This window comes from Peptoniphilus faecalis (assembly GCF_012976305.1).
In the GTDB taxonomy this organism is placed as follows: domain Bacteria; phylum Bacillota; class Clostridia; order Tissierellales; family Peptoniphilaceae; genus Peptoniphilus_A; species Peptoniphilus_A faecalis.
Window position 1 is genome coordinate 1 of sequence record NZ_JABDSR010000005.1, and the last position, 115,343, is coordinate 115,343.

115 protein-coding genes (1 of these 115 running past the window's edge) are annotated in these 115,343 nt (G+C 33.0%); 14 read left to right on the forward strand and 101 right to left on the reverse strand.

Annotated features, from left to right (window positions below; all coding sequences use genetic code 11):
• The 12 genes from HKO22_RS04160 to hpt all read right to left on the reverse strand — a co-directional run.
• A partial coding sequence (locus tag HKO22_RS04160; RefSeq protein ID WP_169968767.1) for a type IV secretory system conjugative DNA transfer family protein occupies positions 1-835 on the reverse strand: 835 nt, incomplete at its 3' end.
• Positions 828-1,562 carry a phage antirepressor Ant gene (locus HKO22_RS04165; protein ID WP_000625117.1) on the reverse strand — a complete coding sequence of 245 codons (735 nt, stop codon included), beginning with the start codon at positions 1,560-1,562 and terminating at the stop codon, positions 828-830. The genes HKO22_RS04165 and HKO22_RS04160, both read right to left, overlap by 8 nt.
• Entirely contained in the window at positions 1,559-2,044 is a 486-nt protein-coding gene (locus HKO22_RS04170) for a PcfB family protein (RefSeq protein ID WP_000606602.1), read from the reverse strand. Before HKO22_RS04170 ends, HKO22_RS04165 begins: the two co-directional genes overlap by 4 nt.
• Positions 2,037-2,864, reverse strand: a complete 828-nt coding sequence (locus HKO22_RS04175) for an ATP-binding protein (protein WP_169968769.1) — start codon at positions 2,862-2,864, stop codon at positions 2,037-2,039. Before HKO22_RS04175 ends, HKO22_RS04170 begins: the two co-directional genes overlap by 8 nt.
• Complete coding sequence (locus tag HKO22_RS04180) at positions 2,861-3,634, reverse strand: replication initiator protein A (protein ID WP_169968771.1); 774 nt, start codon at positions 3,632-3,634, stop codon at positions 2,861-2,863. Before HKO22_RS04180 ends, HKO22_RS04175 begins: the two co-directional genes overlap by 4 nt.
• An 80-nt stretch (positions 3,635-3,714) precedes the next feature.
• Positions 3,715-3,960: a cytoplasmic protein gene (locus HKO22_RS04185; RefSeq protein ID WP_169968773.1), complete on the reverse strand. Its 246-nt coding sequence runs from the start codon at positions 3,958-3,960 to the stop codon at positions 3,715-3,717.
• Between the two features lie 77 nt (positions 3,961-4,037).
• Entirely contained in the window at positions 4,038-4,862 is an 825-nt protein-coding gene (locus HKO22_RS04190; RefSeq protein ID WP_169968775.1) for a type I restriction-modification system subunit M, read from the reverse strand.
• A 124-nt stretch (positions 4,863-4,986) separates the two neighbouring features.
• On the reverse strand, positions 4,987-5,907 hold the full coding sequence (hslO, locus tag HKO22_RS04195; RefSeq protein ID WP_169968777.1) for an Hsp33 family molecular chaperone HslO: 921 nt from the start codon (positions 5,905-5,907) through the stop codon (positions 4,987-4,989).
• Between the two features lie 2 nt (positions 5,908-5,909).
• The gene (locus HKO22_RS04200) at positions 5,910-6,635 is read right to left on the reverse strand and encodes a class I SAM-dependent DNA methyltransferase (RefSeq protein ID WP_169968779.1); all 726 of its coding nucleotides are present in this window, start codon (positions 6,633-6,635) and stop codon (positions 5,910-5,912) included.
• Positions 6,632-7,369 carry an SIR2 family NAD-dependent protein deacylase gene (locus HKO22_RS04205; protein WP_169968781.1) on the reverse strand — a complete coding sequence of 246 codons (738 nt, stop codon included), beginning with the start codon at positions 7,367-7,369 and terminating at the stop codon, positions 6,632-6,634. The genes HKO22_RS04200 and HKO22_RS04205 overlap by 4 nt, the downstream gene beginning before the upstream one ends.
• 11 nt (positions 7,370-7,380) lie before the next feature.
• Positions 7,381-8,295, reverse strand: coding sequence for a type II CAAX endopeptidase family protein (locus HKO22_RS04210; RefSeq protein WP_083635562.1), 915 nt, complete (start codon positions 8,293-8,295; stop codon positions 7,381-7,383).
• On the reverse strand, positions 8,282-8,809 hold the full coding sequence (gene hpt / locus HKO22_RS04215; protein WP_075660126.1) for a hypoxanthine phosphoribosyltransferase: 528 nt from the start codon (positions 8,807-8,809) through the stop codon (positions 8,282-8,284). Before hpt ends, HKO22_RS04210 begins: the two co-directional genes overlap by 14 nt.
• 97 nt (positions 8,810-8,906) lie before the next feature.
• On the opposite strand from hpt, the gene HKO22_RS04220 reads away from it, so the two are divergent.
• A complete protein-coding gene (locus tag HKO22_RS04220; RefSeq protein ID WP_075660125.1) occupies positions 8,907-9,428 on the forward strand; it encodes a DUF4364 family protein in 522 nt (173 codons plus the stop codon).
• Positions 9,429-9,454: 26 nt separating this feature from the next.
• Here HKO22_RS04220 and HKO22_RS04225 read toward each other — a convergent pair whose 3' ends face one another.
• From HKO22_RS04225 to HKO22_RS04330, 22 genes are all read right to left on the reverse strand, one after another.
• Positions 9,455-11,530 carry a heavy metal translocating P-type ATPase gene (locus HKO22_RS04225; protein WP_169968783.1) on the reverse strand — a complete coding sequence of 692 codons (2,076 nt, stop codon included), beginning with the start codon at positions 11,528-11,530 and terminating at the stop codon, positions 9,455-9,457.
• Position 11,531: 1 nt separating this feature from the next.
• Complete coding sequence (locus HKO22_RS04230; protein ID WP_075660123.1) at positions 11,532-11,837, reverse strand: DUF6110 family protein; 306 nt, start codon at positions 11,835-11,837, stop codon at positions 11,532-11,534.
• Between the two features lie 145 nt (positions 11,838-11,982).
• Complete coding sequence (locus HKO22_RS04235; protein ID WP_169968785.1) at positions 11,983-13,665, reverse strand: sensor histidine kinase; 1,683 nt, start codon at positions 13,663-13,665, stop codon at positions 11,983-11,985.
• Between the two features lies 1 nt (position 13,666).
• Positions 13,667-14,347: a response regulator transcription factor gene (locus HKO22_RS04240; protein ID WP_075660121.1), complete on the reverse strand. Its 681-nt coding sequence runs from the start codon at positions 14,345-14,347 to the stop codon at positions 13,667-13,669.
• 4 nt (positions 14,348-14,351) lie between these two features.
• Entirely contained in the window at positions 14,352-14,981 is a 630-nt protein-coding gene (gene phoU / locus HKO22_RS04245) for a phosphate signaling complex protein PhoU (protein ID WP_075660120.1), read from the reverse strand.
• Complete coding sequence (gene pstB / locus HKO22_RS04250; protein WP_075660119.1) at positions 14,981-15,736, reverse strand: phosphate ABC transporter ATP-binding protein PstB; 756 nt, start codon at positions 15,734-15,736, stop codon at positions 14,981-14,983. Before pstB ends, phoU begins: the two co-directional genes overlap by 1 nt.
• Positions 15,736-16,617, reverse strand: coding sequence for a phosphate ABC transporter permease PstA (gene pstA / locus HKO22_RS04255; RefSeq protein ID WP_075660118.1), 882 nt, complete (start codon positions 16,615-16,617; stop codon positions 15,736-15,738). The genes pstB and pstA overlap by 1 nt, the downstream gene beginning before the upstream one ends.
• The gene (gene pstC / locus HKO22_RS04260; protein WP_169968787.1) at positions 16,610-17,518 is read right to left on the reverse strand and encodes a phosphate ABC transporter permease subunit PstC; all 909 of its coding nucleotides are present in this window, start codon (positions 17,516-17,518) and stop codon (positions 16,610-16,612) included. The genes pstA and pstC overlap by 8 nt, the downstream gene beginning before the upstream one ends.
• A gap of 22 nt (positions 17,519-17,540) precedes the next feature.
• Positions 17,541-18,464, reverse strand: coding sequence for a substrate-binding domain-containing protein (locus HKO22_RS04265; RefSeq protein WP_169968796.1), 924 nt, complete (start codon positions 18,462-18,464; stop codon positions 17,541-17,543).
• 203 nt (positions 18,465-18,667) lie between these two features.
• Positions 18,668-19,678 (reverse strand): aminomethyltransferase family protein, encoded by a 1,011-nt coding sequence (locus HKO22_RS04270; RefSeq protein ID WP_169968798.1) that lies wholly within the window; start codon positions 19,676-19,678, stop codon positions 18,668-18,670.
• Between the two features lie 101 nt (positions 19,679-19,779).
• The gene (locus HKO22_RS04275; RefSeq protein WP_169968800.1) at positions 19,780-23,781 is read right to left on the reverse strand and encodes an FtsX-like permease family protein; all 4,002 of its coding nucleotides are present in this window, start codon (positions 23,779-23,781) and stop codon (positions 19,780-19,782) included.
• 7 nt (positions 23,782-23,788) lie between these two features.
• Positions 23,789-24,490 carry an ABC transporter ATP-binding protein gene (locus HKO22_RS04280; RefSeq protein ID WP_075660113.1) on the reverse strand — a complete coding sequence of 234 codons (702 nt, stop codon included), beginning with the start codon at positions 24,488-24,490 and terminating at the stop codon, positions 23,789-23,791.
• 237 nt (positions 24,491-24,727) lie between these two features.
• Entirely contained in the window at positions 24,728-25,129 is a 402-nt protein-coding gene (locus HKO22_RS04285; protein WP_169968802.1) for a DUF3887 domain-containing protein, read from the reverse strand.
• On the reverse strand, positions 25,116-25,718 hold the full coding sequence (locus HKO22_RS04290; RefSeq protein WP_169968804.1) for a YhfC family glutamic-type intramembrane protease: 603 nt from the start codon (positions 25,716-25,718) through the stop codon (positions 25,116-25,118). Before HKO22_RS04290 ends, HKO22_RS04285 begins: the two co-directional genes overlap by 14 nt.
• Before the next feature lie 379 nt (positions 25,719-26,097).
• Positions 26,098-28,542 (reverse strand): FAD-dependent oxidoreductase, encoded by a 2,445-nt coding sequence (locus HKO22_RS04295; RefSeq protein WP_169968806.1) that lies wholly within the window; start codon positions 28,540-28,542, stop codon positions 26,098-26,100.
• The gene (locus HKO22_RS04300; RefSeq protein WP_211660205.1) at positions 28,539-28,838 is read right to left on the reverse strand and encodes an ArsR/SmtB family transcription factor; all 300 of its coding nucleotides are present in this window, start codon (positions 28,836-28,838) and stop codon (positions 28,539-28,541) included. Before HKO22_RS04300 ends, HKO22_RS04295 begins: the two co-directional genes overlap by 4 nt.
• A 220-nt stretch (positions 28,839-29,058) precedes the next feature.
• On the reverse strand, positions 29,059-29,514 hold the full coding sequence (smpB, locus tag HKO22_RS04305) for an SsrA-binding protein SmpB (RefSeq protein ID WP_075660110.1): 456 nt from the start codon (positions 29,512-29,514) through the stop codon (positions 29,059-29,061).
• Positions 29,511-31,610 (reverse strand): ribonuclease R, encoded by a 2,100-nt coding sequence (gene rnr / locus HKO22_RS04310; protein ID WP_169968808.1) that lies wholly within the window; start codon positions 31,608-31,610, stop codon positions 29,511-29,513. Before rnr ends, smpB begins: the two co-directional genes overlap by 4 nt.
• Positions 31,610-32,782, reverse strand: a complete 1,173-nt coding sequence (locus tag HKO22_RS04315; RefSeq protein ID WP_075660108.1) for a D-alanine--D-alanine ligase family protein — start codon at positions 32,780-32,782, stop codon at positions 31,610-31,612. Before HKO22_RS04315 ends, rnr begins: the two co-directional genes overlap by 1 nt.
• Before the next feature lie 4 nt (positions 32,783-32,786).
• Positions 32,787-34,340 (reverse strand): UDP-N-acetylmuramoyl-tripeptide--D-alanyl-D-alanine ligase, encoded by a 1,554-nt coding sequence (locus HKO22_RS04320; RefSeq protein ID WP_169968810.1) that lies wholly within the window; start codon positions 34,338-34,340, stop codon positions 32,787-32,789.
• Between the two features lie 9 nt (positions 34,341-34,349).
• The gene (locus HKO22_RS04325; protein WP_169968812.1) at positions 34,350-35,120 is read right to left on the reverse strand and encodes an alpha/beta fold hydrolase; all 771 of its coding nucleotides are present in this window, start codon (positions 35,118-35,120) and stop codon (positions 34,350-34,352) included.
• Positions 35,107-35,568: a hypothetical protein gene (locus HKO22_RS04330; RefSeq protein WP_169968813.1), complete on the reverse strand. Its 462-nt coding sequence runs from the start codon at positions 35,566-35,568 to the stop codon at positions 35,107-35,109. The genes HKO22_RS04325 and HKO22_RS04330 overlap by 14 nt, the downstream gene beginning before the upstream one ends.
• A 106-nt stretch (positions 35,569-35,674) precedes the next feature.
• Here HKO22_RS04330 and HKO22_RS04335 point away from each other — a divergent pair, with 106 nt between their 5' ends.
• Complete coding sequence (locus tag HKO22_RS04335; RefSeq protein WP_075660105.1) at positions 35,675-35,914, forward strand: glutaredoxin family protein; 240 nt, start codon at positions 35,675-35,677, stop codon at positions 35,912-35,914.
• A gap of 39 nt (positions 35,915-35,953) precedes the next feature.
• Here HKO22_RS04335 and HKO22_RS04340 read toward each other — a convergent pair whose 3' ends face one another.
• From HKO22_RS04340 to HKO22_RS04370, 7 genes are all read right to left on the reverse strand, one after another.
• Positions 35,954-36,850, reverse strand: a complete 897-nt coding sequence (locus tag HKO22_RS04340) for a hypothetical protein (protein WP_075660104.1) — start codon at positions 36,848-36,850, stop codon at positions 35,954-35,956.
• Between the two features lie 172 nt (positions 36,851-37,022).
• Positions 37,023-38,009, reverse strand: coding sequence for a 3D domain-containing protein (locus tag HKO22_RS04345; protein WP_169968823.1), 987 nt, complete (start codon positions 38,007-38,009; stop codon positions 37,023-37,025).
• Positions 38,010-38,370: 361 nt separating this feature from the next.
• Positions 38,371-39,000: an NUDIX hydrolase gene (locus HKO22_RS04350; protein ID WP_075660102.1), complete on the reverse strand. Its 630-nt coding sequence runs from the start codon at positions 38,998-39,000 to the stop codon at positions 38,371-38,373.
• On the reverse strand, positions 38,990-40,021 hold the full coding sequence (locus HKO22_RS04355; protein WP_169968825.1) for a patatin-like phospholipase family protein: 1,032 nt from the start codon (positions 40,019-40,021) through the stop codon (positions 38,990-38,992). The genes HKO22_RS04350 and HKO22_RS04355 overlap by 11 nt, the downstream gene beginning before the upstream one ends.
• Positions 40,018-40,434: a large conductance mechanosensitive channel protein MscL gene (mscL, locus tag HKO22_RS04360; protein ID WP_169968827.1), complete on the reverse strand. Its 417-nt coding sequence runs from the start codon at positions 40,432-40,434 to the stop codon at positions 40,018-40,020. Before mscL ends, HKO22_RS04355 begins: the two co-directional genes overlap by 4 nt.
• 100 nt (positions 40,435-40,534) lie before the next feature.
• On the reverse strand, positions 40,535-40,954 hold the full coding sequence (locus HKO22_RS04365; RefSeq protein WP_075660099.1) for a deoxycytidylate deaminase: 420 nt from the start codon (positions 40,952-40,954) through the stop codon (positions 40,535-40,537).
• On the reverse strand, positions 40,951-41,529 hold the full coding sequence (locus HKO22_RS04370; protein WP_075660098.1) for a ribonuclease H1 domain-containing protein: 579 nt from the start codon (positions 41,527-41,529) through the stop codon (positions 40,951-40,953). Before HKO22_RS04370 ends, HKO22_RS04365 begins: the two co-directional genes overlap by 4 nt.
• An 86-nt stretch (positions 41,530-41,615) precedes the next feature.
• Here HKO22_RS04370 and HKO22_RS04375 point away from each other — a divergent pair, with 86 nt between their 5' ends.
• From HKO22_RS04375 to HKO22_RS04385, 3 genes are all read left to right on the forward strand, one after another.
• Positions 41,616-42,506, forward strand: coding sequence for a fructose bisphosphate aldolase (locus HKO22_RS04375; RefSeq protein ID WP_169968829.1), 891 nt, complete (start codon positions 41,616-41,618; stop codon positions 42,504-42,506).
• 334 nt (positions 42,507-42,840) lie between these two features.
• A complete protein-coding gene (locus HKO22_RS04380; RefSeq protein WP_169968831.1) occupies positions 42,841-44,484 on the forward strand; it encodes a tryptophanase in 1,644 nt (547 codons plus the stop codon).
• Between the two features lie 72 nt (positions 44,485-44,556).
• The gene (locus HKO22_RS04385) at positions 44,557-45,897 is read left to right on the forward strand and encodes a sodium-dependent transporter (protein ID WP_169968834.1); all 1,341 of its coding nucleotides are present in this window, start codon (positions 44,557-44,559) and stop codon (positions 45,895-45,897) included.
• Between the two features lie 63 nt (positions 45,898-45,960).
• Here the strand turns inward: HKO22_RS04385 and gloB are convergent, their stop codons facing one another.
• The 36 genes from gloB to ahpC all read right to left on the reverse strand — a co-directional run bounded on the left by gloB (position 45,961) and on the right by ahpC (position 66,057).
• Entirely contained in the window at positions 45,961-46,650 is a 690-nt protein-coding gene (gene gloB, locus HKO22_RS04390) for a hydroxyacylglutathione hydrolase (RefSeq protein ID WP_169968836.1), read from the reverse strand.
• 362 nt (positions 46,651-47,012) lie between these two features.
• Entirely contained in the window at positions 47,013-48,635 is a 1,623-nt protein-coding gene (gene groL, locus HKO22_RS04395) for a chaperonin GroEL (RefSeq protein WP_075660093.1), read from the reverse strand.
• A gap of 11 nt (positions 48,636-48,646) precedes the next feature.
• Positions 48,647-48,928 (reverse strand): co-chaperone GroES, encoded by a 282-nt coding sequence (locus tag HKO22_RS04400; protein ID WP_075660092.1) that lies wholly within the window; start codon positions 48,926-48,928, stop codon positions 48,647-48,649.
• A gap of 150 nt (positions 48,929-49,078) precedes the next feature.
• Complete coding sequence (locus tag HKO22_RS04405; protein WP_169968839.1) at positions 49,079-49,606, reverse strand: methylated-DNA--[protein]-cysteine S-methyltransferase; 528 nt, start codon at positions 49,604-49,606, stop codon at positions 49,079-49,081.
• 43 nt (positions 49,607-49,649) lie between these two features.
• Positions 49,650-49,991: a 50S ribosomal protein L17 gene (gene rplQ, locus HKO22_RS04410; protein WP_075660090.1), complete on the reverse strand. Its 342-nt coding sequence runs from the start codon at positions 49,989-49,991 to the stop codon at positions 49,650-49,652.
• A 10-nt stretch (positions 49,992-50,001) separates the two neighbouring features.
• The gene (locus tag HKO22_RS04415) at positions 50,002-50,949 is read right to left on the reverse strand and encodes a DNA-directed RNA polymerase subunit alpha (protein ID WP_169968841.1); all 948 of its coding nucleotides are present in this window, start codon (positions 50,947-50,949) and stop codon (positions 50,002-50,004) included.
• 26 nt (positions 50,950-50,975) lie between these two features.
• Positions 50,976-51,371 (reverse strand): 30S ribosomal protein S11, encoded by a 396-nt coding sequence (gene rpsK, locus HKO22_RS04420; protein WP_019124973.1) that lies wholly within the window; start codon positions 51,369-51,371, stop codon positions 50,976-50,978.
• Between the two features lie 12 nt (positions 51,372-51,383).
• The gene (gene rpsM / locus HKO22_RS04425) at positions 51,384-51,746 is read right to left on the reverse strand and encodes a 30S ribosomal protein S13 (protein ID WP_019107900.1); all 363 of its coding nucleotides are present in this window, start codon (positions 51,744-51,746) and stop codon (positions 51,384-51,386) included.
• 11 nt (positions 51,747-51,757) lie between these two features.
• A complete protein-coding gene (rpmJ, locus tag HKO22_RS04430) occupies positions 51,758-51,871 on the reverse strand; it encodes a 50S ribosomal protein L36 (protein WP_010244353.1) in 114 nt (37 codons plus the stop codon).
• A 23-nt stretch (positions 51,872-51,894) separates the two neighbouring features.
• The gene (infA, locus tag HKO22_RS04435) at positions 51,895-52,113 is read right to left on the reverse strand and encodes a translation initiation factor IF-1 (RefSeq protein WP_005957367.1); all 219 of its coding nucleotides are present in this window, start codon (positions 52,111-52,113) and stop codon (positions 51,895-51,897) included.
• 18 nt (positions 52,114-52,131) lie between these two features.
• Complete coding sequence (locus HKO22_RS04440; protein WP_075660088.1) at positions 52,132-52,386, reverse strand: KOW domain-containing RNA-binding protein; 255 nt, start codon at positions 52,384-52,386, stop codon at positions 52,132-52,134.
• A gap of 3 nt (positions 52,387-52,389) precedes the next feature.
• Positions 52,390-53,031, reverse strand: a complete 642-nt coding sequence (locus tag HKO22_RS04445) for an adenylate kinase (protein ID WP_075660087.1) — start codon at positions 53,029-53,031, stop codon at positions 52,390-52,392.
• Positions 53,032-53,040: 9 nt separating this feature from the next.
• The gene (gene secY / locus HKO22_RS04450) at positions 53,041-54,321 is read right to left on the reverse strand and encodes a preprotein translocase subunit SecY (RefSeq protein ID WP_075660086.1); all 1,281 of its coding nucleotides are present in this window, start codon (positions 54,319-54,321) and stop codon (positions 53,041-53,043) included.
• Complete coding sequence (rplO, locus tag HKO22_RS04455) at positions 54,321-54,770, reverse strand: 50S ribosomal protein L15 (protein WP_019107904.1); 450 nt, start codon at positions 54,768-54,770, stop codon at positions 54,321-54,323. The genes secY and rplO overlap by 1 nt, the downstream gene beginning before the upstream one ends.
• 13 nt (positions 54,771-54,783) lie before the next feature.
• Complete coding sequence (gene rpmD / locus HKO22_RS04460; RefSeq protein WP_075660085.1) at positions 54,784-54,960, reverse strand: 50S ribosomal protein L30; 177 nt, start codon at positions 54,958-54,960, stop codon at positions 54,784-54,786.
• A gap of 10 nt (positions 54,961-54,970) precedes the next feature.
• Positions 54,971-55,477, reverse strand: a complete 507-nt coding sequence (gene rpsE / locus HKO22_RS04465) for a 30S ribosomal protein S5 (RefSeq protein ID WP_075660084.1) — start codon at positions 55,475-55,477, stop codon at positions 54,971-54,973.
• 13 nt (positions 55,478-55,490) lie between these two features.
• On the reverse strand, positions 55,491-55,853 hold the full coding sequence (gene rplR, locus HKO22_RS04470) for a 50S ribosomal protein L18 (protein WP_075660083.1): 363 nt from the start codon (positions 55,851-55,853) through the stop codon (positions 55,491-55,493).
• A gap of 15 nt (positions 55,854-55,868) precedes the next feature.
• Positions 55,869-56,405: a 50S ribosomal protein L6 gene (rplF, locus tag HKO22_RS04475; protein ID WP_169968843.1), complete on the reverse strand. Its 537-nt coding sequence runs from the start codon at positions 56,403-56,405 to the stop codon at positions 55,869-55,871.
• Positions 56,406-56,419: 14 nt separating this feature from the next.
• A complete protein-coding gene (gene rpsH / locus HKO22_RS04480; protein WP_075660081.1) occupies positions 56,420-56,815 on the reverse strand; it encodes a 30S ribosomal protein S8 in 396 nt (131 codons plus the stop codon).
• A gap of 28 nt (positions 56,816-56,843) precedes the next feature.
• On the reverse strand, positions 56,844-57,029 hold the full coding sequence (locus HKO22_RS04485; protein ID WP_005957510.1) for a type Z 30S ribosomal protein S14: 186 nt from the start codon (positions 57,027-57,029) through the stop codon (positions 56,844-56,846).
• 11 nt (positions 57,030-57,040) lie between these two features.
• Positions 57,041-57,586 carry a 50S ribosomal protein L5 gene (gene rplE, locus HKO22_RS04490; protein ID WP_075660080.1) on the reverse strand — a complete coding sequence of 182 codons (546 nt, stop codon included), beginning with the start codon at positions 57,584-57,586 and terminating at the stop codon, positions 57,041-57,043.
• Between the two features lie 11 nt (positions 57,587-57,597).
• The gene (rplX, locus tag HKO22_RS04495; protein WP_075660079.1) at positions 57,598-57,906 is read right to left on the reverse strand and encodes a 50S ribosomal protein L24; all 309 of its coding nucleotides are present in this window, start codon (positions 57,904-57,906) and stop codon (positions 57,598-57,600) included.
• Between the two features lie 14 nt (positions 57,907-57,920).
• Positions 57,921-58,289: a 50S ribosomal protein L14 gene (rplN, locus tag HKO22_RS04500; RefSeq protein WP_075660078.1), complete on the reverse strand. Its 369-nt coding sequence runs from the start codon at positions 58,287-58,289 to the stop codon at positions 57,921-57,923.
• 23 nt (positions 58,290-58,312) lie between these two features.
• Positions 58,313-58,567, reverse strand: coding sequence for a 30S ribosomal protein S17 (gene rpsQ / locus HKO22_RS04505; RefSeq protein WP_169968845.1), 255 nt, complete (start codon positions 58,565-58,567; stop codon positions 58,313-58,315).
• A 4-nt stretch (positions 58,568-58,571) separates the two neighbouring features.
• Positions 58,572-58,778: a 50S ribosomal protein L29 gene (gene rpmC, locus HKO22_RS04510; protein WP_169968847.1), complete on the reverse strand. Its 207-nt coding sequence runs from the start codon at positions 58,776-58,778 to the stop codon at positions 58,572-58,574.
• Positions 58,768-59,199, reverse strand: a complete 432-nt coding sequence (gene rplP, locus HKO22_RS04515; protein ID WP_075660075.1) for a 50S ribosomal protein L16 — start codon at positions 59,197-59,199, stop codon at positions 58,768-58,770. The genes rpmC and rplP overlap by 11 nt, the downstream gene beginning before the upstream one ends.
• Positions 59,200-59,216: 17 nt before the next feature.
• Positions 59,217-59,981, reverse strand: a complete 765-nt coding sequence (gene rpsC / locus HKO22_RS04520; RefSeq protein WP_169968849.1) for a 30S ribosomal protein S3 — start codon at positions 59,979-59,981, stop codon at positions 59,217-59,219.
• A gap of 11 nt (positions 59,982-59,992) precedes the next feature.
• Entirely contained in the window at positions 59,993-60,328 is a 336-nt protein-coding gene (gene rplV, locus HKO22_RS04525; protein WP_019107918.1) for a 50S ribosomal protein L22, read from the reverse strand.
• Between the two features lie 11 nt (positions 60,329-60,339).
• On the reverse strand, positions 60,340-60,624 hold the full coding sequence (gene rpsS / locus HKO22_RS04530) for a 30S ribosomal protein S19 (RefSeq protein ID WP_019107919.1): 285 nt from the start codon (positions 60,622-60,624) through the stop codon (positions 60,340-60,342).
• Positions 60,625-60,636: 12 nt separating this feature from the next.
• The gene (gene rplB / locus HKO22_RS04535; protein ID WP_075660073.1) at positions 60,637-61,467 is read right to left on the reverse strand and encodes a 50S ribosomal protein L2; all 831 of its coding nucleotides are present in this window, start codon (positions 61,465-61,467) and stop codon (positions 60,637-60,639) included.
• 17 nt (positions 61,468-61,484) lie between these two features.
• Positions 61,485-61,772, reverse strand: a complete 288-nt coding sequence (rplW, locus tag HKO22_RS04540; protein WP_075660072.1) for a 50S ribosomal protein L23 — start codon at positions 61,770-61,772, stop codon at positions 61,485-61,487.
• A complete protein-coding gene (gene rplD, locus HKO22_RS04545; protein WP_169968851.1) occupies positions 61,772-62,395 on the reverse strand; it encodes a 50S ribosomal protein L4 in 624 nt (207 codons plus the stop codon). Before rplD ends, rplW begins: the two co-directional genes overlap by 1 nt.
• Before the next feature lie 17 nt (positions 62,396-62,412).
• Positions 62,413-63,045 (reverse strand): 50S ribosomal protein L3, encoded by a 633-nt coding sequence (rplC, locus tag HKO22_RS04550; protein WP_169968853.1) that lies wholly within the window; start codon positions 63,043-63,045, stop codon positions 62,413-62,415.
• 58 nt (positions 63,046-63,103) lie between these two features.
• Positions 63,104-63,421: a 30S ribosomal protein S10 gene (rpsJ, locus tag HKO22_RS04555; protein ID WP_169968855.1), complete on the reverse strand. Its 318-nt coding sequence runs from the start codon at positions 63,419-63,421 to the stop codon at positions 63,104-63,106.
• A 549-nt stretch (positions 63,422-63,970) separates the two neighbouring features.
• A complete protein-coding gene (gene ahpF, locus HKO22_RS04560; RefSeq protein WP_169968857.1) occupies positions 63,971-65,488 on the reverse strand; it encodes an alkyl hydroperoxide reductase subunit F in 1,518 nt (505 codons plus the stop codon).
• Positions 65,488-66,057: an alkyl hydroperoxide reductase subunit C gene (gene ahpC, locus HKO22_RS04565; protein ID WP_075660067.1), complete on the reverse strand. Its 570-nt coding sequence runs from the start codon at positions 66,055-66,057 to the stop codon at positions 65,488-65,490. The genes ahpF and ahpC overlap by 1 nt, the downstream gene beginning before the upstream one ends.
• Before the next feature lie 333 nt (positions 66,058-66,390).
• On the opposite strand from ahpC, the gene HKO22_RS04570 reads away from it, so the two are divergent.
• Both HKO22_RS04570 and HKO22_RS04575 read left to right on the forward strand, forming a co-directional pair.
• Positions 66,391-67,188 (forward strand): electron transfer flavoprotein subunit beta/FixA family protein, encoded by a 798-nt coding sequence (locus HKO22_RS04570; RefSeq protein WP_075660066.1) that lies wholly within the window; start codon positions 66,391-66,393, stop codon positions 67,186-67,188.
• 8 nt (positions 67,189-67,196) lie between these two features.
• Entirely contained in the window at positions 67,197-68,192 is a 996-nt protein-coding gene (locus tag HKO22_RS04575; protein ID WP_169968859.1) for an electron transfer flavoprotein subunit alpha/FixB family protein, read from the forward strand.
• A 102-nt stretch (positions 68,193-68,294) separates the two neighbouring features.
• Here the strand turns inward: HKO22_RS04575 and HKO22_RS04580 are convergent, their stop codons facing one another.
• The 9 genes from HKO22_RS04580 to HKO22_RS04620 form a co-directional block, all read right to left on the reverse strand.
• Positions 68,295-69,113: a class C sortase gene (locus tag HKO22_RS04580; RefSeq protein WP_169968861.1), complete on the reverse strand. Its 819-nt coding sequence runs from the start codon at positions 69,111-69,113 to the stop codon at positions 68,295-68,297.
• A complete protein-coding gene (locus HKO22_RS04585) occupies positions 69,110-69,931 on the reverse strand; it encodes a class C sortase (RefSeq protein WP_169968863.1) in 822 nt (273 codons plus the stop codon). Before HKO22_RS04585 ends, HKO22_RS04580 begins: the two co-directional genes overlap by 4 nt.
• Positions 69,915-70,862 carry a class C sortase gene (locus HKO22_RS04590; protein WP_293557326.1) on the reverse strand — a complete coding sequence of 316 codons (948 nt, stop codon included), beginning with the start codon at positions 70,860-70,862 and terminating at the stop codon, positions 69,915-69,917. The genes HKO22_RS04585 and HKO22_RS04590 overlap by 17 nt, the downstream gene beginning before the upstream one ends.
• A 39-nt stretch (positions 70,863-70,901) precedes the next feature.
• Positions 70,902-72,119, reverse strand: coding sequence for an MSCRAMM family protein (locus tag HKO22_RS04595; protein WP_169968867.1), 1,218 nt, complete (start codon positions 72,117-72,119; stop codon positions 70,902-70,904).
• A gap of 136 nt (positions 72,120-72,255) precedes the next feature.
• Entirely contained in the window at positions 72,256-74,421 is a 2,166-nt protein-coding gene (locus tag HKO22_RS04600; protein ID WP_169968869.1) for a pilin N-terminal domain-containing protein, read from the reverse strand.
• 269 nt (positions 74,422-74,690) lie between these two features.
• Positions 74,691-86,843, reverse strand: coding sequence for a SpaA isopeptide-forming pilin-related protein (locus tag HKO22_RS04605; protein ID WP_169968871.1), 12,153 nt, complete (start codon positions 86,841-86,843; stop codon positions 74,691-74,693).
• A gap of 653 nt (positions 86,844-87,496) precedes the next feature.
• Positions 87,497-88,750, reverse strand: coding sequence for an ABC transporter permease (locus tag HKO22_RS04610; RefSeq protein WP_169968873.1), 1,254 nt, complete (start codon positions 88,748-88,750; stop codon positions 87,497-87,499).
• The gene (locus tag HKO22_RS04615; RefSeq protein ID WP_169968875.1) at positions 88,750-89,433 is read right to left on the reverse strand and encodes an ABC transporter ATP-binding protein; all 684 of its coding nucleotides are present in this window, start codon (positions 89,431-89,433) and stop codon (positions 88,750-88,752) included. Before HKO22_RS04615 ends, HKO22_RS04610 begins: the two co-directional genes overlap by 1 nt.
• A complete protein-coding gene (locus HKO22_RS04620; RefSeq protein ID WP_169968877.1) occupies positions 89,423-91,666 on the reverse strand; it encodes an efflux RND transporter periplasmic adaptor subunit in 2,244 nt (747 codons plus the stop codon). Before HKO22_RS04620 ends, HKO22_RS04615 begins: the two co-directional genes overlap by 11 nt.
• Positions 91,667-91,842: 176 nt before the next feature.
• Here HKO22_RS04620 and HKO22_RS04625 point away from each other — a divergent pair, with 176 nt between their 5' ends.
• Complete coding sequence (locus HKO22_RS04625) at positions 91,843-93,156, forward strand: Na+/H+ antiporter NhaC family protein (RefSeq protein WP_169968879.1); 1,314 nt, start codon at positions 91,843-91,845, stop codon at positions 93,154-93,156.
• 126 nt (positions 93,157-93,282) lie between these two features.
• On the opposite strand, the gene HKO22_RS04630 is transcribed toward HKO22_RS04625, so the two are convergent.
• Genes HKO22_RS04630 through dpaL form a run of 4 tightly spaced genes read right to left on the reverse strand, consistent with a single transcriptional unit; the run spans position 93,283 to position 98,748 of the window.
• Positions 93,283-94,764, reverse strand: a complete 1,482-nt coding sequence (locus HKO22_RS04630) for a sodium:solute symporter family protein (protein WP_169968881.1) — start codon at positions 94,762-94,764, stop codon at positions 93,283-93,285.
• 2 nt (positions 94,765-94,766) lie between these two features.
• Entirely contained in the window at positions 94,767-96,353 is a 1,587-nt protein-coding gene (locus HKO22_RS04635; protein ID WP_169968883.1) for an N-acyl-D-amino-acid deacylase family protein, read from the reverse strand.
• An 11-nt stretch (positions 96,354-96,364) separates the two neighbouring features.
• A complete protein-coding gene (locus tag HKO22_RS04640) occupies positions 96,365-97,537 on the reverse strand; it encodes a YgeY family selenium metabolism-linked hydrolase (protein WP_169968885.1) in 1,173 nt (390 codons plus the stop codon).
• Complete coding sequence (gene dpaL / locus HKO22_RS04645; protein ID WP_169968887.1) at positions 97,534-98,748, reverse strand: diaminopropionate ammonia-lyase; 1,215 nt, start codon at positions 98,746-98,748, stop codon at positions 97,534-97,536. The genes HKO22_RS04640 and dpaL overlap by 4 nt, the downstream gene beginning before the upstream one ends.
• Before the next feature lie 168 nt (positions 98,749-98,916).
• On the opposite strand from dpaL, the gene HKO22_RS04650 reads away from it, so the two are divergent.
• The gene (locus HKO22_RS04650; RefSeq protein ID WP_169968889.1) at positions 98,917-99,597 is read left to right on the forward strand and encodes a GntR family transcriptional regulator; all 681 of its coding nucleotides are present in this window, start codon (positions 98,917-98,919) and stop codon (positions 99,595-99,597) included.
• A 203-nt stretch (positions 99,598-99,800) separates the two neighbouring features.
• On the opposite strand, the gene HKO22_RS04655 is transcribed toward HKO22_RS04650, so the two are convergent.
• From HKO22_RS04655 to HKO22_RS04670, 4 genes are read right to left on the reverse strand one after another with little or no spacing between them, the layout of a single operon-like run.
• Positions 99,801-100,445: an ABC transporter permease gene (locus HKO22_RS04655; protein ID WP_169968890.1), complete on the reverse strand. Its 645-nt coding sequence runs from the start codon at positions 100,443-100,445 to the stop codon at positions 99,801-99,803.
• Positions 100,438-101,415, reverse strand: coding sequence for an osmoprotectant ABC transporter substrate-binding protein (locus HKO22_RS04660; protein WP_169968892.1), 978 nt, complete (start codon positions 101,413-101,415; stop codon positions 100,438-100,440). The genes HKO22_RS04655 and HKO22_RS04660 overlap by 8 nt, the downstream gene beginning before the upstream one ends.
• On the reverse strand, positions 101,415-102,050 hold the full coding sequence (locus tag HKO22_RS04665; protein WP_169968894.1) for an ABC transporter permease: 636 nt from the start codon (positions 102,048-102,050) through the stop codon (positions 101,415-101,417). Before HKO22_RS04665 ends, HKO22_RS04660 begins: the two co-directional genes overlap by 1 nt.
• The gene (locus HKO22_RS04670) at positions 102,043-103,263 is read right to left on the reverse strand and encodes an ABC transporter ATP-binding protein (protein WP_075660046.1); all 1,221 of its coding nucleotides are present in this window, start codon (positions 103,261-103,263) and stop codon (positions 102,043-102,045) included. Before HKO22_RS04670 ends, HKO22_RS04665 begins: the two co-directional genes overlap by 8 nt.
• A gap of 131 nt (positions 103,264-103,394) precedes the next feature.
• Between HKO22_RS04670 and HKO22_RS04675 the strand changes: the two genes are divergently transcribed.
• Complete coding sequence (locus tag HKO22_RS04675) at positions 103,395-103,694, forward strand: encapsulin-associated ferritin-like protein (protein WP_075660045.1); 300 nt, start codon at positions 103,395-103,397, stop codon at positions 103,692-103,694.
• 64 nt (positions 103,695-103,758) lie between these two features.
• On the opposite strand, the gene HKO22_RS04680 is transcribed toward HKO22_RS04675, so the two are convergent.
• Genes HKO22_RS04680 through HKO22_RS04695 form a run of 4 tightly spaced genes read right to left on the reverse strand, consistent with a single transcriptional unit; the run spans position 103,759 to position 107,838 of the window.
• A complete protein-coding gene (locus HKO22_RS04680; RefSeq protein WP_169968896.1) occupies positions 103,759-104,973 on the reverse strand; it encodes an AI-2E family transporter in 1,215 nt (404 codons plus the stop codon).
• An 8-nt stretch (positions 104,974-104,981) separates the two neighbouring features.
• Complete coding sequence (locus HKO22_RS04685) at positions 104,982-105,491, reverse strand: hypothetical protein (RefSeq protein WP_169968898.1); 510 nt, start codon at positions 105,489-105,491, stop codon at positions 104,982-104,984.
• 1 nt (position 105,492) lies between these two features.
• Positions 105,493-106,359, reverse strand: a complete 867-nt coding sequence (locus tag HKO22_RS04690; RefSeq protein WP_169968899.1) for a radical SAM protein — start codon at positions 106,357-106,359, stop codon at positions 105,493-105,495.
• 24 nt (positions 106,360-106,383) lie between these two features.
• Complete coding sequence (locus HKO22_RS04695) at positions 106,384-107,838, reverse strand: nicotinate phosphoribosyltransferase (RefSeq protein WP_075660041.1); 1,455 nt, start codon at positions 107,836-107,838, stop codon at positions 106,384-106,386.
• 300 nt (positions 107,839-108,138) lie between these two features.
• Here HKO22_RS04695 and HKO22_RS04700 point away from each other — a divergent pair, with 300 nt between their 5' ends.
• The 4 genes from HKO22_RS04700 (at position 108,139) to HKO22_RS04715 (ending at position 111,928) form a co-directional block, all read left to right on the forward strand.
• Complete coding sequence (locus HKO22_RS04700; protein ID WP_169968901.1) at positions 108,139-108,957, forward strand: tRNA lysidine(34) synthetase; 819 nt, start codon at positions 108,139-108,141, stop codon at positions 108,955-108,957.
• Positions 108,958-108,965: 8 nt separating this feature from the next.
• Complete coding sequence (locus tag HKO22_RS04705) at positions 108,966-109,730, forward strand: exodeoxyribonuclease III (RefSeq protein WP_169968902.1); 765 nt, start codon at positions 108,966-108,968, stop codon at positions 109,728-109,730.
• A 14-nt stretch (positions 109,731-109,744) separates the two neighbouring features.
• Complete coding sequence (locus HKO22_RS04710; protein ID WP_075660038.1) at positions 109,745-110,950, forward strand: FprA family A-type flavoprotein; 1,206 nt, start codon at positions 109,745-109,747, stop codon at positions 110,948-110,950.
• Between the two features lie 627 nt (positions 110,951-111,577).
• The gene (locus HKO22_RS04715) at positions 111,578-111,928 is read left to right on the forward strand and encodes a Spx/MgsR family RNA polymerase-binding regulatory protein (protein ID WP_169968904.1); all 351 of its coding nucleotides are present in this window, start codon (positions 111,578-111,580) and stop codon (positions 111,926-111,928) included.
• A gap of 59 nt (positions 111,929-111,987) precedes the next feature.
• Here the strand turns inward: HKO22_RS04715 and HKO22_RS04720 are convergent, their stop codons facing one another.
• From HKO22_RS04720 to HKO22_RS04730, 3 genes are all read right to left on the reverse strand, one after another.
• Positions 111,988-113,514, reverse strand: a complete 1,527-nt coding sequence (locus tag HKO22_RS04720) for a ClC family H(+)/Cl(-) exchange transporter (protein ID WP_169968906.1) — start codon at positions 113,512-113,514, stop codon at positions 111,988-111,990.
• A complete protein-coding gene (locus tag HKO22_RS04725) occupies positions 113,504-114,700 on the reverse strand; it encodes a hypothetical protein (RefSeq protein ID WP_169968908.1) in 1,197 nt (398 codons plus the stop codon). Before HKO22_RS04725 ends, HKO22_RS04720 begins: the two co-directional genes overlap by 11 nt.
• 89 nt (positions 114,701-114,789) lie before the next feature.
• Positions 114,790-115,343: the final stretch of an MATE family efflux transporter gene (locus HKO22_RS04730; protein WP_169968909.1), read on the reverse strand. The gene runs 799 nt beyond the window's last position; 554 of the gene's 1,353 nt are visible here — the last part of the coding sequence; its start codon lies off the right edge, out of view — the gene reads right to left on this strand; the stop codon is at positions 114,790-114,792.

Here is a 115,343-nt window from a genome sequence, read left to right on the forward strand (position 1 = left end):
TTTCTTCTTCTGGTGCTTCATAATATATATAACCGATAAGGGCAGTGTAATATAGCTTTTCAGCTTTTACCCAGAAATCTTCTCCTGCCTTTTCTCCATCTCCCTTAGTGTTGGCAATAATTGTTTGAACAAGCTTTAAAATATCTTTTTCACTTCTCAAATATGCAAAGGGATTGTATTTCATAGATTTTTTAAAGTTTATTGTATTTAATATCTTTATGTCATATCCATTTTCATAAAGCATTTTTCCACACTCTAACACAAGCGTCCCCTTAGGGTCTGTTACTACATAAGAAGAATGCATTTGCATTAGGTTTGGCTTTACATAAAATCTTGTCTTACCTGATCCAGAACCACCTATAACTAATACATTTTTATTTCTAGCGTATTTAGGATTTTTAGGTCTTGAGTTCATTGTAAGTCTTTCGGTATTAGTTATAAGAACATTATTTTCAAACTTAGGGTCAATATAAGGAGCAATATCTTTGCTTTCTCCCCATCTTGCAGATCCATACTCTTTACCTTGCCTATATTTCTTTTTGTTTTTACCTTTGCTATAAACAATTAGCTTAACAAGACCAGCAACTGAAACACCTACTAACAAGTCCCTTGGATTAATACTTGGTATATAAGATAAAGTTCCTATATCAGAAATTCCTACCATTATTCTATCAATAATATCTCCTCCTACATAAGAATTGATGTGCTTAGAAAAGATATTTCCAATGTAGCAAAATGATAAATAAGGAATGTTTGATAATATAAATTTCTTTGGGTTGTCTATTTTAATTAAGTTTTTAATATCAGAAAGAATGGCTTCTAATACCTTATTCATCGTAGAAACCTTCACTATCTAATAAAATTAGTAGGTAGTGTCTTCCCTTTGGTGTTATAAATGTTTGTATGCCTACAAGTGTACCTAGTGGATCAACCCATTCCTTTACTTCAAAATATCCCTTGTTCTTATCTGCATAAGGTAAGAGTTTCTTTTTCTTATCTCTATAAATTAATCCCTTATCCATTAAAAAACTTATAAATTGATTTTGTGGTATTCCTAACTCTTTGGCAGTATTTCTAAAGTTTGTAAGTAGGTTATAATCTACTAATTTGTCATAATAATCTGCTTTTGGTCTTAATTCTTCAATTTCTTCTTCTCTCTCGGCAATAATTCTATTGGCTACTAGAATTGCATCTGCAAGTAACTCTTCATTAGTTTTCTTTTCTTGCCCTACTATATATCCTCCATTTTTTCTAATACTTGGTAAGACTTCTCTAGTTACCCAAGCTTTGAATATTTTTGCTTGTGGTAGTTTTGATGAGAGGATAAGTGAATATAATCCTGACTCATTAATTATTGAAATATTCTGTATTCCTCCAGGGGTGTTCCATTTCGTTACACCCTTATCTTCTTCATCTACATGGTCATAAACAGCTTTTCTTGGATTGACATATCCTAACATAGTTGCTACTTCATTTGCTATAAAGAAAAACTCACCGTCTTTTTCTATAACAGTGAGTTTCCCAAAATTCTTATTTTCAAATGTTTTTAAATTACTTATCATAAGCTTTGCTCCTTATGTTTATTTTTAACTTTATCTTTGCTAATGGTGTCCTTAGCCATATCTTTAAACTTATTTATAGTCTTAGTTATTGAATCTTTTCTATCGGCCTTTCTTTCAGAAACCTTAACTGCTTTTTTAAAGGCGTGTTCCATTACTTTTATATCCTTAGATTGAAAAAACACAGAGTGGTTGCCAGTTTCCTTATCTTTCATAACAGAAAACTTCACTCCGTGTTTATTTAAAATTTTCTTTAGTTCTTTTAACTCAGGATCCTTTAGATTAATTTCTTCTAACTGTCCCTTTTTAACCATATCTTTTAGTTTTACTTCTTCTCCATTATTTTTTATTACATTTTTCAAACCTCCTTGTTCTTCTATTTGCTTGTGAACTTTCTTTAAGGCATCAAGAATTGCTTTACTTGTTGCTTTTGCAAGTCTTACTTCAAGATTAAGACTTGACCTTGATACTTCTTCATTAATCATCTATTCCACCTCCATATAAAAGTAACTCTTTGTATTTTCTTAACTTCTCTTGATGGATTTTTCTTCTAAAATCTTCTCCCGTAACTTTAACTGGTATTGTCATTTCAAGTATTCTTGAATATATCCTTTGATACTCAAGGTCAATGTTTGGATTTTGAATAATTTCCAATGATAAGTTTGTAGTAAAAATTGTCGGCCTACCCTTTAAGTATCTTGAGTTTATAATGTTATATACTTGTTCTCTTGCATAAGATGTATCCCTTTCAATTCCAAGGTCATCTAAGATTAACAAAGGAATATTGGATAGGTTATCTATAATTTCGTTTGAATCTAGCTTAAATGCAGATTTTTGTATTTGATTTATAACCTGAGATAAATTCATAATCTTAACTTTAACTTGCTTTCTTTCGATTAATTCATTTGCAATTGAACAAGCAAGATAAGTTTTTCCACTACCAACATCTCCATAAAATAAAAGTCCAACATTGTCTTCTTTCATTTGTTCAAAGCTTTTGGCATAATTATAAGCAACTTTATAAGCTTGACCTTTTTCATTTAAGTATTTCTCAAAATTATATTTGTGTTGGATAGGTGATGAGAAGCAATCTCTTTTCAATGTCGATATTCTCATCAGTCTTTCTCTTTCTTCGTTTTCCTTATCTCTTTTTATTTCACATTCACATTTAATTCTTGGAATAAACTTTGTAAATCCAAGGTCAAGTAATTCTCCATCTACTCTTTTACCACAGACCTTGCAATAAATATGTCCTTTTCTTTCAATATCATTTTCTCTTAATACAAAATCTTTTAAGCTTATCATAAACTCTCACCTATATCGTAATTCATCTTTTTTGTTGAATTTTCATTAATATTTTTTGCCTGATCATTAAGATACCAATTAATTATTGTTGCCTTGTGATCTTGATACACTCTGTTATTTGCTTTCATATATGACGAGAGCCTATCAATGTACTCATTAATTCTACTTCCTAACTCATTTGTTAAGTCCTTGTATTCTTCATCAGTCAAAAATATATTTTTATATATTCCATAAGGTTTTTGTCCTTTACTAAAATCATTCTTTCTTAACTCATTATTACTATTATTGTTATAGTTACCTTCCGATTTTCGAAAATCTTGACTTTCGATATTCGAATCTCTTGAATTTCGATTATCGAACTTCTGGAATTTTGTTTTTCGAACTTCTTGATTTTTTAATTCCATATTATTAAATATGCTCATAAAGTCTTTAACATAAATTCTGTTAGGCTTTCCCAGTCCTTGTCTTTTCTTTTCAATAAGTCCTATTCCTGATTTAATATCAAGTTCAGCTATTAATTTATTTGCTTTTTCACTCGCACAATTAAATTGATCTTTTATACTTTCTATTGTGTAATAAATAAAGACTTTTCCATCTTCATCTATCCAGCCATTTTTATATGAAAGACCCATTCGATTAAGCATATATGAATACAAAACTTTAGCTTCAATAGAAATGCTCTCAAAAATCTCATCTTCCATCAATACCATAGGTAACCTAATGAAGTTATACATTTCAGATTGCCTATTATAAAAATAATCAAAATTCATTCCTGCCTCCTTTCTTTGAAATAAAAAAGACGACAGAATTATTACTTTCTATCGTCTAAGATTTACATATTAAATATTTACTAAAACCATTCTTTGTGCATTTTTTCTAACGACTCTTTTGTAAGTGGATATCCAATAGATTCTCCTATCACTGAGTCAATCCCACAATATGGACAAATTGCTGTCCAATTTGGTTCATCTTCACACCAATCATCTATTTCATTTGGAGAAAAGATTCTACAACAATAAAAACAACCACACTTCTTTTCATTTTCAAGCATAGTTTTATTTGCAAAAGAATACTTATGAGCTTCTATACAATCCATACTACCTCCTTATAAAATTTATAATCTTTATTTATATTGGTATGCTATTTACAATATCCATTATTAAAATGGATACTCTAAGCAGCACACCAACTATTTATTTTTTGAGTTTTAAACTTTGGTAGAAGTCTTGAACTCCTTATATTTACATAACTATTTGCCTCTATCACTATTATGACACGAAACCCACAAGTAGGGTCATAGACTTTATTGATGTTTGTTTTTCCATCCATTACGAGCCTTGCTAATAGCTTTGATACTGTTTGCGGAGTAAAAAACTCGCCGCCAGATTTACCTGCGTTACTGGCATAATTTGAAATCAAATATTCATAGGCATCGCCAAAGGCGTCTATATCATTATCCTGAAAGTTCCCAAAATTTATTTCTGCTATGCCTGTCAGTATATCCGCCAATCTTTTGTTTTTTTCTGCTACTGTTGCTCCTAAGCGATTACTCGTTGTATCTACATCTTCAAACAGTCCTTTGATGTCATCTTCCGATGCAAAGCCTACTGCACTGCCTTCAATTGATTTAAATATATTAGCTAAGTCAGTATTTAAGTTTTCGTTGTCTCTAGCATTTTTTACAACATTTTTAAACAACTGACTTGGCAATATAAAAAAGCCTTTATCTTCAACGGTGTTCGGTCTAAAATCACATTCTGCTTCTTCATCAGAAATTTTAGCATAATCAAAGTCTAAGTCGCCAGCTTCATGTTCGGCAGAATTAAAAAATTCAGTAATATTTTCGGAAATAAATCTATAAAACAAAATTCCTAGTATATATTGTTTAAAATCCCATCCATCTACTGCCCCTCGAACGTCATCGGCAATTGCCCAAATTTTTCTATGAAGTTCTGCTCTCTGTACTATTTCTTTGTTCTCCTTTTTTAAATCTGACATCCTCTTCTACCTCACTTTACTGATTAGACTTTGATTAATCCTTCTTCTATATTTGTTATTTTAAAGATGTTTTTATCTGTTTTTTTAGAAGTTCTAATAGGATAAACTTCTGCTTTATCTATAATTAAAAATTATCTTGAATAATTATTTTGCGATTTTTATTTATGTCTTTAGCTTTTTTTAGCATTCTCTCTAAATCACTTTCATCAAAATTATAAACCTTGTCGCAAAAATAACAGCTAACTTCAGCTTTTTTGTCTTCACGCAAAATTTCTTCAATTTCTTTTGGTCCAACAGATACAATTGCATCTTCAACTTTTTCTCGAGAGCAATTGCATTTATAAGTGATTTCTCTCTTTTCAAGAATTTTAAAATTCATGTCCTTCATTAAAATTTCAATTAATTTTTCTGCATCGTGATATTCATCTAAAATTGAAGTAACGCTTGGAAGGTTTTTTAAATTTTCCTCTAGCTTTGAAATTTGCTCCTCAGTTGCATCGGGCATTAACTGAATAATAAATCCGCCAGCAGCCTTTATTGAATAGTCCACATCAACTAATACTCCAAGACCTACTGCAGATGGAACTTGGTCAGATTGGCTAAAATAAACTGCAAGGTCTTCTGCAATTTCTCCTGTAGTTAAATTTACTGTACCCGTATAAGGCTTTTTCATTCCCGTATCCATTACAAGAGTTAAATTTCCCTTGCCTACAATTCCAGACACGTCAATTTTACCGTCACTTTCCCTTATTGGAAGATCCGCTGTGGGATTTGTAACATAACCCTTTACAAATCCGTCGTTTTTACAAGTTGCAACAATTCTTCCAGCAGGTCCATCTCCATTAATGGAAAGAGTTATTGAGTCCTCTTCATTTTTTTGCCAAGAACCAATAATTGATGCTGCAGTCAAAACTCTACCTAGTGCAGCACTTGTAGTCTTTGATAATTTATGAATTTTCGTTGCTTCTTCTACCACATCAGTTGTAATGGCAGCAGAAATTTTTATAGTTTCAGTTTCGTCAATTGCCCTTAAAATATATCCCATTATTACCTCCTTGCAATAATTGTGTATCTTGAAGTTTCTTCTCCAACTGCTTTAAACTCATAGTCGTCATAAACTTCTATTTCACAAAATCCAATTTCTTCTAATAAATTTTTTACAAAAGATAAGTCGTAAGCTCTTTCAAAATGTTCCTCGTAAAATCTTTTATATTCATCGTCCTTTATATTTCTAAAAAAATTAACTCCATAGGTATTTAATTTTTTTTCGTCATCATAAATGTTTTCCCAAATGTATAGGACATCATCCACTTCATCCACTGTAACTGGCGGTATATTTTTAAATTTGTATTCTGTGTTTAAGTCAAAAATAAAAATTCCGCCTTCATTTAAGTGTTGGTAGCTTGATTTTAAAGCAGATTCAAAATCTTTTTCATAAGTTACATAATTTAAACTGTCGCCTACGGAAAATATTGCATCATATTTTGAGGGTGCCAAAAAATCCGCCATATTTTGTTTAAATAATTTTAAATTTTTGTTTCTTATTTTATTTTCGCATAGGCTAAGCATATCTTCTGATAAGTCAAAGGCATGAACCTTGTAATCCCTTATGATTTTCTCTGTAAGGGCACCTGTTCCACAAGCCATTTCTAAAACTAACACAGGTTCTAGAGACTTTTCCCCTAGAACCTCTTTGATAAATTTATAGATTTTTTCATAGTCTAGATCGTACATGAGCTTGTCGTAAAAATATGCGAAATCTTTGTACATCATTTTCTGCTTTCAATCTCCTTTAAAATTTCTTGTAAAACAATTGTAGAATTTTTGTGAATGACTACATCTGCTTGGCGATCCATTGGCGTTGGATCATTATTTATTATAATCAAATGGTCAACATAATTTGGCAAGAAATTTACTGGAGAAACTGTAAGGGATGAACCAACAACTATTAGAGTGTCAGTGTTGTCAAGCTCCCTTGCTCCCCTTTCAAAGTCATCTGGCATCATATCGCCAAACATAACTACATTCGGTCTAATTGTGCCGCCGCATTCGTCGCATTTAGGTGGTATTTCTCCTTTTTCCACTTTTTCACGCATTACTGCAAAGGGATATTCTTTGCCACATTTCATGCAATGTGTGCCACGAGTTTCGCCGTGAACTTCGTAAATGTTTTTTGAGCCAGCCTTTGCGTGAAGATTGTCTATATTTTGCGTGATAATCCCCGATAAATATCCCAATTCTTCTAATTTTGCAAGAGCTTTATGGCCGCCATTTGGCTCTTGGTCGTTTAAGTCTTCCAAAATTTTGTAACCTTCCTTATAAAAAATTTCTGGATGGTTTAACAATCTGTCCTTTGAAAGTGCAAGGGCTGGATCCATTTTTGAATAATATCCTGTGGAAGATCTAAAATCAGGGATGCCTGAGTCGGTGGAAATTCCTGCACCAGTTAGTGCAAAAACTTTTTTTGATTTTAAAATTAAATCAGCTGCTTCTTTTATTTTATCCATAATCCTACCTCCTAAAAAACAATGTAGTGATAAATGAAATACAAAATAACAAGGGCAATTATTGGCACAAAATTAAATAAATCAATGCCCTCCACATCTCTATATCTAATTTTTATTTCTTTGTCCTTATTATTTTCTTCTTTTAAACTCTTCAAAATATATCTAATTAAAATCACTGAAAAAATTGAAATTACAATTAATATAATAATTATTAAAAGTTCAAGGGAACCAATCTCGCGAGATAATTTCGTCTTTCTCAAAAATTCAAAAAGCCTTTCATTGACATACCTAGCAGTTAAAACTGCAATTACATTATTGACAAAGTGGGCCGATATTGCAGGAATAATTGAACCTGTAACTTCAATTAAACTTGAAAACAAAAGCCCCAACAAGAAGGGTGCAATAAAGTTTTGTATGTCAAAATGAAATAGTGCAAAAACTAAGGCTGATACAATTATGGCAAACCTCTCGCCATAAACATTATAGGCATTTGTAAGCGTTCCTCTAAAAAAAACTTCTTCGCAAATAGCTGGCACAAGACACATAAATATTAAATAATTAAAAATTGGGACATTTTGTAGCATTATCTCCATGGGAAAATTTTTGTACTCAATAAAATTTGATAAAAGCGACAAAAAAATTCCATTAAAGAGAAGAATGACTGGATATGCTAAAATTACAAGTATAATTGTTTTTAAAATGCTCTCAAAAGAAATCTTTTTAATCTTTAAAACTTCTCTAATATCTCCCGTAGAGGAAATTAAAATTGCAGGAATTAAAATTATAAAAATTTCCGTAATAAATGTTCCCCAAAAACTATATTTTTCTTGAATATTAAAACCAATTGTTAAGAAAATAATTGCCAGCACTAGAGTCAATGTGTTGACGCTCATGACATTTAGATTTTTCTTTTTAAAATTCTTCATTTTTTTCCTTATAAGTGTAGATATATGGCACATTTCTGTAATAATCGCCATAATTTAAACCATAACCAACTATAAAAATATCTTCAATTTCAAAACCAACATAATCGGCACTTACATCTGCTTCTCGCCTTGAAGGCTTGTCTAAAAGCACGCAAGTTTTTAGTTTTTTTGGATTGTAAGTCAAAAGTTTTTCTTTCACTGCGTAAAGTGTGTTGCCAGTGTCTAAAATATCATCTACAACTAAAACATTTCTATTTTCAATATTTGTGCGTAAATCCGTTAAAAACCTCACTTCTCCACTAGAACTTTCATTATGTCCATAACTTGAAGTTGTAAGAAAATCTATTTCAACTAATTTATCAATCTCTCTAACTAAATCTGCCGCAAAAATAAAGCTTCCTCTTAAAAGAGAAATGACAACGAAATCGTCATCGAAGTCAGCACTAATCTTTTTGCCAAGATTTTCTACTTTTTCTCTTATCTCATCGCGAGAAAATAATATTTGTCTTTCCATAATTCCTCCACCTACATTATATCAAAAAATGGCAAAAATTCATCTTTAATTGCCATTATCACAAAACCTTTGGTATAATTACAGAGAAGGTGATTTTATGAAAAAAAGTTCTTTTGAACTTGCATTAAATAAATTATTAATTCTATACATAATAGATAACTTCAGCCACAAGTTAAAGGAAAATGATCTTAGCTATTTTGTATTAGATATTGAACTCTTTAATTACTTTTACTTTAAGCAGTATTTAAAGGAATTGGAATCAACGGGCTTAGTACTCTTTGATAGAGATAAGAAATATTATCTATCTGATGATGGTGTTAAAACGCTAGATATTTTTTACGAGAAAATCCCAGAGGAAAATATAAAGTTTTTAGATGAAAAAATGAAAAAATATCGCCATGAATTGCTGCTTCAAAATTCCATTACATCAGAAATTTATGAGGAAAAGGGTACAGGATACACTCGTCTAAAAATTAAAGATGGTGAAATTGATGTCTTGGATTTAAAAATCGAAGTATCCGATTTGTTAATGGCAAAAAAAATATCTGCAAACTTTAAAAAGAATGCAGAAAATATTTATTCTAAAATATTAAAATTATTGACAGAAGATAAGAATTAGAACCTCTGAGTTCTTTTTTATTAAATTTAAACTCTGTATTCCATCATATTTCTTCCAGCAATGGCAACCGTGGACGCATTGTGAAGAAAAGCTGAGTTTGTATTTGTCAAATGTCCTGCTACTCCAAGTGCAATTAGAGCTCCGTTAAAGGACACAATATGCCTGTAACTTCTATGGACTCTTTTTTCCAATTCCCTTGCAATTTTTATTACATCAATAAGTTCTTTTAGGGAGTCTGATTTTATTGATATATCTGCGATTTCCTTTGCAATATCTGCTCCTTCGTGCATTGAAATTCCCACGTCTGCAGATGAAAGTGCAATGGAATCATTAATTCCGTCACCAATCATGACAACTGTTCTTCCTCTTTCCTTTTCACTATCTACATAATTTTTTTTGTCCTCTGGCAAGACTTGAGCTTTATAATAATCAAGGTCTAGTTTTTCTGCAACAGCTCTTGCTGAATTTTCTGCATCTCCTGTTAACATTGCAATTCTTGTAAATCCAAGTTTTCTAAGAGAATCAATTGTATATTTCGCATCTTCACGAATTGGGTCGTCTATACAAATTACTGCAATTAATTTTTCGTCAAAGGCGAGGTACAATAGGGAATAATCTTCTTTAAGTTCATCAATCTTATTTCTTTGCTCCTCATCAATTTTTATTTTCTCATCTTCTAAAATAAAGTGAGCTGAACCAATTAGAGCCTCTTTATCTCCAATTTTTGATTTTATTCCATGTGCCACAATGTACTCGGGCTTTGAATGCATTTCTTCGTGGTTTAAATTTTTTTCCTTTGCAGCCTTTACCACGGCATTTGCTATTGAATGTGGAAAATGCTCTTCAAGGCAAGCTGCAATCCTCAAACATTCATCTTTGTCATTGTCGTAAAATGCAATTACCTTTTCAACCTTTGGCTCTGACTTTGTGAGAGTTCCCGTCTTGTCAAAAATAATTGAATCCGCTTGGGCAAGTTTTTCTAAATATCTACCGCCCTTTACAAGAATTTCTCTTCCTGATGCAGATGAAATTGCCTTCATAGTTGCAATTGGTATTGTAAGTTTAAGTGCACATGAAAAATCTACCATCAAAAAGGATTTTGCTTTGATGAAATTTCTCGTTAACAAATAAGTTATTCCTGCTCCTAAAAAGGAGTATTTTACAATTGAGTCGGCTATGGACTCTGCTCTCTTTTCTGCAAGTGATTTGTTTTTTTCACTCTCTCCAATTAATTCAATTATGTGATTTATTCTCGACTCATCGTGTTTTTTAGTAGTTTTGACGAGAATTGCTCCTTCTTCTAAAACTGTACCTGCAAATACAGTTTTGCCTTCAGTTTTTTTCACAGCAAGGGATTCACCAGTAAGTGAGGATTCATTTACCATTCCTAAACCCTTAATTATTTCACCGTCAACAGGTATTGTGGAACCCATATTCACTTCCACGACTTCAGAAATATTTACTTCTTCTAATTTTTTTAAGTATTTTTTGTCGCCATCAACTACAAAAACTTTTTCTATATTTAGTTTTAGTGATTGAGCAAGATCTTCCTTTGATTTTTTTAAAGTGTAATCTTCTAGCTCTTCGCCAAGTCCAAGTAGAAACATTATATTTCCTGCATCGTTAAATTCTCCATCAAGTATAGAAATTCCAATAGCTGTCGCATCTAAAATTGCCACATCTAATTTTCTATTTTTTAGACTTCTCAATCCAGCTTTAATATAAGGTATCGCCCTTATTAAAATTCCAATTGGTCTAAGGGGCATTGGCAAAATATGTGCAAAGAAAATTCTTCTATACATTGCATCTCGAAGAATATGAAAAAGTTCTCTATCTTCTTGAGGCACAAAATCTACATCATCAATTTCAAAATTTTTTAAATCTTCTAAATTGAGTTCTAAAATAAATTTTGCAATTTTCGGCAAATGTTTTTCTTCATAATTTACTATAATTGAATTTGCTAGAGGTGAAATCTTACAAGATTTAACGCCAGATAGTCTTTCAATTTTGTATTTTAATTTATTTACATCGCAGTTTCTAAGTACGCCATCGTATAAAAAGCGACTCCTGCCTAGAGTTCGACTTACAATAGTTGCAAACATATTACTCTTCTACTTCAATTTCTTCTGAAGATTCTTCGCTTTCTTTGGCAACTTTTTCGATATCTAAGTTTGCTTTTCTTTCAGCTTCTTTTCTGTCGTCTTCAGCCTTTTTAACTTTTGCTTCAGCAACAATATCTTCAGTGGAAACTTTTACGCTTTCGACACCTTTGTCAATTCCCTCTTTAATTTTAAGCCCTTCAGCAACTGTTGTTACAGCAATTCTTTTTGCCGTTTTTGATGAAAGGATTTTTCCACCAATCGCTCCTGCAACAAAACCTAAGCCTAAGTTAATTAATTTCTTTTTCATAATAGCCTCCTATTTTTTAAGATAATATTATCATTTTTTATTTTTAATAATTAAAAATATTTCCGTTAATAAATTAATTTTTTTAATATGCATAAAAAAACTGACTCGTTGAGCCAGTCTTTAGGAGTTATTAAAATTTATTACTTTACTTGTCTTCTATTCTATCTTTTTTTAAAATTACTTTAAATTGAGTTCCAATTCCAAGTTTTGAACTTATCTCCAGCTTTCCGTCAATAGATTGCAAAACATGCTTTACTATAGAAAGTCCAAGACCTGTCCCGCCAATTTTTCTAGATCTCGATTTATCTACTCGATAAAATCTTTCAAAAATTCTCGCTAGATCCTTTGAGGGAATGCCTATGCCTGTGTCTGTAATAAAAATTTCTTGATTTTTTTCATCTTCAGTGATTTTTATGTCAAGCTTTCCGCCATCTTTATTGTATTTTAATCCATTGTTTATAATGTTTGCAAAGAGTTCCCACATCATAGTTTTGTTTTCAAATACAAGTCCATTACCTTCTAAGGTAACTGCAATATTTTTCTCGTCAATTAAATTTCTTTGAGCTCTTAAAATATCTCTTATAAGTTCCTTCAAATTCAGCTCTTCTCTAGAAAAGGTTTCAGCATTTTCAATCCCAGAAATTTTCATAATATCTTCGATTAAATTTAAAAGTCTCTTTGAATCGTCATAAATTAATTTATAAAACTCTTCCTTGTTGTCTTCATCTACCATCCCATTTACTAGGAGTTCTGAAAAACCGCATATTGACGTAAGAGGTGTCTTCAGCTCGTGACTTACATTAGATGAAAACTCTTCTCTTAATCTCAATGCTCTAATTTCTTCAGTTTCATCGATAAATAAAATTACCACGCCTCTAACTTTTTTATCTTCAAACACTGGATTTACATAAAATTTAAATTCTCTGTCTCCAATGTTAGTAACAGATTCGACACTAGAACCCATCAAGGCATCGTCTATTAGTTTTAATAGATCTACATCTCTTATTAAATTTAAAATATTTTCTCCAATAAGTTTTCTTTTTGAATTAAAAAGTTCCCTTGCAGAATTGTTTACAGAAAGCAAATTTTTGTTTTCATCTATTATAATAAGTGATTCCTTCATATTTTTTAAAATAGTTTCAATGGTATCCCTTTCTCGACTAATCTCCTTGAAATTCTCCTTTATAGTCTTGTTTTGTTTATTAATTTTTTGAATAAAGGGACTTATTTCTGGAAATTTATATGTGTCAATTGTAAGTAAATCTTCATTTAAATTATTTAAAGGTTCAAATGTTTTTTTTGTAAGTCTGCCTGAAACTACTACTGCAACCCCAAATACAAAAAGTGACATTAAAATATCTACGGGAAGAACTTTTGTAAAGGTGCCAAGGAGATTTTCCATCTCTCTTGACACTCTTAAAATACTTCCATCTTCAAGTTTTAAACTTACATAATAGAGATCCTTGGAAAGGGTAGTTGAAAATCTTTCAATTTGTGCAAAGCCGTCTCTTTGCGCCTTAATAACTTCTGGTCTATCCTTATGTGTAGGAAGAAACTTTGCATTTTCAACTGAATCATAAATTACATTTCCATCATCTTTTATTAAAGTAATTCTAAAATCTCTTTTCTTTTTAGCCACATCCTCTAGATAGTTTTGGTCATCATCAATTTTATTTAAAGTTTCGCCCATAGTGATGACTATATTTGAAAGGTCTTTGTTTGATCTGTCTACATAGACAGAATAATAGATGAACATGGATGTAATAGTTGAGAGAAAAAGCGTAAGAAGTGATATGCCAAGTAAATATCTAAAAAACCTATTTTTCATTTCAATCCTTCGTTGAAAGCATATAGCCCACGCCTCTAATGGTCTTTATATAATTTCTTTTTTCTTGTAATTTGTCACGAAGAAGTTTTATATGCATATCCACAGTTCTCGTTTCGCCTTCATAATCATAACCCCAAATGTAAGTTAAAAGTTTTTCACGAGAGATGACTATCTCTTTATTTAAAATCAAATATTTTAAAAGTTCGTATTCTTTAAAAGTAAAGTCCACTTGCTCGCCATCAATTGTAACAGTTCTCTTTAAATTATTCATTACAATGCCACTAAATTCTAAAATATTTTTATCTTTTTCAGAAGTGCTGGCACGTCTAGCTATAGCACCAACTCTAGATAAAAGTTCCATTACAGAAAAAGGCTTTTTAATATAATCGTCGGCACCACCATCTAGGGCTGAGATAATATCATACTCAGAAGTTTTTGCTGTGATCATCATGACCCAAATATTTTTAGTGTCCTCTTTTTCCCTTAACTTAGTTAAAATTTCTGTACCATCAATGTCTGGAAGCATTATATCAAGAAGCACAATATCAGGCTTTTTTTCACTCAGCTTTTCGAAAAAATCATTGCCATTTTCAAAACAGTATACATCGTAGCCCTTGCTCCTCAATGAATATTCAATTAATTTTAAAATCGATGTGTCATCTTCTACTACATAAATTAACATTAAATCATCCTTTTATAGAAAATATTACCCACTTGGCAATATTTACAGCGTGATCTGATATCCTCTCTAGGTATTTTGCAATCATTATAATATCAATTGCAGCTGCAGGATCAAAATCTGATTTAATTATATCAATTAATTCGTCTCTTATCATCACAAAATAATTATCTACAACATCATCTTCATCGTCAATTTTATTTGCAGAATCAATATCCATATTTACAAAGGAATCTATGGACTTATTTAAAAGTGCAATAGTCGCTTCTGCCATTTGCTTTACTAGAGGAAATTTATTTGAAGCGTAGTCATCGGGCAACATCATGCAAATTTCTGCAATATCCCTAGCATTATCGCCAATTCTTTCCATATCGGTAATCATTTTTAAGGCAGCAGATACTCTTCTTAGATCACTTGCTGCTGGTTGTTGTTCAACGAAAATTTTTAAACATTGCTTTTGAATAATACCTTCGTATACATCAGTTCTTTCTTCATAATTTGAAACTTCCATTGCAATAGCTTCGTCCTTATCATCTAATAATGAAATTGACTTTTTAATTGCAGTTTCATTTAGCATTGCCATTTCTAGAAGTAAATTATTTAAATGTCTTAACTCTTCATCAAATTTCTTTCTCATTAGCCGAACCTTCCTGTTACATATAATTCTGTTTTTTCTTCCCTTGGATTTGTAAATATGTCAATTGTGTTTCCATATTCGACAATTATTCCTTGAAGGAAAAATGCCGTCTTGTCAGAAATTCTTGAAGCTTGTTGCATATTGTGAGTAACTATAACTATTGTATACTGCTCCTTTAATTCTTGTGCTAAATCTTCAATTTTTCCTGTAGAAATTGGGTCAAGAGCAGATGTTGGTTCGTCCATCAAAATTACTTCAGGATTTACTGCAATTGCTCTTGCAATACAAAGTCTTTGTTGTTGCCCACCAGAAATTGAAAGTGCAGACTTTTTTAAATCGTCCTTTACTTCATCCCAAATTGCTGCTTGTTTAAGCGATGACTCCACAATTTCATCTAATTCAGCTTTGTTTTTTATACCATGAGTCTTTGGACCATAGGCAATATTTTCATAAATACTCATTGGAAAGGGATTGGGCTGTTGAAATACCATTCCTACTCTTTTTCTAAGTTTATTTACATCGTAATTTTTGGCATAAATATCTTCACCATCAAGAGTTATATCTCCATCTATTCTACAACCTACTACTAGATCATTCATTCTATTTAAACATTTTAGTAGTGTTGACTTACCACAGCCAGAAGGTCCAATAAATGATAAAATTTCATTTTCCCTTATGTCTAAATTTATATTGTGAAGTGCTTTAAAATCCCCATAGTATAAATCGAGATCCTTGACATTCATCTTTGATTGCATTATTCTACCTCCTTTAGTTTGTCTGCAAGCTTAGTAGAAGACCAGTTGATTAAAAGAACAAGTAGCAAAAGCACCATTCCTGTTGCATAAGCCTCCCCAACATGCTTACCTTCAGACGAAAGCACATACATGTGTAGAGCTAGTGTCCTTGAAGATGATTTAAGTGATGATGGAAGTGATGTTGCTGTACCTAACGTGTACATAAGCGCAGCTGTTTCACCAACTACACGTCCAATTGATAAAATTATTCCCGATAAAATTCCTGGAATGGCAACTGGCAGCACAACTTTAAAAATTGTTCTAAGTTTACCTGCTCCAAGTGCAAAGGAGCCTTGTCTAATTGATGGATGAACTGATTTTAGTGCCTCTTCCGTAGCTCTCATTATAATCGGAAGGATCATAATAGATACTGTCAATACACCAGAAATTACTGAAAAACCCATCTTTAACTTTAATCCAAAGAATAGCATTCCAAACAATCCATATACAATTGATGGAATACCTGCAAGAGTTTCCGTTGCAAGCCTAATAGCCTTAACAAGTTTGTTTTCAACATCTGTGTATTCAACTAAAAATATTGCAGTAAAAATTCCAATTGGTGATGCAAATAATATTGCAAGAACAACTGTAAGAAGTGTTGTAATAATCGCAGGTCCCATTGATACATTTTCTGAAGTGTAATTTAGTGAAAGCATATCTGGTCTAAAAGAAAATGCTCCTTTAAAAACTACAAAAGCAACTATGAAAACTAAAACCGCAAAAGTCATTCCTGAAAATAACCTAGTAGTTATCCTGTAAAAAGATAAGCCCTTTATGAAGTGAAGTCCAAAAACTAGAGCGACAAAAAATAATAATATGCCTACTGTAATATATTTAACCATTGTTTTCGCTCCTACTCTTTACTATAAAAAATACAATATTTATAATTAAAATAAAAATAAATAGCACAGCTGCAGTTGCTATAAGAGCTTGTCTGTGTTCTCCAGCCGCATAAGCCATCTCAAGTACTATATTAGTCGTCATGGTCCTAATTCCCTTTAGAGGATTTAAAGTCAACCTAGTTTGATTTCCTGCTACTAATATTACTGCCATTGTCTCACCAATTGCACGACCCACGCCTAAAATTATTCCAGCAAAAATACCAGATTTTGCGGCAGGTATCATTACCCTAGTAATAGTTTCATCGTGAGTTGCGCCAAGAGAAAGAGAGCCTTGATAAAAAGATTGAGGAACAGTTCTAAGAGATGCCTCTGCCATAGAGATTATTGTTGGCAAAACCATAATCAAAAGTAATATTGATGCAGATAACATATTCATACCTGTACCACCAAAAATAGATCTATTAATTGGCACTATAACTGTCAAGGCAAAAAAACCATATACAATTGAAGGTATGCCTGTCATTAAGTTTAGTGCAGGTTTTAAAATTCTATAAATATTTTTCGGACAATCAAATGCCAAATAGCAAGCTACCATAATTGAAACTGGAACTGCTGCAATACACGATAATGCAGTGATCATTATAGAACCAATTATCATAGGTAGAATTCCATAACTTGGCGGTACATTCATTGGCGTCCAACTATCGTTTAAGATAAATTTTCTTACTCCAATTTTTCCAATAAAACCAAAAGAATCTTTGAAGATAAATATACATATCAATAGCAAAAAGAAAATTGACAGTACAGAACAAACTAGGAAGAAGTGTTTAAATACCTCTTCCTTAGTGAATGTTTTTCTTTGGTTTTCTTTATGGAGTACCTTTTTATTAGTATCTTCCATTTTATTCATTCCCTGTACCTAATTATTTTGCTGCTTCAGACCATTCAGTTAATTGACCAGTGAAGATTTTTTGAAGTTGATCCATTGTTAAGTTTTCGCAAGTATTTTCCTTGTTAACAATTACTGCAATACCATCTCTTGCGATTACTGTAAATTCAAGAGCTTTCTTTTCTTCATCTTTAAGTTCTCTAGAAGCCATACCAAGTTGTGCTGTACCTTCCATTGCTGCAGTCATACCAGCAGAAGAACCATTAGACTGAATGTCAATTTGAACCTTAGGATTTTTAGCTTTGTAAGCTTCAGCAAGCTTTTCCATTAGAGGAGAAACTGAAGTAGAACCAGCAATTGTAATGTGTGCATCATTGTCAATAGCTTCGTATTTAGCACCTGTAGCATCTCCAACATAACCTTCTTCTTCACAAATCTTTTGACCTTCATCTGACATAATAAATGTGATTAAGTCTTTATATTTTGCATCTATATCAGCTTTATAAGCAACATTAAATGGTCTAGAAAGTTTATAGCTTCCCGCTTTTATATCTTCAGGAGTAGCTTCAACATCTTCAACTTTAACAGCCTTAACTGTGTCATTTAAAGAACCAAGAGAAATATAACCAATAGATGCCTTATCATTTTGTACAGTTGTAAGAACTGCATCAGTAGAAGATTGAACTGCTGCTTCAGCATAAGTATTGTCAACTTCTTTGTCGCCATCTTTAACAAGAACGCCAGTTAGCTCTGTAAAAGCAGATCTAGTACCTGAACCCTGTTCTCTTGAAATTACATTAATAGTTCCAAGATCAGCCGCATTAGATCCCTTTTCTTCTTGTTTAGCATTTTCTTTAGGAGTATTAGCTGCTTCTTCCTTCTTGTTTCCCCCACAAGCAACTAAAGACGCTGCCAATGCAAGAATCATTCCAACCTTGCCAATTTTTTTAATTTCCATTATTATCTTCCTTTCAAATATAATTTTTACTTTCGTTGCCATTATAGAAAAATATTGTAAATTTGAAAGATTGCTATTGTAAATTTTGTGTAAAATATTTTACAAGCTGTGAAATATTAGTGAAACTATGTAAAGTTTAGATATAGATCGCCATTGTTGCTTAAAGATGAAATAAAAAGGAGCCAGATAACTGACTCCAAATTTTATCCTCTTACTCTTTTATTTTCTTTGTCGTAGAAAATCCTGTCGCATAATTTTGCTTTTATATCGCCATCTTTAGTTTTAATTTCAACTTCTTTACCTTCTATTGCACATTCTTTTTCAATTAAGCAGTAACCAATGAACTTTTCAACTGTGTAGCCATAGGTAAATTTTGTAACTTTTCCAATTTCTCGACCATCTAGTAGAACTGCATCCCCTGCCTCAACTTCGCCTTCCTCAAAAAGTTCAAAGCCTAACAAATCCCTTTTTACATCATCTTTTTCTTTAAGAAGTGCATCTTTTCCAATAAAGTCGCTGTCCCAATGAACTGTCCAGTCATACCCAACTTCAAGTGGATTTGTACCTTCCAGGTCGCTCATTAGTACATATCCCTTTTCTCCTGGCAAACTTCCAATAATTACATCCGTTGTAATATTAATAAGCCCAAACTCTTTGCCACATTCTTTAATTTTTTCTTCTAGCTTTTCTTTCTTGCCACTTTCAACATAAAGTTCGTATCCAAGTTCACCAGTAAAACCTGCCCTTGCAACCATAATGTCTAAGTCGCCAACAGAATTATCTTCGATAGTAAAGAATTTTAAATTAGAAATGTCTTCATCAACAATTTTATTTACAAGATCTCTTGACTTTGGTCCTTGAATAGCAAACATTGTAACTCTTGAAGTAATATCCTTGTAATCAAGGTCGCATCCATCTTTAAATTTGTCGAACCATTTAATCATCTTGTCAATATAAAGAGTTGAAATCAAATATTTGTCTTCTTCCAATCTAAAAACTATTACATCGTCAATGATTTTCCCTTCTTCATTTAGCATTGTAGTATAAAGTGCGTGTCCTTTTTTCATATTTTTTATGTCATTTACAAAAACTTTGTCTAAAAAAGTTGCTGCATCTTTACCCTTGACATCTAAAATTTGGTGAGTGAAATCATAATAACCAACACCACATCTTACGGCTTCATGTTCTTTTCTTTTTAGTTCATTATCTTTCATAATATCATTCCTTTAACACTTTATAACAATAGTCTTCACCCCTAATATACCCTCAAAATTTTTTTAAAAACAAAAACCGAAGTCTTTAAACTTCGGTTTCTTTATTCGTTTGATTTTAATGCATCTATTGCATTTATCTTTTTTATTCTAAAATGGAATATTATCATTATAACTGTGTTTACAGATACTGTTATTATTCCCGCCAGTATAAAAGGTTTTGCAGTCAATTTTTCAGGTAGCATTGACATTAAAGGCACAACTATTTGTAACACAGAGTAGTGTAAAATTTTACCAACCACAAGCCCTATTAATATTCCAATTATTGCAAGGATATAAGTTTCCTTGTAAATATATGCTGTTGTCTCTTTTGGATAAAATCCTAAAACTTTTATAGTTGAAACTTCTCTTATTCTCTCTTCGATGTTTATATTTGTTAGATTATAGAGAACTACTACTTCCAAAATTGTCGTTACAATTAATATTATTATTTCAACTTTTGTTATTGAATATAAAAATTGGTTTAATATATCCTTCATGTCGTCAACATCTGTGATGTTAAAAACAGATTTATTTTCTATTGTAGTTTTTGTAAATTTATCTTTATCAAAATTTTTTGGCAACTTTATTAAATCTGTATTTGGAACAAATTCTGACCCTGTTACCTTTTCAAAATAATCTTTGTTCATGTATACATTATGTCCAATGTAAAATTCTGTGATGCCTGAAACTTCTACTTCAAATTCATTTCCATATACATCACGAAGCTTTAATGGGTCCCCAACTTTTATCTTTTTAAGTTTAGAAAGTTTTTCTGTGATTATTGCACCTCTCTTTGAAAGATTAAGTTCTTCTACACTGTCTTTATCCCTTAGAGATATATAGTCTTTAAACTTTTCATTATCACTTGGCACAATTACATTTACATTTTGGTCTATCTCATCATAATCCATGGTGAATAATTCTTCATAAGTCTTTGTGTAAGCTAAATTTTTATCTTCGATACTCTTTCTATAATTTTTATATGATTCTTCGTCAAATTTGCTGTCGTATAAAACCGAGATGTCATATTTTAAAATGTCTTTAAATTGTAATTTTTCTACATTTTTAACAGATTCTGAAAGTCCAAATCCAAGTACAAGTAATGCTGCACAACCCATGACGCCGACTACTGTCATAAACATTCTCTTTTTCGACAAAAATAAATTTCTTGCAGTTACTTTTGATAAGAAACTCAAATTGTTCCAAATAAAGGGAATTCTTTCTATTAAAATTCTATTTCCCTTTGAAGGTGCTTTGCTTCTTAGAAGATAAGCTGTTTTTTCCTCTAAATTTTTATTAACTGTAATTACTGCCGCAACAGTTGTAAATAAAAATCCAATAGCAATGGCAAATATTATTTTTAGTGGAAATACATTTATTATCAAATGGTTCTCAAAAATTGTCTTTGTGGAGTAAGCATTTCCAATAATATAAGTTAAAATATAAGATCCACTTATAGCACCTAAGGTTCCGCCAATTATTGATGCAAGTGATCCATACAAGAAAAATTTTCGCCCAATTTCTCTATTTGCGTAACCCAATGCCTTGTATGCTCCAATTACAACTCGATTTTCGTCCACCATTCTAGTCATTGTTGTAAAACAAACTAATAGCGCTATTGCAAAGAAAAATATTGGAAAGATAAAGGAAAGCCCGTCAACTCTTTTTGCATAGTCTATATAAGTGTTGATGTCGCCAGACAAATGTCTAGGTGTGATTTTGTATCTAGGTTGCTTTATTAGGCTCAAGTATTTTCTTCCATCGGCAATTTTTCCCCTTGCATCAGAAATTTTCCCTTCTGCTTCTTTGGATTTATCATTGTATTCACTTTCGCCCTTTTTCAAGTCTTTCTCTGCTTTATAGAGTTTTCCCTTGGCGTCATCTAATTTATTTTTTCCACTTTTTAACTCTTTATCTAGCTTTTCTTCTCCTCTTTTTAATTCATCAGTGCCAGATAAATATTTTTCTTTTGCTCTTGAAAGTTTTTCTCTGCCTTCAAGATATTCACTCTCTTTTTCATTGAGTTCTCTTTTTCCTCTTTCGTAGTCAGCATTGCCTTTATTTAATTTTTCCTCGGACTCATCTAATTTATTTTTTGCTTTTGCTAATTCAAGTTTTGCGTCCTGTAATTTCTTTTTATTTTTTTCTATTTCCTCTTTATTTTTCGCAAATTCTTCTTCGCCCTTTTCTGCTTCAGCAATTCCTTCTTCAAGTTGTTTTTTACTATCTTCAATTTGTTTCTTGCTGGCATCTAAGGTTGCTCTCGCCGATACTAATTTTTTTTCGTTTTCGTCAATTTGCTGAATTCCTGCTTTACCTTCTTTTACTTTAGCTTTTAAATCATTTAAATTTCCAGAAATTCCACCTGGAACTTTTTTATTTATTTCTTCAAGTGCATTATCTATTTCTTTCTTAGAATTGTTTAAAAATTCTAATTTTTTATTTAAATCATCTTTATTTTTTTGAAGTCTATTCTTTTGCGCATTTAATCCTGCAACTTCAGCACTAAGTTTTGCCTTTTCATCTTCTGACAAATTCGGATCTTGAAGTTTTGAGTTTATATTTGCAATTTCGTCATCAATTTTTGAAATTCCTGCATCTACTTGGTTAATTTGTTCCTTTGTGCTTGCTATTTCATCTTCGATTGTAGGAAGTTTGCTTAAAATTTCTTCTGCATTATCTAAAATTTTATCAATGGCATAAATCTTTTCAACAGCATCTTCATAAGAACTTGCACCCATTTCTTTTACAAGCTTTGCCTTTCCAGCGTCAAGTTGTAATTTTCCGCTGTCGTATTCTTTTTCGCCATCTTCATATTTTTTTATACCTTCAGAGAGCTTAGCTTTTGATTCTTCAATTTTTTGCCAACCATCATCTAACTTTTTTCTGCCTTCAACAAGTTGATCTTCACCTTGCTTTAAAGCCTTTTCTGAAGCTTCTGCTTCGCCAAGTCCCTTTTGGTATTTTTCCTTACCTTCGACAAGTTCTTTTTGTCCAGAATTTAACTCACTTTTTGCATCATTAAGTTTTTTCTTTCCTTCACTTAACTTTTCATAACCGTCAATAAGTTTTCTCTCTCCATCATCAATTTCCACAGATGCTTTATATAATTTATTTCTATTTTTTGAAATTTCAGACTCTGCGTCAGTTTTTTCTTTATTGTACTTGTCAAGACCTTCTTTATAATCCTCTTTTCCCTTGTTGAGAACCTCACGACCCTTTACAAGTTTATCCTTTGCATCAGTTAGCTTTTCCTCTGTATCTGAAATTTTATCTTCAGCATCATTTATCTTTCCAGAAATTTCATTTTGAATAGAAAGAAGTCTCTCTTTAGGTCTGTTTTTAAGATCGATTTTTATTTCCCGAGTCTTTTTGTCCATGTATTCCACATAATCTTTGTCGGAAGTCATTAGACCTTCTGTCCCCAAAAATTTTAATTTTGCAAGGGTTGGTTCACCTGAGAAATTTCCGTCATCAATATAGGCAAAATAGGAAATTTTTCCATATCCTCTTTCAGAATAAGTCCCTTTTTCATCTTGAATGAAATCCAATGAATTTGCAAAACCAACAATCTTGTAGCTAAGCCTCTTTAAATCATTATCTTTATCATCATCATTATCTTCTTGGAAAGAAATAATATCGCCAATTTTTTTACCTTCTTTTTTCATTCTCGAATCGAGGACAATTTCATCAGAGCTTTTTATATTTCTTCCCTCAATAATTTCAGGTTTAGAAATTTCATAGGGCATATTTAAAACCTTGATTACAATGGAGTCGCCTTCCAAAAAAACATCTTTATCGTAGCCATATTCAAGTTCAGATATATCATCTTCTCCTTCAATAATTTCTCTATCTTTGTCCTCAAAACCTATGGGTACAGAAATTTTTATGTCCTCTTGATTTAATTTTTTTATCTTGTCATCGATTGTGTTTCGCATAACTTCTCCCGTAGAAATTAACCCAATTAATACAAAAACACCTAAAAAGACAATTATTAAAATTGAAATAAATCTTGGAAGAGAATTTTTTATCTCTCTAAAATTATCTTTATCGCAAGCTTTCACGCTGCACCTACCATTCTATTTCCATAATATTCTTAGGATTTTTATTGATAAATACATTCTTCACCTTTGCATCAGCAATTTCAATCAATCTATCTGCACTATTTTTTATCGCAGAATTATGTGTGATTAAAACCACTGTTGTATCTGTAGTTCTAGTTAAATCTTGCAATAATTTTAAAATTTGCTTGCCTGTATTATAGTCAAGAGCACCTGTTGGCTCATCGCAAAGAAGTAATTTAGGGTTTTTTGCAATTGCCCTTGCTATTGAAACCCTTTGTTGTTCACCACCAGATAATTGTGATGGGAAATTATCAATTCTCTCGCCAAGTCCCACAGATTTTAAAACTTCAACGGGATCTTTTGCATGCTTTACAATTTGTGTCGCGAGCTCAACATTTTCTAGTGCAGTAAGATTTGGAATAAGATTATAAAACTGAAAAACAAAACCCATGTCATATCTTCTATAAGTTGTAAGTTCTCTTTCGTTATAATTTGCAATATTCTTGCCATCAACTAAAAGTTCACCGCTTGAAGCAGTATCCATTCCGCCTAAAATATTTAAAAAAGTCGATTTGCCAGCGCCACTTGCACCTAAAATTATTGCAAATTCATTTTTTTCTATTTCAAAATTTAATTTATTATTTGCCATCACAGCTCTCTCGCCAACTTTATACACCTTTGAGAGATTTTTAACTTCGATAAAAGCCATAATACCATCCTTTTAATCTAAACTAAAATTCACTTATCAATAAATGAACTTAGTGTTAATGCTTCTATTTGAACATTATATAATCAATTTTAAGGAAAAACAATAATCATTAAATTACATCTGTTGATTTAGTTTAGGATAAAGAAAGATCAAATTAATAGTAAGATTAAAATAAAAAGCGCTCATCACTGAGCGCTACTCATAAATAAGATAATTTTTTACAAGATAGTATTAACTTTACTTAAAAAATATTCCAATTATTTTATTATCTTTATTGAAACTTACTCTAAAAAGTGCATCTTTTTTATCATATTTTACTTTCTGCAAGATCGTAAAATAAGTTTCTCCCTTATCCTTGTCTTCTTCATAAATCCCCTTTGACTTTCCAAATTCTACAAATTTTCCATAATTTTCAAGGTTTTTATAAGCTTCTTCAAGGATTTCCTTTTTAAATCCAAGGGATTTTTCTGTCAAGTCAATAAATTCAACTGTTTTTCTTTCATTAATTAAACTTATTGCAGCCTGTGCTTGCTTTTCATACTTAGAAAAATCATCATCAGACATTTTCTCACCTTTTGAACCACAACCAACTAGAAATAAAGCTATCACAATTAAAATTAAATTTTTAAAATTTCTCATTGCTAATTCCTCCTAATTTAATATTGACAATGAAGAGCAAAATAAATACACAAATAGCTGTCCATATTCCATATAGCATAAAATTGCTAAAATCAAAAATATATTTTAATGGTATTAAATAATCGAAAATTCCATGCATCATTATTGCTAAAATTAAGTATTTATATTTCTTATTTCTAGCAAAACCAGTCCATATTAAAACCGTCATCCCAATGTGAAATATCATTGCTAATATTCTTTCATAAATTCCTAAAAAAAATTCTGAATTGGTCATTAAATTAAGACTACTAAAGCTTATTGCAAATACATATATGACTTCTATCAAACCATATCCCAGTCCAAAAATAGTAGCATCAAGCTTAGATTTACTTTCTTTTAAAAATTTATCCTTGAAAATAAATCTACATCCCTCTTCAAATATACCTGCACTCAATGATAGTATAAAACCATGTAACAACGGATATAATATTTGAAAATTATAAATTAATAGGCTATTATTTAAAAGCTTTAAAATAGGTAAACGCAGGCACAACTGTGATATTGCAAAGCATAGCATTCCCAACAAAAATAATTTTAAAAATTTTTTCACATCTCTCACAAACTTTCTGTTTAGACATATTTCTAAATAGACTATAGCATTGTTTTTTCTCCTTGTCAATTTTTTACTTCTAATTTTAATAATATTTAAATAAATATAAAATTTAATTTTTATAAAAATAATAAATAAATTTATGCACAAAAATAAGCACTCAGTATTTGAGTGCTCCTATTGCTACCAAGATAAAACCTACTATGAAAGTAAAACATATTGAGTTTTTTTATAAATTCAATTCAAAAAGAAATGCCAAAAACTACATTTTTAAATAGCCAACAAATTTATATATTCATAATGAATTAAATTTAGAAAAAGTAAATTCTACAAGCCTTGGGATTTCTTTATCTACAAGCTCACAGTTTTTAGTTCTTAATTATATAAATAAATTCATATTAGAGTTGTCATTATCAGAAAGCATTGTCGCAACTCCACCTACTTCTACTCCCTCAATCAATTCTTCTTTTGAAAGTCCCATTACATCCATAGACATTTGACAAGCTGTCATCTTAACTCCTGCTCTTTGAGCATTTAATATAAGTTCTTCTAGAGATGAAACTCCCTTATCCTTCATCACTTTTCTTATCATTTTTGAGCCCATTCCAAAGAAATTCATCTTAGAAAGTCCAAGTTTTCTTGAGGATTTTGGAAGCATCATTGAAAACATTTTTGACATAAAGTCTTTTTTTACCTTTGGAGCATTTTCTTTTCTTAATATACTTAACCCCCAAAATGTAAAAAACATATTTACTTTATTTCCCATTGCTGCAGCACCTGTAGCTATTATAAAAGAAGCTATCGCTTTGTCTAAATCCCCGTCAAATATGATCATCGTCTTTTCTTTAATATTTGTGGGGTTCTTTTCTTCCTTTTCTACCCTCTTTCCCTTTTGAATTTTTGCAGAAAATTTCCCTTTATTAGCACTGCTTTCCAATAATGTATTTCCTGTATTATTTGCCCACGATTTTATATCTCTGGCAAAGCCTGGATCTGTTGCCACAACTTCTATTATCTCGCCAGGAGATAATTTATTTATTGCTTCTGATACTTGAACTATTGGACCTGGACAAGAAAGTCCACATACATTTAATAATTTTATTTCTTTATTATTATCATCTTTATTTTCAGAGCTTTCAAATTTATCCTGTTCTGTCGACAAATCTGAATAATCTGAAGATCCTTCTATATCTAAATAAGTTCTGTATCCACCTAAAATATTATGAGCACTAAAGCCCCTTTGTTTTAATATTCTCTCAGCAATATAGCCCCTTATCCCAACTGCACAATAAATTGCATACTCTTTGTTTTTATCAAGCTCGCCTATTCTATTTCTAATTTCAGTAAGCGGCATAGATATGGCTTCATCCATCATACCTGATACTTGTTCTATTTCTTCTCTCACGTCAAGTACAGTGTATTTTGATTTATCCTCTTTCAACTCTTGCAATGTAATTGGTTCAGTAAGTCCTTCTAATATATTTGTCGCCACATATCCCGCAAAATTAACTGGATCCTTGGCACTTGAATATGGCGGAGCATAGGCAAGTTCTAAATCACTTAAATCATATACATTTCCTTTAAAATATATAGTCGTTGCAATTATGTCTATTCTCTTATCCACTCCATCATAACCTACTATTTGAGCTCCTAAAATTTCACCATCCCTGCCAAAAATTAACTTAATTGTCATAGGAAGTGCTCCTGGATAATATCCTGCATGGGACATTGGGTGAACTAGAGAAATATAATAATCCTTTTTATACTTGTATCCCTTTTTAATTAGTGATTTTTCATTTGATCCCACTGTTGCAACAGTCATGTCAAATACCTTAGCAACACTTGTGCCCATAGTTGCTTTATAAGTTTCTTCCCTTTTTTCTAAAATATTTGAAGCAACAGCTCTACCTTGTTTATTTGCAGGTCCCGCAAGAGGAATCATAGTATTTGTTCCCAGTATAAAGTCTTTGACTTCAATTACATCTCCCACGGCATAAATGTTTTCGTCAGATGTTTTTTGAAATTTATCTACTTTTATACCGCCTCTTTCATTTAATTCAAGTCCAGCACTTTTTGCAATTCCGCTATTAGGTCTAACGCCAATGGATAAAATTGTAATATCACTTTCTAATTTTTTCCCAGATTTTAATTTTATAGTTTTTCCTTTATTTTCTGTTCCGTCAAATCCTTCTCCAAGTAAAAGCTTTACACCTTTATTTTCTAAATGATTTTCTAAAATTTTTGCCATATCTTTATCTAATGGTGGCATAACTTGATCTGACATTTCAACAAGAGTAACTTCCAGACCCTTTTCATATAAGTTTTCAGCTGTTTCAAGTCCAATGAAGCCTCCTCCAATGACTACTGCTTTTTTAGGTTTTTCTTTTTCTATAAAATTATATATTGCATCTACATCTGGAACTGTCCAAAGCTTAAAAATATTTCTTTCATTAATTCCTTCTACATCTGGTATAAAAGGACTTGAGCCAGTAGATAAAAGTAATTTATCATAATCTTCCTCGTATTCTCTTCCACTTGTGTAATCTATGATCCTGACCCTTTTATTTTCTTTATCTATTGAAAGAACTTCATTTTCCGTTCTAATTTCAATATTGTATTTATCTTCAATAGATTCTTTAGTAGTTACAAAAAGAGAGTCCCTTTCTTCTATTGCACCACCAATATAATATGGAAGACCACAATTTGCGAAGCTTACATATTTTCCTCTTTCTAAAAGAAGAATCTCTGCATTTTCATCAAGTCTTCTAAGTCTTGCTATCGCCGTTGCACCACCTGCAACTCCACCAACAACTATTATCTTCATTCTGCACCTCTCATTATCACCTTTACAATTGAAATTACATCCTTCCTTTTAACTGAATAGTAAATTAAATTTCCTTCTTTTCTTGCTTCAACTATTCCTAAATCTCTAAGTTTTGATAAATGTTGAGATAAATTTGATTGAGTAACATCCATGCAATCCACTATTTCTGTTACATTTTTTTCTCCTTCATTAATCAATTTATCAAGCACACATAATCTCACTGGATGAGCCATTGCCTTTACCAGACTTGCTCTGTCTTTAATTACTTTTTTATGTTCTTCAGTAATTTTTTTCAAAATCAATACACCTCTAAAATTTACCTATATTAGCATATTAGCAAATTCTAATATAGATGTCAAGTTAATTAAACCTTATCTTTAGATATTTTATAATTCTTTAATTTGTTTTGCTTTCAATTTATGTCAGGGCATTTCAAAGTAAATTCATCTTTTATGTAGTCAGTCAACACTAATTAAATGCTATAAACATAATATAAAATTACCATATAAAAAGCACTCAGTATTTGAGTGCTTGCCTTAGTTTTTTGTCTACTTCTTTTTTCTTCATAGTCTCTCTTTTGTCCCAAAGTTTTTTACCCTTTGCTTTTGCAATTAAAACTTTAACCTTTCCCCTCTTTAAATAAACCTTCAAAGGAATTATTGTATAGCCATCTTGAGTCTTTACTTTTTCAAGGCGAAGGATTTCATTTTTGTGCATCAAAAGTTTTCTCTTTCTCATCGGGTCAACATTGTAAATATTTCCCTGTTCGTAAGGAGAAATGTGCATGCCATATACAAAAATTTCGCCCTTATTTATGTCGCAATAGGAATCTTTTATATTTATTTGTCCCTTTCTTATTGACTTTACTTCTGTCCCAAAAAGTTCAATGCCTGCTTCATAAGTATCTTCGATAAAATAAAGATGGCTCGCCTTTTTGTTATTTGCAATTGCGTTATCATTTTCTTTACTCAATCTTCATCACCTATTAATTTAAAATCAATATTTCCCATATTTAAATCTACATTTATAACTTCAATTTTTACTTCGTCGCCAATGTGAAATTCATCCTTTGTTTCGTAATCAATAGCCTTGTAATTATCCACGTCAAATTCGTAGTAACCATCCATAGTTCTGTAGCTAATGAGTCCTTCGATTAAATTTTCAAGCTCTACAAAAATCCCAAAACTTGTTATACTTGAAACTCTACCAATGTATCTTTCTCCAATGCGTTCAGACATATACTCTGCCATTTTAATGTCTTCAACTTGTCTTTCTGCATCCTGTGCAATTTTTTCCGTCCTAGAAACCTGCTCTGCAATTTCTGGAAGGACTAATTTTAAATTTTTTATTATTCCCTTAGAAAGGGTACCCTTGAGATGTCTTTTTATAATTCTGTGAATTGTAAGATCAGCATATCTTCTTATTGGAGAAGTAAAATGTGAATAGTAATCAAAGGCTAAGCCAAAGTGTATGTCATTTATTTCAGAATACCTCGCCTTTGTCATAGATCTCAATGTCATTGTAGAGATAAACATTTCCTCCTTAGTTCCCTTTGCCCTTTCGAGAACTTTTTGCACATCCTTTGGTTCGACTTTTCCGTCAAAATTTATCATATATCCAAGTGGTCTAAGATAAGCATTTAGTTCGGAAATTTTATCTTCCTTTGGTCTTTCGTGAATTCTATATAAAAATGGAATGTGTTTGAAAAAATATTCTCTTGCCACACAGACATTTGCCGTTAACATAAAATCTTCAATAAGTTTGTTGGCAGATCTTCTATCTCTCTTGTGAATATTTTGTGGCCATCCTCTTTCGTCAACTTCGATTATTACTTCTGGTATATCGAAGTCAATTGCGCCGCCTTCTTCTCTCTTTTTTTGTAAGATTTGTGAAAGTTCATACATATTGTCTAAAGTTTTTTCAAGCCCAACTAGGGATTCATGAACTATATTCTTTTCCAAATAATCGGACACATCTTCATAGACAAGCCTTCTATTTGAGTTTATTACAGATTCACAGATTTCATGTTTTACTACATCGCCACTTTTATTTATCTCTGCAATAACTGAAAGGGTAAGCCTATCTACACCTTCATTAAGTGAACATATGCCATTTGAAAGTTCAAAGGGTATCATTGGTATTACTTTATTAAGTAAGTAAACTGAATTACCCCTCTTGAAAGCTTCCTCGTCTATTGCCCCAAGCTCTTGGACATAATGTGCTACATCTGCAATGTGAACACCTAAAATGTAATTGCCCTTTTTAGAAATTTCTAGAGAGATTGCATCGTCAAAATCCTTTGAGTCCGCTCCGTCAATGGTAAAAGTTGTTAGATCTCTGAAATCACGCCTGCCCTTTATTTCATCAGCACTAACTTCTTGCGGCAAGCTCTTTGCTTCAGAAATTGCCGCCTTGTTAAATTCCATGGGCAGGTCAAGAGATGCTGCAACGGACATTATGTCAACATGAGGATCTTCTGGATAACCTAAAATTTCTATGATGCGACCCTCTGGTTTTTTATTTTCCTCTGGCCATTTCTCTATTTTTACAACTACCTTTTGACCATTTCTTGCTCCATTAATTTTTTTCTTTGGAATATAAATATCCATTGCCATTTTGCTCTCGTCTGTGATTACAAATCCAAAGTCCTTCTTTTCTTGAAAAACTCCAACAAATTTCGTGTTCACTCTTTTTACAATAACAAGCACCTTTCCCTCAGGTCTATCGCCAGAGGAATCTTTGTACCTTCTAACAATAACTTCATCATCATTAAGTGCAAAATTTAAATTGTTTTTTGATATATAAATATCTTCGTCAAGATTTCCCCTTATCAAAAATCCAAATCCCTTTGCTTTTGTTTGAAGTTTTCCATAAAAGAATTTGTCATTGTCGACAAATCTGTATTTTTTTCTAGAATCTTCAAAAATAAGTCCTTCTCTTTGTAGCTCTTCAACTATTTTAAAAAACTGTTTCTTTTCTTTGTTTTTAATTTTAAATAGCTTTGTGAGTTCCTCCTTTGACCTTGGCTTTGAATTTTTGATAACTTCTAAAATCTTTTCTTTGATCATTAAATCTTTGCTCCATAACTTGTCATATTAAATAAATTTGAATCAATGGAATAATTGTTTTCTGCTCTTTCGCTATGTCTAGTCTTTCCAAGTTCAATTAATTTTGTAATTAAATCCTCAATCTTTAGTCCATCTACCTCATAAAGATAAAAGGCAATAGAACCTGGTAGGGTGTTAATTTCATTTACATAAGCCTTTTCACCATCAACTAAAAAGTCAATCCTTGCAACTCCCGCTCCATCAATTGCCATGAAACTTTTTTTTGCAAGCTCTTTAATTTCTTTTTCAAGACTTGGTGTCAAATCAGCTGGGAGCTTTTTGTTTTGATGCTTTTGTGATGACTTTGCACCCTTTGAACCAGAAACATATTTATCTTCGTACTTCAAAAGATCCTTAAATCCGAGGGGTTCCTCTGCTGCAGAAACTCTAAGGTCATTTTCATAACCAAGGACTGCCACATTTATCTCCCTTGGATTTACCACTGCTTCTTCCACAATTATTTTTCTATCATAATGTGCTGCAACTTCAAGTGCCTTTGAAAGGTCAAGAGCATTCTCCACTCTTGAAATTCCAATAGAGGAACCTAAATTTGCAGGCTTTACAAATAAAGGATATTTCAAATCCTTGCATTTTTCAACAATATTTTGTAAATTTTTAAGCTCTTCTTTGTAAAAATACTTGTATTTTGTCATTGGAATATTTTCTGATTCAAAAACTTTTCTCATAATTACCTTGTCCATGCCTACAGCTGCTGACATTACGCCACAACCAGTGTAGGGCATTCCCATAAGTTCAAAAAGTCCTTGAGTGCATCCATCTTCGCCAAAAGTTCCGTGAAGGGCAAAAAATATTGCATCGATTTTTTCGTAAACTTCGACAGAATCATACTCTGGCTTAAACAATTTTTTTTCGTTATGCTTTACAAAGTAAAGATTTTTGTCGCCATAAGTTGGCTTGAAAAAAACTTCAACTCCATCGTGGAAGTCTTGATTTTTATACGCTTTAAAGTTTTTTAAACTTTCGCCCGAAAGAAATTTGCCGCTCTTTGTAATATAAATTGGAATAGGATTGTACTTTGTCTTATCCATATTTTCAATAATTTGCATCCCTGTAATTACAGAAACTTCGTGTTCAACGGATCTACCTCCAAAAATTACACCTATATTTTCCATATTCTCACTCCTCATTGTAATTGTCAGGAAGGTCATTTTCAAATAGAAGGACATCTCCTGGCAAGGAAATCTTTGCGAGTACTTCAGTAGCTTCTGCTAGTGAAGAAACTCTGTAAATATTATCTTCATTAAATTTTTTATTTTTTAAACCCTCATAAATTGGAAGTGTTCTCTTTTTGCCGACTAAAATTACAAAGTCGAGGACATCTGCCATTGCTTCGCCTATTTTTCTATTTTCACAAATTTCCATATCGCCAAGTTCAACCATGCCTGGCGTAATAATTATTTTTCTATGATCTTTAAATTCTCTAAGAACATCTAATGCTGCCCTAAATCCAACAGGGTTTGAATTAAAAGCATCGTCAATAACTATTGTGCCATTTGTCGATGGTAGAAGTGAAAGCCTATGTTCCACTGGCTCAACTTTTTTTATTCCCCTTTGTATATCTTCTAAGCTAAGTCCAAGGACATGTGCCGCAGTCGCTGATGCAAGTATGTTTGAAATATTGTGTACTCCAAGAAGTTTTGTCTCGCATTTTATTTCCCCCACACCCTTGATGTGAAGCATAAATTCAGAACCAGTTTCATTAACTTTTATCTCGTCAGCATAAATATCTAGTTTTTCAAAGTCCCTTGTTCCATATCTATAAGTTTTCTTTAAAGTTTTATCCGCAAGAGGCTTTACATAGTCGTTGTCGTAGTTAAATATTGCAATTCCATCTTCAGGCAAATCCTCTATTAATTCATACTTTGTTTTTTGAATATTTTCGATTGTCTTAAAAAGATGCATGTGCGTTGGCCCAATTGCTGTAATTATTCCAATATCAGGTTGTACAAGTTCCGCCACTTCGTGAATTTCTCCTGGCATCTTGGCTCCAAGCTCTGCGATGAAAACCTCTGTGTTGCTTTCAAGTTCATTGTTAATAATTTTTGAAAGACCCATAGGCGTATTAAAGGAAGAAGGCGTGTTTTTAACTCTAAGTCCTTCAGACAAAATTGTATTAGATATAAATTTTACAGAAGTCTTTCCAAAGGAACCCGTTATCCCTAAAACTTTTAAGCCCCTTTCTTCTTTAAATTTTTTAATTTTAGCTTGTGCAGAATTGTAAAATCCCATATTGATTTTGTCTTCAGTTGGCTTTGCCCACATATTTGTCAAAATCAAAATTCTATATTGAAAAAAATAAACTAAAAAGGAAAATACAATAGTCGAAAATGCTGATAGCACATAAGATTTTGTAATATCAAATAATAAAAGAGAAATTACAACAATAATTACGAAAAAAATAAAATTTACAATTTTATGCTTTTTTAAAAGTCTCTTTGCCCTATCAGTCCAAACTATTGGCGTTTTTTGATTTTTATCCAATTTGTAGACTAATTTATTCATCTTTTCCTTGTTATTTTTCAAAAACGTTTTGTACTCGTCATTGTCATAGCCTTCAAGTTGAAGCATATGAATGGGAAAATTACTCCTAATTAAAGAGTAATAAAGTGCCACAGAAATTACTATTAAATCTATTATATAAATAGGTAGTTTCACTAAAAAAATTTTCATCTAAATCTCCTAATCTAAAAAGGAATTAATAACTGCTCTAAATTGTCCAAACTTATCTAGATATGAATAATGACCAGCATCTTCCAAAACCACAAGTCCTGAATTTTTTATCTCTTTTTCAAAAATTTTGCCCATGTAAAGAGGCGTTGCATCATCTTTGTCTCCCCAAATTAGAAGAGTCTCTGCTTCGATATTTTTAAACTCTTCTCTTGTGGATTCATTCACAACTTTTACAAAACATTTTCGCATAATTCCTTCTGCTGCCTTGTAGTCATCGGAGCCGTGATTTTTATAAAATTTTGACAGAGCTTTGTCGTCGTTGCCATGAGTTAGCATATATAGTTTTTTTGCAGCTTTAAAAGAATAAACCTTAGCATAATAAGAAAGTTTTCTCTTTGGAATAACTCCCGATGCATCGATTAGCACTAATTTGTCTATTAAATTCTTATTTCTCGCACCTAAAATCGTAAGAGTTTTGCCTCCAAAGGAATGCCCGATAAATGTAGCCCTTTTTATATTAAACTTTTCCAAAAACTTCAACAAAAAACTATAGTAATCGTAGGTTCCCATTACCTCTTTTGGTGCCTCGCTGTCTCCAAATCCCGGTGCATCATAGGCATAGACTGTGTAATGCTCTGGAATAGCATTAAAAATTGGCATAATCGACTCAATATATGCACCCCATCCGTGAAGGATAAGGACAATTTTTTCGCCGCCCTCTCTTTTTATATATGCAGTATTTATTCCATCTATATCAATAAAATTTTTATCTACTTTCATCTTCATCTTCTTCTATAAAAATTATGCAACCATCATCTTCCTCTTTTAATTTATTATTAAAATCTTTTTCCACATAAAGTCCGCTAAAATTATTTTTATCTTGGTCTTTGTCTGAATTTTTTTCTATATCCTTTTGAAAATTTATACTAGTATTTTCATTTAAATCTAGACCAATCTTTAGCGAAGAAATCCTTGAAGTGTGTCTTTCAATTGCTCTTAAAGTTTCATCAATGTCAAGATCTGACTCTTCACCCTTTAAAATATTAAACTCATGTCGCCCAAGAGATTCAAAAAGTTCAGATAACTTTCTCTCTTCGTTTAAAATTTCGTACTTTAACCTTGCCATTTTTTTTATTTCTTGTGATTCACTTACAATTTTTTTCTTTAAATAATTTAAATTTCCCATTATTTCATTAACATTTCCATCGAGACTGTCAAAAAATCCCACAATATCACCTCGAATCTATGCTATTATATCAAAAAATGACTACCTTTTAAATACTGCCCTTGTTTTCTTTACCATTAATTGGGTAAAATAAAATCGGAGGGATTTTATGGAAAAATTAACACTTTATGTAGGTACAATTTGTCCATTCTGTAAAAAAGTTGAATCTTTTATGGCAGATAATGGCATTAATTCTGTAGAAATAAAAAACATTGATGAAGATAAAGAAGCTCGCAAATATTTAATTGAAAAGGGCGGCAAAAAACAAGTTCCATGTCTATTCATTGGCGACAAGCCTCTTTACGAATCTTTAGATATTATAAAATATTTAAAGGAAAATGTAGCTTAATTTAATTAATCAAATGCAAAAAAGACAGGTGATTATTGTTCACTCTGTCTTTTTGTTTTTTCTTTTAAACTTATTTTTCTTTCTCTTTTTTCGCGATAGCAAAATATTCTTGCTTTTAGAAATATTATAAGAATTTAAAATTATATTAATTACACTGCATAGCATAATTATCTTTATGATAAATACCCTTGGAATAAAGTAATTTGTCATAATTATAAAACTAATTAATGTAAATATATCTACAAAATATTCAAAATGCATTACTTTTGAGACAATAGTGTTTTCTGATAATTTTAAATTTGCACTAAGTACATTTAGAAAAAATAATACCATAATAAAAGTATAAGTAACAATGGAAATATTAATTCTTGCAGTGATAATATACGCTTGAAGCATAAAATACATTGAAAAATTTAATACCAATAATACGATCTCATATTTTTCTATTTTAAAATCCTTAGTCTCATAAAGATTATCTATATCCCATTCTTCTGTGAGTGCCTTTAGAATTTTTGTGGTTTTAATCTTTTCACAAATCCAAGAAGGCAATAAGCTTAGAACAAAAATGCTAATTAAAATTGTCTTTAGTAAATCAAATAAATTTGCACTTACAAATCTTTTGAAATAATTTAAAATGAATAAAATAATTCCAATTAATGCAGACACAGAAAGCATCTTCAAAAAGGCTACAAAAATTTCATAGTTTTTACCACTTAAAAGAAATTTACTACCTTCAGTATAAGTTGTCGCAAATTCATAGGGATTTCCAATTTTATTTAATTCTTTTTTTATGTCATCTTCCGTATAAATTTCCGGAAGTCTATCTTTCAAAATTTCTAAAAAATCATCCCTTGCATCTTTTTGCTTATCATAGGGGATGTATCTTTGCAAATAATAAATATATCTATCGACGAGTTCATGTTCTACTAATTTCATAAAATCATCCTCATTTATATTATAAATTAAATAAAGGTTCTTTTAAATGATGAACTCTTATTTTTTCAATTTTTTTATTTTTAGATTTTCATTTTTCTCGAGATTTCTTTAATTTTTGGAAAACCAACAATTTAAAAGTTTGCATTAAAAAAGTCCCATTGCTAGGACTTTTTTAATCAAGTACATAAACTTTTACATTTCTTCTGCCAAATCTATTAGCCTCAGCATTTGAGTTGTAAAATAAATCAATTCTATTTCCCTTTATTGCTCCACCAGTATCTTCTGCTGTCGCATAACCATAACTTGCGAAACCGTCCATTGATTCAATATAAAGTTTTGAACCAAGAGGGATAACCTTAGGGTCAACGGCAACTGCTCCAACTCTTGCACGAGTTCCCATAGCTGTCTTTGAACCAGCTGTTGGATCATAAGCAGTGGCTTGCATCACTATTACTCTTTTGGCATTTTTCCCATTAGGTGCTGCAGGTGCTTTTTTACTTCCAACTTCTACAACTTCTTTAACGGGATTCTTTGTAATTTCACTTTTTAAAACTTCAGTAGTTTCAAGAACTCCGTTGACATAAGTGTTCTTTAAACTTTCAACCTTTTGTCCAACTTCACCATTAGTGATTACATTTTTTTGTCCTTCAAGCATTTCTGCATTTTCACGACTTTCTGTTTCAAAAGGAATTTCTATTTTGTTTTCAATGTTTTCAACTACTACTCTATCAATTTGAATTTCCATTCCTTCTTTTGCAATTTCATCAAGAGGAAAGGAAACTCTATCAAGCTTATTTAACTTTATATTTAAATTTTCAAGTACATCAGCAACTGTATATCCATTTGCCTCAGCAATTATAGTCTTATTGCCATCTTTAATGTGATAAGATTTTGGAGAAGTTATTATTACCTTCATATCTTCCTTGATTTCTTGATCAACACTTGGACTAACAACATCCTTATCTTTAAGTACTATGCCTTCTTTTTCTAAAAATGCACCCACAGTCTTTTCATATGTAAAAACTGTCTTTGTCTTTCCATTAATATTTAATTCTACATCATTTCCTAAAGCTGTGCTAAAACCCATTGTAAGCACTGAAACAAGCGCTAGGACTATTAAAATAAACTTTGCATTTTTAAAAATGTTTTTCTTATTCAAATAAATAACCTCCATAGCGTTACAAAATTGTAAATTTTGTTACACTTTTGTAACCTTTTCTAACCTCATAAAAGTATAATAAAAAAAACTTAATTTGTCAATTTTTTGTAACTTTTTTGTAATTCTTGGCATAATCTTTGAAATTTAGCCATTTTAAAGGTTGTATTATTTAAATATATTTTATGATAAAAATAAAAAAAGCTCTAAACATTGAAATTTAGAGCTTTAAACTAAAATATTACATTTGTATTACAAATATTACTAGTTTTTTATTAATTTTTTATTAAAAATAATTTTTATATCTATTTTACAGAAGTTTTTTACAAAATTCAAATCATCAATTATCAAACTTTGCACAAGGTCAAAGACCTATTCTTTCTACAAATCTTCTCGTTATTTTGGCAGTAAAGCCCCAAATAATGATACCTTTATAATCATAGAATAGGACTTCTTCTTTTCCCCTTTTGAATTTATAATTTTCTCCATTTGGAATCAAATGATAAGGAAAGTCTTCATTTCTATTTACATTTAAATCTAACTTGTAGGATTTTGGCTCAATCTCCATAAAAAATTTTAGTGGTACTGTGAAAATTTTTTCAACCTCATCCTTTGATGGAATAATTTCAAAAAAATCTTTTTTTATCTCGCCAATATAAGTGTAAATAATAGCAGAATATGGATTTACTAAAAAATCCCCCTCTGAATATATTTCCAAATCCTTTTCTTTTATTAATAATTCCTCGCAGGTTTCACGAATAGCAGCCTGTTTTGGGCTTTCATTTCCCTCAATTCTGCCACCAGGGAAAGAAACTTCTCCTGGTTGATTTCTAAGATTAAGTGCCCTCTTTTCAAACAAAAGATGAATTTGTCCTCTTCTCTTTATCAAAGGTATCATGACAGAAAATCTGTTTTTAACATCCACAGGCATTGAACTTTTCTTCTGAAGTTTAGCTTTAATTTTCATTAATTCAAAATCAGCATTAAAATCCATTTTCTATTTCCCTCATTAATCCTTCAACTGTATAAATTTTGTATCTATCTATCTTATTTTTTTCTGCTTCTCTTTCTAAAAGCTTATATAAAAGTTCATCGTATTTAAAATTTTCTGGCATCTCTAGCTCTGCTGCAATCTTTGGTACATATTCTTCAAATATCTTTCTAATAACTTTATTATCAATTTCGTAGACCTTTTCTTTTAAAATTTTATAAATATATTTTAAACTTTCTTCTTCTTTAATTGGCAAAATATAATACTCTTCACCCTTTAAACCCTTTACAGCTCTAAAGGCATCGAAGTAACCATTTTTTATTAATTCATCAGCTCTATCGGTATCAAAATCAAGTGTTGAACCAAGCCTTTTATTTGGTTTAACAATATATTTCGCACGCTCTTCATTTTTTATATTCCTATCAGAAAGTCTTACTAAAACAATATCCATGTCATCTTCAATCATTTCAATAGGAGCTGGAGATGCAAAACCTCCATCTAAAAATATTTTGCCATGAAGGGATTTTAATTTAAAGAAAGGAATGTAACAAGAAGCAATAATGTAATCTTTTATTAGTCCCTTCTCAATATCTTCTTTAAATAATTTCTCAACTTTTAAATCAGAAACATTAACTGTACAAATTCCAAAATCAATATCTGAATTTCTAAGCTTGTCTTCGTCAATAAATTGATCTACTAGTCTAAAAAGTGGATAGGGCGACCTTGTCAATTCAGGGATTTTTATGTCGTGCCTCCTTAATTTTTCTATGATTTTTGCCAAAATATCCTGATCTTCTTCCACAGTTTTTAATTCATTGACAAAAGAAGAAAAATCCAAGTTTTTCCAAGCTTTAAAACACTCATAGGCATCACCTTGGGCAAACATAGCTCCATTAAAGGCACCAATGCTCGTGCCAACAATTTTTGAAAAATTAAATTCCATTTCCATAAGGGCAAAATAAGCACCTACTTGATAAGCGCCTCTTGCTCCACCACCTTCAAGGACCAAACCCCACTTTTTCATTTTACACTTCCAAGTTCAGATGTACAGTGTGGACATCTAGTTGCATCAATTGCAATAGTTGACTTGCAGAAAGGGCATACCTTTTCTGTCGGTTTCACTTCTTCCTCTTTTTTAAATTTGCTAGTAACTTTTGAAATTTGTTTAATCATTATAAATATTACAAGTGCAATAATCAAAAAATCAAAAACTGATTGCAAAAATACTCCATATTTAACTTCAGCAGTTCCAACAGTTATACTTAAATCAGAAAAATTAACCCCACCAATAATAATTCCAATAAGTGGCATTAAAATATTTTCCACAAGACTTGATACGATTTTGCCAAAGGCGCCACCTATAATAACCCCTACTGCCATATCCATTACATTGCCCTTAGAAATAAATTCTCTAAATTCTTCTATGAATCCCTTCATGTTCTACCTCCTAATTTTTGTGTATCACTTATTAATATAAGATACCCAACATCTAAATAAAAAAACCTATTAAGTTACACTTAATAGGCATCTAGATTTGTTAAATTTGTTTTAAAAGAATATTATTTTTATTCAGAAGTTCCATTGCATAATCATCCACTCTATAAGCTTCGTGATAATATATGGCACAAATTCCTGCTTGTATAAGTGCCTTTGTACAGTTTAAACACGGAAAATGTGTAACATAGGCCTTAGCACCCTTCACTGAAATTCCTTCCTTTGCACAATATAAAAGTGCATTCATCTCTGCATGAATTGTGGCAATGCAGTGCCCATCTCTCATTGTATGACCAACTTCGTCACAATGAGGGTTTCCCGTCACAGACCCATTATATCCAGTAGAAATAATTCTGTTATCAGAATTTACCAGCACGCAACCTACAAAGGCACGATCACAAGTGGATCTAGTCGCAACCATTTCAGTTATCTCCATAAAATATTCGTCCCAAGACTTTCTCATTTTGCCTCCTTTGCAAGCTTATCTACAAGTTCATTGTACTTCACACCACTATGTGCCTCTACTTTTATGAATTTTACTTCTAGCTTGTCTTTTATGTCATCGTAAAATTCTTTGTATAAAATTGTCCCCTCTTTATTTGTCTTCCAAAATCCAAGAGCCCAGGATCTTATACCCTCGTAATCATAATGAAGATAAATTTTTCTCTTTCCAATAGATTCTGCGTACTCCATAGCCTTCATGGCGCCCTTTATTTCTCCAGAAACATTTCTCATCTCTGAACCCTTAAAAAATCTTTTAGAAAAGATATATTCCTCTTCGTCATTAAACATATATACCCCATAGGAATGGCTCTTATCAGAATTCCTATAGGAGCCGTCTACATATGCTATTAGCTCATCCCTTTCTACCACTTCTTTTTTTTCTTCTTCTATTTCATTTAAAAAAGCTTTAGCATCTTCAAGAGTAGAAAATTTTTTAAAGCTTGCACCTTTAAATCCCATAGTCTCTTTTTTACACTCATCCCACGTTTTATATATTCCAGGGTTTCTTCCAACCCTTACTGCATAATAATTCATATTCACCTCAAAATTTGTCATTTGTCAACTATGTCTACTTATTATATAATTAGAAGTAATAAGAAGTCTAGACTTTGGAGGTAAAAATGAACAAAAAACAATTTGATAGAATGAAAAATGGCAAAGGCTTTATTGCTGCCCTTGACCAATCAGGTGGATCAACACCAAAGGCACTTTTAAATTATGGAATAACTGAAGACAAATATTCTAACGATGAAGAAATGTTTAACTTAGTTCATGAAATGAGAAAGAGAATTATAACTAATGAAGCTTTTACTTCTGATAGAATTTTGGCTGCAATTTTATTTAAAGTTACTATGAATTCAAAGGTTGACAATAAATTTACTGGCGACTACCTTTGGGAAGAAAAGGGCATAGTTCCTTTTTTAAAAATCGACGAAGGCCTTGATGAATTAAAAGATGGTGCACAACTTATGAAGCCTTTCAAACACATTGACGAGCTCCTTAAAAATGCTAAAGAAAGAAATATTTTTGGCACAAAAATGCGTTCCGTAATAAAGGAACTCAATGAAAAATCAATTGAAAAAGTTGTAGACCAACAATTTGAATATGCAAAGAAAATTTCTGATGCAGGCTTTGTCCCAATTATAGAGCCTGAAGTTGATATTCACGCTAAAGATAAAGCTGAAATTGAAGAAGTTCTAAAAAAATATTTAATCGAAGGACTTAAAAACTTAGAAAAAGAAAATTATGTAATGTTTAAATTAACTCTTCCTGAGAAAGAAAATCTTTACGAAGACTTATATAATTTCAGTCAAACAATTAGAGTTGTTGCTCTTTCTGGTGGCTACTCCAGAGATGAAGCTAATAAAAAACTTAGAAAAAACAAAAGTGTAATCGCTTCTTATTCAAGAGCTTTAACTGAAGGACTTAATGTCAACCAGACAGATGAAGAATTTACAAAAATGCTTGACGAATCAATAGAAAAAAATTATTCAGCTTCAGTTGAAAAATAATTATTTAAATCTCCATTAATTTGGAGATTTTTTAATTTATGCTTAGTTTTTAAAACGATTTCATTTTTTATTTAACAAAATAATTAGTGAATATACAATATTATTGACTTTTAAATTTCTATAACGTAAACTATTTCATAGATAATATTCTTATCTATGAGTGCTGACCGCTCATCAAATTTTTATTTTATTATTAGTATTTTACTAATTTACAATCAACTTTTTGATAACCGGGGTTCTCAATTTGGATACTGTCCGCTAGTTGACTTTTTAGTCGATGACCGGGGTTCCTCTGTAAATTTATCATTTATTATTTATATGGAGGTTTTATTTTATGAAAGAGTATCAATTAGACGTACCTACACCACATTCCTATACTTATGTTACTAAAAACTTGCCAAATGTAACAGTTGAGCAAAGAGAAAGAGCTCTTAAAGCTACTCACTACAATGAATTTGCTTTTCCTGCAGGAATGTTAACTATCGATATGTTGTCAGATTCAGGAACTACTGCTATGACAGATGTTCAATGGTCTGCAATGTTTTTAGGCGATGAATCTTATGGAAGAAACAAGGGCTACTATGTTCTTTTAGATGCATTTAGAGACGTTTTTGAAAGAGGCGACAACCAAAAAAGAATTATTGACCTTGTAAGAACTGATTGTACTGATGTAGAAAAAATGATGAACGAAGTATATCTTTGCGAGTATGAAGGTGGATTATTTAACGGTGGATCTGCACAAATGGAAAGACCTAATACTTTTATCATCCAACAAGGTCGTGCAGCTGAATCTGTTTTATTTGAATTAGTTAAAAAAATTTTAAATGAAAGAGAGCCGGGAAAGACTTACACAATTCCTTCAAATGGTCACTTTGACACAACTGAAGGAAATATTAAACAAATGGGTTCTATACCAAGAAACTTATATAACAAAAAACTTTTGTGGGAAGTTCCTGAAAATGGCCACTACGAAAAAAATCCCTTTAAGGGCAATATGGATACAGAAAAATTAGAAGAATTAATTGAAAAATTAGGACCTGAAAATGTTCCTCTAATTTATACGACTATTACTAATAATACTGTATGCGGTCAACCCGTTTCCATGGCAAATATTAGGGAATGTTCTAGAATAGCACACAAATATGAAATTCCATATATGTTTGATGCCGCTAGATGGGCAGAAAATGCTTACTTCATTAAAGTAAATGAAGATGGATACGCTGACAAATCAATCCCAGAAATCGCAAAGGAAATGTTTTCTTATTGTGATGGATTTACTGCATCCCTAAAAAAAGATGGACACGCAAACATGGGTGGCGTGCTTGCCTTTAGAGACAAAGGCTTGTTCTGGAAAAAATTCTCTGACTTTAACGAAGATGGCTCAATAAAAACTGACGTTGGTATTTTATTAAAGGTTAAACAAATTTCTTCATACGGAAACGACTCCTATGGCGGAATGAGCGGTAGAGATATTATGGCACTTGCTGCTGGACTTTATGAAGCTGCCAAGTTCGATTACCTTGATGCTCGTGTAAAACAATGTGAATATCTTGCACAAGGATTCTATAAAGCTGGAGTGAAGGGCGTTGTACTACCTGCTGGTGGACATGGAGTATATATAAATATGGATGAATTTTTCGACAATAAGCGAGCACCCGAAACTTTTGCTGGTCAAGGCTTCTCTGTTGAATTAATCAGAAGATATGGAATAAGAACAGCTGAACTTGGAAATTATTCTATGGAATACGATCTAAAAACTCCAGAACAACAAGCTGAAGTCGCTAATGTAGTTCGTTTTGCCATAAACAGAAGTCAACTTTCTAAGGAACACCTAGATTATGTAATTGCAGCTGTAAAAGCTCTTTATGAAGATCGTGCTACTATTCCTAATATTAGAATAGTAAAGGGTAAAAACCTTCCAATGCGTCACTTCCACGCATTCCTAGAAACTTATGAACCTTCTGAAGATGAAAAATAATGAACTTAATTAAAATTTAATATTAAATACCCCTTTCAAAAAGGGGTATTACCCTATTCAAGGAGAATAATTATGGATAACAACTTAAAAACTCGCGATGGTTTTAAAAGTAAATGGGGCTTTATACTTGCTTGTATAGGCTCTGCAGTTGGTATGGGCAATATCTGGAGATTTCCTATAATGGTTTCAGCCTATGGTGGCATGACTTTTTTAATTCCTTACATAATATTTGTTGTGCTTATAGGATCTACTGGAGTAATTTCTGAAATGGCTCTTGGAAGGTCAGCTGAAGCTGGTCCAGTGGGTGCTTTTGGCAAATGTACAGAACTTAGATGGAAAAACAAAAAAATTGGAGAAACTATTGGGCTTATACCTGTAGTTGGTTCTCTTGCACTTGCAATAGGTTACACTTGTGTAATGGCTTGGATTTTTAAATACACTTTCCTTTCACTAACAGGCGGACTTTATGCAATGGGTCAAGATATGGACGTAATTGGTGGAACTTTTGGACAAACTGCCTCTACCTTTGGTGCGAACATTTGGGTTGTAATAGCAATTATCGCAAGTTTCGCAATTATGGCAATGGGAGTATCTGGAGGAATCGAAAAAGCAAATAAATTTATGATGCCCACATTATTTATTTTATTTGTTGGACTTGCAATTTATATTTTTAAACTTGATGGAGCTTCAAATGGATACAAATACATCTTCACAGTAAACCCTGAAGGATTAAAAGATCCAAAGGTTTGGATCTATGCCTTTGGACAAGCCTTTTTCTCATTATCAGTTGCAGGAAGTGGCACTGTAATTTACGGGTCCTACCTCCCCAAGAACGAAAGTATACCATCATCTGCAAGAAATGTCGCAATATTTGACACTATTGCAGCATTATTGGCAGCTTTTGTAATTATACCAGCAATGGCAACAGCAAATGCACCCCTTGACACTGGTGGTCCTGGACTTATGTTTATTTATTTAGTAAATGTATTTAACGGAATGGCTGTTGGAAAAATCGTTGGAATTGTTTTCTATATTTGCGTACTTTTTGCAGGATTAAGCTCAATAATAAATCTTTATGAAACACCTGTTGCTTACTTGGAAGAAAAATTTAATTTCTCAAGAGTAATTGCAACTACAACTATTCATATAATTGGTTGCCTAGTTGCCATCTTTATCCAAGCAATAGTAGGTGGTTGGATGGACGTAGTTTCAATTTACATCTGCCCACTAGGAGCATCTCTTGCAGGAATAATGTTCCTATGGGTTGCAGGAAAGGATTATGCACTGTCCGCAGTTAACCAAGGAGCCAAAAAAGAAATCGGTGGATGGTACTATCCACTTGCTAAATATGTATATGTTACTGCAGCAATAATTGCCCTAATAGCAGGAGCAATTCTTGGCGGAATTGGTTGATATTTGATTTTTACATTTAAAAAGTGTTGGCTTTTCTTTTGCCAACACTTTTATTTTTTACTCTTAAAAATTATCCTTTTTGTTTCTAAAAATTATAAAATCCTCTAAATCTCTTGCAAGTAAAAAGGGATTTATTTTTTTCTCCTTGCCAATTGTTGAAGGAAGGGTGATTTTATTTTCTTCTCTTAATTTTTTTACTCTCTCATACTCTCTGTCTAAATCCTCATTAGAAATCACAGATTTTGCAAATTCTAAATTAGAAAGGGAATATTCGTGTGCAGGATAAACTTTTGTATCATCATCTAAACTTTTTAATTTTAAAAGACCCTCATAGGATTTTTTATAATCCTTTGTGAAAACTCTGCCACATCCAGCAAGAAAAAGTGCGTCGCCACAAAATAAATTATCTCCCATTAGATAGGAAATATGTCCTTCTGTATGGCCAGCAGTTAAAATAACTTTAAAAATTTCATCTAAGACTTCAAATTCATCATCCTCTTTTACAGTAACATCGTTGTACTCTTTAGTTTCAACTGGTCCATAGACCTTTGCACCGCATTTATTTTTAAGTTCTTGAACTCCTCCCACATGATCCATGTGCTTGTGAGTAAGAAGGATGGCAACTAATTTTTTGTTTTTTAAATAATTAAGAACAGGAACTGAATCTCCGGGATCCACTACGATGATTTTGTCCTCCCTTTCAATTGTCCAAATATAATTGTCTTCAAAAGCCTTGATATAATTAATATTCATAAAACACCTCACTATATAATTACTCTAACTGCCTCTATTTAAACAAAGATGTGTTAATTTTAAAGTTTTTTAAGGTATAACTTCCTCAGCAATACTCCTTTAAGTCTTACTGTCTTATCTTTAGATAAAATTTTTATAAACTCTTACTTTAAGCTCCTTTGCTGGATAAAATAAAAAAACAGCCTATCTCAAGACTGCTTTTTTTGAGGCTGTTTTAATAAATCCTACTTGCCTGAAAATGCTAATTATTCCTTCGCATTTTCTATATTACATGGATAAGATTTTTCATAAGTTCATGTTTTCTTTCAGTCGCATTGCTGTTAAAGTCAGAAAACCGAGACTTATCTCGGCTTTTCTGATTATCACATCATTCCCATTCCTTGATTCATTGCTGGCATTGCAGGTTTTTCTTCTTTTATATTTGCTACTGCTGCTTCTGTTGTTAAAATCATTGATGCTACGCTTGCTGCATTTTGTAGTGCTGATCTTGTTACTTTAGTTGGGTCTACTATTCCAGCTTTTTTCATGTCTACATATTCTGATTTATATGCATCGAAACCTATGCCCTTTTCTTTTTTCTTTACATGTTCTACTATTACTGAGCCTTCTAATCCTGCATTTTCTGCTATTTGTCTTAGTGGTTCTTCCAATGCTTTCAAGATGATATTTGCACCAGTTTTTTCGTCGCCCTCTAACTCATCAACTGCTTTTGCAACTGCTTCAATTGAATCGATTAATACTGTACCACCACCAGCTACTATACCTTCTTCAACTGCTGCTCTTGTTGCTGCAAGAGCATCCTCAATTCTTAATTTTCTTTCTTTTAATTCAACTTCTGTTGCTGCTCCTACTTGGATTACTGCAACTCCGCCAGAAAGTTTTGCAAGTCTTTCTTGTAATTTTTCCTTATCAAATTCTGAATCTGAATCTTCAATTTGGTTTTTAATGTGGTTAATTCTATTTTCAAGTTCAGATTTTTCGCCTGCTCCATTTACTATTACTGTAAGTTCTTTTTCAACTCTAACCTTTGACGCAGAGCCAAGCATATCAATTGTTGCATCTTTAAGATCTTGACCTAAATCAGAGGATACAACTTGTCCACCTGTTAAAATTGCAATGTCTTGTAGCATATCCTTTCTTCTGTCTCCATAGCCTGGAGCCTTTACTCCAACAACATTTAGAGTTCCTCTTAGGGAGTTTACAACTAAAGTTGCAAGTGCTTCACCTTCGATGTCATCTGCAATAATTAAAAGTGGTTTAGATGCTTGCAATACTTGTTCAAGTAGTGGTAAAATTTCTTGAATATTTGAAATTTTTTTGTCCGTAATTAAAATATATGGATCTTCTAATTCTGCAACCATTTTGTCAGAGTCAGTTACCATATATGGTGAAAGATATCCTCTATCAAATTGCATTCCTTCAACTACATCAAGGCTTGTGCCCATTGATTTAGATTCTTCAACAGTGATTACACCATCATTGCCAACTTTTTCCATTGCTTCAGAAATAAGCTTGCCAACTTGTTCATTTGCAGCTGAAATTGAAGCAACTTGTTCAATAGATTCCTTTGAAGAAACTTCCGTTGAAAAGTTTTTGATTTCCTCAACAGTACTTTCTACCGCCTTATCAATTCCCTTTTGTAAAACCATTGGATTTGCGCCTGCTGCAATATTTCTCATTCCTTCTCTAATAATTGCTTGAGCAAGAAGAGTAGCTGTAGTAGTTCCATCTCCAGCAACGTCATTAGTCTTTGTAGCAACTTCCTTTAAAAGTTGTGCACCCATATTTTCAAATTTATCTTCACATTCAATTTCTCTTGCAATAGTTACACCATCATTTGTAATTAGTGGTGTGCCATATTCTTTGTCTAAAATTACATTTCTACCCTTAGGTCCAAGTGTTACTTTAACCGTATCTGCAAGAGTATTTATTCCTTTAATTAAGCCCTTTCTAGCTTCCTCTGAAAATTTAATTTCCTTTGCCATTTTATCACTCCTTATTCAATAACTGCCAAGATGTCTTGGAATTTTATTATTGTGTATTTTTCCTTATCAAGTTCAATATCATTTCCTGCATATTTTGAAAAAATAACTTTATCTCCTACTTTGACAAGTCCCTTCATATCTTCATCTGTATCTAGTTTATTTCCTATTGCAATAACCTCTGCTATATTTGATTCCTCTTTAGCTGAAGAAGGAAGTACTATGCCTGAAGCAGTTGTTTCTTCTTTTTCAATTTTCTTGATGACGATCTTATCGTCAAGTGGTCTAAGTTTCATATATATTTACCTCCTTTTTATTAGCACTCGGCAACGCCTTCTGCTAATATATATATTAATACATTGGCAAAAATTTTTCAAGGGTTGAGTGCAAAATAAAAAATAAAAGCTTCACTTTTTTATAGCAAAGCTTTTGTTTTACTTCTACATTTATTTTTTAAACTTGAAACCCTCGTTTTGAAGTAATTTCTTTTTTTTCGCAATTCCTCCTGCATAGCCTTTAAGACTTCCATCGACTCCAATCACTCTATGACAAGGTACTATTATTGATATCGGGTTATGCCCAACTGCACCACCTACCCCTTGTGCCGACATTTTTTTATACTTTCCCATCTCTATTAATTTTTCTGAGATAGTTTTATATGTAATAGTTTCTCCATAGGGTATCTCTAATAAAGTTTTCCACACATCTCTTCTAAATTCTGTTCCAATAAGTTTTATGCAAGGCATAAATTTTGGCTCTTCACCACTAAAGTAAATATCAAGCCACTTTTCTGTAGTTTCTACATTTTTATTGATAATTTCTAACTTTTTTAAGTTAAAATCTTCTACCTCTTCACCTTTTATAACTTCTCCAAAATATTTTTGATTTTCAAAATATAGTCCAAGTAAAAATTCTTCATCAAAGATTAAATAAATTTTCCCTAATGGCGAGTTGTAAATTTTTTTATAAAACATAAGCCCTCCAAAAATATAAAAAAGGAAATCCCATTGGATTTCCTTATACTAATTCTATAATTGAAATTTCTGCACCGTCTCCACGTCTTGGACCCATCTTCAATACTCTAGTGTATCCACCATTTCTATCTGCATATTTTTCAGAATATTCTTCAAATAATTTTGTAACAACATCTTCTGAATAAATATATGCTAAAGCTTGTCTTCTTGCGTGAAGGTCGCCTCTTTTTCCAAGTGTAATCATTCGATCTGCAATTCTTTGAACTTCTTTCGCTCTAGTGTGAGTAGTTTTAATTCTACCTTCCCTTAAAAGAGAAGTAACAAGGTTTCTAAGCATTGCACGTCTATGACTTGAATTACGGCCAAGTTTTCTGTTTTTTGCCATAATGTCCTCCTTATTCTTCTTCAGGTTTGAGGCTCAGTCCTAATTCTTCAAGCTTTTCAGTTACTTCTAGTAGAGATTTTCTACCAAGATTTCTAACTTTCATCATTTCACTTTCAGTTCTATTAGTCAATTCCTCAACGCTGTTTATTCCAGCTCTCTTTAAACAGTTAAAGGATCTAACAGATAAATCCAATTCTTCAACTGTCATTTCGAGAACTTTTTCTTTTTGATCCTCTTCTTTTTCAACCATCAAATTTATTTCACTGACATGTTCTTTTAGGCCAATGAAGAGTTCAAGATGTTCTGTCAAGATTTTTGCTGCAAGGGACGTAGCTTCGTCAGCTTTCATTGAGCCATCTGTTGTAACTTCAAGGATTAATCTATCATAATCAGTTCTTTGTCCAACTCTAGTGTTTTCAACTTTCCAGTTTACTTTTTCCACAGGAGTGAAATTAGAATCCATTGGAATAATTCCAATTTCAGTTATTTCGTCCTTTTTAAGCTCAGAAGGTTCATAGCCTCTTCCCCTTTCAACCATCATTTCAAGATAAAAATCAGCATCTTCATTTAGCGTAGCTATATGTTGATCTGGATTAATAATAGTTACCTGAGGTTGAAGTTCAATGTCAGAGGCTTTAATTTCTCCCTTTCCCTTTTTTTCTATAACAAGTTTTACAGGTTCATCTTCAGTCATCTTTAAAACTATAGATTTAATATTTAAAACTATTTCAGGTACATCTTCCAATACACCTGGAATTGTATCAAATTCATGTTCAACGCCGCGTATATTTATAAAAGAAACTGCTGCGCCTGGTAGAGAGGAAAGTAACACTCTTCTTAAGGAATTTCCAATAGTGATACCAAATCCAGCTTCTAGAGGTTCAACGACGAATTTGCCATATAAACCTGACTCATCTAATTCTTCAATACTAATTCTAGGTTTTTCAATTTCAATCATGGGTACCCTCCTTCTCGATAAATAGTTTAGACTCTTCTACGTTTTGGTGGTCTACATCCATTATGAGGAATTGGAGTAACGTCTTTAATCATAGTTACTTCAAGACCTGATGCTTGAAGAGATCTAATAGCAGCTTCTCTTCCTGAACCTGGACCCTTTACATATACATCAACGCTCTTTAATCCATGCTCTTTAGCTTTTTCAGCTGCTTCTTGTGCTGCTTCTTGTGCTGCAAAAGGAGTTGACTTTCTTGAACCTCTAAATCCAAGTTGTCCAGCACTTGCCCAAGAAATAACATTACCGTTAATATCAGTAAGAGTAACCATAGTGTTATTAAATGTTGAAGCTATGTGAGCTTCTCCCTTTTCAATATTTTTACGAACACGTCTTCTAGAACGTGTAACTTTTTGTTTTTTAGCCATTATAGTCCCCCCTTACTTACTTTTACTAACAAGTTTCTTAGGACCTTTTCTTGTCCTAGCATTAGTCTTAGTTTTTTGTCCTCTTACAGGAAGACCCATTTTATGCCTTCTTCCACGATAACAGTTGATTTCGCGAAGTCTTTTGATGCTCATTGCAACATCACGACGCAAATCACCTTCTACGTGGTATTTATCTATTTCTTCTCTAATTTTAGCAAGTTCAGCTTCTGTCAAGTCTTTAACTCTTGTATCAAAATCAACGCCAGCAGCAGTTAAAATTGCTTGAGATCTAGGTTTTCCAATACCATAAATATAAGTGAGTCCGATTTCAACTCTCTTTTCTCTAGGTAAATCTACACCGGAAATTCTAGCCATAATTACCTCCCTTATCCCTGTCTTTGTTTATGTTTCGGATTTTCGCAAATTACCATTACTTTTCCGTTTCTCTTAATTATTTTGCACTTTTCGCACATCTTTTTTACAGATGGTCTTACTTTCATTTAAATGCCTCCTAACTCTAGGATTATTTCTTTCTCCAAGTTATTCTTCCTCTTGTAAGATCATAAGGTGAAAGCTCAACTGTCACCTTATCACCAGGAAGAATTCTAATATAATTCATTCTCAATTTACCTGAAATATGAGCAAGTATGATATGTCCGTTTTCAAGTTCAACCTTGAAATGAGTATTTGGAAGAGCGTCTACAACAACGCCTTCAACTTCAATTACATCTTCTTTAGCCATATTATTAAGGATCCTCCTTTAGCTATAAGGTAATAGTTTCTTTCTAATATAACTGTCATTTAAATCTTTAACATTAAGATCAATGACATCCTTATATATATAAAGATGTTTTACCTTTTTTTTCTTTGGTCGATCTAGCTTTCTTAGCTTTCCATCTACGATAAAGAGAAAATCATCATCTATAATCTCAGTGATTACAAAAACTCTTCCCTCATCTCTACCTTTTTTGGATCTTACAACTTGTCCCCTTAAAAGACTAAATGTATTATCCATGAACTATTCAAGACCATTAACTATATCTTCAAATACTTTGTCAATGTCCTTAGCCCCGTCGATATCTACGAGAAGATTTTGCGCTCTGTAGTAATCAATAAGAGGTGCAGTTTGATCAAAGTAAACTGAAATTCTAGTCTTTACAGTTTCTTCAGTATCGTCATCTCTTTGAATAAGCTTAGTACCGTCCTTATCACAAATTCCTTCTTCCTTTGGAGGGTTGAATTTAACATGATAAGTCATTCCACAAGTTTTACAAACTCGTCTTCCAACAGCTCTTTCTATTAAAATTTTAGGATCAACTGTAATATTAATAACATTATTTAGCTTTTCATCATTTTTATCTAAAATAGAATCAAGACTAACAGCTTGAGCTACGGTTCTTGGAAAACCATCTAGTAGAAATCCCTTTTTAGCATCTTCCTTGTTTAGTCTATCTTCAACAAGTGCGATTACAAGATCGTCTGGAACTAAAAGTCCCTTATCCATATAAGATTTTGCTTCCTTACCAAGTTCTGTGTTGTTCTTAATATTTTCTCTAAAGATATCTCCAGTTGAAATGTGTGGAATATTGTATCTTTCAACAATATATTCAGCTTGTGTGCCCTTTCCGGCCCCTGGAGGTCCCAATATAACTAATTTCATAAATGCCTCCTATTTATTCTTTAAGAAACCACGATAATTTCTCATGATTAATTGTTGTTCTAATACTCTGTGAATTTCAAGCACAACACCAACTACGATAATAATTGAAGTACCACCATAATTAAATTGTAATCCTGAAATAAGTGTTAGTATAGTTGGAAGAACTGCAAGTATAGAAAGTGCAATTGCTCCTGGCATAACCAATCTATTCAAAGTTCTACCTAAATAATCACTTGTCGGTTTACCTGCTCTAATTCCGCTAATAAAGCCACCATTAGCTTGAAGGTTTTTAGAGTATTCAACAGTATTAAATTGGATTGTCGTGTAGAAAAATGTGAAGAATACAATAAGAATTATAGTAAATATTATATAAATCACAGCTCCAGGTCCTCCAGCAGGAGTTAACCATTTTTGAATCCAATTTCTAGTTGATTCACTAGTGAACATAGCAATAGTTGCTGGAATAGCAAGTAGTGAGTTGGCAAAGATAATTGGCATAACACCAGTCATCAAAACTTTAATAGGAATATGAGTAGCTTGACCGCCATACATTTTTCTTCCTACAACTCTCTTTGCATATTGTACAGGAATTCTTCTTTCACCTTCAGTAAGTGTTACTACAAATACAACAATTGCAATTGCAATTATTACGAATAGCACTAAAAAGATTGGACTAGATTTTCCTGCTCTTACAAGAGCAACTGATTGAGCTATATCAATTGGGAATCTTGAAACGATACCTGCAAAAATTAAAATTGAAATACCATTTCCAATTCCATGTTCAGTTATTTGTTCACCTATCCAAACTAGAATAGCAGTACCTGCTACAATTGATAGGATAATTGTTGCATATTCAATAGCACTTGTTGCGTTTATAGCTTGTCTGAAAAGACCAAAAGTATAACCAATGGCTTGTACAAGAGCTATGGCGATAGAAAGATATCTAGTATACTTTGCAATAGCCTTTCTACCAGTTTCTCCCTCTTTTGCAAGAGATTCCAATGAAGGAATTGCAATTGTCAAAAGTTGAAGAATAATTGACGCAGTAACATAGGGATATATATTAGCGGCAAAAATTGTAAACCTTCTAAAGTTACCTCCTGCCATTAAATCTAGGAAGGAGAAAATTGATCCACCTGCTCCACTCATAAGTTGTGAAATAACTTGTGAGTTCATGTAAGGAACAGCAATATGTGATCCAAGTCTATATAATAGAAGCATGAATAAAGTGAAAAGCATCTTCTTGCGAATTGACTCAATTTTCCATGCATTTCTAAAAGTAGATAGCATTAAATCACCTCGGCCTTTCCTCCGCAAGCCTCAATTTTTTCTTTAGCAGATTTTGAGAAATGCTGAGCTTTTACAGTAAGTTTAACATTTAATTCACCATCTCCCAAAATTCTAATTCCGTCTTTAGCTTTTCCAGCTTTGATAAATTTATTTTCTATTAAGAATTCAGGAGTGATTTCAGTTCCTTCTTCAAATACATTAAGATCTGCTACGTTAATAACTGCATATTCCTTCTTAAAGATATTTGTAAATCCTCTCTTAGGAAGACGTCTAAATAGTGGCATTTGTCCACCTTCAAATCCAGGTCTAACTCCTCCGCCACTTCTAGCATTTTGTCCCTTGTGACCTTTGCCAGATGTTTTTCCAGTACCGGAACCTATTCCACGACCTACTCTTTTTCTAGCTTTAACTCCGCCGCCTTCATTAGGTCTTAAGTCATGTAACTTCATTAGGTACACCTCCTTATTCTACTATTTCGATCATATAATCGACTTGTTTCAACATACCTCTAATTTGAGGTGTATCATTTTTTTCAACAACTTGGTTTAATTTTTTAAGACCAAGTGCTTTTATTGTTTTTCTGTGTTTAGGTACTCTACCGATAGGACTTTTTACAAGTTTAATTTTAATTGTACTCATGATTTTCCTCCTATCCTATTATTTCATCCGCTGATTTATTTCTAAGTCTTGCAACAGATTCAACAGTTTTAAGTTGTTTTAATCCTTCAATTGTTGCATTAACTGTATTTCTTGGATTATTTGTACCAATATTCTTAGTACGAATATCAGTGATACCTGCAAGTTCACATACAGCACGAACAGCTCCGCCTGCGATAACTCCTGTACCTTCTCTTGCTGGTTTTAAGAAAACTCTACCTGCTCCATAAATTCCAGTTACTTGATGAGGAATAGAAGTATTTAGTAGGTTTACTTTTATAATATGCTTTCTAGCATCTTGTGTTGCTTTTCTTATAGCTTCAGGAACTTCAAGAGCTTTACCTGTACCTACACCAACGTGTCCATTTTTGTCGCCAACTACTACAAGAGCAGAAAATCTAAAATTTCTACCACCCTTAACTACTTTGGCAACTCTATTTATAGATACAACTCTTTCTTCAAGATCAAGTTCTGCCGCATTTATTAATGAACGCTCCATTACTTCCTCCTTCTTAGAATTTTAGCCCAGCTTCTCTAGCTGCGTCAGCAAGTGCTTTGATTTTGCCATGATATACATAACCGCTTCTATCAAAGACAACTTCTTCGATGCCTTTTTCCTTTGCTTTCTCAGCAATAGAAGCACCAACAGCCTTTGCCGCTTCAATATTTCCAGTGTTTTCTAAATTCAATGCCTTATCAAGAGTTGATGCACTTAATAAAGTATTGCCAGCTTCATCATCAATTAGTTGAGCATAAATATGCTTAGATGATCTGTAAACTGAAAGTCTTGGTTTAGCAGAAGTACCGGAGATATGATTTCTAAGTCTTTTGTGTCTTTTTATTCTATTTGCATTTTTATTAATCTTTTTTAACACTTAAATTCTCCTCTCTTACTTACCAGTCTTACCAACTTTACGTCTTACATATTCATCAGTATATCTAATACCTTTACCCTTGTAAGGTTCAGGTTCTCTGAAGCTTCTAATGTAAGCAGCATAAGCGCCAACTTGTTGTTTGTCATTACCCTTTACAATAATGGAGTTAGCTGCAGGAACTTCAACTTCAATACCTTCTGGATCTTCAAGATCAAGAGGATGTGAAAATCCTAAGTTAAGAGAAAGAACCTTTCCTTTCTTAGCAGCTCTATATCCAGTTCCGATTATTTCAAGTGATTTTGAGTAACCTTCTGTAACGCCAATTATCATATTGTAGATTAGAGTTCTAGTTAAACCGTGAAGTGCCTTAATTTTTTTAATCTCATTTGGTCTTTCTACAGTGAGAACTCCGTCATTTAATTCTATTTTTAAATCTTTATCAAAAGATTGTGTTAGTTCACCCCTTGGTCCCTTAACAGTTACTGTTTGACCGTCAATTTTAACATCAACGCCCTTTGGGATTTCAATAGGTTTTTTGCCAATTCTTGACATTTTTCACCTCCAAATTACCAAACGTAGCAGATTACCTCTCCGCCAACTTTTTCTTTTCTTGCCATTTTATCTGTAATTATTCCCTTAGATGTAGAGATAATTGCAATTCCCAGTCCTCCTAGAACTTTAGGAACATCTTCGCACTTAACATAAACTCTAAGTCCCGGTTTAGATATTCTCTTTAATCCAGAAATAACTCTTTCTCCGTCTTGAGAATACTTAAGATCAATCTTGATCATTCCTTGTTTGTCGTCTTCAACAACATCATATCCTTTAATATAACCTTCATCAAGAAGAATTTGAGCGATTTCTTTTTTGATTTTTGAACAAGGAATATCAACAGATTTATGTCTTGCATTATTTGCATTTCTAATTCTTGATAGCATATCTGCAATTGGGTCTGTCATCATATCAGTTTGCCTCCTTTCATCTAAGGCTTTACCAGCTAGCTTTTCTTACGCCAGGAATTTGTCCCTTATACGCAAGTTCTCTAAAGCATATTCTACATATTCCATATTTTTGTAAAACTGAATGTGGTCTTCCACAAATTTTACATCTAGTATATTCACGAGAAGAATACTTTTGTTTCCTCTTTTGTTTTGCAATCATTGATTTTTTTGCCACAATGTACCTCCTTAAGCCTTAGCAAAAGGCATTCCCATTTTATCTAGGAATTCTTTAGCTTCTTCATCAGTATTAGCAGTAGTTACTATAATGATGTCCATTCCTCTAATAGCATCAACTTTATCATACTCAATTTCAGGGAAGATAAGTTGTTCTTTAAGGCCTAGAGCATAGTTTCCTCTACCGTCAAAAGCAGTAGGCTTAACACCTCTAAAGTCTCTTACTCTTGGAAGGGCAACATTCATTAATTTGTCTAAGAATTCATACATTCTTTGTCCTCTTAGAGTAACCTTAACGCCAACATTTTGTCCTGCACGAAGTTTAAAGTTGGCAATTGATTTTCTCGCCTTAGTAACAACAGCCTTTTGACCTGCTATTGTAGTAAGTTCCTCTACTGCAGATTCAAGAGCTTTGTGATTGTCTTTAGCTTCACCAATTCCAATGTTAATAGTGATTTTTTCAAGTTTCGGTACTTCCATAACGTTGCTGTAGTTGAAACGTTCCATTAGGTGGCCCACAACTTCTGTCTTATATTTTTCTTGTAGTCTTGAAGTCATTATTCTACCCCCTACTTAATTACCTTTCCGCTAGATTTTGCAAATCTAACTTTTTTTCCGTCTTCTATCTTATATCCAATTCTTGTAGCTTTTCCTGATGCACTGTCAAAGTACATAACATTAGATACGTGAATTGGAGCTTCCATTTTTTCTATTCCACCTGGATTTTGTGGTCCTCTAGGTTTAATGTGTTTAGTAACAATATTTACCTTTTCAACAACTACTAAATCTTTTTTAGGAATTGTTCTTAATACCTTACCAGTTTTGCCTTTATCTTTTCCGGCTATAACTTTTACGATGTCATCCTTTTTAATTTTCATATTACACCTCCAAATTATAGTACTTCCGGAGCTAGAGAAATAATTTTCATAAAGTTTCCAGCTCTTAGTTCTCTAGTTACAGGTCCAAAAATACGAGTACCAACAGGGCTTCTATCATCTTTAATTACAACAGCAGCATTGTCGTCAAAACTAATGTAAGATCCATCTTTTCTGCTGATACCCTTGTTTGTTCTAACAACAACTGCTTTTACAACAGAACCTTTTTTGACAACGCCACCGGGTGTTGCATTCTTTACAGAACAAACCACGATATCTCCGATACTAGCTGTTTTTCTATTAGTTCCACCAAGGACTTTAATTACAGATAGTTCTCTTGCACCTGAATTGTCAGCAACACGCAATCTTGTTTCTTGTTGAATCATGTTATTCTCCTTTCAAGTTAAAATTATTGAGCTTTTTCAATAATTTCTACAAGTCTCCATCTTTTATCTTTACTTAGTGGTCTAGTTTCCATAAGTTTTACGCGATCACCAATACCACATTCGTTGTTTTCATCATGAGCCTTGAATTTAGTAGTTTTCTTAAATCTCTTTTTATAAATTGGATGATTCTTTAAAGTCTCAGTTTTAACTACAATAGTCTTATCCATTTTATCGCTTACTACAATTCCTGTTATAGTTTTTCTTGAATTTCTTTCCATGAGATTAAGCCTCCTTTCCAACTTCAAGTTCACGTTCTCTAATGATCGTTTTTACTTTTGCTATATCTCTTTTGACATTTTTAATACTTGATGGATTGTCAAGTTGACCAGTAGCCAATCTGAATCTCAAATTAAAAAGTTCATTTTTAAGTTCATTAACCTTATTATTTAAATCTTCGCTAGTCATTTTGCGAATTTCATTAGCCTTCATTTGAGTCACCATCCTTATCTTTCATAACGAATTTAGTTTTGACAGGCAGTTTCATAGATGCAAGTCTCATAGCTTCTCTTGCAACTTCTTCAGAAACACCGCCCATTTCAAATAAAATTCTTCCTGGTTTAACTACTGCAACCCAATACTCTGGAGCACCTTTACCAGAACCCATACGAGTTTCAGCAGGTTTTTCAGTAACAGGTTTGTCTGGGAAAATCTTAATCCAGATATTTCCACCTCTACGAATATATCTTGTCATAGCACGACGTGCCGCTTCTATTTGATTTGAAGTTATCCAACAAGGTTCTAAAGCTTTTATACCATATTCGCCATATGCAAGCTCATTACCACGCATAGCCTTGCCCTTCATTCTGCCTCTGTGAACTTTACGATATTTTACTCTCTTAGGCATCAACATGACTATTCCTCCCTTCTTTAAGACTCTTTATTCTTATTGTCTCTTCTATTGTTTCTGTTAAAATTATTATTTCTGTTATCGCGTCTTTTGCGATTTCTATTATCTCTATTATCTCTGTTATCTCTAGGTTTTCTTCTTGAATCTTCTTTTAATTCAGGGAGAACTTCGCCCTTATAAAGCCAAACCTTAACGCCAATCTTGCCGTAAGTAGTATCAGCCTCAGCGAAACCGTAGTCGATATCAGCTCTTAATGTTTGAAGAGGAATAGTTCCTTCAGAATAACCTTCAGTTCTTGCCATATCTGCACCGCCTAAACGACCTGATACAGCAGTCTTAATACCAAGAGCTCCTTGACGCATAGTTCTTTGAATTGCTTGTTTCATAGCACGTCTAAATGCAACTCTTCTTTCAAGAGATTCTGCAATGCTTTCAGCAACTATTTGTGCATCTAAATCTTGATTTTTAATCTCCTCAACATTTATTACAACAGATTTATTTGTAAGCTTTTCAATTTCAGCTCTAAGTTCTTCAACTCCAGCTCCGCCACGTCCAATTACCATTCCTGGTTTAGCTGTGTGAATTGAAACTTTAACTCTATTAGCAGCTCTTTCAATTTCAATCTTAGAGATTCCTGCAGTATAAAGTTTTTTCTTGACATATTTTCTAATATTGTTGTCTTCAACTAAAAGATCGGCAAAATTTTTCTTGTCTGCATACCATTTTGAATCCCAATCTTTAATTATTCCAACACGAAGTCCATGTGGGTTTACTTTTTGGCCCATTCTCTACCTCCTTACTCTCTTTCTGCTACTACAACGCCAATGTGACTTGATCTTTTAAGGATTGGATAAGCCATACCCTTAGCCTTAGGACGAAATCTCTTCATAGTAGGTCCGTCATTAGCGTATGCTTTTTTCACATAAAGATCGTCTCTGTCCAAATTAAGGTTGTTTTCAGCATTAGCTACAGCTGATTTTAGTACCTTATAGAGTTCATGAGCTCCCCTCTTATTAGTAAATTTTAAAATAGAGAGGGCCTCATCAACGCTTTTGCCGCGTATTTCAGCGCAAATATAATTCACCTTAAGAGGTGATATTCTTACATATTTTGCAATTGCTTGTGCTTGCATTATAACCCTCCTTATTTAACTGTTGTGCTCTTTTCGCTCTTGCCGCCGTGGCCTCTATATGTTCTCGTTGGAACAAATTCACCTAATTTATGTCCTACCATGTCTTCAGTAATGTATACTGGCACATGTTTTCTGCCGTCATGAACAGCAATTGTGTGTGATACAAATTCAGGGAAAATAGTTGAGCGACGAGACCAAGTTTTAATTACTTTCTTTTCGTTCTTTTCATTAAGCTCGTCAACCTTCTTTAGAAGGTGTTCATCAGCAAATGGTCCTTTTTTTATTGATCTACTCATTATACCCTCCGATTACTTAGTTCTTCTTCTTACTATATACATATCAGATTTTTTAGATTTCTTTCTAGTCTTAAGTCCTAGAGCTTTCTTGCCCCAAGGAGTCATTGGTGAAGGTCTACCTACTGGAGTTCTACCTTCTCCACCACCATGTGGGTGATCAACAGGGTTCATTGCAGATCCTCTAACATGAGGTCTTCTTCCAAGATATCTGCTCTTACCTGCTTTACCTAGTGTAATAAGTTCGTGAGAAATATTTCCAACTTGTCCAATAGTTGCCCTACATCTTTGATTTATCAATCTAAATTCACCTGAAGGAAGTCTAAGTTGAGCATATTTTCCTTCTTTAGCCATTAGTTGAGCTGATGATCCAGCACTTCTTGCTATTTGGCCGCCCTTGCCTGGAGTCATTTCGATATTGTGAATAGTAGTACCAACTGGAATGTCAGCAAGCATTAGCGCATTACCAATTTTAATATCGGCATCTGAACCTGATTCGATTACATCTCCAACTTTTAATCCATTAGGTTGAATGATATATCTCTTTTCACCATCCGCATAATGTAAAAGTGCAATGTAAGCTGTTCTATATGGATCATATTCAATAGCCGCTACTTTTGCAGGAATATTATCTTTATCTCTCTTTAAATCTATAATTCTATATTTTCTCTTAACTCCGCCGCCTCTATGTCTACTAGTAATTCTACCTTGTGAATTTCTACCGGCAGTTTTTTTGATGCTAACTAAAAGAGATTTTTCAGGTGTCTTCTTTGTAATCTCTTCAAATGTAGCAACAGTCATCTGTCTACGGGCAGGAGTTGTAGGTTTAAATCCTCTAATCGCCATTTTAATACCTCCTACTATCAGATAGAATCAAAAAATTCTATCGGTTCTGAGTCATCAGTAAGCTTAACTATAGCTTTTTTCCATGAAGGACGTCTACCTTGATGAACTCCTTGTCTTTTTAATTTTCCACGCATATTCATTGTATATACTTTTTCAACCTTAACGCCGAAGATTTCTTCAACAGCTTTTCTGATTTCAGGTTTAGTGGCATCCTTTTGCACTTCAAAAGTGTACTTGTTTTCTGCCATCATATCCATACTTTTTTCAGTAACTAAAGGTCTTTTAATAATGTCAAATTTATTCATCAGTTAAAAACCTCCTCAACAACATCTAGTGCAGCCTTTGAGATAATAAGATTATCGTATTTTAATATATCATATACATTAATATCAGTGGCTCTAGATGTTTTTACTCCAGCGATATTTCTTGCAGCCCTTTGAACGTCCTTTTCGTCATCATTAACAACTACAAGCGCTTTTTTTCCTGCTTTAATATCCTTTAAGATGTTTGCAAAGATCTTTGTCTTTGGCTCATCCATTGTGAACTTATCAACAAGAATCATTTCACCATCTTGGAATTTGCTAGTAAGAACTGACTTAAGAGCAACTCTTCTAGCCTTCTTAGGAGTTGTATAAGAATAATCTCTTGGTTTCTTAGCGAAAACAACTCCGCCACCTCTCCATTGAGGTGATCTAATAGAACCTTGTCTTGCACGACCTGTTCCCTTTTGTCTCCAAGGCTTTCTTCCGCCTCCACGCACTTCAGCACGAGTTTTAGCAGAGTGAGTACCTTGTCTTTTATTAGCCAAAATGTTTTTAACAACTAAATAAACAGCATGAGTGCTTATAGGAGCATCAAATAGCCCTTCACTTAGTTCGACTTCTTCAACAGGATTTCCCTTAATGTCAATCATTTGAATTTTAGGCATTTCTTAACCTCCCTATCTTATCTAGTCATTTTAACAGTGCTTTTAATTCTTACAGTTCCCTTCTTAGGTCCTGGGATAGCACCCTTAACTAAAATTAAATTTTTATCTGTATCTATTCTAACAATTTCTAAATTTTGAACAGTAACTCTTTCGTTACCCATTTTTCCAGCCATTCTATGGTTTTTGAATACTTTTCCTGGATAAGAAGCAGCACCCATACCACCTGGCATTCTGTGGAATTTAGAACCGTGAGTTTCTCTACCACGGCCAAAGTTATGGCGTTTGATAATACCTGCAGTTCCTTTACCCTTTGAAGTACCAATTACATCAACATGTTCCTCTACTTCAAAAATATCTACCTTTATTTCATCTCCAAGGTTGTAAGAATCTACATCATCAGTTCTAAATTCAGAAAGATGTTTTCTATATCCTACGCCTGCCTTGTCGAAATGTCCCTTCTCAGGTTTGTTAAGTTTTTTTTCTTTAACTTCATGTGTTGCAACTTGGATAGCATTGTATCCATCACTTTCAATTGTTTTCTTTTGCACAACAACATTTGGTTCTACTTCAATAACTGAGACAGGAGTAACATTACCCTCTTCATCAATAATTTGGGTCATGCCAATTTTTTTACCTACTAAATATTTCATGTTGCACCTCCTAGTATTTACAGCGGACTTCTAAATAGAAGTCATATAAAGCAAAGTCTTAAAGTTTAATTTCTATGTCTACACCAGCTGGTAGATTTAACTTCATAAGTGAATCTACAGTTTTTTGTGTAGGATTAAGTATATCAATTAGACGCTTGTGAGTTCTTTGCTCAAATTGTTCTCTTGAATCCTTATCCTTGTGTACAGCTCTTATAATTGTAATAATTTCCTTTTCTGTTGGAAGAGGAATTGGTCCAGATACTTCTGCACCGCTCTTCTTAGCAGCTTCAACAATTCTTAACGCTGAATTATCAAGTAATTCGTGATCATAAGCTTTAAGTTTAATTCTGATTTTTTGTTTGCCTTTGTTAGACATATTTACCTCCTATTCGCTAAAGCCTTACTTGCGAATGGGGTTATCGATAAACGCACCCTAGTGTATCATAGAGCCCATCTGAAAAAAATAACCCTCGCCCAAGTCCAGCTTGGACTTCTCCGTCATAATTACCTCGAAACTCCTTTTTTTCAGCAAAGTTTCGAGCAACTTATGACTTCATCGCAACATTCTTTTTTAAACGCTTAAACATTATATAGTATATTTAAGCCAATGTAAAGGAATTTTTTGAAGTAATTGAAAATTTTTCGGGAAATTTTAAACTTCTCCATTGTAATTTTTAGAGAAACTTTTTCTATAATTGTAAATTAAATTATAAGTTAAATTTATTTCAATAAAAAACTTCCTATTTTTTTATGTGTATAAAATTTTTGAATTTTCTTACACCTTCTCCTCAATTCATATTCTTCTCTTTAAACCTTTTAATTTATTTTACCAATCCCGACCAATAGCTCATGCCAAAACAGAAAAATATGGCTTAGTTTTTACTAAACCATATTTCTTCTATTATATATAATTGGTCTATAAATTTTATTTAGTCATTAAATAATTATATGCACCTAGTGCAGCTATGGCTCCGCTACCTTGTGCTATCACAATTTGTTTAAATGTAGAATTCGTACAATCTCCCGCTGAGTAAATTCCTTCTTTATTAGTTTTTCCAAACTCGTCTACAATAATTTCGCCACGAGAATTTTTTTCTACATTGTCAAGCCATTCAGTCGTAGGAACAAGGCCCACTTGAATAAAACATCCCTGTGTATCTTCTGTAATTACTTCACCGCTAACTCTATCTTGATAAGTTATTTTTTCTAAAACTTTTCCACCCTCTAGACTTTGTGTAGCAGCATTAGTAATAACCCTTACATTTTTAAGTTCCTTTAACTTATCTTGTAATATAGAGTCTGCCTTTAACTCCGGTAAAAATTCTAATACTAAAACTTCCTTTGCAATGCCTGCCAAGTCAATAGCTGCTTCTATACCCGAGTTTCCTCCGCCGATTACTGTAACCTTTTTATTCTTAAATAAAGGTCCATCACAATGCGTGCAATAAGCTACGCCCTTATTTCTAAATTCAATTTCACCAGGAACTCCGATTAATCTCCACTTAGCACCAGTTGCTATAATTATTGTTTTAGACTTAAGTTCTCCATGATCAGTAATTACTTTAATTGGATTTGCTTCTATTATATTTTCTACATTTACATTATCTATAATATCCACATTATACTTTTGTACATGTTCCCTTACATCGTCCATAAATTTAGGTCCCTCAGTATATGAAAGCCCAGTAATGTTTTCTATTGCTAAAGTTTCCTTAACTTGTCCGCCAAATTCCTTAGCAACAAGCCCTGTCTTTATTCCCTTTCTGGCAGCATAAATTGCTGCAGTTGCCCCTGCAGGCCCACCGCCTATTACCAATACGTCAAATTCTTCTTTTTCATCTAGCTTTAAATCTTCTTTCTCATCTGTAACTTTATTTAAAATTTCATTAAGAGAAATCTTGCCATTATAGAATAATTCACCCTTTAGGTAAGAAGTTGGTACAGCCAATATTCCTAATTCTTCAACATAATCCTTAAACATAGAACCATCGATCATAGTATGTTTAATTTTAGGATTAAGTACAGCCATTATATTTAAAGCTTGAACAACTTCAGGACAATTGTGGCAGCTTAGGCTTACAATAGTTTGAAAATCAAGCTCTTTATCAATTGATTTTATTCTCTTTATTTGTGACTCTTCAATCTTTGGTGCTCTTCCCCCTACTTGAAGAAGTGCTAGGACAAAGGATTCAAATTCATGTCCCAAGGGAATTCCTGCAAAAGTTATTCCCTCTATATCTTCTGAAGATAAAGAAAAACTAGGAGTATACTTTAAATTTCCCTCTTTTAGTTTTAATTTATCTGATAAAGGTAATAACTCATCTATAAATTCCTTAACTTTTTTTGAATTTTCACTCTCATCAAGACTTGCAGTGATTACAACCTCTCTTTCGAGAAGTTGTAAATACTGTTTTACTTGATTTTTTAGATTTGAATCCAACATTAGATTTTACCAACAAGATCTAGTCCTGGAGTTAATGTTTCACCTGTTTCTTTCCATTTAGCTGGACATACTTCGCCAGGATTATTTCTTACAAATTGTGCCGCACGAATCTTATCGTATACTTGACTTGCATCACGGCCAATTCCATCTGCATTAATTTCAACAGTTTGAATTATTCCATCTGGATCAATAATAAAAGTAGCTCTTTGTGCCAATCCTGGCTCTTCATCAAGCACATCAAAATCTCTTGTAATTGATTTATGTGGATCAGCAAGCATTGTAAATTCTAGCTTAGAAATAGCTTCTGAATGATCATGCCAAGCTTTATGCACAAAATGTGTATCAGTTGACATAGAATAAACTTCAACACCTAATTCTTGTAATTTAGCATATTGACCTTGCATGTCCTCAAGTTCCGTAGGGCATACAAAAGTAAAATCTGCCGGGTAGAACATTAACACCGTCCATTTACCTTCAAAATCTTTATTTGTAATTTCGATAAACTCTTCTTTCTTTGGACTATAGCCCATTGTTTTAAACTCTGGAATTTTCTTTCCTATTTGTGACATATTGTCCTCCTTTATTTTAATTTTAACTTTTGCGATAATATTATGATAAACATTATCAGTATTAATATACCCTAGAAATTTTTTTATAAACTTCTTTTTATTAATAACATAAATTTAGTCCCCCTTTCAAATATCACTTATTCAATTTCTTTAAAACTTCTGCTTTTAATATTTAAGGCAATGTAATATATTTTCTTCAAAAACACTAATATCCTTTTTATAAATTTATTGTTCCATAAAAGTTTTTCTTCCCATCAAAATTCTTAAATCGAAATATAAATCTATTTATTAGGGTATAATATAAATATATTAAATAAATATTAAGGAGGAACTATGAAGATATTATTATTAATGAAAACTGTTCCTGACACAACTAATGCAAAAATTGACCCAGAAACTAATAACTTAATTAGAGATGGAATTAAAACTATAATAAATCCATCAGACTTATGTGGACTTAAATTTGCATTAAATATATCAGAACAAGTAGAAGAAGATGTCCAAATTGACGTGCTAACTATGGGACCACCTTCAGCAGAAAAATTTTTGCGTGACTGCATACAAATGGGTGCAGAAGAAGCTTATCTATTAGAAGGTCTTGAGTTTAAAGGATCTGACACAATAGCAACTTCCTATGCACTTGCAGAAGCGGCGAAATCAATTTGTGATTACGATATAATCTTTACAGGCGACCAAACTACAGACGGCGACACTGGACAAGTAGGCCCACAAATTGCAGAAAGACTCGGCATGAATCAAGTTACTTATCTATGCGACATAAATTATCGAGATGGCGAATTTGAAGTTAAGAGAAATATAGGCACAGGCGTTGAAACCATAAAATTATCTACACCTTTTGTTGCAACAGCCCTAAAGGGTTCAGTGAACAAGCCTTCAAAATTTGCATTAAATAGAGATGAAATTGCAAAGGAAAAAGAAATTCACGTCTTAACTGCATCTTCCCTTGGACTCGACCCTGACAAGCTTGGACAAAAGGGTTCTCTTACAATAGTAAAGGATTTAAGTGCTCCAAGAAAATCAGAAGCAGGAAACATAATTGACACTGGCTCTGCAAAGGGAAATATCAAAGAAGTCATAAAAATTTTAGAAGATAAGAAAGTATTAGTGTAGGTGATAAAATGAAAAAAGGAAATATTTGGGTAGTAAACGAAACTTCAGAAGGTTCACTTTCACTTATTACTAAGGAAACTATGTCAAAGGCAAGAGAACTTTCTGTGGATTTAAATAAAGAACTTATAGCAGTTGAAATTGGATTTAATAACGACGACATTGCAAGGGAATCAGGGTATTATGGCGCCGATAAAGTAATACAAGTAAATGATGAACTTTTACAAAATTACAACACCTTAGGCTATGCAAAAGTTTTGGAAGCATTAATGGATAAATACGACCCTGCAATAGTAATGTTACCAGCTAGCCACAACGGCCGTGACCTTGCCGGAAGAGTTTCCGCCAATAAAGGCGTTGGACTCGTTGCAGACTGCTCATCAGTTGAACTAACAGAAGATAAAAAAGACATAAAATGGATTAGACCTTCCTTTGACGGAAAATTATTCTGCGACGTAAGAATTTTATCTGAAGTTATGATGGCAACAATTGGAAGAGGTGCTTTTGTGGAAGCAACTCGTGACGAAAGTAAAAATGTTGAAATTATAAAAGAAGAAACAAAACTCAAGGCAGAAGACATTGCTACAAAGTTTATTGGCTTCGAAAAATCTGACATCAACCCACTACTAGACAAACTTATGAATTCAAAAATAGTTGTATCAGGTGGATTAGGACTTGGCGGACCAGAAAACTGGCATTTAGTAGAAGAACTTGCCGATGCTCTTGGCGGTGCAGTTGGTGCAACAAAAGCTGCAACAGACCTTGGCTGGTGTGATAAAGACATTCAAGTTGGAGTAACTGGCGTACAAGTAAAACCAGATTTATACATTGCCCTTGGAATATCTGGAGCAATTCAACATACAAAGGGAATGGAAAACTCTGCGACAATTATTGCAATAAATAAGGACCCAGATGCAGCAATATTTAACATAGCAAGCTATGGAATAGTAGACGATTTATTTAACATAGTTCCAGATTTAATAAAAGAAATTAAAAATAGAAAGTAACATTTAAAGCCGTGGTTTCCATGGCTTTACTTTTTTTATCATGCACAAAATAAAAAGACTCGAGTTTACGAGTCTTAATAATATTTGACCTTTCTATAAATGTCAATGTCTTTTCTCTTTTTTTACATAAGCAATCATTTTAAAGAACACTAAAAACATGGCAATCCAACCAACAACTGTAACAGCATAAATTGCATACTTTAAATATGGAACTTCACGTTTCTGTTCAACTTGCGTAGTCACATTAGCTTTCTTTTCCACAACTCTTTCTGCGTTAATTAGTAGCCTCTTTGGTCTAGGTGGTCTCTTTGGATGACAAGTTAGTAATGTAATCATGTCCCTGCCTTCAATAGGGAGAATACTTTCCCAATCACTTGGATCTATAATCTCCTGACCAGTAACTTTGTACTTCAAAAGTCCGCTGCGTCCATCAATTAAAATTTCATCTCCAACTTCAAGCTTGTCGATGTTGTAAAACATTAGATCTCCCCACCAGCCTCTATGACCAGCGATGACAGATCTCATAGACTTTCCGCCAAGAGGAATACTCGTTCCCTCTACTTGTGCAACTCCCCAATCCAAATGATCGTAAGTTGCATCGAGATAAATTGGCTTTTTCATGTCAAGCTTAGGAATAATAAGATAAGCAAAAACTTCGTCCTTGTCAATGCCCTTGATATCGTAATAACCTTTATAATCTTCGTTGTCAAAGGGGTCGATAATATTGTTGCCGCTCTTTTTTACCTCTTCATTGTATTTTTTAAGTGCATCAGTTACCTGAGCATCTTTCTCCTTAAAAGAGGCATACTTTTTGTCCGCCATGATTTCTCTAAAGGACATAGAAGTAAAAGCAAGAAGGGGCATAAATATCCCCACCAAGATAAACAAATATCCAATTATGACCCTAGTCTTAGCCTTCATAGCCTCCTCCTGCGTCTTCTAATGTAAATATATATAACGAGCATAACAATAGCCAAAATAGCAAATACCCAAATCAATGACCTTTGATTGAACTTAGCTTTATTTTCCTCAGTTTCTTTTTCCTTTGGCACATATGGAATCCTGTGTCCACGCACCAAAAGTCTATGAGAATTAATCATATAAGGCGTACAAGTTAAAAGAGTCATGTAGTCCATGCCGTCAACGACGAGAACATAATCAAAATTCCACGGCTCAATAACTACGATTTGGTCCACTTGATAAGCTAAAGTTTCCTTGATATTTGTATAATAAAACACATCGCCTACTTCCATCTTGTCAAGATCTCTAAAGAGCTTGACTTGCGGAAGACCTCTATGAGCTGTGATGACAGAGTGGGTAGACTTGCCGCCAACAGGAAGGGAAGTTCCTTCCAAATGACCACAAGCGTGTTGCAAAACATCTTCAGAAGTTCCGGCAAAAACAGGAATATTTTGGTTTATCTTAGGAATATCTATATAGCCAATTTTTTCCCTCGCTTCAAGCATTCTGGCATAATTTGCCATGCCTTCCTTTTCCCTTTCAGTGTAGGGGTCAGCAAGCTTTGAAGGGTCTAGAGTTTCATTATAAGCACGAGCAAGATCCATTCTCTTGTTTATCTCTTCCTCTGACATCTCAGAAACAGCTTCCTTAAATTCCGTAATTTGATTGTTGTTATCCACAGTATAATAATAATTTGAAATAATCGGATAAATGGCAATGAGAAGACCTAACAAAAATAACAGGATAATCTTCCAATTATTTTTAAACTTCTCCTTCACTGTCATCACCTCTATCATTATTATCATTCAAATCACTATTTTTAGTCGCATTTATCTTAGCCATCTCAATATTTTTTGCCTTTTCAGCTTCTCTTTTTTTCGCTAACTTTTTATTTCTCTTAGATTGAATAAATCTAGCTAATATAATTATAGCAAAAATTAAAAGAATGATAAGCCTTTTATCAATACCTAAATTGCCACCCTTATCTTCTCTAATCTTTTCATCTTTCTCAGGCACATAAGGAATCCTGTGTCCACGAACAATGAGCCTGTGCGTATTAATCATAATAGGAGTACAAGTAAGTAAAGTTGCATAATCTTTTCCCGGTACCACAAGAAGCTGAGAAAAATCAGAAGGATCTATGACGTCAATGTGATCAACTTCATATGCCAAAACACCGCCAATGTTGTTGATGTAAAATTTATCTCCAAGCTTTACCTTTTCAAGATCGGTAAAAAGCCTAGCAGAAGGAAGACCAGAGTGAGCAGTGATGACAGTGTGAGTGGACTCACCACCAATAGGAAGAGAAGTACCCTCCAAGTGCCCACAGCCTTTTTGCAAAATTTCCTCATTAGTACCAGCATAAATTGGCAGATCCACGTCAATAGAAGGTATCTCAATAGTGCCAATCTTAGTCCTAAGTTCAAGCATCTGTGCATAATTTTCTATCGCCCTATGTTTTTCTTCCTCACTATAAGGATCCTTTGGGACTACATTGCCCAGATCGTCGTTATAAATCTTGGCTAACCTAAGACGTCTGTCTATCTCCTCTTGACTCAAAAGCTCCCTTGCTTCCTTAAAATCAGCAACTTGATTGTTTGCCTCAATCCTATAATACCAGTTAGATATCAAGGGATAAGAAAGTATCCCAAGACCTAAAATAAAAATAAAAATGAATAACTTATTGGATTTTTTCTTTTTTTTGCTCATCTTTTCTCCCATAAAAAAGAGGCTCCAAGGAGCCTCACTTTACTTTTTGTCCTTGATCATAAACCTGCCTAGACCAATCATTATAGCACCAGCGATGACAAGCACAATTAGCGTGATGTCGCCAGTCTTAGGAATAGGCGGCTTTTTAGTATTTTCAATAATTAGGACTTTCTCAAAAGAATTGTCGTCAATGTCAAATTTCAAACTACCTTGCAAAAGAGTGTAGCCACTAGGAGCCTTAGTTTCCCAGATATAATAAGTTCCATAAGGGAGATCCCTCACAAAAAACTTGCCATCTTCACCAGAACTAAGAACTAGATCCTTGCCATTGCGCTTTAACCTTTGGTCCTTGCCATCAACTTGACGAGTGATTACAAACTCAGCACCAGGAAGACCCTTTTCTCTTAATTCATCAGTCTTGAAGAAATTATAAGAACCAAGCTTTTTCTTGTTCATAACAGTGAGCTTTGCCTTGTCCCCAGAGAATATTGAAAATTGACTTTCTGCCGTAACAATCTCATAACCCTTAGGTGCCTCGATTTCTTTGAAAAAATATACACCAGGTTCAAGATCTTTTATTAAAATATAACCCTTATCATCAGTCTCGAAGACTTCTTCCTTGCCCTTATCATTCATAGAAAAATTGCTAGTCCTTACTACCTCGCCATTATCACGAATAAGTTGGAACTTTGCACCTTTTAATGCCCTTCCTTCATCATCAGTCTTAAAAAGCAAAACTGAATTAGGAGGAGTTGGCGGTACATGAGGTGGATTATGAGGCGGCTCATGAGGTGGATTTTCTGGAGGAGGAGTTTCCCTTCCTCCCCACTTTAATTTAACAATATTTGTTTCCTCAGGAGAAAAAACTGCAGATTCAATAAAAGTTTTTCTATCTTTGCCACCTAGCTCCCTAATATAATAAGTACCTCTTTCAAGTTCAAGAGTAACTTTGTAGTCGTCCTTATCTTTAGGACTAATGACCCACTTGTCATTTTTATCAGCAAGTTGCTTGTCAAGGTCATCTTCACTTAACTTGTCTAATATAGAAACAAGTTTAGTCTTATCCATATTAGTATCAATAAATTTGTCGTTGATTTTCCAAATGCCTAGAGTCCTTCCTTCCAAGTCCTCTCTAGTCAAAGTTTCCCTTGTGTTAATTTCGATGGTAACAGAGGATGCTCCCAAAACATTAAGAGGTAGGAAGACCATAGTTACCATCATGTATAAAATTATTAAATCTTTAATTCTTTTCTTCATCTCTACCTCACAATCATAATATGTAGGGAAGGGAATTCCCTTCCCATAGATTTAAAAATCTGCTCCTTGAGTTAATAATTTTGTATAAAATCTCAAGATATTATCTCAAAAATATCTATATCAATCAATAGATTGATTAAGCTTCTCCTCTATTTTTTCTCATTGCTATAACAGCGCCAGCCATTAAGCCAATACCAACAACAGTGAATATAACAGTACCAATACCACCAGTTTGTGGGATTGATACTTTGTTATTCGTGATTTGCATAGCATCATTTGCCGCTGAATCTGCTACATAATCAATATTTCCACTACCTGTGTAAGTTCCATCACCTACTTTAAATGTAAAGTTTCCACCATTAGTTGGAAGAGCATATCCAGCTGGAGCTTTTGTTTCTACTGCTCTGTAATCTCCATATTCGAGTCCCTTAACTTCAAATTGACCTTTGTCATTTGAAGTAAATGTAGTAGCTTTTTTAGCCTCTTCTACCCAAGTATAAGATAAATTAGCAGCTGTAAATGCATTATCTCTTGCTACTCTTAATTCTTCTACTTTTGCCATTGCTGCGTCTTTGTTATCATATTCTTGTCCAGCAATATTTGCTTTATTTGCATCTGAGATTTCTCCCTTTGCTAAAGCATCGTTAACTGCTTTAATTGCATCATTGTATGCTTTTTCTGCAGTTGCATAAGTTGTTGCATCTTTTTCAGTAATCTTTAAATATTTATCTGCGTTAGCTCCTTCATTTTTGTTTTGGATAACAAATTCAGCACCTGCTAATCTTGCAGTACCTTCCTTGTCAGTCTTAACAAATTTCTTTCCGCCAACAGTTACTTGTGGAGGTGTAGGAGTGATAGAATTTGGAGTCTTTGTATTATTAACTGTTACCGTAGCTGTATCTTTTGCTACTGTGTATCCCGGTTCATAACCATTTACAATTTCTTTTACTTTATAGTTCTTACCATCTTCTAGTCCTTTGAAAGTACCTGCATAATCACCTGTTACTTTAAAAGTAATTCCATTACCTAAATCTGTGCCGTCAACTGTTGTTGCATTCTTAAATGTAACATCAGCTACTGGCATATCATTTTCGTCTAATAATACATACTTTACTGTTATATCAGTAGGAGCAGCACCATCAGCCCAAGTTTTAGTAACTTTGATTTCTTTGTTAACTGGAGTAAATTTGTCACTTGATGGTTGTGGTGGTACGTGGTTATAAGTGATTGTTGCGTGGTTGTCCATTGGCTTATCAACTATTGCATCAGCTGTAACAGTTGCAGAGTAAGTAAATGTTATTGATAAGTCTTTTGCTTCTGCTGCCTTGTTTAGTTTGTCTAAACCTTTTTGTTCGAAGTGAACTTTAAATCCATTACCTACATTTGTTACTGTATAGTCGGTATTTTCTTCTAATGCTTTATCTAAAGCTGGTTCTACTGTAATAGTGACTTTCTTATCTGCATTATATTTTAATCCCTTATCCATAGAATCTGCTAAGTCTAAGTTTGTAAATACAGCTCCCTTAGGAAGTTCTGCTTTTGCTTCATAAGGAATTTCTTTTCCAATTTCAGCTTTTGCATTTGCTTTTTCTTTTTCGTAATTATCCATTACTGCTCCAACATCTTTTAAAGTATTAGGGTCAGTGATTGCTTCTAGTCCGTTTGTTTTTGCAAAGTTCTTGTCAAACCTAACTGGGCTTTCAACATTCTTTGGATAAACATTAAGTGGTTTTTCTACGCTATAATTACCAGTACCATCTGGAAGACCTGCTGGTAATACTAAATCAAAAGGAACTGCCTTTGATTCAGTAAGAGTTCCCCCTTGGTCACCTTTGTAAGTTGAATGTGCTTTATCTTCAACTACTCTGTAAGTTCCATCTGGTAATGTAACTTCGGCTACGCCGCCATTTGCTGTTGTAACAAAATCTTTGCCGCCAACTTGCACTAATTTGTAAAACTTGTCAGCTTCTAAATCTCCAGTAGCTAATTTGTGTGTTGTTGTTAAATCACTACCTTTTGTATATCCTTCCGGATTAGGTTCTTCTCCCGTGTAAACTTCGTAAATTCTAAAAGCTACGCCATCAATTTCTTTTGCTTCTGCACCAAAATATTCTTGAATATTTTCAATAGCAGATCCATCGTGATCTTTTGGCCATTCTGGCTTTTCAAGCTCTTTCTTATCCATAAGTATTTTATGGATTCTAACTTTGGTTTCTCCTTCTGCAAGTGCTGTTAATGGAGAAAAAACTCCTACTAACATCACTAATGCCATAATTAGTGATAAAATTTTCTTTTTGTTCATAATATAACTCCTTGTTTAAATTTTTATAATTATTTGCCTTGGCAAATTATTACCTTATCTAAATAGCACTCTTGGCTATTATATCTTATAAAAGACTTCATTCTTACTACTTCTTCAATACCTCTCTGTCTTATTTAACTTATACAAAACTATTAAAGACCTTGATTGTATTGAGGGAGAACAGTCTTAAGTTTAACTTCTCTCCTATTAATTTAAAATCACTGAAACATTGTCTTCCCTAAGGAGGTTTCCTCTGATTGCCCTTAAAACTAATCATCATAGGACACACTCCTTTTTCTCTTGTAAACATAAGCAGCTGCACTCATTAAGATTAAACCACTTAGAGTAAAGATTAAAGTACCCATACCACCAGTTAGTGGATATTCACCTTTATGGTTTTCAATCTCAAAACTATTATTGTCTACCTCAATATTTCCATCTAAAACTGTAAATTCCTTGACATAGTCTTTTGGTTTTATATATTTTTCCGGTGCTTTTATCTCTTTAAGGGCATAGTAACCGGAATCGTATAATTTGAATTTTACTTTTCCATCTGCTCCCGTTGTGAATTTGTAAACTTCATCATAACCATCTGGAGCTTTTTCATCTTTATTCAAGACTAATTTATTGTTATTCGCATCTTGGTATAATTTTATAAGTTCCTTTGAGTATTCTCCATTTTTGTCCTTCTTATACCAAACTTCAAACTCTGCACCTTCAAGAGCCTTTTTATCCTTTGCATCGACTTTTACAAATTCCACTTCTTGCTCTTTCTTATTGGTTATAGTGATTGGCACAGCTCCTACTTCTTCATTAGTGCCCTTTCTTGTGATTTTTCCTTTTTCATCTACACTAAATTCTAGTAAAGGATCATTTTGTTTAACATATCCCTCTGGAGTTATTGTTTCTATTAATTGATATTCACCCGGTTTTAGTTTAGTGAACTCAAAGCGTCCATCTTCACCAGTTGTCTTAGTTACCTCTCCATATCCGACAAAGTTTCCTTCGTTATTCTTCTTGTAAAGTGTGAAACTTGCACCTTTTAATGCTTTGCCATCTTGGTCAACTTTAATAAATTCAATTTTGTTTTCAGGGTTAACTGCTTGGATATTTAACTCTGCTTTTGCACTGGCTTCATTTTCAAAAGTATAAACTTGGTCTTGTCTGTATACCATTATATATTCTCCATTAGTATACGTTAATTTCAGTTTACCATACCCTACATAAGCAGATTTATCATCTCCCGCTACCCTTCCTGTTACCTTGATAATTCCGGAATCGCCATTTGATAGTCCACCATTAAATGTCAAATCTACAGATTCATTTGCGTTTAAAGATGTTCTCGACGTTATAGTTGTAAAAGGCATAAGATTTGTGCTATTTTCATCTACTCCAAAGGACTTAGGCATATCTCTTTCCACATAATAGTTGTTTCTCAATGCACTATAACTAATTTTTAAATTTTCTATGTCTTGCTCTGATGAATAATTGAATTTAAATGGCCCAGTGTATTGTCTTTTCCTATTTACATAATAGTAGTGAACAAATTCTCCATTACTTGCCCTATAACTTACGATTTTTGATGCAAGATTTAAAGAATTATACCCATCACTATATTCGGCATAGTTAAGGTCATAGACAACTCTTATATCGTGATATTTGCTAGTATCATCACCCACACCTAAACCAACTCTTTGTTCAGCTGATTCCTTCAAATTGTACAAGTCAATAAAGGCTGAAAGCTTATTGCTAAATTCTACTAACTGATAAGTGTTGGCATAGTCTGTAAATTTGTAGGTAATTGTTCCATTTTCTCTATCGTAATCTGCTTTGGCAATAGTTCCTACTCCATCTGCAAATATATCAAGACTTTCAACATTATCTTCAAGAATACCATTAATATTAATGTTTTTACTTAATTTTAATACAAAATAATCTCCCGGATTTATTTTCGTATTTGGAGCAAGTTTATAGGTGTTGTCAAATTCAAAACTTTCTCCTACGTGTGGATGAATTTCTCCCTCTTGCTCCGGCTCATTATTTTCATTTTCAGGATTTACAACTTTCATATCAGATTTATCAAGAATTATTTTACTTGTTAAATCTACTCCCGTTCTTGAAATATCTCCTGCATAAGGGTCTAAGTCCTTGCCACCTACTGTGAAATGCCATACTTGGTCTGTATTGACATAGCCTTCAGGGGATTTTACTTCTTCCAGTTTGTAATTTCCTATATTTAGTCCATCAAATTTCAAAGTTCCATCTTCGCCGACAGTTTTAGTTATAACCGTATCATTTGATAAATTAGTTAACTTAAATGTTGCTCCAGGCAATTGATCCGTAGCACTTATTGTTTTTCCATTTTGGTCTACCTTTTTGACAGTTATGCTACCTTTTCCCGGCTTTTCGTTTACAATCTTGCCCATGTTTTTTGCAGTTGCACTTGTTACAAAGTCAACTAGCTTGCCATCTTTTTCAGATGTTGTTTTTTCAGGTACATATTGATAAACCCCATTAGCTTCGTCATATTCCAAGGATATATATCCGCTGGAATCTGGCACTATTTTTATTTGTTTTACGGGATACTCTTTTAACTTTCCTTCATTGTCCGTTACTACTATATTAAGATCTTTTAGTAGAACTTGTTCATTTGTATTAGGATTAATTACCTTAGTTTCTTCTATATTGATATTCTTTGCATCCACAGAGCTAATAGGTACTGTTTGTCCTTCTGAATTAATCATATTTAAATCAGAGAGTTCATACACTGTATCATTTTGAGAACCCGTAGGAAACTTGACTTTAATAGTTTTAATATCAATTGTTTCGCCGGTCTCTGGATCTATAATTTTTCCAGAATTATTGTTTATAGTTTCTATTGTAAAGTATAGCAATGGCCCTTCAATTGGGTTGTAACCTTCAGGTGCTTTAACTTCTATTAGTCTATAACGACCCGGTTTTAATTCTCTAAAACCGAAATATCCGTTAAATGCAGATGCTATGCTTGAACCCGGCACATCCACATATGTGTTACCTACACTTTCTTGGAGTTTAAATACAGCTCCTTCAAGTCTTCTATTAGTAACTTCTTCACCAGTTAAAGATTCCTTTGGATCATCTCGACCGTGTTTTGAGAATGTGATGTTGTAAGTTTCTTTATCATTTCTTATATCCATGCCTTCTAATCCAATTGTATTGACTTTGCTTGATGAATATAACGGTTTTATATTGATGCTTGTAACAATGGAATCTTTATTATCATCTAATGCAGGATAAATCCTACCAGCTTTATATAGCTCACCATCTAAATAAGCCTCCTTGCTTAATGCATTAACATATTTTTGATCCTGGTAAGATTTGCTATTTGCCCAATTGTCAGCTTCTTCTTTTCCTCTGTATTTTTCTATCCATTGTCTAAGGGCTTCCATACCGCTTTGATAAGAACCCTTGTCAACAACCTTATAGCTAAAACTTGGTTCTCCATAGACAAGTTGTTGAAATTGTCTTGCACCGTCATAAAAGTCAATATTCATATTGATTTCCCCTAGATCTATGATGTTGTCGTCATAGAATCCTTCGACATCTATATAGTAGACTCCCTTGTCAATATTTAATTGGTCTTCGTCAAATCCCCAGTCAAAAGGTCTCCACCTTGCAGTGTTAACCATGGACACGTCATTTCTGGATATATCATAGTACCTCAATATGTTGTCCAATTCACTATCGCTAGGGTTATCACTTAGTCCAGTTATTTTATATGTTGACCTATACGCAGTCTTCACACCTTGCGTTATAGTTTCAGGAGCTTCTCCCGGTCTTTCAAACTCTTCTCTTTTTATATCTGGTGTTATTTGAACATTTATCTTATTGCTTCCTGTATAAGCCCTAGTATCTATATATATTCTTTGAATAAATGTCTTTGATTCCGGATTTATATAGGTCATCCTAGATGCATACTTAATTCCGCTAGGAGTTGTCGTTAAACCAGTTTTGCCGACATCTTTTGCCTTATCAGAATCTATAAAAGTATTCGGAGTGTCTTCCGGTCCCTTGTAGTCCGCCTTCAATTGACCGTTTTCTTCATATACGTGAATTTCCCAAGGAGCTTTGATCTTTTTATATCCTTGCGGAGATTGAGTTTCTTCCAATAGATAATAACCTGGTTGTAAAGTTATAGCTATATCTTTTCCTTCTGCATCTTTTTGTACTAGCAAACCATCTTCTCTAGATTCAGCATTTATAGGCGTGAAATTAGTGTCCTCTGTTTCATAATTTTTGTCAGTATACTTCTTTAAAGTAAATTCTCCACCTTGTAACGGATTGCCGTACATATCTCTCTTGTATACTTTGAGGTCAAGACCTGTTTGCTCATTCTTGATTAAAGCAAATCCACCAGTAGGTATTTCAACAGAACCTTCTGGAGGTGTCGTTCCAGGGTCTTGTGCTTGTGCAAAGGTAGCTGACACATTTACATTTGATGCTGGCATTGTAAACTTATACTGTCCACTTGCATCTACTGTTATCGCCACACCATCCACTGTTACACTTTCAACTTTATATCCCTCATCAGGAGTAACTGTAAGTATAACCTCTGCTCCTTCTGCTGCACTTGTAGTACTTGCAGAAACCTTGCCATGTTCTATACTGCCATCTATATTTATAGAATAATTTGTAGGTGGTATTGGTACAAAGTAAACATTGATACCTACATCAGATGCCGGCATTGCAAAAGTTACAGTATTGTCGTTAACTTTTGTTGTTTCCACAGGACCTTCTGTGCTGTTTACGTCTATGCTTTTAAATTGATATCCTGGATTTGGGTTTAGTGTAAGTGTAACAGTTTCTCCAGCTTTTATATTTTCTTTTGGACTTGCAGTTACAGTTCCATTTTCTTGAACATTAATAATTGTTTTATAAGTTGTTTCAGGAATTTGTTCAAATATAGCATTAACTGTTACATTAGATTCTGGCATTACAAATGTGTAATTGTTATTGCTTACATTTGCAGTTACATCATTTCCATTTACTAGTAACTGTTTTAATCGATTGCCTTGACTAGGACTTATTGTAATGGTTACCCGATTTCCTGCTTCTACTGGATTTATCTTATCAACAGCAATTGTACCATTGCCAACTGTACTTGTACCTACATTATAAGATGAAACTGTTTTAGTAATTGTAACTTGTGGTGAAGGTATTGTTTGTAGTTGTGTACTATTATCAGTATCGTGTCTGTATTTAATAGGTTGAACCAAATCGTAAGTTCCAGATTGTAAATTATCTTTAGCTTGTACTTGGAATTTAATGTGGGCAATTTGTTTTCTTCCGATTCTTGGATATCCAGATTTAAAATCAATCTTGTTTTCAGCTGCATTATATCCTATATGCCATCTAGTTTCATCACTTTGAACCGCACCTAGCCAAGTTGTTGTTGACCCTTGTACAAAATCAAAGTTATCGTTGAATTTTAATTCAAAGAATCCGTCATTCTTAAAAAGTTCATTCTTATTCGCCAGATCAACTTGCACTTCAAATTTTCCATTACCTAAATCTGTAACATTTGTTGTAACATTAGTCTTCCCAAAAGGCTGGTCCGTTAATGTATTTCCTATTGTGTATTCAGGTGCTGCACCTAATTTCATTAGTAATCCTGGTAATGTTGGCCCTACTGCAAGTCCAATTACATTTTCTAATTCTAAATTAGAATTTGGGTCATATCTTGAATAAATATTATTCCTTGCACTAGCTGCAAACATTATAGAATTTTCTACAAAGGCTTCTGAGTTTATATTGTCAGGGTTGTCGACTTTATAGTAGGCTTTTCCTTCCTTCGTAATTGTAACTGTCCAAGTTACATCTGTCTTTTTATAACCTGGTGCAGCCTTTTCTTCTGATAATTTATAAGTTCCCGGTCTTAATCCATCAAAATATATTATACCGTCCTCTCCCGTAGTCATAATTTTTTCTTCTTGACTTGGATTAGGTCCAGTAAGTTTGAAGGTAGCTCCCTCTATAACTTGATTTTCATCGACTTTTTTTACTTTTTTAAGATTAAATCCAAAAGTTTTAAACTCATTAGTTACATCGAGAGAGTCAGATGATACATAAGCCCCCTTGATATCCCCTTCTTGTACAACTGGCTCTGCAAGTTTTATTGTGTCTACTCTTTCATAATAGTCGCTCTTCCAATAAGTCGTGCCATTTTCCGTCCAGTCCATTCCAAGACCGACTCCGCCAGTTGCATCCTTATAGGAAACTTTTATATCCACAACTATTGGCTTATCCGTAGCAGGAAAATCTAATTTTAGACGTTGCGGTTCTCGTGGGTTGGTATTATCCGTACTTCTTCTCACGCTGTCCTTTATTTCTTCAGCTCCATACTCTGAAAGTCTTATATCTGAAATAACGCCTTCAACTGGTTTATTCAATTTGAATACTTGGTAGGTTTCATTTCCTGCATACCAATCCATGTTTGAGTAATTAGGTTTTTCTCTGTGAATTGTTGCTGTGGTTTCGCCAATTTGTGCTGATTCTGGATTTAATACAAATCTTTGAATGATATATTTTTTATCTTTATTTATTCCAACGATTCTAGTCCCAAGTTTATGGGCTTCTGCTGAATTTCCCGTCCAACCTGTGTACCTATTGTCGTTTAAATTCCATCCGTCTAATGTCCTTTCCCTTACATTGACCCAATTTACTCCTCCTTGTTCTAAAATTGAATTTAATTCTGTTGGGCTTGCAGGTTCTCTGTAATTATAAACTTTCTTTTCTCCATTATTTATAACTAAAACCCATTTCTTGTCGAGCTTGTTGTAACCTTCAGGAGCTCGGGACTCTTCTAATATATATGTCCCGTCAGTTAAGGTGTTGTCAAATTTTACAACACCATTTTGGCCAGATTCTGCAATCTTTGAAAATGTACTATCGTCTGGTTTTGTAAGTTTAAATTCAGCCCCTGCAAGTGGCGTTCCCTTGGAATCTTTCTTATATACTACAAATTCCGTGCCCATTGGCTTATTGGTTACTTCCATGTTTATATCTGTGCCATGATACTCTTCATCAGCACCGAGAATTCCAACTTCTAGGATATGCACTTCGCCATTGTCATAAACTGTAACTGTCCATTTTTTCTCTGATTTTCTAAATTTATCTGGTGCAGTACTTTCTACTAGAGTGTATCTTCCCGGAGCGAGATCAGTAAAACTTACTATTCCATCGCTATCTGATGAGCGATAAATTGTATTTCCCTCTTCATCAGTCAGTGCGAAAACTGCTCCAGTAAGTTTTTCCTGCTTATTTCCCTCATTTAATTTAGTTATTTTAAAATGACCAGGAGTGTATTTTTTATTAATAAGACCTACTATTTCTTTAGAATATTGTGGTATTTCTCCACCAACTTGGTCTCCTGTACTCCAATTGTAATTAGCTGCACTGGCAAAGGCAGATCTAAGAGTCCCATTACCGCTATCCATTAGGAAGGCTCTCCAACTACTATTGAAGGCATCTAGGTCTGGAATTTTAAAAGTCTTTTCTATTACATAGCCTTCTCCCCTACTTGAAATGTTAGGCATTACTATTTTTAGAGGAGTTTTCTGATTAATTACACCTGAAGTTTGTATTTGGTTTGGGTCATAATCCAAAGTGAAGTTATTTGATCTATCGCTAATTCTTTCATTAGGATTTATAGGCATATGGTAAACTAGAAAGTACCTATAAGGGTCTTGTTCAGGCCTAATCCCAAAAGATAGAGGCATATTTTCATTTAATGCTTTCTCCTCTATTACTTTTCTATTTTTATCTGTGCGATAAATTTTTACATCTTCCAGTTCAAAGGAAGGACTTGTTCCATTAGCTCTCCAGTCATATACAGCATAATTACTTTGATAATTAGTAGAAAGCCAATTCCAAGTTACAGTTCTCTGTCCAAATCCAGTATCTCCCAATGCATTGTAATAGGATATTACTTTTAAATACCAATTGCCGTCGCTATCTTTATATACATCCCTAAAATAACTTGCTTGAGCAGGTGCTCCAAATTTTGTATCATAATAGCCGTAGTCTGCTTTAATCTCATTCGTTTTGCTTTGTTCTCCATCAACGCCTGTTACGCCCGGAGCTACTATATTTGTGAATTTATAAGTCCCATCTTGCTTTGCGTAAAATTTGCTAGGAATAATACCTCTTAAATCAATTGATATAGTTGCCGTTCCTCCACCTGACTTATCATTAAATACATAAGTCAAAAGGTTTGTGTCATAATTGAAGTATGGATCTGCAACGTAAACTCCACCTATTTTAATTTTTGGAAATTCCGCAAAATATTGTGTGAAATCAAGATTTGGGTCAAATTGAATTTCAAACCTTGTGCCCGGTGATGATTTATCCAAAGTTATATCTGCGTGATATTGTAATGATTCCAACTCGTAAGCTTCCCATACACCCGGTTTTCTCCCAATATCACCTGCCGTATTTTCTTGATAAGTGAGGTTTTGCTTTACCTTTATTGCTTTTGCCTTTTTCTCATCATCCTGAATTTCTTCTGTTTTTTTATAGTAATCTTCGCCAAGAACTGGTGTACCTGAACCTTCCTTGAATTTAGGACTATATGTTACTTGTCCTTTATCGTCAACTGTTACTTCAAAGTAGACCTTTGACTTTTGATAGCCTTTCGGTGCACTGACTTCTTCTAATGTGTACACTCCCGAAGCATACTCTCCAAAATTCGCTACTCCATATTCTCCCGTAACTTTATTTGCGATTATATTTCCGTCCCTATCCTTTAACACAAATTCTGCTCCAGCTAGTTTTTGTTTTTCAGTTGAATTGTCGAATTTTGTTATAGATATTGGGCTTTTAGTAAATTCTTCATTTTTTATAGTTATGCTAGGCAAACCTTCTTCGCCGCTATTGCCTAAATTCACAATTTTTGAGATTTGAGCTTGATTTCCCGTATCCTTATCAGTTAACCATTCATAGGAAAGTGTAGTTGATTTATTGTCTCCGATATTAGCATTTACTTTTACCAAAAAGCCCCAGTCATTAGCAAATCTTTGTTGAGGAAAATAAATTTGATATCCTATTTTTCCAGTATATGCATCAGTTTTATTAGGTGTCCCTGTAATCATATTGCTATTTACTATATTTATTACGCTTAAACCAAGGCTATTAATAACTGTATCTACAGTTTGTTTTTGCATTAAATCTTTTACATTATCTCTTTTATCTGGTGAAACATCATAAGCTGTTACATCAGTAATTTCTACTCCCGGTATGCTGATATTTAGCCTTGTATCTCTATCTGTTGAACCGCCTTGTTTCTTTGCATTAGCCTTTAAGAAAAGATAAAATTCTGCATTTCCATTTTCGTCAACCTTGCCGTAATACATGGCATTCATGTAGTCTGGGTAGCCGCTATGTTCCACATATTCAGTTTTACCTGCTCCAAGTGAGAAATCTGCATTATTTCCCGATACGCTAATTTCTCCACTGTCGGATATATTTACAGCCTTTAAATCTTGGTCTATTTTATATCCATCTGCCGCTTTAGTTTCTTTTAATTGATAAGAACCTGAAGGTATATCTTTAAAAACAGCTTCTCCTTCTTCATTTGTCGTTACATCTATCCCAGTTCCTAATAATCTAAAAGTTACTCCTTTTATTTTTTTGTTTGGATCTTTGCTGTCAACTTTAACCACTTTAAAGGACGCCGTTTTTGCTTCAGTTTCTTCAATAGCTGAATTTTGAATATAATGAACTTTTTCATAGTTTTTGTAGTAATTTACATTTTCATAGTATCTGTATGTTCTGCCATTTATTGTTACTGGATTTGCATCGTATTCTTGTTTTATTCTGTGATCTATTAGATAGGCTTCTCCCAATGAGCTAATATTCCAATATTTTACATGGGGTATAGTTATTGTTCTTTCCTTTTCTCCATCTAATCCTTCACTAACTTTTATCTCGCCAAGGACATCTCCGTCATTTCCCACTGCTTTAAATGTTTCGCTAGGCATTGTCAGACCCTCTGGCAAGTTCCAAACTTGTTGGACGTAAAGATCTCTGTATTTTGAGATTTTAACTCCACTCACTTCGTAATCTTGATATGTTTCCGGAGATTGTAAGTCAGTAATAACTTTATATACTGCTATATTCCCTACCGCTTGGTTTCCACCTGGATTTGTTCCCTCTTGTGGAAAATCAGTAATAGTTTGTGTGCTTCCTATTTGAACCATTTGACCTTGGTCATTTAAACCGTATACCGCACTTTGTCCTTGAGCAATATTTTGATTATTTCCCAAGCTTCTAGTTTCTAATGGAAGAGTAACATTAGTATCTCCACTTGATACTCCGTCTGTAATAGTCCATATTGCTTGTGAATTGGAATTGAACTTTCCTTCTATTGTAGTTCTATTATTTACACCAACACGAGTAGGAGTAGATTCTATTATTGCATCTTGGGTATATCCCTTGTCAAAAACTAATCTAAGAGCTCCCGTCTTTCCCCTTCCCTGTTCATCAGTTTTATTTGTAAGAATTGTAGAAATATCTAACACATAGTTGCCCTGTTTATTTGTTACTTCTGTATAGAAATTATATACAAGATCTTGACCCTTTCCTTGAAAATCATGATGTTTAGAGTCAACTATTCCCAAGGCTCCATTAAGTTGGTCCTTTAGATCTACGCTTTGTCCATTGATTTTTACATCAGTAATTTCTCCAAGTCCTGAACCTTCAACAGTAGTCAAATTTAACTTATAGCCCAAGGCATCCATTAAGTCTTGTGTTGCATTTACCCTAATTGTCCAATTGATCCCTATCATTTCCCTGTTTTCTATGACAGGATTTCCAACTGCATCTAGGTTAATTTGATAATTTCCATTTTTATCGTCTATTATTTTAACAACATCATCACTACCTGGTTCTATTATTGTGTTAACTGTGTTTCCATTTTTGTCTACGACAACAGGTAGAAGTGCCTTTGGTGGTGTTACTCCAAGTCCTGAAATTTTGTTGATAACTGTAAAGCTTTCGTCTGGTATAATTTTTCCAGTGTTAAAATCTACATCGATATTCAAAGGAAGGCTAATATCTTCATTTATTTCTCTAACTATTTTGTATCTTATGGTATTAGAGGCTTCATCGTATTCCGGAGTTGCTATTGTCTGTCCCTTGTAAACTATTGGTTTAAGGGTTGAGACATCTTTTACCATGAGTTTTTCGTCTAGATGAATGTCAAAGTATTGTCCTACTTGTATAGCTCCAAGTCTTGTAGATGTATCAAATCTAGTCCTTATAGTGAATTTTTTATCTTCTAGCGGACTCGGTTCAGCTCCAAAAGCTGCCCTTAATCTCATAAAACCAAAATTATTTTGAACAGTTGGCATTTCTGCTTTTTGAAGACCTGCGTCCATTTCTTCTTCTGTGAGTTCTCTGTCTTCTCTTAAGTAGTTTTCATAAAGGTCACTTATTTCTAAGCCAGTATTTTCTGCTTCATCCTTTTGAATCATGAATACTTTAGGGTCTAAGTTTTCGTAGCCATGTTCTTCTATGAATTCTTTAAAGGCTTCTGTGTTGTCTGCCATTAGTTTGGCTTGGTCTTCTCTTGATAAATTGTATTTATCTTCAAAGGTGTTAAGTAATGCTTGGATTTCTTCTAGTCCATTGTCTTTATTTTTAAGAGCTTTTTTAAGTTCTTTATCTGCTCTTTGTAAATCCGTCAAACCTAGACCTTCTTTTAATTTGTCTAGAAATCCCTTTTCTTCTTCGTCTTCAATTTGTTTTTCTTCTATTATGTCCTTTGATTTATTTGATTCTTCCAAGTTTAGGCTTTTTTCTGATTCTTTTGCTTGGTCTCTTAGACTTTTTTCTTTTAATTTTTCTTCTAATAGTTTTTCTAACTCAATTCTCTTTTCGTGAGCTTCTTTGTATTCCGCTTCCGCCTCAGATAATTCAGCTTCATTTGCTCTTGCTGCAGCTTCCCTTTTTGCCGCTTCAATTTTAAGAGCTTCTTCTTTTTCCTTTTCTAATCTAGCTTGTTCATCTTGTTTTTCTTGTTTTTCTTCTGCTGGATTATCTTCTTTTTCAGGAGTCTTTACATCTGTGCTTGTTTTTTCTGGACTTTTTTTGGCTGGTACTAATATTTCATAATCTTCTTTCTTCTTAGCCGGTTGTAAAAATCCATCAGATTTTTCATATTCAGTCCTAGAATCTTTTTTATTGTTGCTTTCTGTCTTATCTGTGGTAAAACTTTTCCCTGTGAATAAATCATCGGGCAGTTTTTGTTGATTTTCTGTGCTAGAATTTTGGACTTCTCCCTCGTCAAATAATCCTCTAGCAGCTACAGCTACTGGACTAAACACCTCCAAAATCATCAACAACGCCAATGTAAGGCAAATAATTTTTTTAAAAATTCTGTCCATTTCTTTGCTCCTCCTATTAATCAGTCTTAGCCTATACTAGGATTTATTTGATTCACTAGTAATGATGTACATATTATAAAGTAATAATTATTTTTTATCAATAGTTTACTTAAAAAATAGTTTTAATATTATGTCTAAATCTACGCATTTGTCTGGCTTTTTTAAGTTTTTTGATTCGTAGATATGCGTTTTGTTGTATTGATTTTCTTGTGGTACGAGTAAAATATCCCTATATTTAGCCATTTTACTTTTTTATTTATTTTTAAAAAACTATATTTTATTTAAACTTCTTTATTTGTATGTTTTTTATTTTATACAATTTTTCTTTAAAATAAAATTTTTTAAAGCCCTTTATTTTTATATTTTGAGATTTATAATCAGGTAAAATACAGGTTTTAACTCTTTCACTATATATATATATATATATATATATATCACTTTTAAAATTTTTATATCCAATAATTTCTCTTGAGAAAGTTTATTGTAAAATATCTATAATATCTTTTGCGCTTCTTTTTTATATTTGACCTAAAAATAGAGCAAAATAAAAATGCATCGTCATCTCTGACAATGCATCTTTCTATATTACATATATTTTATTTTCAATATTGCTCTATGCTTTTAAAGCTTTAATAGTACAAAGACCTTAAACTTTATTCATATCTAAGGGCTTCTATAGGGTCAAGTTTTGCTGCCTTGTTGGCTGGATAGTAACCAAAGAAAATTCCTATTAGCATAGAAAATCCAACTGCTACTACAATTGAGCCAATAGATGGAAATGTGCGAGCTTTCAAGAGGTTAGAACCCACAAATCCTATTATTGACCCCAAGATTATGCCAAAAATTCCTCCAATTATACAAATTATAATAGATTCTATTATAAATTGTTTTCGTATGTCTCCTCTAGTTGCTCCAAGTGCTTTTCTTATTCCTATTTCCCTAGTCCTCTCTGTTACTGAAACTAGAAGAATATTCATTACTCCAATTCCGCCAACTAAAAGGGATATAGCTGCTATGGCTCCAATTGCTATTTGGATCGAACTCATTGCACTATTTACTTGTGAAATTTCGCTTTTAGCTGAATAATATTTCACTTCCGCTCTAGGATTGTTGGCGTAAAATTTTGCGTTTAAGTCGTCGACAATTGATTTTGCATCTTCTTCTATTGTATCGGGGTTTTTTAAAGTCATTGTTACATCATAATAAACAGTCCTCGGCTCTGTCAAAAATTCTCTATCCCCTGTGGTTCTTGGAATGTAAACTGTGGAACTAGATCCATTAAAGGATTGTCCCATTACAGATATCTCTTCGTACTTGTATACGCCAATAATCATAGCAACTATTAGCTTGCCATTGCTCTCGATTTTTGCTTCTCTGCCCAGTACCTCTGGTGCTGAAGTTTTGTATACTTTTTCCAAAACCTTGTCGGATATTACTACAACTGACTTTCCCTTCTTTACATCTTCTTCACTTAAAAATCTTCCGGCAAGCATTTTTACTTTGGAAATACTTTTTTCGCCTGGAGATGTTGCCGATATTGAAACTTGCTCTTTATTTCTTTCTTCTTTTACAAAGCCATTTCCACCAGCTCCATAGTAGATGAGTTCGTCGATCTTCCTGCCCTTTTGCGCTTCTAAATAATTTATTATATTTTCTGTTAGGAAATCACCTTCGCTAAGCTCACTATTATCGTAATCAGAACTTTTGGACTTTACATAAATTTGGACTGCTGTGTTAGCTATGGAGTCAAAGGCTTTGTTTACAGATTTTGTAAGTGCATCGCCAATTGTCGTGATTCCAATTACCGAACCTATACCGATTATAATGCCAAGCATAGTCAAAAAGGACCTTAACTTATTGGTTCTTAAGCCTTCCAAGGAGAGTTTTATTGTTTCTAATATATCCATTAAATCTCCTCCAACATTCCATCGTTCATCTTGTAAATTCGTGTGGCTTCCTCTGCAAGTTCGAGGTTGTGAGTGATGATAATTATTGTCCTCTTATCCACTTCGTTTAGCTTGTGAAAGAGGTCCATTACATTTCTGCCCGTTTTGGAGTCCAATGCTCCCGTAGGTTCGTCCGCTAAGATTATGTCCGGATTATTTGCCATAGACCTCGCTATTGCCACTCTTTGTTTTTGTCCTCCCGATAATTCGTTGGGAAGGTGTTTCATTCTATCCTTCATATCCACAATTTCTAAAAGTCTTTCTGCTCGCTCTGTCCTCTCTTTTTTTGAAACTCCTGCATAGGTCATTGGCAATTCGACATTTTTAAGTGCATTTGACCTTGGTATTAGGTTAAAATTTTGAAATACGAAGCCAATTTTTTTGGAACGATAGCTAGAAAGTTCGCTGTCCTTTAGAGAAGAAATGTCTACTTTATTAAGTTCATAATAGCCCGATGTCTGTCTATCTAGAAGTCCAATTATATTCATTAAAGTTGACTTGCCTGAACCAGACTGCCCCACTACTGAAACGAAGTCCCCTTCATTTACATCAAAATTTATGCCGTGAAGAATTTCTAGTTCGTTTTCTTTCCCAATGTTAAAGGACTTTTTTATGTCCCGCATTTTTATGAAATTATTTTTCATCTTCTTTTCCAGCCTTTTCATCTGGCAAATTTGTATCTAGGATTTTTACAATATTTCCTTCGCCATATCCTCCTGATGTAGCAAGAACTTTATCTTTTTCCTTTAAGTCCTTGGATTTTATTGCAATTTCTGCATCATTTGCAAGTCCCTTTGTAACTTCAACTTTTTCAATTTGATATTTATCCTCGCTCTTTTTCCTAAGTGCAAGTATATAATTTTTGCCATCTCTCTCGAAAATTGCGTCTGCCGGTACTTTGAAAGTGTTTTTTTCTTCGCTCAAAATATATTTAACTCTAAGTGTCATTCCTGGTGCAAGTTCATTTTCTTGTCCACTATTAATTTCTATTACCGTCTTGTATAGTACTTCGCTAGTTTTGTTTTCCTCTGAAATTTTCATTGGCACTGGCTCTATGGAAATTACTTTGCCCTTGTAGCTTTTGCCCATGACTGCATCTGATGTGATTTCTACTTCTGTCCCAATAGATACAGAATTTTTATCGTATTCCTTTAATTGTGATTCAACCCTCAATGTTTCTATGGTTTCGATTTTGGCAACAGATGCTGCTGGTGTTTGTCCTTCCTTTGCATTTAGCTCTGTTACAATTCCGTCAGCTGGTGCTTTTATCATTACTTTTTCTAACTCTTCTGTTAGATTTTCAATTTCTACGCTGTCTAAATTGTTAGCACTTGCCCTTGCTGTTTTTAAATTGTCTGAAAGTCCAGAAATTTCATTTGCCACTTGAGTTTTTGTAGACTCAAGATTTTTCTTTGCACTTTCATAATTATTCTTTGCGGTTTCTACATTTTGTGCCAAAGTTTTTAACTCGTCTTCACGTGCCTTTTGTGATTTTAAAGCTTTGTCGGAATTTAGATTGACATCATCTTTTGCTTTTTGCACTTCAAGTTTTGTTGCGTCCACTTGTTTTTCCTGTGCTTCTAATTCTTTTTCCAGTGCATCTGCTTCTGAGGTGTATTTTTGTTCGTCAGCTTTGGCATTTCCTAGTTCTTCTGAAATTCTATTTACTTCAATTTCAACTTCGTTTTGTCTTCTTGTAAGACTATTTACATTTTCATTTGCCGATTTTTTTATTGCATCAAAGTTATCAAGTGCCGATTTTTTATCTATAATATCTTTATCACGTTGTCCTATTTGTTTTATTACTTCATCAAGTTCCCTCGAAACTCTATCTAATTCTTTTTTTGCTTCATTTGAAGTTGATGTAGATAGCCTTTTTCTATCTTCTTCTAGTTTTTGTTCTTTTGCTTTTAATTGACTTTTTTCTGCTTCTAATTGACTTTTTTCTGCTTCTAATTGACTTTTTTCTGCTTCTAATTGACTTTTTTCTGCTTCTAATTGACTTTTTTCTGCTTTAAGTCTACTTATTTCTGTTTGATAATTAGAAACTTGTCCTTGAGCTTCTGCTAATCTTTCCTGTTCTTCTTTTATGGAAATTCCAATTTCAGTCAATCTTCTCTTTTCGTTTTCAAGTGAATTTTGCAAATAGTCCGTTTCTCTAGACTTATCTGCTGCCATAGCTCTGTTTTCAGAAATTTTACTATTGTTTTTATTTATATTATCTTGAAGTTGTTTATATTTTAAATTCGTCGCTTCCTCTTGGTAGGCAAGATTTTCCTTTGTATCGCCCTCTGCGACTATACCTTGATTATATTTTTCGTCAATGCTTCTCTTGAAGTCGTCATAGGCTTTTTGTGCAGCTAAATACTGATCCATTGCTTGTGTTATAGAAGTTTCAGCAGCTACAATCGCTGCATTTTTCCCTGAATCTCTGCCACTAATTGCTTCTGATAATCTTTTTTTTGCCGCAGAAATTTGTGCTGAAACATTTTTATCTGTGGCTGATTTTTGTGCACGCCTCGACTTTAACTGTTGCTCAATGGAAGATGAATCCAATTCTGCAATTACATCGCCTTTTTTAACTTTATCTCCCACTTTTACATTTACATGAGTAACTGGAAGTGGCTTTTCTGCATAAACTTCAACAGAATTTGAAGGTACAACTTTGCCCTTTTCCGTAACGGAATTTTGGACACTTCCCCTCTCCAATGTAACTACTTGGTTTTGTGAAATTCCTTCGCCATCTCCACTCTTTAGCTTTCCCGAAATTATTTTAAATATTAAAAATATAATTAAAAATAATAGCAATAATGCAATTATTTTAGTTTTCTTATTTTTAAAAATTAAATTCTTTGTCTTTATGTATAAATTCTTCATATAAACCTCCAATAACATTATATAGCATGAAGATTTTAATTTGCAATAGTTAAACGCTGCAATAGATTTATTTAAATAATTCTTAATTTTAAATTAATTTTTTTGTAATAACTTTTCTAATATTCTTTATAATATATTTTGTATAGAGTTAAGATATAATAATTAGGGGTGATTTGATGTTTGAAATATGTATATTAATTTTATTCATGCTAAATTTATTTGTAGCAATAGTTTTTAAAATACAACTAGCTTTTGCTCTTTTCTTAAATTTAATGCTCTTGTCTTTTTATGCCTACATAAAAAATTTTAGTTTAAGGGAAATCTCTACAATGATATATACCGGCATAAAAAGCACAAAAACTATTCTAATTGTATTTTCTCTCATTGGAATGATTATAGGGATTTGGAGGCTTTCTGGCACAATCGCTTATATAATTTATCACGGAACAAGCTTAATTAACCCAAGGTTTTTTTACGTTGGTATTTTTATTTTTAATGCGATTATTTCTTTTCTTACAGGTACAAGCTTTGGCACAGCATCAACAGCTGGCATAATTTCCATGTCAATTTCAAATGCAATGAGCTTTAATCCCCTTATAAGTGGTGGTGCAATTTTATCTGGCTGCTTTTTTGGCGACAGATCATCGCCAATGTCGACATCGGCATTACTCGTTGCAACTTTGACAAAAACTGATCTTTACAAAAATTTGAAAAATATGTTTAGGACCTGCATTATTCCCCTTGTCCTTACAATTTTAACTTATCAAATTTTTAATCTTGGCATTGACGCAAAAATTGACAATGGTGGAATAAATTTAATAAAAGAAATCTTTAACTTTAACTTGTTTTTAATGGTTCCACCACTTTCCATAATTTTGCTCTCAATTTTTAAAGTTGATTTAAAAATAAATATGCTTATTTCCATTGTGCTTTCAATATTTTTTGCAGCTGTTTTTCAAAATAAAAGTGCATCAGAAATAATTAAGGCATTGATTTTTGGTTTCCACATAAATTCAGATGCTGGCAAATTAATTAATGGCGGTGGATTTATTTCAATGCTGAAAATGCTTTTAATAGTTGGAATTTCATCAGGATACTTTGGCTTTTTTAAGGAAACTCAACTTTTAGTCGGCGTAAAAAAATTCATAAAAAAATTATTTTCAAAATTTCCCGACATGGCAATAATGTCAATAATGTCAATTTTAATTTCAGTTTTTAGCTCAAATCAAACACTTTCCATAATGCTAACTTATGAAATGGCACGTGAAAGTTATAAAGATAATGAAAAACTGGCCCTCGATATTGAAAATACCGCAGTCATGACAGCAGCCTATATCCCTTGGAATATAGCGGGTCGTACACCCCTTGAGATGTTTGGCGCACCAATAATGTCCTTGTATTTTTCCTTTTACCACCATTATATAGTCCTAATTAATACCCTAGCTTCTGTAATAGAATTTAGGAAAACAAGAAATATGAGAAATAAATAGAAAAATTTTATTACGCTTTTATATTAATAAAAAATTTTTGCAAAAAAACTCAGAACTATTGACGCTCTGAGTTTTTTGTTTCTTTATTTTTTTCAATAAATTGTCTTAAAAGTATATTTGATTACTTTAATCTTCATCAAATTCAATTAATGGTGCTGGCTTTCCTCCTGATGCTAAATCTATCTTTGTAACTATAAATATTACAACAAAGGCAACTACTGCGCCTGGAACTATTGCACTAAGTCCCCATGGGCTATTTAATACAAATATCCAAATAGCTGATACTATTGTTCCCGCAAGTATTGCGATAAAGCCTGCCTTTTGAGTTACATCTTTCCAAAAAAGTCCACAAACAAAGGCAGCAAAGGGTCCTGCTGAACGCAAGGCAAAGGCTGACATCATTACACTAATTATGTTTGAATTAGATAATGCTACTCCCAATCCAAAAAGTCCTGCCAAAGTCATTACAACCCTTGATACTAGTACTTCCTTTTTTGGATCTGCATTGTTATTTGTGATATATGGTTTATAGATGTCATTTGAAAACATTGTTGCCGTTCCAATCATATTTCCTGATGCACTTGATATTGTAGCTGCAACTACTGCGGCAAGCACTATTCCTGAAACTAATGGAGGTGCAAATCTAACTGTAGCATCTGCTAAAGCTGATTTAGATATTCCGCTATCTACGTATCCATCAATATAAGTATAAGCCATAAGCCCTATGAGAGCTGGTACTATTGCATAAGCTGCTGATAAAAGTCCTGCTATTATTGATCCCGTCTTTGCTGCTGAACCGGTTTTTGCTGATGAGAAAGTTTGCACAATCTCCTGCCCTGTTGGAAAGGTCATACAATACATAGCTATATATCCCAGTACTGTTGGAAATCCGATTTTTGTCATGCTCATTAAGTCTAATTCTCCATTTGATGCAATGGATACTTCTCTAGCCTTTTCAAATAAATTTGCAAATCCTCCAATTGCTTCATTTTTAACCATTACAAATAGGGCAATTGTCATTCCAACAGTTATGAAGAACACATGCATCATATTAGCTGATGCAACTGATGCAAATCCACCAATCATAGTGTATGCAATTACAACTATTGTCGTTATAATTGCAGCCTTGTTAAAGTCAAGACCAGTTAACACATTTATTATTGAAGCTGTAGCTATTATTTGAGCTCCAGTTGCCATAAATAGTGCTAAAATTGACGTTATTGCTGTTATTATATGTGATGGCTTTCCAAATCTCATTCCAATAATTTGTGGAACTGTGTTTGCTGATGATCTTCTAAAATAAGACGCAACAAAAGATACTAATACGAATCCTATTCCCGCAGCTATTACATACCATGCTGCCGAAAGTCCATAGCTATATACATTTGTAGCTATTCCTGTTGTCGATGCTCCACCTGTATTGGCTGCAAAAAGTGTTCCAGCTAACACTAAGGGTCCAAGAGATTTTCCCGCCATCAAGAAATCTTCATTTGCATTCTCTGATTGCGACTTCTTTTTTTGTTTATAAGATGCAAATAAGCCAATCACTACTGTTGCAATCATATATAAGATTATTATCGTTAATGTCGTTTTTTGAGTAGCATTCATATTTATCTCCCTTTAAATCTTAATACTTTGCCTGCTTTTTTAGGAGTTGCTTTCCCCTTGTCTATTAAAATATTTCCATTAACTATAGAGAAGTCTATTCCTGTAGCTAATTGCTTAGGATTTGTATAATCTCCATTATCTTTAATATTTTCAAAATCTATCACTAATATGTCTGCTGCATATCCATCTTTTAAATATCCTCTATCTGTAAGTCCTATTGTGTCTGCTGCTTTACCAGTCATCTTTCTAATGGCAATTTCAACTGGAAATACTTTTTCATCTCTGCAATATTTTCCAAGAACTCTTGCAAAGGCTCCGTAAAGTCTTGGGTGTGGTTTTGCTCCTATGATTCCATCTGTACAAACATTTTGTTCATCTCTTTTCATAAAGGTCTTTATATGTTCTTCTTTGCCATAAAAATCTACTAAACCTACAATATTTTCTTCATCTCTGATTAAGTCAAATATTGCATCATAGGGATCTTTCCCCGTAGCTTCACCTAGTTCAATAAGATTCATTCCAACATATTTTTCTGATTCTTCGTTTTTTACAAAGGTTATAAAGATTCCTTCAAGTCCTGCAAAGTCTATAAAGTTGTCCCAGCCCGGTATTCCTTCTTTTATGTCTTTTTTCATTTTTTCACGAAGTTCTTTATCATTAAGTCTTTCTATTAATTTGTCCGTTCCTCCGTCGTGAACCCATGGCGGAAGAATTACAGACATCATTGTAGAGCCTGCAACATAGGGATATTGGTCAAAGGAAATTGTAAGACCTTCTTTCTTTGCATCATCTAGCTTTTTTAGAATATCAGGAATCAAACCCCAGTTATTTTTTCCACAGATTTTAAAATGTGAGAAGTGAGTTCTACATCCACCTTCTCTTGCTATTTTTAAAATTTCATCCATGGATTCAAGCATTGCATCTGCTTCTGATCTTTGATGAGTTACAAAAACTCCGCCATTTTTCTTTATTACTTTTCCAAGTTCAATAAATTCATTTACATCTGCATATACACATGGTGGATAGATCATTCCTGTACTCATCCCAAAAGCACCAGCATCAAAAGCTTTTTGAAGTTCTTCTTCCATTCTCCTTTGTTCTTCTTCTGTTGGTTTTCTATTTTCAAGGCCCATGCTGACCATTCTCACATTTCCATGAGGTGCAAGATATGCAATATTTGGTCCAAGATCAAGCTTGTCGATTTTATTCAAGTATTCTTCTACACTTCTCCAGTCCCACTCATAATCATATTCACCTTCTAGTCCTGCCATTGCTTTTTTCCAAGGTTTTACAGTTTCATTATTTACAGGAGCAGGTCCCATTCCATCTTGAGCAACTAGCTCAGTTGTTATTCCTTGAAATAATTTTGGTGCAAGATAAGGATCTTCGATTACAAGCATTGAAGAATGGGAATGTGTGTCTATAAATCCTGGAGTTACAATTCTATCTTTAGCATCAATTATTCTCTTTGCTTCAACATCTCCTTCAACAAAATACATTTTTTCATCTTTAATAGCTATGTTTTTATCAAAGGGTTTTGTTCCCGTTCCATCTACTACAGTTCCATTTTTAATAAAGATATCGTACATATTTATCTCCTTTACAATAATAACGCTTCCATTACTGCTTCATAAGAGTCCACAACTTTTTCAAGCTCGGAAACTTCTATGTATTCATTGACAGTGTGTGCTAAATTTTCTCTAGAAGGTCCAATGCCAAGTGTTTTTATCTTTGCCTCTCCTGCATAATGACTTCCATTTGTACAGAAATTATATTGAGTTATCTCTGGATTTTGTCCCTTATCCTTTAGCTTGGCAACAACTTTTTTTACCCATGCTTCATCTTCATCAAATATCCATCCTGGAAAAAATCTTTCTCCTCCAATAGTTTCTCCAGTAAAACATTTTTCTTCAGCCTCTGTGTAATAAGCTCTAACTTTTAATTCACTATCCTCCTTCATTAACTTTTCTAAAAGTTCGTTTATTGGAGCCAAAACAGATTCCTTAGTTTCATTAACTAATAGTCTTCTATCATAAGTAGCAATACATTTTTCTGGCACGACAGATGCACCTGGATAGGGACTTGACTTAATGTCTACAAGTTCTAAAATTCCATCGCCTAGTCTATCGTGATGCGTTGGTTTTAAAGTTTTAATCGCCTCGATTACTTTGCACATTTTATAGACTGCATTGATTCCCTTTTCAGGATTTGCTGAGTGTGCTGGCTTTCCTAAAACTTCAACTTTAATTTCAGCCCTTCCTCTTTGCCCAATTTTAACATTACAGTTTGAAGCTTCGCCAATTATTGCATAGTCTGGATTTGTATAAGCACTTACTTCTCTTGCAGCAACACCTTCAAAGCATTCTTCGTGAACTACTCCTGCTATAAAGATTTCTCCGGCAAAATCTCCCTTAGTTTTTTCCTTAAAATTGCTTGCTGCAACTGCCATAGACGCCAAAGCACCCTTCATGTCGCTTGAGCCTCTTCCGTAAATCTTTCCATCGTGAATTTCTGCCTCAAAAGGAGGATACTTCCATTCACTTTCATCAGTTACTGGAACTGTGTCCATATGCCCGTCAAATACAACTTTTGGTCCTGGTCTATTGCCTTTTATGTGACCAATAGTGTTTCCATACTTGTCCACATGAACATCATCAAAGCCATTATCTTCAAAGAATTTTGTTAGTTCTTCTGATACTCCCTTCTCCTTTCCTGAATAGCTTTGTCTTCTGATTAACTTTTGCGTTAACTCTACTGCACTTATTTTGTTCATTTTCTACCTCCTGTACTTTCATATTTTCCATCCCATACAATGTCTAAATAGTTTTTAGCATCCGTGTCGCCTTCCGTAGAAACAAATATTAAATTTGAATCTGAATTTATATTTAATTTCTTTCTTACATCTTTAAAACTATCATCAGTTAAAATTTTTATAATTGCACCAAAAGGAGCTGCCCCACTTTCCCCTGAAATAATCCTTTTATCATCCCTATAAGGATTTCCTAGAACTCTCATGCCAAAGGCTGCAAATTCATCTGATGCCTTAATATAATGTTCACAATTATCCAAAAGAACTTTTAGACCAAATGTATTTGGTTCTCCACAAGCAAGCCCCGCCATAATTGTTTTATGCTCTCCACCAACTAAAACTCTTTCGTTTGCAATAGCTGATTCATAGATACAAGCAACAGTATCTGGCTCTACAATAGTAAAACTTGGCTTATCTTCACCCTTGTACATATTTGTAAAAAATCCAGTAGTTGCTGCTGCAAAGGACCCAACGCCAGCTTGCAAAAACACATGAGTTGGCTTAATATTTTTCTCTTGCAAAGTTTCATACATTTCCCACGCAAGAGTCATATATCCCTGCATAATCCACTTTGGAATATCTTCATATCCATCCCAAGCAGTGTCTTGAACCATAATGTATCCCTTTTCTTCAGCAAGTTTATTAGCTTCTCTAACGCATTCATCATAGTTCATATCTAAAACTTTTACAGTTGCACCTTCTTTTTCAATATTTTTAACTCTCTCTTCAACTGATCCCCTTGGCATATATACAATTGATTTTTGAGCTAATTTATTAGCAGCCCAAGCAACTCCACGACCATGATTACCATCTGTCGCCGTTATAAAAGTAATATCTCCTAATTTATCTTTAACTTCTTTAGAAGTTAATTTTTCAAAATCTAAATTTTTGATGTCCATATTTAGCTTTTCTGCAATAACTTTTCCAATGGCATAACTTCCACCAAGAACTTTGAATGCATTTAATCCAAACCTATTGGATTCATCCTTAACCAAAATATTTTTTACACCTATTTTTTCCGAAAGATTTTTTAGTTCTACAAAAGGCGTTTCTTCATACATGGGAAAGTTATTGTGATAATTATGAACTTCTATCGCTACATCTTTATTTAAAAAGCTTAAATCATATCTTTCCTTTTTATCTTTTTGTTCTTTAGTAAAAATTTCTAATTTCATAGACTCCCCTTTTTATAAATATTTGAATATAATTTTTAGTGTTGTGTGATATATCACATAATACATTGCAAACCTTTTTTTGTCAACCCCTTTTTTCAACACTACTTTTTATAATTATTTTATGATATACTTTAAATTAATAATGAAAACGAGGTTTTAATGTAAAATATGCTATTAGAAAATAGGAGAAATGAAAAAATAAATAGAACTTTTATTAAGGATGAAGTTTATGATACTCTTTCTAACTGGATAATAACAGGTTATTTGGAGCCTGAAACAAAAATAAATATAAATGATCTTTCAGAGAAGCTTGGAATAAGCAGAACTCCTGTTAGGGAAGCCATTCTAAAATTAGAAAATGAAGGACTAATACTTTCAAAAGCTAATCGTTGGACAATTGTCGCACCCATTGATTTAGATGCCTCCTTTTATACTTATTCAGTGGTAGCTAGTTTGGAGATGCTCGCACTTGAACAAGCTTTTGATAAAATTGACGATGACTTTATTAATGCCCTTCAAAAAATAAATGCAAAATTAGATCTTGCTTTTAAGAATCTCGACACAATGGAACTTTTAAATTACGACAATGAATTTCACGACAGCTTTATTTACTTGTCAAAGAATCCAGAATTACCTTCTATTATCCACCCTCTTAAAAAGAAAATTCAACGAGTTGAGCTTTCTTTTTTTAAAGACAACGACGGCAAGTCAAATACTTTTGGAGAGCACAAGGCTTTAATAGAAGCTCTTAAAAAAAGAGATTTGGAATTGGCTAAGCTTTGTTTAAAAGCAAATTGGTACAACTCAATAAATTTAGTAAAAGGAAAAAGTAAAAATAAGGATAAATAGTTTTATAAATTATATAGAAGTATTTTTTTTCAATTTAAACTGCCTTTTTTGCAAACAAAAACTCAGAACTATTGACGCTCTGAGTTTTTTATTTTGCTATTAAATTGTATCTTTCACTTTAAATAATCTTATTTATAAAATTTTTTTATTAATTTAAGCTAATTGTAAACTTTGCTTTACTGTTTACTTTTTATCAAATTAAATCAAACTTTTGTAAAGGTTCTTGGCGTTAGCTTATTTTCTATTATTCCAAGTATAAAGTCTGCCAATACTGCCATTAGTGCCGTTGGTATTGCTCCTGCAATTATTATCGGGCTTCCATTGGCAACAGTTATTCCTCTTGTTATTATATCGCCAAGTCCTCCTGCACCTATGAAGGTTCCCACTGCTGTTACTCCTATGGCAAGGACTAGTGCATTTCTAATGCCGCCCATTATAATTGAAATTGCAAGGGGCAATTCAACTTTTGTCATTAGTTGAATTCTTGTCATGCCCATACCCATTGCTGCGTCAACAAGTTCTGGCGTTACAGAATTTATGCCAGAAACTGTGTTTTTTAATATGGGAAGAATTGCGTATAGAAATACGGCAAAGACCACTGTATTTGGCCCCGTTCCTATTAAAAACATGAGTATGGCAAGCATTGCAAGGGAAGGTATGGTCTGCATTACATTGGCAATGCTAATTGTAAGCCTTGAAAGTTTTCTTTTTCTCGCCACAAAAAATCCAAGAGGTATTGCAATTATTGATGCAAATAAAACTCCATAAAGGGAAATTAAAAAGTGCCTAATAAATTGCTCAAAAACATAGCTTGAATTTTGTGCGTAGTACATTATTACCTCAGACATTTTTTCCTCCTTCCACAAAAGTTTTATACTCTTGTAACTTATTTTTGTCGACTTTTACATCTTCAAAATAATTATTTTTTTTCAAAAAGTTTTCTGCTACCTTTGCCGGTTCAATTAAGTCTTCATCTGCTTGTCTATTTAATTCCTGCATAGTTTTTGATGAGACTTGTCCCACTAGTTTCATTATTGCAATTTCTGCTTCTGGATATTTTTCCACAATTTCTTCCGATGCAATGGGCGATGCGTCATAGGGTGGGAAAAGTCTTTTGTCATCTTCTAATATTACTAAGTCGTAAGATGAAATTTTTCCGTCAGTTGAGTATCCAAGGACTACATCCATTTCGCCACTGGCAAGTGCTGTATATACGAGTCCAATATCCATTGGGTAGACACTTTTAAATCCATAGCCATAAGTTTCTTGAAAGGCTTTATATCCATCGCCTTCTCTCTTTATCCAAGCGGTGTCAACTCCAACGCTAACTTTGTCCTTTAGTTTTTCTAAATCTGAAACTTTTTTAAGATTATTTTCTTCTGCAAATTTTTTAGTAACCATAAAGGCATATGTGTTGTCAAAGCCAAAGGATGGATACCAAAATCTATTCCACCTTTTATAATATTCCTTCATTACAACTTCTTGTGCTTCTTTTGGATCTCTTATTGGTTTCATGCCAAGTTCGCCACTAAGTGCGGTACCTGTGTACATGGCACCAACTACATTGACATCTCCTTTTAACATGGCTATGTGATTTAAGACTGATGATGATAAATTTGTTATTAGTGAAACATTAAGGTCTGTGTGATGTTCTATCATTTGCTTAACCATTTCTCCCAATATTTGTCTTTCAGTATTCGACCCAGTGGCAACAACTACATTTGTTTTTGTGTTTCCACCAATGCCTGGTAATGTGCAAGATGTCAAAAATATGGAAGCCATCGCAAAAATTAAAATTAATTTTTTAAATTTTTTCATCATGCCACCTCACTTGTCTTGTTAGGTGAAAGCTTGTCTTCCAAAATTCCAAAGAAGAAATCAACGATTATAGCCATTAATGTTACGGGAATTGTTCCCCATACAACCATTGGCATTATTGCATTTGTAAGTCCATTAAATATAAAATCTCCTAGTCCTCCTGCTCCAACATAGGATGCTAGAGTTGTCCATGCAAGTACATAAATAGCAGAAAGTCTTATACCACTCATAATTACTGGCATAGCCATTGGTATTTGAACCTTCAGAAGAATTTGCGACCTCGTCATACCCATGCCCTTGGCTGCGTCAATTAATTTGTCGTTAACTCCTGCTATTCCTAGATAAGTATTTCTCAAAATTGGAAGTAAAGAATAGATAAAAAGGGAAACTATGGCAGGTTTTTTGCCAACTCCAAAAATTGGAATCATAAGTGCCAATAGTGCAAAGGAAGGTACAGTTTGGAGTACTGATGCAATTGCCATTACAATTTTTGCCGTAGTCTTTGAGCGAGTTAAAAATATTCCCAGTGGAACTGCAATTAAAACTCCAAAAAATAGTGAAATGGCTGCAATAAAAAGATGTTCCATTGATTTTGATAAAATTTCTCCACTATTAGCAAGTAAAAAATCAATCATTATCTTCACCTATCTTTTTAGATGCCTCTCCTGATGCGTCTTTCATAAGTTCTGACAAGTTGTCGTCTTCAAAAATTTCTTCACTTTCTTCGCCATCTTCATTTTCCCAAAGGTTCGTGTAAATTGTATCTACTACGGAAGCTCTAGTTACTAGACCAACGAGTTTGTTTTCTATATCCACTACTGGAAGGTTTTTTATATCCAGGTTATAAATATCTCTTATGGCATTCATAATAACTGTGTCTTCTCTTATTGCGTGAACTTTTTCCATTACTTCATTAAGGGACTTTATTTTTTTACCAAATCTTCCTATGTCAAACATTCCAACTGCTCCAAGAAGATGGCTTTCTTCGTCAGTTACAAAAATTGTATCTACTCTTCTCTTTCTCATAAGGGCAAGGGCATCGTAAGTAGACCTATCGCTAGAAAGTGAAACTGGATCTTTTAACATTATTGTTTCTACTGTTCTGTAAGATGTTTTTGCTTCGTTTAACTTTTCTTCTCCAAGCATATCTTCCACGTACTTGCTCTTTGGATTTTTTAAAATATTTTCTGGCGTGTCAAATTGTTCCACATGTCCCTTTCTCATGATTACAATTCTATCTGCAAGGGACAGCGCCTCGTCCATATCGTGAGAAACAAATACTATGGTCTTTCCCATTTCTTTTTGAAGTCTCTTTACAAGTTTTTGCAAAGCATCTCTAGTTATTGGATCAAGTGCGCCAAAGGGCTCGTCCATTAATATAATATCTTGATCTGCTGCAAGAGCTCTTATTACTCCTATTCTTTGTTGTTGTCCTCCAGATAGTTCCGATGGATATTTATCTAAATAAGATAAGGGCAAGTCTACTTTTTCGATTAAGTTTTCTGCTATTGGTCTAAGTTTGTCTTCGTCCCACTTTAAAAGTCTTGGCACGAGGACTATGTTATCGTAGACTGTCATATGCGGGAGTAGTCCAATTTGTTGAATTACATATCCAATTTTCCTTCTAAGATCAACTGGATCCATGTTTTTTATGCTAACTCCATTTATCAAGATATCTCCACTAGTTATGTCATTCATTCTGTTGATCATTCTCATGCAAGTAGTCTTCCCCGATCCACTGGCTCCAATAAAGCATATAAATTCGCCATCCTTAAATTTTAAATTTATATTTTCAGCTGCAACCTGATTGCCAGGATAGATTTTACTGACATTTTTAAATTCTATCATTCTAACCTCTCCTTTTTACTTATTTTATTATACCCTAAATAATGATATTTCAAAAATTACTCATTTTGACCTTTTGTACATAAATGTTATAATAGTCTTGTAAGTATATTTTTTGTTTTAAGGAGGATATTATGGCTAACGATTATCATGAACCAGCAGAAGAATTGACAAAAAAATCAAGGGATATTATTAGAGCAATCAATTCATTAAAAGAAGAAATTGAAGCAGTTGACTGGTACTACCAAAGAGTTTCTCTTTCTGAAGATAAAGAATTAAAGGAAATAATGTGGCACAATGCAAAAGAAGAAATGGAACACGCAATGATGACACTTGAATGGTTGCGAAGAAACCAAGAAGGTTGGGACGAACAAATGAGAACTTACTTGTTCTGTGAAGGCGATATTATGGACGCAGAACATGATAGTAAGTAAAGGATAATATTATAAAAAATAATATACTAAAAAATGGCTAAATATTTTTATATCTAGCCATTTTTTAAACTTTTTTTATTCTAATATCTAAATTTTTTTCCTTAATTTTATATTCAGTATATTCTCTCATCAGTTCATAAAGAGTAGATGCTAATGGTATAAATACCCACATTCCCACTACTCCAAATAGAGAACCACCAACTGTAATTGCAAATAATGTCCAAAGTGATGGAAGTCCTACTTTGTTTCCAACTATCTTTGGGTATACTAAATTAGATTCAATTTGTTGAAGAATCAAAATTAAAACTATAAAGGCAATTCCCTTTGTAGGGTTTTCTATTACTGTCATTACAAAGCCCATGGCTCCGCCCAAAAAAGGTCCAATTATTGGAATGAGATCTGTAACTCCAATTATAACTCCAAGGGTTGCTGCATTGGGAACTCCAATTATAAAGCATGATACAAAGGTTGCAATTCCTATAAAAGTCGCTACTGTAAGTTGTCCTCTTATAAATCCAAAAAAGTTTTCGTGAAGAAGGTGCATTACATGAATTATTTTATTTGCAACTCTATTGTTAAAGAAGGAATAGCAAATCCTTGTAGCTTGATATCCAAGTCTTTCCTTGTCAGCCAAAATATAAATTGATGTTATAAGGGCAAGCATAAAGGATACAAGTCCGCCTAATATGCTTGATGCAGTTGAAATTGCACTATTAATTATATTTGATGACTTTTCCTTCGATGTTACAAAGTCCTTAATTCTGTTAAATATTTCATTCCAGCTTAAATTATCATACTCACTTTGCAGTTTGTCTGAATAATTACTTAGATAGGGAATTTCTCTAGTCTTGTCAATTGCCATTTGTAAAAAGCTTGGCAGTGATTTCCTAATTCCGTCAAAGGATTTAATTAGTTGAGGTACAATTATTGCCATTATTATAAATATTACTAGTATAATAAATATAAAGGATAGAGCTATGGAAATTGTCCTCTTATGCTTTTCTATTTTTTTATTTTTTATTTTGCTAAAAACTTTTCTCTCAAAAAAGTTTAGAGGTATTTTCATTATAAAGGCAATGACTCCACCTAGTATGAAAGGTGTCATTATTCCAAGTAATATGCCAAAACCCGTGAATATACTTTTGCTATTTAAAAATAAATAGGCAATGAATAGTAGTGCTAGTCCCGTTAAAAAAATCTTTTTATAAACTTCATTTTTAAAGGACAATTTCCTTAGTGGACTATTTCCACTTTCTCTTGTTTCTCTTTTTTCTTCCATAATCCTCCTTATTTTTTTGAAAGGCTATCTAAAAAGTCAAAATAATCTTCAAAAAAAGATTTTTGCATATCAAGCATACTATTGATGTAGATTTCAGAAAAATTAAGTGCCAATTTCATTTGTCTAGAGAAAATCTCTCTGTAATCGTCGAGAATTCCAAGGGTTTCTTCTTTAATTTCTTCTTGATTATAAAGCATTGGCAAATTGCTTTTCCTTTTATTTTTTTTCTTTTTATCTTCATAGATATTTGGATTTATTTCCATAATTATTTCAAAACCCTTGTCATCTGGTTTTTCCTTTTCCTTTAAGTTGATTTCAATATTTTCTTCTTTTAAAGGAGCTTTGCCATAATCTAGTGGAAGCAAATATCTAATGGGATTTACAGCAAGAGATTTTTTGTCTTCCTCTTCCTTTGTAAAGGAAATTACACCGCTATTTTGGTGCTTTGAAATTTCTTTTAATTTTAAATCGTCTATTTTTTTTGAATCTTCATTATTTTTTAAATCTTTTTTACTCAATTTAAAAACCTCTCAATACATCAGGTCTAAAATTTTTCTTTTTCAAAGTTTTTTCTATCGCCTTAATGAGATCTAGCCTGTCTTCGTTTAAATTTCCTGCTAAAAGAACATAATTTGATGCATGATTAGACCTAAAGACTGTTCCTTCTGAATCAACATGTTCCAAAAATATTTTCATCTCTTCTAATATTTCGCCAGCATCGGGCATTTTAAATTTGCCAGAAATATAATCTGAGTAAAGTGGAGTATTCTTATAAATTCTCATAGTGAGGTATCCCAAGAAATCTGGCTTAGTTTCTGATACAAGTTTTGCAGTTCCCACTGCATTTTTTTCCATTCCTTCAACTCCACCTAATCCTGCAATAATAGTAACAGAAGTCTTAAATCCCGCTTCCTTTGCTTTTTTCATTGCAGTTACGTACTCTTCATAGGTGATGCCCTTTTTAATTTCTTTTAGAAGTTCTTCATCCCCAGTTTCAAATCCAATGTATAACATTTCAAGTCCTTCTTCACGAAGCCTTTTTAATTCATCAAGGGACTTCCTATTAATGTCTTGAGCAGTCGCATAAGATGAAACTCTATTTACATTGGGATAATATTTTTTTATAGTTCTTAAAATTTCAATTAAATCTTCTGTCTTCAAAACAAGTGCATCTCCATCAGCCAAGAAGATTCTTTCAAAATAATCTCTGTAAGAGCTCATTTCAACTAAATCCTTTTTAATATCTTCAAGAGATCTTATCCTAAAGTCGTCATCTTTATACATATAACAAAATGTACAATTGTTGTGAGAACATCCCACAGTCGCCTGAATAATTAGTGACCTCGCCTCACTTGGCGGTCTAAAAACATTTCCATAGTACTGCATATTTCTCCCCTTCTAATTTTATTTTTAATTTTTACCGTGTTTCTTTAATAAATCGTCCTTAACCTTCCAAAGTTTTTCTGATAAATCCACGATGTATTCATTTGGATTGTCTAGTCTCTTAGTTTCTTCCCACAATGTGTCTAGTTCCCTCTCTGCCTTCTTCTTTATTTCTTCAAGACTTGGAAGTTTGTAGACAAGTTTGCCTTTGTCGTATATTTGTACGAGAACTTTTTTGGCAGTGTAATTTGTGAGAGTTTTTCTCTTCCAAGTGTAAATTGGATGGAAAATTTCATAATTGTCTTTTGGTATTTCTTCATCTCTTAATGCAACTACATCTGCCATTGCCTTCCCCGTTTCATTTTCGTAAAATCTATAAAGTTCTTTAAACCCTGGAGTAGTAATTTTTGTAACATTTTCAGAAATTTTTATCTTTGGAGTAATTTTTCCATCTTCATCGACAGTTGCAACTAATTTATAGACACCACCAAAAACTGGAGATGATTTTGATGTAATAAGTCTTTCGCCAACTCCAAAGGAATCGAGTTTTGCTCCTTGATGTAAAATAGTCCTTATTGTGTATTCGTCAAGTGAGTTTGACGCCATAATTTGCACATCTTGATAACCTGCGTCATCAAGCATTTTTCTCGCTTTATTTGATATATATGTTATATCCCCTGAATCGATTCTTATGCCCTTTGGTCTAAATCCACGAGGAACAACTTCTTCATCAAAAACTTTTATTGCATTTGGCACTCCTTCTTTAAGAGTGTCATAAGTATCTACTAATAAAAGACAATTGTCTGGATAAACTCTTGCAAAGGCCCTAAAGGCTTCAAGTTCTGTGTCAAACATCTGAATCCAAGAATGTGCCATTGTGCCAAGAGCTGGCACGCCAAACATTTTGTCAGATAATGTGTTGGCAGTCCCTGCACATCCCCCAATATATGCAGCTCTTGCCCCTAAATTTGCAGCAGAATATCCCTGTGCTCTCCTTGAGCCAAATTCAACAACGGGTCTTCCCTTTGCTTGTTTTACAATTCTTGAGGCCTTTGTGGCTATCATTGATTGATGATTTAAAGTTAGAAGTATCATAGTTTCTAACATTTGTGCTTGAATTGCAGGCCCTCTTACTGTAACAAGGGGTTCACCGGGAAAGGCTAAAGTCCCTTCTGGCATTGCCCACACATCACATTCAAATTTGAAATCTCTTAAATATTCTAAAAATTCTTCGTCAAAAATATTTTTCTTTCTCAAAAACTCTATGTCCTCTTCAAAGAAGTGAAGATTTTCCATATATTCGATCAATTGTTCTAGCCCAGCAATAATAGTGTATTCACCGTTATCAGGCACTTCTCTAAAAAACATATCGAAGATTACAGTCTTATCTCTCATTCCTTCTTTAAAAAATCCATTTGCCATTGTTAATTCATAAAAATCCACAAGAAGCGTGAAATTTTTTTTAACATTATAATTTACCATTTTATACTTCCTTTTTATCTACATATAATGCGCTTGATTTTTTAGCGTATTTAATTTAAATTAAGTAAATTATATCACATTGCGAAGGTTTTTGATAATTAATGCTCTTTAGAATTGTCACAAATTATAAAAGATTTTTATTTTTAAAAGATTTTTATTTTTAAAAACTCATTGTGTTATAATCTTTAAGCAAAAGTTTAGGCGGTACAAAAATATTTTAGCGCCTTTACAAATTGTATTTAGTTAAATTTAGAAAATAACTGTGCTATAATGAGAATAGATTGGTAAAGGTGAAATTTTTTGGAAGCAATAAAAAGCACTGTGGACATAGAAAGGTCCCTTATAAAAACATATAGAAGAGATATTTACAAAAAATTTGTACAAGGTGTAAATAAATATGAACTAATTAGTCCTGGCGACAAAATTGCTGTTGCAATTTCTGGCGGGAAGGATTCCCTCACTCTTGCGAAATTATTGCAAGAATTAAAAAGGCATAATAAAGTGCCCTTTGAACTTGAATTTATAACAATGGATCCTGGTTATCTCCCCGAAAATAGAGAAAGACTTGAGTTCAATTGTGAAAAACTCGGTATACCAGTTAAGATTCACAACTCCGATGTTTTTTCTGTTGCAGAAAAAATGTCTGAAGGCGGTTCTCCTTGTTATATGTGTGCAAGAATGCGCCGTGGAAATTTATACAATAGGGCGAAAGAACTGGGATGCAATAAACTTGCTCTTGGTCATCACTTTGACGATGTCATCCAAACAGTTCTTTTAAATATTATTTATGCCGGCGATTTTAAAACTATGATGCCAAAATTAAAATCGCAAAATTTTGAAGGTCTTGAACTTATTAGACCAATGTATCTAGTTCGAGAGGAAGCAATCATCCGCTTTATGAAATCCACTGGATTATCTGCACTTGATTGTGCCTGCACTGTTACAAAGAAAAAATCTGGCAACAAGAGATTTTTTATAAATGACTTAATCGAAGAGCTTAAAAAAGAAAACAAAAATGTCGACATAAATATTCTTCGTGCTACTGAAAATGTAAATATGGAACAAATCTTAGGTTTCAAAGAAAAAGGCAAAAGACATAACTTTTTGGAATTTTATTAGGAGGATATATGCAGGAATTTAAAATGATTTCTTGGAATGTAAATGGACTTAGAGCTGTCATTAAAAAGGGGTTTATGGATTACTTCAACGAAGTTGACGCCGATATATTTGCACTTCAAGAGATAAAACTTCAAGAGGGTCAAATTGAAATGGACCTTCCTGGTTACTACGAATTTTATAATTATGCAGAGAAAAAAGGTTACTCGGGTACGGCAATTTTCTCTAAGAAAGAACCTATTAATGTATATTATGGAATTGGATCAGAAGAGCATGACAACGAAGGACGGGTTATAACACTAGAGTTTGAAAATTTTTACTTTGTAACTTGTTATACACCTAATTCAAAGAGAAAATTAGAAAGGCTTGATTATAGACAAGTTTGGGAAGACGACTTTAGAACTTATCTAAATGCTTTAAAATCAAAAAAAGGTGTAATTTTGTGTGGCGATTTAAATGTCGCTCACAAAGAAATCGACCTAGCAAATCCATCTACTAACAGAAGATCTGCAGGTTTTACTGATGAAGAGAGAAATAAATTCACAGAACTCTTGGATAATGGATACATCGACACTTTTAGATATTTTTATCCAGAACTTATAGATGAATATTCATGGTGGAGTTATTTTGCAAAGTCAAGAGAACGAAATATTGGATGGAGAATAGATTACTTCGTAGTTTCAGATGACCTTGAGAAAAATTTAGTAGACGCAAAAATTCATCAAGAAATTATGGGATCGGATCACTGTCCTGTTGAACTTAAAATAAAACTTTAAATATAGGAGGAATTATGAAAAATTTATTGTCAGTTCCTATTAAAAATGATATTTATTATATAGGTACAAATGATCGACAAACAGAATTATTTGAAGGAATGTGGCCTCTTCCAAAGGGTGTTGCATATAATTCATATCTAGTTAAGGGTGAAAAAAATGTACTTTTTGACCTAGTAAAAGTTAACACAGTCGATGATTATATCCAAAAAATAAATGAAATAGTCGGCGAAGGCGAAAAAATTGATTATATAATAATCAATCACATGGAACCAGACCACACATCTTCTCTTAAATCAATATTGGACATTTATCCAGAAGCAAAACTCGTTACAAATAAAAAAGCTGTCGCCATGTTAAATAATTTCTATGAAGTTACAGACAATATCGTAGAAGTAAAGGAAGGCGAAACAATTGAACTTGGAAATAGAAAATTTACTTTCTACATGACTCCTATGGTTCACTGGCCTGAATCCATGGTAGCCTATGAAGAAACTACAAAGACGCTTTTCTCACAAGATATTTTTGGCGGCTTTGGAACTCTTGACGGCGGTATTTTTGATGATCGAATTGACTACAACGACAATTACCTTGAAGAAACTACTAGATATTTCATAAATATCGTTGGCAAATATGCGACACAAGCACTTAAAGCTCTAAAAAAATTAGCTGTTCTTGACGTCGAACTAATTTGTCCAGATCACGGACCAATTTGGAGAGAGAACCCTAAAAAAATAATCGACATCTACACATCCCTTGCAAAACAAGAAACAATTGACGGTTGCGTAGTAATCTATGGATCTATGTATGGAAATACAGAAACAATGGCAGAAGCTGTCGCAAGGGGACTTTCTGAAGGTGGACTTACAAATATTAAAATTCGCGACATAACAAAGACTTCCTTCTCCTATCTACTATCAGATATTTGGAGATACAAGGGCGTAATCCTTGGCTCATGTTCCTACGACAATAACTTGTTCCCGCCAATGAATTATCTATTGACAGAGGTTTCTCATCAAAGGATGAAAAATAATTATTGGGGAATTTTTGGATCCTATTCCTGGTCTGGTGGAGCACTTAAAACTCTAAAGAAATATATGGAAGATGGAAATTACGATGTGCTCGACACACAACTTGAAATTCAAGGTTCAGCAACCGATGAAGAAATTAAGAAGTTAATCGACTTTGGAAAAGAAATGGCCGCAAAAATTTTAGATAAATAAATTAATCGTCACGATTTCGTGGCGATTTTTTGAATAAAATCTCTTGTACCAACTTTTTAACTATTTAGAAAAAGATTTATAAAAGATTACTTTAAGCTACTTAAAAATAAAATGCACAAAAAAAGAATGTCAAATTACTTTACAAAATGACATTCTTTTTAAATATCCAATTCCATCCAATTTAAACTTTTTGGTTCAATCACGTCTTATCACCTATATTCTTATTTTACCTAAGCCCTATACAAATTGATATTCTCACAGTCCCAACTCTAAGCCTGTGTACCTCATCATATAAAAACTAAGAGTAATATCAAAACAAACTATTTACCATCATTTTATACATTAAACGTCTATTAAAAACTATTCGATTTATATAAAAGCCTTGACCTTTTAAGTCAAAACTCGTAAATTTAACAAAATCAAAAACATTTTTCAAATTTTGGATGGAATTGTCAAGTTTCTCCAAATAAGATTTTATTTTTATTTATTTTTTACTTTAATACGATAATCTTATTTGGTACTAATATTATACCACGTATTTTTATTTTTAAACACTTTTTATAAAAATTTTTTTAATTTTTTTATAAATTTCTGTAGTATAATGTTTTTAAATTGAGGAGGCGTAAAATGAATATATTAATCGGATATAAAAAATGCAGCACTTGTAAAAATATAGAAAAATTATTAAAAGAAAAAAATATTTCCTATGAATACAGAGAAATTGACAAGGAGCTCTTGTCAGTAGATGAGCTTAAAAAAATAATGAAAAGGGCAAATATTGATGTTCTAAAACTCTTTAATACAAGTGGTATGAAATATAGGGAATTTGGACTAAAGGACAAGAAAAATGAAATGACAGAAGAGGAAATATTAGAATTACTTTCAACAGATGGCATGCTAGTAAAAAGACCAATACTTTTAAAAGATGATAAAGCCTTTGTAGGTCCACAGGTAAAAAAATATTTGGAAAGCTTATAATCACAAAGTTTTATAGTTCAAAAAAACTAGAATTGGTTTCAACTCTAGTTTTTTTTATTTCATTCATTTTTAAAAAATTTATCTATCTCTAAGGCGTCTTCAGCTTTTATTAACACTGTTATTTTATCTCCATAAAGTATGATATCATCTGCTGTTGGAACTATTTCAACTCCTTCTCTTTCTATTGACATTATTATTATATGCCTTGGAAAATTTATATCTCGCAAAGTCTTTCCTGCAAATTTTAATCCATCTGTTATTGTGTACTCGAAAATCGAATAATCGCCAAGCTCTCTTTCCTTTGGACTAAGTAGGTTTTTGTCCCTTAGTTGTCTTTCGAAAAGGGTGTCATAAATTGGGGCAACTTTTAAAATTTCTGCCACATAATAGGAAACCATTACAACTATGGAAAGAGCTATTAAATGTTCAAAAGTTGAAGTCATTTCCGACACTAAAATAACTGAAAGTATGGGACTTCTAACCACCGATGCTAGTATGCCACTCATGCCAAGGATTATAAAATTTACATAATATTCTTCTAGTCCAAAATTATTTTGTAATATTGAAAAAATAAGTGCTCCACAAGATCCTCCAATTACAAGTACTGGCAAAAAGATACCTCCCTGTACTCCCGAGCCGTAGCAAAATGTTGTGTAAAATAACTTTACTAAAAGTATTGCCAAGATATATTTTATTGGAAATTGTCCTCTTGCCATTTTTTCTAGGAGTCCATGGCCGCCTCCCGTTCCTTCAAAAAAGATAAATCCAATTATAATTGTAACGCTCATTAATAATCCATACTTTAAAATTTTTGAATTTATTTTCTTAAAAAGATCTTGAAATTTTGTAATTAAATAATTATAAACTCCACCAACTAGTCCTGTTAATATTCCAATTAAAATCGCCACCCAAATAAGTTTCATAGGTAAAGATTCAGAAACAAAGAAAGAAAAAGATGTCTCGGCTCCCATTATTACAAAGGAAACATAATTGGCAACTATTGATGCTATAAAGGATGGCAAGAGAACAAATTTTGAATAGGATTTATGAAGTTCTTCTATCGCAAAGATACAACCTGCCATTGGTGCGTTAAAGGCTGCTGCAAGCCCTGCTGCTGCTCCTGCTGTAATCATGTACTTTATTTCATCTGGCGGTCTTTTTATTGCCCTTCCAATAAATTTTGCCGCTGCACCGCCCATTTGTATTGATGGACCTTCTCTTCCAAGAGAAAAGCCCATGAGGTTGCCCAATCCTCCACCTACAATTTTTGATATAAGCGTTGGCACTTCATCCATTTTAAATTTGCCTAGTATTTCGCCTCGGATTTGTGGAATTCCACTTCCTCCAGATAGAGGCACCCAATTTAATAATTTATAAATTACAAAGGAAATTATTATTGCAAGGACAATTAAAATTAAAATTGATTTTAATTTTAATTCACTGTATAAGATTTTTCTATAAAAATCCATTTTCATTATTACAAATCTATATAAAACTGAAAAAAGTCCTGCAAAAGTTCCTACAATTAGGGAGTCAAATAAAATTCTAAATATTAATTTACTCTTGTTGTTAAAATCATTTTTCATTACTTGCTCCTTTTATTAAATTCTTCCAATCTTTCTCGCTTAATTTTAAAATTTCTATATATTTTTTTTCCTTTTCAATTTTATTTGGAGTAGTATAGAAATTAAAATTTACTTTTTTTATCTCGCTTCCATCTATATCTGCTATTACCTTAAACTTTTTTGACTTTATTAAGTTATAAAACCTTGCATTAATATGCATAAATTCATCGTGATAGATGAGGTTTTTCTCCTTTGGATAATAACTCATCCTAAAGTTTCTTTGATTTATCTTTCCCTTAATTGTTTTCAAATTTTCATTTTCTTCGTGCTCAATGAAAATATGTCTGTGAGGAACTTTTAGTTCAAAATCCTTTTTTATTTTTAGCATATACTTTCCGTCATCGGACTGAAGTTTTAAAAGATTTTTGTCATCGTCTGTTTCCATGTAAAAAACTATTACATCTTGTTTTTCTAAGTCGCCGTAAATATTTAAAAATTCTTTTTTTAGAACTTCACTTAAAATCGTAAAGGGAAAGTAATTTTCTTCCCGATAAAATTCTTCAACTTTATTCATAAGTTTCTCAAGGTCCAAGGACTTTACTTTAATTTCATATATATTTGTTGAAATGTTTTTTACATTAGTTTTTCTAATTATTCTCGTCCACTCTTTTTTTACATATTTTTTTAGTTCTGAGTTTTTTTCAGAAAAAGAAACTGGCGGCAAAAATAATTTTTTATTATTTATGTCATAGCCAAGATCTCCTAAGACATTGGAGTCCTGAGATAAATTTAACATTGTATTTCTGTCAATATAAAGAGGAAGATCGGAAATTTCATCTCTATAAAGATAGACATCGCTATTTACAATTTTTTCGCCCACTGTCTTTGTCTTCTTATCTTCTTCTTTTCTTTCAAGAAAGTACAGGGATTTATTTGTCACACTCTGAAAATTTATAATATTTAATTTATCGCCATTTTCTTTAAGGCTACTCAACCTTATACCATAATCTCCCGAGCTCTTAACTTTTTCAAAAATATCACTTATGCCAAAATCTTCGATATAGTCATCTGCAAAGGCAAAAATTCTGTCATCAATGGTGTAAAGCACTTCTGCTACAATTTTCTTTGGATAGCGTTTAAAATTATTTACTCCCAAAAAAATCAAGGCAACTAAAATAAATATTAAAAAAATACTTTTCCTTTTCATAATATCACTACTTTGTATATAATAATTATAGTTTACAATAAATATTCTCTTCATTGCAATTAAAAAGGCACCTTTGAGTGCCAATTATTTTACATAATGATATTTTTTCTCCATTTTCCAAATTTATAGTAAATTACCATGAGAAGAAAGTTTACAAAATATGAAACTGGATAAATTATACTTATTACTCTTATGGAATTAAATATTGGCATTGCAAAGTAAACTACCACTAATCTAAAAATACAAATTGTCAAAAGAGAAATAATCATTGGTCCCATTGCGTTTCCGCTTCCCCTAATAAATCCAGAAATAGTTTCTGAAAGTCCAAAGGACCAAATTCCAAGACTTATTATCCTCAAAAAATCGGAACCATATCCAACTACCTTTGGATCAGAATTAAATATTGCAATAAGCTCTTCTGCAAAGGCAACGGCAATTACTGATAAAACTGCGGAAATTCCAAATACAATCAAAAGCGAAACTTTAATCCCCTCTCGGAGCCTTTCGTATTTTTTTGCACCAAAATTTTGTCCCGAAAAAGTTGTCGCTGCAAGGGCAATTGCTTGAAGTGACATAAATAAAAATCCATCGATCCTTCCTTCTGCTGCAACACCTGCAATGGCATCGGGGCCAAAGGAGTTTA

Excerpts from the sequence above, each read along its gene's own strand:
- rplF (WP_169968843.1), bottom strand. The coding sequence starts at position 56,405 with ATGTCAAGAATTGGCAAAAAACCTATTGAAATCCCAAAGGGCGTTGAT.
- rplN (WP_075660078.1), bottom strand. The coding sequence starts at position 58,289 with ATGATTCAACAAGAAACAAGATTGCGTGTTGCTGACAATTCAGGTGCA.
- rplX (WP_075660079.1), bottom strand. The coding sequence starts at position 57,906 with ATGAAAATTAAAAAGGATGACATCGTAAAAGTTATAGCCGGAAAAGAT.
- HKO22_RS04600 (WP_169968869.1), bottom strand. The coding sequence starts at position 74,421 with ATGAACAAAAAGAAAATTTTATCACTAATTATGGCATTAGTGATGTTA.
- rpmC (WP_169968847.1), bottom strand. The coding sequence starts at position 58,778 with ATGAAGGCTAATGAAATTCGCAAAATGACTAGCGAAGATTTAAATAAT.
- HKO22_RS04620 (WP_169968877.1), bottom strand. The coding sequence starts at position 91,666 with ATGAAGAATTTATACATAAAGACAAAGAATTTAATTTTTAAAAATAAG.
- hpt (WP_075660126.1), bottom strand. The coding sequence starts at position 8,809 with ATGGAAAGACAAATATTATTTTCTCGCGATGAGATAAGAGAAAAAGTA.
- rpsK (WP_019124973.1), bottom strand. The coding sequence starts at position 51,371 with ATGGCTAAAAAACAAAAAGTTACACGTTCTAGAAGACGTGTTCGTAAA.
- rpmJ (WP_010244353.1), bottom strand. The coding sequence starts at position 51,871 with ATGAAAGTAAGACCATCTGTAAAAAAGATGTGCGAAAAGTGCAAAATA.
- HKO22_RS04615 (WP_169968875.1), bottom strand. The coding sequence starts at position 89,433 with ATGAAAAATAATTTCATAAAAATGCGGGACATAAAAAAGTCCTTTAAC.
- HKO22_RS04415 (WP_169968841.1), bottom strand. The coding sequence starts at position 50,949 with ATGATTGAAATTGAAAAACCTAGAATTAGTATTGAAGAATTAGATGAG.
- rplV (WP_019107918.1), bottom strand. The coding sequence starts at position 60,328 with ATGCAAGCACAAGCAATTGCAAAATATGTAAGAATATCACCTCTTAAG.
- secY (WP_075660086.1), bottom strand. The coding sequence starts at position 54,321 with ATGCTATCTACTTTTAGAAATGCATGGAAAATTGAGTCAATTCGCAAG.
- HKO22_RS04660 (WP_169968892.1), bottom strand. The coding sequence starts at position 101,415 with ATGAAAAAATTTAAAAAATTAATTTTAATTTTTGCGATGGCTTCCATA.
- HKO22_RS04185 (WP_169968773.1), bottom strand. The coding sequence starts at position 3,960 with ATGGATTGTATAGAAGCTCATAAGTATTCTTTTGCAAATAAAACTATG.
- HKO22_RS04630 (WP_169968881.1), bottom strand. The coding sequence starts at position 94,764 with ATGAATGCTACTCAAAAAACGACATTAACGATAATAATCTTATATATG.
- HKO22_RS04695 (WP_075660041.1), bottom strand. The coding sequence starts at position 107,838 with ATGGTAAATTATAATGTTAAAAAAAATTTCACGCTTCTTGTGGATTTT.
- HKO22_RS04235 (WP_169968785.1), bottom strand. The coding sequence starts at position 13,665 with ATGAAAAATAGGTTTTTTAGATATTTACTTGGCATATCACTTCTTACG.
- HKO22_RS04280 (WP_075660113.1), bottom strand. The coding sequence starts at position 24,490 with ATGGCTTTTATCGAAGTTAAAAATCTCTCAAAGGTGTATAAAGTTGGC.
- HKO22_RS04355 (WP_169968825.1), bottom strand. The coding sequence starts at position 40,021 with ATGAAAAAGTGGGGTTTGGTCCTTGAAGGTGGTGGAGCAAGAGGCGCT.
- HKO22_RS04175 (WP_169968769.1), bottom strand. The coding sequence starts at position 2,864 with ATGATAAGCTTAAAAGATTTTGTATTAAGAGAAAATGATATTGAAAGA.
- rpsM (WP_019107900.1), bottom strand. The coding sequence starts at position 51,746 with ATGGCTAGAATTTCCGGTGTAGATTTACCTAGAGAAAAGAGAGTTGAA.
- HKO22_RS04580 (WP_169968861.1), bottom strand. The coding sequence starts at position 69,113 with ATGAAGGCTAAGACTAGGGTCATAATTGGATATTTGTTTATCTTGGTG.
- pstA (WP_075660118.1), bottom strand. The coding sequence starts at position 16,617 with ATGGTTAAATATATTACAGTAGGCATATTATTATTTTTTGTCGCTCTA.
- HKO22_RS04285 (WP_169968802.1), bottom strand. The coding sequence starts at position 25,129 with ATGAGAAATTTTAAAAATTTAATTTTAATTGTGATAGCTTTATTTCTA.
- HKO22_RS04720 (WP_169968906.1), bottom strand. The coding sequence starts at position 113,514 with ATGAAAAATGATTTTAACAACAAGAGTAAATTAATATTTAGAATTTTA.
- rpmD (WP_075660085.1), bottom strand. The coding sequence starts at position 54,960 with ATGAGTACAATTAAAATTAAACTTGTAAAAAGTCCTATCGGTAGAGTA.
- HKO22_RS04265 (WP_169968796.1), bottom strand. The coding sequence starts at position 18,464 with ATGGAAATTAAAAAAATTGGCAAGGTTGGAATGATTCTTGCATTGGCA.
- HKO22_RS04190 (WP_169968775.1), bottom strand. The coding sequence starts at position 4,862 with ATGTCAGATTTAAAAAAGGAGAACAAAGAAATAGTACAGAGAGCAGAA.
- HKO22_RS04725 (WP_169968908.1), bottom strand. The coding sequence starts at position 114,700 with ATGAAAAGGAAAAGTATTTTTTTAATATTTATTTTAGTTGCCTTGATT.
- hslO (WP_169968777.1), bottom strand. The coding sequence starts at position 5,907 with ATGGGATATATTTTAAGGGCAATTGACGAAACTGAAACTATAAAAATT.
- ahpC (WP_075660067.1), bottom strand. The coding sequence starts at position 66,057 with ATGTCACAAATAGGAAAGAAAATTCCAGAGTTTAAAACAATGGGCTAT.
- infA (WP_005957367.1), bottom strand. The coding sequence starts at position 52,113 with ATGGCTAAAGAAGATGTAATTGAAGTTGAAGGCGTTGTTGTAGACGCT.
- phoU (WP_075660120.1), bottom strand. The coding sequence starts at position 14,981 with ATGAGAAAGAAATTTGATGAAGAGTTAAGACATTTAAATAATTTACTT.
- HKO22_RS04570 (WP_075660066.1), top strand. The coding sequence starts at position 66,391 with ATGAAGATATTATTATTAATGAAAACTGTTCCTGACACAACTAATGCA.
- dpaL (WP_169968887.1), bottom strand. The coding sequence starts at position 98,748 with ATGAAATTAGAAATTTTTACTAAAGAACAAAAAGATAAAAAGGAAAGA.
- HKO22_RS04335 (WP_075660105.1), top strand. The coding sequence starts at position 35,675 with ATGGAAAAATTAACACTTTATGTAGGTACAATTTGTCCATTCTGTAAA.
- rpsC (WP_169968849.1), bottom strand. The coding sequence starts at position 59,981 with ATGGGCCAAAAAGTAAACCCACATGGACTTCGTGTTGGAATAATTAAA.
- HKO22_RS04605 (WP_169968871.1), bottom strand. The coding sequence starts at position 86,843 with ATGGACAGAATTTTTAAAAAAATTATTTGCCTTACATTGGCGTTGTTG.
- HKO22_RS04405 (WP_169968839.1), bottom strand. The coding sequence starts at position 49,606 with ATGTTTTATAAAAAAATTTACAACTCGCCATTAGGGAAAATTTATTTA.
- rplD (WP_169968851.1), bottom strand. The coding sequence starts at position 62,395 with ATGCCTAAAATTCAAATGATTGACATTAAGGGAAATCCTGTTGAAGAA.
- rplW (WP_075660072.1), bottom strand. The coding sequence starts at position 61,772 with ATGAATAAATTTGACATTATTAAAAGACCTTTAGTTACTGAAAAAAGT.
- HKO22_RS04180 (WP_169968771.1), bottom strand. The coding sequence starts at position 3,634 with ATGAATTTTGATTATTTTTATAATAGGCAATCTGAAATGTATAACTTC.
- HKO22_RS04715 (WP_169968904.1), top strand. The coding sequence starts at position 111,578 with ATGAATATATTAATCGGATATAAAAAATGCAGCACTTGTAAAAATATA.
- HKO22_RS04340 (WP_075660104.1), bottom strand. The coding sequence starts at position 36,850 with ATGAAATTAGTAGAACATGAACTCGTCGATAGATATATTTATTATTTG.
- HKO22_RS04200 (WP_169968779.1), bottom strand. The coding sequence starts at position 6,635 with ATGATGTACAAAGATTTCGCATATTTTTACGACAAGCTCATGTACGAT.
- HKO22_RS04315 (WP_075660108.1), bottom strand. The coding sequence starts at position 32,782 with ATGGAAAATATAGGTGTAATTTTTGGAGGTAGATCCGTTGAACACGAA.
- HKO22_RS04440 (WP_075660088.1), bottom strand. The coding sequence starts at position 52,386 with ATGGATAATACATTTAGTCTTTTAAGGGGACAAGTTGTAAGATCCAAA.
- rpsS (WP_019107919.1), bottom strand. The coding sequence starts at position 60,624 with ATGAGTAGATCAATAAAAAAAGGACCATTTGCTGATGAACACCTTCTA.
- HKO22_RS04705 (WP_169968902.1), top strand. The coding sequence starts at position 108,966 with ATGCAGGAATTTAAAATGATTTCTTGGAATGTAAATGGACTTAGAGCT.
- HKO22_RS04210 (WP_083635562.1), bottom strand. The coding sequence starts at position 8,295 with ATGAAGAATTTTAAAAAGAAAAATCTAAATGTCATGAGCGTCAACACA.
- HKO22_RS04655 (WP_169968890.1), bottom strand. The coding sequence starts at position 100,445 with ATGTCTGAGGTAATAATGTACTACGCACAAAATTCAAGCTATGTTTTT.
- HKO22_RS04670 (WP_075660046.1), bottom strand. The coding sequence starts at position 103,263 with ATGATAGAATTTAAAAATGTCAGTAAAATCTATCCTGGCAATCAGGTT.
- rplP (WP_075660075.1), bottom strand. The coding sequence starts at position 59,199 with ATGTTGATGCCTAAGAGAGTAAAATATCGTAAAGTTCACAGAGGCAGA.
- rplO (WP_019107904.1), bottom strand. The coding sequence starts at position 54,770 with ATGAAGTTACATGACTTAAGACCTAATGAAGGCGGCGGAGTTAAAGCT.
- HKO22_RS04710 (WP_075660038.1), top strand. The coding sequence starts at position 109,745 with ATGAAAAATTTATTGTCAGTTCCTATTAAAAATGATATTTATTATATA.
- HKO22_RS04270 (WP_169968798.1), bottom strand. The coding sequence starts at position 19,678 with ATGAAAGATAATGAACTAAAAAGAAAAGAACATGAAGCCGTAAGATGT.
- HKO22_RS04385 (WP_169968834.1), top strand. The coding sequence starts at position 44,557 with ATGGATAACAACTTAAAAACTCGCGATGGTTTTAAAAGTAAATGGGGC.
- HKO22_RS04365 (WP_075660099.1), bottom strand. The coding sequence starts at position 40,954 with ATGAGAAAGTCTTGGGACGAATATTTTATGGAGATAACTGAAATGGTT.
- HKO22_RS04320 (WP_169968810.1), bottom strand. The coding sequence starts at position 34,340 with ATGAAAATTTTTTTAGTGAAACTACCTATTTATATAATAGATTTAATA.
- HKO22_RS04400 (WP_075660092.1), bottom strand. The coding sequence starts at position 48,928 with ATGAAACTTAGACCACTTGACGATAAGATCGTCATCAAGAAAATTGAA.
- HKO22_RS04370 (WP_075660098.1), bottom strand. The coding sequence starts at position 41,529 with ATGAATTATTATGCAGTAAGGGTTGGAAGAAACCCTGGAATATATAAA.
- HKO22_RS04680 (WP_169968896.1), bottom strand. The coding sequence starts at position 104,973 with ATGGAAGAAAAAAGAGAAACAAGAGAAAGTGGAAATAGTCCACTAAGG.
- HKO22_RS04240 (WP_075660121.1), bottom strand. The coding sequence starts at position 14,347 with ATGTTAATTTATGTAGTAGAAGATGACACATCGATTTTAAAATTAATT.
- HKO22_RS04380 (WP_169968831.1), top strand. The coding sequence starts at position 42,841 with ATGAAAGAGTATCAATTAGACGTACCTACACCACATTCCTATACTTAT.
- HKO22_RS04375 (WP_169968829.1), top strand. The coding sequence starts at position 41,616 with ATGAACAAAAAACAATTTGATAGAATGAAAAATGGCAAAGGCTTTATT.
- rplC (WP_169968853.1), bottom strand. The coding sequence starts at position 63,045 with ATGAAATATTTAGTAGGTAAAAAAATTGGCATGACCCAAATTATTGAT.
- rnr (WP_169968808.1), bottom strand. The coding sequence starts at position 31,610 with ATGATCAAAGAAAAGATTTTAGAAGTTATCAAAAATTCAAAGCCAAGG.
- mscL (WP_169968827.1), bottom strand. The coding sequence starts at position 40,434 with ATGAAGGGATTCATAGAAGAATTTAGAGAATTTATTTCTAAGGGCAAT.
- HKO22_RS04220 (WP_075660125.1), top strand. The coding sequence starts at position 8,907 with ATGAAAAAAAGTTCTTTTGAACTTGCATTAAATAAATTATTAATTCTA.
- rplE (WP_075660080.1), bottom strand. The coding sequence starts at position 57,586 with ATGACTTCAAGACTACAAGAAAAATATAAGACAGAAGTTGTGGGCCAC.
- HKO22_RS04225 (WP_169968783.1), bottom strand. The coding sequence starts at position 11,530 with ATGTTTGCAACTATTGTAAGTCGAACTCTAGGCAGGAGTCGCTTTTTA.
- HKO22_RS04635 (WP_169968883.1), bottom strand. The coding sequence starts at position 96,353 with ATGTACGATATCTTTATTAAAAATGGAACTGTAGTAGATGGAACGGGA.
- rplQ (WP_075660090.1), bottom strand. The coding sequence starts at position 49,991 with ATGGCAAAAAACAGAAAACTTGGCCGTAATTCAAGTCATAGACGTGCA.
- rpsQ (WP_169968845.1), bottom strand. The coding sequence starts at position 58,567 with ATGGAAAGAAATTCAAGAAAAACTATAACAGGAATTGTAGTAAGCGAT.
- HKO22_RS04665 (WP_169968894.1), bottom strand. The coding sequence starts at position 102,050 with ATGATTGATTTTTTACTTGCTAATAGTGGAGAAATTTTATCAAAATCA.
- groL (WP_075660093.1), bottom strand. The coding sequence starts at position 48,635 with ATGGCAAAGGAAATTAAATTTTCAGAGGAAGCTAGAAAGGGCTTAATT.
- HKO22_RS04230 (WP_075660123.1), bottom strand. The coding sequence starts at position 11,837 with ATGAAAAAGAAATTAATTAACTTAGGCTTAGGTTTTGTTGCAGGAGCG.
- HKO22_RS04205 (WP_169968781.1), bottom strand. The coding sequence starts at position 7,369 with ATGGATAAAATAAAAGAAGCAGCTGATTTAATTTTAAAATCAAAAAAA.
- rpsJ (WP_169968855.1), bottom strand. The coding sequence starts at position 63,421 with ATGTCTAACAAAGGCAAACAAAAAATCAGAATTAAACTTAAAGCTTAT.
- HKO22_RS04295 (WP_169968806.1), bottom strand. The coding sequence starts at position 28,542 with ATGAAGATAATAGTTGTTGGTGGAGTTGCAGGTGGTGCAACGGCGATA.
- HKO22_RS04610 (WP_169968873.1), bottom strand. The coding sequence starts at position 88,750 with ATGGATATATTAGAAACAATAAAACTCTCCTTGGAAGGCTTAAGAACC.
- HKO22_RS04350 (WP_075660102.1), bottom strand. The coding sequence starts at position 39,000 with ATGGATTTTAATGCTGATTTTGAATTAATGAAAATTAAAGCTAAACTT.
- HKO22_RS04595 (WP_169968867.1), bottom strand. The coding sequence starts at position 72,119 with ATGAAGAAAAGAATTAAAGATTTAATAATTTTATACATGATGGTAACT.
- HKO22_RS04170 (WP_000606602.1), bottom strand. The coding sequence starts at position 2,044 with ATGATTAATGAAGAAGTATCAAGGTCAAGTCTTAATCTTGAAGTAAGA.
- HKO22_RS04590 (WP_293557326.1), bottom strand. The coding sequence starts at position 70,862 with ATGAGCAAAAAAAAGAAAAAATCCAATAAGTTATTCATTTTTATTTTT.
- ahpF (WP_169968857.1), bottom strand. The coding sequence starts at position 65,488 with ATGTTGGATTCAAATCTAAAAAATCAAGTAAAACAGTATTTACAACTT.
- HKO22_RS04575 (WP_169968859.1), top strand. The coding sequence starts at position 67,197 with ATGAAAAAAGGAAATATTTGGGTAGTAAACGAAACTTCAGAAGGTTCA.
- gloB (WP_169968836.1), bottom strand. The coding sequence starts at position 46,650 with ATGAATATTAATTATATCAAGGCTTTTGAAGACAATTATATTTGGACA.
- HKO22_RS04445 (WP_075660087.1), bottom strand. The coding sequence starts at position 53,031 with ATGAAATTAGTTATATTGGGACCTCCAGGGGCCGGAAAGGGCACACAA.
- HKO22_RS04690 (WP_169968899.1), bottom strand. The coding sequence starts at position 106,359 with ATGCAGTACTATGGAAATGTTTTTAGACCGCCAAGTGAGGCGAGGTCA.
- HKO22_RS04625 (WP_169968879.1), top strand. The coding sequence starts at position 91,843 with ATGTTTGAAATATGTATATTAATTTTATTCATGCTAAATTTATTTGTA.
- HKO22_RS04325 (WP_169968812.1), bottom strand. The coding sequence starts at position 35,120 with ATGAAAGTAGATAAAAATTTTATTGATATAGATGGAATAAATACTGCA.
- HKO22_RS04640 (WP_169968885.1), bottom strand. The coding sequence starts at position 97,537 with ATGAACAAAATAAGTGCAGTAGAGTTAACGCAAAAGTTAATCAGAAGA.
- rpsE (WP_075660084.1), bottom strand. The coding sequence starts at position 55,477 with ATGGAGCGTTCATTAATAAATGCGGCAGAACTTGATCTTGAAGAAAGA.
- rplB (WP_075660073.1), bottom strand. The coding sequence starts at position 61,467 with ATGGCGATTAGAGGATTTAAACCTACAACTCCTGCCCGTAGACAGATG.
- pstC (WP_169968787.1), bottom strand. The coding sequence starts at position 17,518 with ATGGAAGATACTAATAAAAAGGTACTCCATAAAGAAAACCAAAGAAAA.
- rpsH (WP_075660081.1), bottom strand. The coding sequence starts at position 56,815 with ATGATGACAGACCCAATTGCAGATATGCTATCAAGAATTAGAAATGCA.
- pstB (WP_075660119.1), bottom strand. The coding sequence starts at position 15,736 with ATGCAATCAAAGATGAATGTCAAGGATCTCGATTTATACTATGGGGAT.
- HKO22_RS04675 (WP_075660045.1), top strand. The coding sequence starts at position 103,395 with ATGGCTAACGATTATCATGAACCAGCAGAAGAATTGACAAAAAAATCA.
- HKO22_RS04165 (WP_000625117.1), bottom strand. The coding sequence starts at position 1,562 with ATGATAAGTAATTTAAAAACATTTGAAAATAAGAATTTTGGGAAACTC.
- HKO22_RS04650 (WP_169968889.1), top strand. The coding sequence starts at position 98,917 with ATGCTATTAGAAAATAGGAGAAATGAAAAAATAAATAGAACTTTTATT.